This is a genomic window from Sphingobium sp. DC-2, from assembly GCF_000722555.1.
GTDB lineage: Bacteria > Pseudomonadota > Alphaproteobacteria > Sphingomonadales > Sphingomonadaceae > Sphingobium > Sphingobium quisquiliarum.
The window spans coordinates 165,864-255,575 of record NZ_JNAC01000075.1; the positions used below are offsets into that span (position 1 = coordinate 165,864).

Below are 89,712 nucleotides of genomic sequence, written 5' to 3' on the forward strand. Positions count from 1 at the left end.
GTTTCGACCGTCTTCCTGGGCATCGATCACCGCATCTTGGGCGACGGCCCTCCCCTGCTGTTCGAAACAATGGTGTGGTCGGGCGGCATCGGCAGCCCGGCCTGGGTGTCTCTCGACATGCGCCGCTGCTCCACCTGGGACGAGGCGGTGGCCCAGCATGCCGAGGAGCTTGACGCAGTATCGGGGAATGCCTCGTGATGCGGCGCATTCCCTTCTTCTGGCATGATATGCCCGGCAGCTTCCGGCCTCCCATCACGCAGGCCGAACTGGACGCGCTGCCGGCAACCTTGTTCATCCGTTCGCGCTCATGGCTCTATGATGTCCGGCCGGGCGACGTTCGGCTTGAACTGCGCATCCTCAGCGGTCTCGAGGAAGTCGTTGCCGTAGCATCTCCACGTCTCGGTCCAGGCGATGTCGGCTGCATCATCGGATTCGAGGCGGACGAGGGCCACGAAGCCATGCGGCCGGACGAGAAGATGATCTCGCTCGCCGACCAGCTGCTGAGGGGGCACCGTCAAGATGGTTTGTGAGGTTGTCAGCCTGCCTGCGGGCGGAACCGCGATCGTCTGTTCCACGCGCAGGCGTCAACGCTGCTCATGCGGCCAGACTGCACCGTTCCTCTGTGATTGGAAGGTGCCGGCCAAGAGGAGCGGCACGTGTGACGCGCCGATCTGTACCGGCTGCGCCAATTCCCCCGCAGCCAACAAGCATCTGTGCCCGAAGCATCAAGTCGCCTTCGAAAGCTGGAAGGCGGAGCGGGCCCGGCAATGAGCAATCTGGAAATAGCACCCGGTTTCCCGCTCGACTGGCCGCGGGGCCGCCCTCGCGCGGCTGAGCGCAAAGCATCGCTGTTCCGCGAAGGCGGGCAGCCGCTCACTCTGACAAGTGCCAAGCGCCGACTGCGCGAGCAGCTGAGCGCCATGACCCGGCATGGACAGCAGTGGCGGACGACCGACATCGTGCTGACCTGCAACATCCGCTACACCGCTTCGGGCGCGCGCGACCAAAAGCTCAGCCGTCGCGATCCCGACGATCCCGGCGTTGCTCTCTACTTCGACCTTGATGGCAAGCCGCACGTCCTCGCATGCGATCGCTGGGACACCGTCCAGGACAACATCGCGGCGATCGCCGCGCATATCGAGGCGCTACGGGGTCAGGAGCGCTGGGGCGTTGCGGACCTCCAGCAGGCATTTGCGGGCCATGTCGCACTGCCTCGGCCGACGCCGTGGTGGGAGGTGCTCGGCGTCTCTTCCGATGCGCGCCTTGACCAGATCAACGCCGCATACCGGACTGCGGCGAAGACGGCCCATCCAAATGCGGGTGGCGATCGCTCAACCTGGGACCGGCTGTCCGCCGCTTATGAAGAAGCCAAAAAGGTGAGGAAATGAATGATGCCAGCGCACCGGCGCGCACTGGCCGGCTGCTCAGTCGACCGGAGGTCGAGGCTGAGACCAGGTTAAGCCGGAGCACCATATATCGTCAGATCGAGGCGGGGCAGTTCCCTCGCCCGATTCGCGTCGGCATCCGGGCTGTCGCGTGGTGGGAATCTGACATCCACCAATGGAAAAATTCCCGTCCTCCCAGCGACGCCGGTCACTAGCAGATCGGGGTATTTCAGGGGGTATCCATCGCAGCCCCCTTCAAGATTTCAGCGGATTTATGGGGGTTTTATCGATGTTTTCTCAATCCTACTCGGGGAGCCACTTCTCCTTCCCAGGAGAGCGCGCAGAAGCCTGTAAGGCTTGGAAATCTGCGGATTTCGCCTTACCAATATTCCCACTTATTCTCATTGGGGCGCAGGCAAGCGCAGGGTATTTTGAGGGTACGCTCCGACTGCGTTGGGGTAGCGAATGCTAACGGACATCGCTGCCGATCAGCCAATCCAAAAGAGAAGCCCTACAAACTGACCGACGCACGGCCGAGATCCTTACCTCACGCCGACTCCCCTGCATTCAAGGTGCCACGGCGCAGTTGGTCGCGCTCCATGCTCTCGAACAGGGCGGTGAAGTTTCCTTCGCCGAACCCTTCATCCTTCTTGCGTTGAATGAATTCGAAGAAGACCGGCCCGATTGTGGCTTGCCCGAAGATCTGGAGCAGCAAGCGAGGATCGCCCTGCTGCGTCGAACCGTCTAGCAGGATACCGCGCTTCTGCAATTCCGCGACCGGCTCGCCATGACCGGGCAGGCGTTCGTCAAGCATCTCATAATAGGTGGCGGGCGGTGCGGTCATCAAAGGGGTGCCCAGCGCCTTGAGCTTGTCCCACGCGGCGATGAGGTCGTCGCACAGGAAGGCGATATGCTGGATGCCTTCGCCATTATAGGCGCGCAGGAATTCTTCGATCTGGCCGCCGCCAGCCTTGCCCTCTTCGTTCAAGGGGATACGGATCTTGCCGTCGGGCGCGGTCATCGCCTTGCTGGTGAGGCCGGTATATTCCCCCTTGATGTCGAAATAGCGAATCTCGCGGAAGCCGAAGACGCGCTCGTAGAAGCTCGCCCAATGGGCCATGCGGCCGCCATAGACATTGTGGGTCAGATGATCGATTATCTTGAAACCCGCGCCTTCGGGGTGCCGGTCGACGCCCGGCTCGTATACGAAGTCGATATCATAGATGGACAGGCCGCCATCCTCATCTTCGTAGCGGTCGATGAGATAGATGATCGATCCGCCGATGCCGCGGATAGCAGGCAGGCGCAATTCCATGGGGCCGGTCTTGACATCCACCGGCTCGGCGCCTCGTTCGACCGCCAGTTCATAAGCCTTGGCCGCGTTGCGCACGCGCCAGCCCATGCCGCAGGCCGATGGACCATGTTCGGCAGCGAAATAGGCGGCAGGGCTGCGCGGCTCGTAATTGGCGATCAGGTTGATGCCGCCCTGCCGCCACAGTTGCACGTCCTTCGACCGGTGCCGGGCGATCATGACGAAGCCCATGGCGGCGAACACCGGTTCAAGCATGCCTTTGGCGGGCGCGCTGAATTCGACAAATTCGAAACCGTCGAGGCCGAGGGGATTGTCGAACAGGGTCATGGACCGGTTCCTCTCAAGATTTTCCGGGGGCAAAATGATGAGTGATTCATACCCTTGCTCTTGCTTCGGCATGGGCTTGGGTGCCTGCGTGGAGGACCCGGTCCGCAGGCATGAGGGCGCCGGCGTCGATCGGTTCGTGGCCGCGCAGCCGATCATAGACGGGCCCCAGGTCAGCGTCGCGGGTCTGCCGGAGGAGATCTTCGAAGCTGTCGATCACGAAGTAGTTCTGCTGATAATTGTCGATCCGGTAGCGCGTGCGCATGACCCGCTCCAGGTCGAAGGCGATCCGGTTCGGGGACGGATCGTCAAGCGCGAACAGGCTTTCGCCATAGGATGAGACGATTCCGGCGCCATAGAGCTTCAGGCCGCCTCCACCTCCATCCCGGATGAGGCCGAATTCGACCGTATACCAGTAGAGGCGCGCCAACGCCTCGATCATGCCAAGCTTGGCGGCGCGCAGGCCGCCCTCGCAATAGGCCTGCATATAGTCGGCAAAGGCCGGGTGGACGAGCAGCGGCACATGCCCGAACACATCATGGAAGATGTCCGGCTCTTTCAGGTAATCAAGTTGTTCAGGCGTCCGAATGAAGCGCCCGGCCACGAAGCGGCGATGAGCGAGATGGTCGAAAAACGTCTCGTCGGGGACGAGGCCCGGCACAGCGACAACCTGCCAGCCGGTGGCACTGAACAGGCGATCGTTCAGTTCATCGAAATCGGGAATGCCAGGCCTGGTCATGCGCAGGACGTCCAGGCCTTCGATAAATGCCGGGACCACGCGGTCCGGCAGCATCCCGGCCTGGCGCGCAAACAGGCGGTCCCATGTCGCATGCTCCTCCGCAGAGTAGGAGGCCCAATCCTGCGGAATGGTCCAGTCGGTGGCCGCTCCGGGCGGTGGCGCGCTGTGGTTCGACATGATAATGAATCCAACCATTTCCAGCGAAAAATGGTTTCAGTCTTGGCATGCCTGCGGATGCCTGGGCAGCATGTCTCAGATGGGACGCCTTGAATGAAATTTCCACATCATGGGGAAAATGCTGGCGGTGGACTGGCAGTGCGCCACGCTGGAGGCAGGCCCTGGATGAATGCAGAGGTTACGGCTTCGCCTCGGCGGGCGTGGCAAGCGTGGTGTCCTTTGCTGCCGCTGGGGGCATCAATTCCCTGATCACGCCCCAATAGCCGCGCGTGATGTGCGCGTCCGCCGCATAGGCCGGGTCGGTCATCAAATGCCTGTGCAACCGGAGAAGGTTGGTCCAGGGCACCGATGGGAACAGATGATGTTCCAGATGATAGCTCACATTGAAGGGCGCGATCAGGAACCGGTCGAGAAGCGTGGGGATGACGGTACGCGTGCCGTTAAGTTCCCGCTCATTGGCGACGCCGTTATGTTCGGCCATCGCCCGAATCCGGTTGAAGACATTGGCCCAGAGGAATTGCGGGATCAGCAAGAGGCCCAATATCTGCCAGCGCCAGGGCGACCACAGGATCAGGCCGTAAAAACACAGCGCCCAGACCACGTAACGAATGCGCAGGCTCAGCGGAAAGTCGTAACCGAAACGTCCGGGATTGTGGAAGTTGGCGAAGGGCGCCCAGACCCGGCTGTCCCGCGCCATCCGATGGAAATTGAGGCCAAGCGCACTGCGGACCAGCAGCCAGGCCATGGCGGGGCCGCTTTTGGGGAAATGCTGGTCAGGGTCCCTCCGTTGGACGCGATAGTCGCGGTCGCGCAGGGTGTTGGTGTAGCGGTGGTGATACATATGGTTTGCGCGGTACAGGTGAATGCTGAAACCGAGCGGGTAAGCGACGAATATATCGCCGATCAGGTCGTTGATGCGGCGGTTGCTGAACAGCATCCCGTGACAGGCGTCATGCATCATCACCGCCAGGCATTGAATGCGCGACCCGATGACGAGCCCGGCAAGCAGGTAAACCGGAACCCGGTCGACATGGATCGCGATCGCCCCGGCCCCGATGGCGATCACCCACTGCAAAAGGAGCAGCAGCGCATTGCGCCGGTCGTCGATCACCGAAAGCTCCCGGATCAGCGCCAGCGTGCCACGCCGCGAATAGCGGTATCCGGGCGGACGCTCCGTGGCGATTTCTTCCATGGGAGTATGTCTCCGAATAGAGCGCTGACGTGGGCCGGACGCTATGACCGCCGCGATCCGGCGTCAAGCGCTGGCCCGGACGCGCGTCACCGCCTCGCGCCGGTCAGCTTGCCACCAGCCTCAATCCCGACCGGCGGTTCTGGGCTCGGTAGCCATCCGCCTTGGCATCCATCCTTTCGAATGAGTGGATGGTGAGGCCCGGCAGCAGGGCGATGGCGTCAACCTGATCCGCGCCGATCAGATAATCGTCGCCCAGGAACAGCTTCGCCGCACGACCGCCCCGTACAGGCGCGCGCAGGAACACTTCGCTGCGTCCGCCGCGCGCCCTCGTCAGCAGTTGCGCAAGGGCGTCCACCGCGCCCGGATCGCTGGCGTCGATCACCAGCTTCATCCGAGAGGCGCTGGCAAGCTGGTGGAAGGGTTCGATACCCCTGATCGTCACGCGGGGCGTTTCCTCCCCCGGCAAGCGGTCCAGTTCCACCATCAGCAGCGCACAGTCGCCTTCGCGCGCCATATCCTCGATGGCCTTGCACGCATCCTCTTCGAAGCAGCTCGCCTGAAACTGGCCGCTGCTGTCGGAGAAGGTCGCGGCGGCATAGCGCGCGCCGCGCCGGGTTTCGCGCCAGCGCACCTCTTCGACCATGGCCGCCATCACGGCGTTGGCGCGGCCGCCTTCCGCCACCGGCTCGGCGCAGATCGCGCCATAGCTTTTCGCCCCCCGCGCTTCGGCAAGGTGGCGATAGCGGTCGACCGGATGGGCGGAGAAATAGAAGCCGAACGCTTCCTTTTCCTGCGCCATGCGATCAGCGGTAGACCAGGTCTGATGCGGCGGAATGCGGACGTCGGCATGAGGCGTTTCGACATCGCCGAAAAGCCCGCCCTGCCCGCTTTCGCGCGCCTCAGCGGCGCTGGCCGCGACGCTCAATATCGTGTCGGCGGCGGCGTGGACGCCAGCGCGGTCGGGGTGAATGCCGTCGAACGCGCCCGACGCGGCCAGGCTTTCCAGCTGCCGCCGGTTCAGAAGGCGCGGTTCGATGCGGTCGGCAAAATCGTCCAGCGACGTGAAAGGCCCGCCCATGTCCCGTTCGGCGACAAGCTGCTCCATCGCCTTTTCACCCACGCCCTTGAGGCCGCCCAGCGCGTAACGGACGGCAAAGCCAAGGCGCGGGTCGCCGCCTTCATGTTCGATCGCTTCGACCGAGAAATCGGCAAGGCTGCGGTTGATGTCGGGGGGCAGGCAGGTCAGCCCCATGCGCCGCATATCGTCAACGAAGACGGTGAGCTTGTCGGTCAGATGGATATCGAACGCCATCGACGCGGCATAGAATTCCGCCGGATAATGCGCTTTCAGCCATGCCGTCTGATAGGCGAGCAGGGCATAGGCCGCGGCGTGGGATTTGTTGAAGCCGTAGCCAGCGAACTTGTCGATCAAATCGAACAGTTCGTTGGCCTTGCCCGCCGAAATGTCGCTCCTGGCGCAGCCTTCGACGAAGCGGGCGCGCTGCGCGTCCATCTCCGCCTTGATCTTCTTGCCCATGGCGCGGCGCAAGAGGTCGGCGTCGCCAAGGCTGTAGCCCGCCAGGATCTGCGCGGCCTGCATCACCTGTTCCTGATAGACGAAGATGCCGTAGGTTTCTTCCAGGATGGGTTTCAGCAGGATGTGCGGATATTCAATCTGTTCCTGCCCGTTTTTGCGCCGCCCGAACATGGGGATGTTGTCCATCGGCCCCGGCCGGTAGAGCGAGACGAGCGCGATGATGTCGGCGAAGTTGGTGGGACGTACGGCGGCGAGCGTCTTGCGCATGCCTTCGGATTCCAGCTGGAACACGCCCACCGTATCGCCGCGTTGAAGCAGTTCATAGACGGCCGGATCATCCCAGCCGAGGCTGTCGAGATCTACGGTAACGCCCCGCCCGGCAAGCAACTGCACCGCCTTTTGCAGCACCGACAGCGTCTTGAGGCCAAGGAAGTCGAACTTCACCAGTCCCGCGCCCTCGACATATTTCATGTCGAACTGGGTGACCGGCATGTCCGACCGGGGGTCGCGATATAGCGGCACGAGTTGCGAAAGCGGGCGATCGCCGATCACCACGCCAGCCGCGTGGGTGGAGCTGTGACGCGGAAAGCCCTCCAGCTTCATCGCATAGTCGATCAGGCGCTTGACCTGCCCGTCATTGTCATATTCCGCCCGGAATTCGGCCACGCCGTTCAGCGACCGTTCCAGCGTCCAGGGATCGGTCGGGTGGTTGGGCACCAGCTTGGCGAGCCGGTCGACCTGGCCATAGCTCATCTGGAGCACGCGGCCCGTGTCCTTGAGCACGGCGCGCGCCTTCAGCTTTCCGAAGGTGATGATCTGCGCGACGTGATCGGAACCATATTTCTGCTGCACATAGCGGATGACCTCGCCGCGCCGCGTTTCGCAAAAGTCGATGTCGAAGTCCGGCATCGAAACGCGCTCCGGATTGAGGAAGCGTTCGAACAGCAGTCCCAGTTGCAACGGATCGAGGTCAGTGATGGTAAGCGCCCAGGCGACGACCGATCCAGCGCCCGAACCGCGGCCGGGGCCTACGGGAATGTCCTGCGCCTTGGCCCATTGAATGAAGTCGGCAACGATCAGGAAGTAGCCGGGAAAGCCCATCTGGACGATGATGTCGGTTTCGAACTTCAACCGCTCGAAATAGGGCTTGCGGCTTTCCTCATCGCCTATGCCCAGCTTCTCCAGCCGCGCTTCCAGTCCCGCCATCGCCTGTTCGCGCAGCAGCCGCTCCTCCCCTTCGCGGTCGCCCGCAAGGCTGGGCAGGATCGGCTTGCGCTTGGGGGCGGCGACGGCGCAGCGCTGCGCGACCACCAGCGTGTTCGCCAGGGCTTCGGGCAGGTCCTCGAACAGGCGGCTCATTTCCGCAGCCGGTTTCATCCATGCGTGGGGGCAGCTTTTGCGCCGGTCCGCCGTTTCCACATAAGCGCCGTCGGCGATGCACAGCATCACGTCATGCGCTTCATGGAAATGCGGTTCGGCAAAGCAGGTGGGGTTGGTCGCGACCAGCGGCAGGTCGCGATCATAGGCCAGATCGATAAGATCGGCTTCCGCCTTTTCCTCAATCGCGTCCGAGCGGCGGCAGATTTCGATATAAAGCCGGCCGGGGAAAAGCGCCTCCAGCCTTTCCGTATAGGCCAAGGCAGCGCCCGGCTGGTCTTCGGCGAACAGGCGGGCCACCGCCCCCTCGCCCCCGGCGGTCAGGGCGATCAGCCCGTCCGTCCGCCCTTCCATCGCGTCCAGGGTGACATGCGGCGCTTCGTCCACCGGCCGCTCGAGATGGGCCATGGACACAAGGGCGCACAGATTGTCGTAGCCCGCTTCATCCTGCGCATAGAGGGCGATCCAGTCATGCACCGCCGCCGCGTTGGCGGGCCGCCCCGGCCGCAGCATGCCCAGCATCGCGCCGATGATGGGCTGAACCCCTTCGCTCTTGCAGGCGTCGGAAAAGGCCATCGAACCATAGAGGCCATTCCGGTCCGTTATGGCCGCAGCGGGGAAGCCCAGCGTGCGCGCCTGCTTCGCGATCTTCTTCGGCTCGATCGCGCCTTCCAGCATGGTGAAGGAGGAAAAGACGCGGAGGGGTACGAAACCGGCATGGGGCATGGTGCCGTGATAGGCGCGGAACATGATTCGACGCCAGTCCCCGGCGACAGAAAAGCTGTGAGTAAGCGCCCGGCCAAGCCGCGCGGCGCATGAGCGTGAGGGACCGGCAGCCGCGCCCTTCCCCCTTCATGGTGCAATCGGTTAAGCAAGCCCAAACTTCTTGGGCTTAAGGCTGAGGGATGCGTTTATCCACGATTACCAACTGGGCCTATGGCGCCACTGTCGCGCTGACGCTGGCGTCGGGCGCGACCATGCTGATGGCGTCCAGCGCCGAGCAGGCCGAACGCGCCGCCGTCCAGCAGCGCGCCACGCTCGACCAGATGACCAGTGCGCTGCTGGAGGACAGCTATCGCCAGACCGAGCAGGCCCGCGCCTATGCCATTACGGGGGACCCCACCCATCTGATCGCCTATCGCCGGGACAAGGCCGCGCTCCGCTCCGTCGAACAGCGCATCGCGAACTTCAAGGACGCCGGGGCGACGCCGGGCGAACTCAATGCCCTGCAACAGGCGCTGCATTGGGTAGACGGGCTGACTGAGGAGCAGGAGGCCGCCTTGTCCGCGGCGCAGGCGGGCAATGGCGATACCGCCCGCGCCATCCTGTTCGGCAATGAATATGGGCGTGAGCTGGACAATGCGGCGGCTCAGGTCGCGAAGTTCCAATATATTCTGGACCAGCGCACCGAAGCGGCCGTTTCCCGCGCCACCGACGCCGCGCGCGAATGGCGGCGCATGTCGGAATTCATGCTGGGCGCGACGGCATTGCTGTTCCTGTGCGTGCTCTACTTCATCCTCAAGCAGCGCATCCTGCGCCCCGTCGTCCGGCTGAGCGATGTCGTGACGCGCCTTGCCGCTCATGATTTCGAGGCGATCCCGCCCGACTTCCCGCAGGTGGACGAAATTGGCGACATGGCGCAGGCCATCCGCATCTTCCGGGAAAACGGCCTGGAAAGGCAGCGGCTGGAGCAGGAACGCGACGCCGACCGGATCATGCGCGATCTGCTGTCGCGCATGACCCAGCGGCTCCAGGGCTGCGACAGCACCAGCGACCTTGTCGAAGTGGTCCGCCGTTTCGCGCCGGAGATCGCGACCGGCTTTGCGGGAAGGCTCTACATCCATGACGCCCGGCGCAACGCCATGCGGCAGGCCTGTGAATGGCTGTCCCCCGCCGCGTCGGCGCTGGAGTTTTCGCCCGGAGCCTGCTGGGCGCTGCGCCGTGGCCAGTTGCACAAGCCGACCGGCGAGATGATCGACATTCCCTGCGAGCATCTGGGCGAAGGGCTGACCCGCCCCACCATCTGCGTTCCCTTGTCGGTTCAGGGGGAAAGCATCGGGCTGCTCTATTTCGAGGAACCGGCGAGCGTCCTGCCCGCGCAACGGGAACGGGCCGAGAAATATCTGGAGATGCTAGCGGAGAATATCGGGCTTGCGCTCGCCAACCTGCGGCTGCGCGATGCGTTGCGCGAAATGGCAATGGTGGACGCGCTGACCGGCCTGTCGAACCGGCGGCGGTTCGATACGGCGCTGGCTGATGAGACCATGCGGGCGGAGCGCAACAAGTCTCCCCTCGCCTGCATGATGGTCGATATCGACCATTTCAAGCGCTTCAACGACAGCCATGGCCATGATGCGGGCGACGCGGTGCTGCGCGCGGTGGGCGGCGTGCTGAACGATGCCCTGCGGGAGGATGGATATGCCTTCCGCCTGGGCGGGGAGGAGTTCGTGCTGCTGATGCCCGGCTTCGACCTGGAGCAGGCGATGGCGCGGGCGCGGCAGGTGCAGGAGCATATCCGCAACCTGCGCGTTGAGCATCGGCGGCAGGAAGTCGGCCCGGTAACCGCGTCCTTCGGGCTTGCGGTCTTCCCCGACCATGGCCGCGCGGAAACATTGGTGCAAACCGCCGACGCCGCCCTGTTGCGCGCCAAGGCGCAGGGCCGCGACCAGATCGTCGTCGCGGCGGTCAGGGACGGGGCGTCAGCCTTGGCCTGATCCATCCTCCAGCAGGCCCTCGTGCAGCCGCACGACGCGGTCCATCTTTTCCGCGAGCCTTTCATTATGCGTCGCGACGAGGGCCGCCGAGCCTTCTTCGCGCACGAGGCGGAGGAATTCGGCCAGCACGATATCGGCGGTGCGTTCGTCCAGATTGCCGGTCGGCTCGTCCGCCAGCACCAGTGCGGGGCGGTTGGCGAGCGCGCGGGCGACGGCGACGCGCTGCTGCTCGCCTCCCGATAACTGGCTTGGACGGTGGTCCAGCCGGTGGCCAAGGCCGAGCGAGGTCAGGAGCGACTCCGCGCGCGCCCGCGCCTCATCCATGGTCCGGTCGCGAATGACCTGCGGCAGGATGACATTTTCTGCCGCGTTGAAGTCGGGCAGCAGGTGATGGAACTGATAGACGAAGCCCAGCGCATCCCGCCGCAACCGGGTGCGGCCGTCATTATCCAGCCTGGCCGCTTCCTCTCCGTCGATGCGGATCGACCCGTCGAAGCCGCCTTCCAACAGCCCCACCGCCTGGAGCAACGTGGACTTGCCCGACCCGGAAGGGCCGAGCAGCGCGACGATCTCTCCCTGCGCGATGTTGAGGTCGATGCCCCGCAGCACGTCGATGGTGACCCCGCCCTGGGTGAAGCTGCGCCGCAGCCCCGTGACCTTCAAAATGTCATTCATAGCGCAGCACCTGCACAGGATCGGTATTGGCGGCCTTGAAGGCCGGATAGAGCGTGGCGAGGAAGCTGAAGATCAGCGCCATCAGGCAGATGATGGCAATCTCCACCGGGTCCGGCTTGGCGGGAAGTTCCGTCAGGAATCGGATCGAGGGGTCCCAGAGATTCTGGCCGGTCAGGAACTGGATCGCGTTCACCACGCTCTGCCGGAAGAAGAGGAAGGTGAAGCCGAGCACCATGCCCGCCGCCATGCCGAGCGACCCGATGGTGACGCCCACCGTCATGAAGATCTTTACCAGCCCCGCCCGGCTCGCGCCCATCGTGCGCAAAATGGCTATGTCGCGTGTCTTGGCGCGGACCAGCATGATCAGCGACGACAATATGTTGAACACCGCCACCAGCACGATGATCGAGAGCACCACGAACATCGCGACCCGCTCGACCGCGAGCGCTTCGAACAGGGATGCGTTCATCTGCCGCCAGTCGGTGACGACCGCGCGGCCGGCGACCTTGGCGGCCAGCGGCTGGAGGATCGCGCCGACCTTGTCCGCATCGACCGTCTCCACCTCTATCATCCCCACGACATCGCCGAGCAGCAGCAGCGTCTGCGCGTCCTCCATGGGCATGACGACGAACGCCTTGTCATAGTCATAGACGCCCACTTCGAAGATCGCCGCGACCTGATAGGCGACCTGGCGCGGCACCGTGCCGAAGGGGGTGGACCGTCCCGCCGGATTGATGATCGTCAGGCTGTCGCCAAGCTGGACACCCAGATTTTCGGCGAGGCGCGATCCGATGGCCACCTTCCCGCCATTGGGCGTCAGGTCATCGAGGCTGCCGGCCAGCACCTTGCCCTTGAGCGTCGCATTGCTGCGGATGTCCCTTACGGTCATGCCGCGCACCAGCACCGCTTCGACCCGGCCCTGGAAGCTGCCCAGCAGCGGCTGTTCGATCAGCGGCGTCGCGCTGGTGACGCCGGGCGTCGCCTGCGCTTCCTTCAGCACGGCCCGCCAGTCGGGCAGCCGCCCGCCATAGCCCTGGACCACGGCATGGCCGTTCAAGCCGACGATCTTGTCGAACAGTTCGGCGCGAAAGCCGTTCATGACGCTCATCACGATGATGAGCGCGGCGACGCCAAGCATCACGGCGGCCAGGCTGATCCCAGCGACAAGGAAGATGAAGCCTTCGCCTTTGCCGGGCAGCAGATAGCGCTTGGCGATCATGCGTTCATAGCGAGATAATATCATGTGGCGCGAACGGCCCCTTGAGGAAGGATGTGCCCTGCCCGTCTAGCAGGGTATCGGGTAACGGCAAGCGCCACGGATTGTTGCAAGTCAGCCACAGGGCCGTGAGGAAAATGGCTGCGGCCGGAAATAGCCCGTGACAGCGGGCTGCTGGAGCCATAGCAAGTTTGTCGAAGCACAGGTAAAAATGGCCGTGGTTCAGGGATACTGCATCCCGCTTTGAGCTTAGGGGGCTGAAAAGCGGTTGAGGCAGACCAAGGGGGAGACGAGCAATCGTCCATCAGTGCCCGGATCGTGAAAACACGGTCCGGGCACTTTTGATTCCAGTGGCATTGCATGCGTGCATCATCTTGAATCCCGAAAATCGCTCAACCATATCCGCGTGGCACGGCCGCCGCATGGGGCCGGGCATCGTATCGCCGGACGCCTTTTCGGGTCCGGCATGTTCATTTTGCTCTGTTGGAGATGATGACAATGCGTGGATTTGACCTGACCCCCTATCGCCGCTCGACCGTTGGTTTCGATCGCCTTTTCGACCTGATCGAAAATAATACGAGGTTGCAGCAGGGCGACAATTACCCCCCGTTCAATATCGAACGCCTGTCCGAGGATCGCTATCGCGTGACGCTGGCCGTCGCTGGCTTCCGCCCGGATGAGATCGACATCACCGCCCAGCAGAACCTGTTGCAGGTGATCGGCCGCAAGGATGAGTCCGCATCCAATGACCGCAGCAAGTTCCTGCATGTCGGCATCGCCAACCGCAGTTTCGAACGCCGCTTCGAACTGGCCGACTTCGTGCGGGTGGAAAAGGCCGACCTTGCCGATGGGCTGCTGACGATCGAACTGGTCCGCGAAGTCCCCGAAGCGATGAAGCCGAAGAAGATCGCCATCAATGGCGGCCAGATCGTCGACATCAGCAAGGATCGCGACGCCGCCTGATCAGGCTGGCAAAGGACGGAAATGATGCGGGGCGCGGTCGCAAGGCCGCGCCCTTTTTGCGCCGGGCAAGCTCAAGCTCAGATTTCGACCTGACTGCCCAGTTCCACCACCCGGTTCGTGGGCAGGCGGAAAAACTCCATCGCGCTTTCCGCGTTGCGGAGCATCCAGGCGAAAATCTTCTCCCGCCACAGGGGCATGCCGGGTTTGGCCGATGGCAGCAGCGTCTGGCGGGCGAGGAAGAAGCTGGTGTCCATCATCTTGAACGCCTGGCCGCAGCCCGAAACGTTTTTGAGCGCGGCGGGCACGTCCGGTTCCTGCATGAAGCCATATTGCAGCACGAGACGGAAGAAGCCGCGCCCCAGATCCTCCAGCTTGCAACGGCCGTCATCTTCCACGACCGGAACGTCCCTGATCTTGACCGTCAGCAGGATCACCCGTTCATGCAGCACCTTGTTGTGCTTCAAATTATGCAGCAGCGCATGGGGGACGCCATCGGGCGTCGATGTCATGAAGACGGCAGTGCCGGGCACCCGCACGGCGCTGTTCGCCGCCGACGCCACGAAGACCGGGATCGGCATGGCCGCCTCGCGCAGCCGGTCCTGAACCAGCCTGCGCCCGCGCGACCATGTGGTCAGCAGCGTGAAGACGACGAAGCCGATCAGCAGCGGGAACCAGCCGCCATCGGGCACCTTGGTGAAATTGGCCGCCAGATAGGCGCCGTCCACCAGGAAGAAGATCGCCAGCAGCGGCGCGGAATAATACCAGCGCCATTTCCAGAGGCGGTAGAGCAGCACCGTCAGCAGCAGATTGTCGATGAACATGGCCCCAGTCACCGCGATGCCATAGGCGGCAGTGAGGTTGGACGATGTCTGGAACACCAGCACCAGCAGGATGACCATGACCATCAACCCCCAGTTGATCAGGGGGATGTAGATCTGCCCGGCGGTGGACGCGCTGGTATGCGAAATGCGCAGGCGCGGCATGAAGCCAAGCTGGATCGCCTGCTGGGTCACGGAAAAGGCGCCCGAAATCACCGCCTGGCTGGCGATGATCGCGGCCATCGTCGCCAGGCCGACCAGCGGAAGCTGCGCCCATTGCGGGGCGAGGTGGTAGAAGGGGCTGTGCAGCGCGGCCGCCCCTTCGCGGAACAGCAGCGCGCCCTGCCCCATATAGTTCATCATCAGGGCAGGCAGCACGAAGCTCAGCCAGGACACGCGTATGGGGCTGCGGCCGAAATGGCCCATATCGGCATAGAGCGCCTCCGCCCCCGTCACCGCCAGCACGACCGCGCCAAGGGCGAGGAAGGCAGGCAACGGGTCAGTGACGAAGAACATGACCGCCCAATAGGGGTTGAAGGCATAGAGGATGCCCGGCGTCTGCACGATGCTGATCACGCCCAGCGTCGCGATCGTCACGAAATAGATCAGCATGATCGGCCCGAACAGCGACGCCACCCGGTTGGTGCCCAGCCCCTGTATCCAGAAAAGCCCGACCAGGATCACCACCGCCGCGGGCAGGATCACGGGCTCAAGGCTTGAATTATAGACCGCCAGCCCTTCCACCGCCGACAGCACTGAAACCGCCGGGGTGATCATCGAATCGCCGTAGAAAAGCGAGGTGGCGAACACGCCCAGCAAGATGATGCCGCGCGACCATCGCTGCGTCTTGGTCTGCCCGTTGATCAGCGCCAGCAGCGCCAGGCTGCCGCCTTCGCCCTTATTGTCGGCGCGCATGATGATGGTGACATATTTCAACGTCACGACCAGCATCATCGACCAGAACATCAGGCTGATCACGCCCAATATATGATCGGGGTCGAGCGCCAGATGATGATGCCCGGCAAAGGTTTCGCGGAAGGCGTAGAGCGGGCTGGTGCCGATATCGCCGAAGACGATGCCGATCGCGCCCACCACCAGCTTCAGCGTGGCCTTCTGCCCCGCATGCCCATGTTCCTGCTCTTGACCGTCCGCAGGGTGCGATTCCATGCTTACTGTCGCGTCAGCCATTAAGGACACGCCGAATCGTCATAAGCTTCCGACACCCAAGCAAGGGTGAGCTGGCCATATTACTGGCCTAGCCCGCAAATCCGGCGCGCCCTATCATGGGTGCAAGGCCCGCGCAACGCCGTACAGCCCTTCGCTATCGCCCCGCGCCATCTGCCGCGAGCAGGATGTCGATACGCGCGATGGCGAATTGAAGTTCCGCCTTGATGCCCGACCCGTCCGGCGCGCTTTCGACCAGCGGGGTCCACATATCCTTGGCCGCCTGCAGCTGGCCAGATCGCGCGAGCGCCAGACCGTAGAAATAGCGGGGGCCGGGAGCCTTCGGATCGATGGCCATGGCCCGGCGATAAGCGAAATCGGCGCTGGGCGGCACGACGCCATCGGCATGGGCGACGAGAGCGTTGCCCAGTCCCAGCCAGAGGTTGGGATCGTTGGGCATCTGCCTAAGGCCGGACAGCAGCACATTGGCCGCTTCCTTCGTCTTGCCCTGCCTGCCAAGCCCGTCCGACAGCAGCAGCCATTGACCGGCCGGGCCGAAACGCTCCGCCAGGCCGCGCCGCCGCTCGGCCAGTTGCTCGTCAAACTTTTCGGGCGCGGCGCTGGCCGCGTGGCGCGGGGCACCGGCAAGGCCCGGATTGCCTTGCCAAGCATAGCCCGCAAGGCCCAGCAGCAGGGCGGCGGCCGCAATCTCCCACGTCTTGCGCGGCATGCGGCCGATGACGATCAGCGCCAGCATCAGCAACGCGGCGAGCGTCAGGGCGATGATCCATCCCGTCATGGCCGCTTCCTCCTGATACGGCCGCGCAGCACCAGCAGGCCAAGGCCGATCAGCAGGACCGGCGCGCCCCATAATGGCCACAGGATCGGATCGGCCGTCGGCTCATAGCTCACCCAATCGCCATAGCGCTCGATCAGCCAGGCGCGGATATGTTCGGGCTCCTCCCCCGCCATGATCCGCTCGCGTATCTGCGAACGCATGTCGCCCGCCAGGCTGGCGTCGCTGTCGGCGATCGACTGGCTCTGGCAGGTGAGGCAGCGGATCGTTTCCATCAGCGCCTTGGCCTTGCGCTCCTGTGCCGGATCGCTGATCTGCCGGTTCGCATAGGGTGCGGGCGGCAGGGCGGATTGCGCCAGCACCGGCGCGCTCAGCAGCATCGCGATCAGGGCGGCGAGCATCCTCATTGCGCGTCCTTCAACCGCTGGAGGATCATCGGCACATCGTCGGCGCGGATGTCGCCCACATGCTGATAGACGATGCGCCCCTTGCCATCGATCACGAAGCTTTCGGGAACGCCGGACGAGCCGAGCGCGATCTGGACATTGCTGCGCGCGTCCAGCCCAATGCGCGCATAGGGATTGCCGTAGCGCGCAAGGAAGCGGTCGACATCGGCCCGCGCGTCGCGGATGGCGATGGCGTCGATATTCACCCCCTGCTGCGCAAGCGCCATCAACTGAGGCGCTTCGGCGGCACAAGGCAGGCACCAGCTGGCGAAGATATTCAGCAGGCGCGGCTTGCCGGTCGCCAGTTCCGTGCTGGCAAGGCCCGGCCTGTCGCTCGCGGCGGCGGGCAGGGAGAAGGCCGGGAGAGTCTTGCCCACCAGCTTCGACGTGATCACCCGGTCATCCGGTTTCAGCAGGCCGCTGGCGAACAGGGCGAAGAAGCCGAGGAACAGGGCCAGCGGCAGCCAGATCAGCAGCCTTTTCATGCCAGCACCCTTCCCCGCCACTTGAGAAGCCAGCCGCGCCTTTCCCGCCCGACCAGCGCCAGCGCTCCGCCCAGGGCGATCATCACGCCGCCCAGCCAGATCAGCGTCACGAAGGGCTTCCACCAGATGCGCAGCTGCCAGCGGCCATCCTCCGCCTCCTGCCCCAGAACCACATAGAGCTGGCCGTTCCAGCGCGTCAGCAGCGCCGCTTCCGTCGTGGCCGTCGCAGGCGAAGCGAAGAAGCGCGATTGCGGATGCAGCGTGACAGCCCTGCCGCCGCCCCGCACCGCTTCCATATCCGCCTGCAACGCCGTCCAGTTATCGCCCGCAATGGGCGAGATCTGGAGCAGGCGCAGCTTCCAGTCGCCCGCCTGCACCGTATCGCCCACCCGCACCGCCGCCAGCTTTTCCACGGTGAAGGCCGAATCGCACGCCATCCCCGCCAGACTGACAGCGCAGCCGAGATGGGCGATCACCATGCCCCAGGTGAACAAGGGAGTGCGGCGAAGATTGCGCTTCCACAGGGGAGCGACACTCGCCGCCCCCACCGACAGCGCGACAGTCAGGCCAAGGAAGGGCAGGACGCCGATCCGCCCCCACGCCACAGTCGCCAGCACCACCGCCACCAGCAGGGCGATCGCGCCCGGAACCAGCAGCCGCCGCGCTACTAAGCCCAGTTTGTCTCGCCGCCAGCGCGTCAGCGGCCCCGCCGCCATGACGAGCATCAGGATGAGCGCGACCGGCCCGGCGATCCGGTCGAAATAAGGCGCGCCCACCGACACCTTATGCCCAAAGGCTTCGGTCATCAGCGGATAGAGCGTGCCGATGAGCACCAGCCCCAGAATGACGGACAGCAGCAGGTTGTTCACGACCAGCATGGTTTCGCGGCTGACCAGTTCGAACGGTGCGCCTTCGCGCACGGCCCCCACCCGCCAGCCGAACAGCGCCAATGCGCCGCCAATGTAGAAGCCGAGCAGGACAAGGATGAAGGTGCCCCGCTCAGGATCGACGGCGAAGGCATGGACACTGGTCAATATGCCCGACCGGACGAGGAAGGTGCCAACCATCGACATGGAAAAGGCGATGACCGCCAGCATCACCGTCCAGGCGCGCAGGGAATCCCGTGTCGCCAGCACCGTGACGCTGTGCAGCAGCGCCGTCGCCGCCAGCCAGGGCATCAGCGACGCATTTTCCACCGGGTCCCAGAACCACCAGCCGCCCCAGCCAAGCTCATAATAGGCCCAATAGCTGCCCGCCGTGATGCCCAGCGTCAGCAGCACCCACGCGGCGAGCACCCATGGCCGCATGGCGCGGGCGAAAGCCGCATCGACCCGCCGCGTCAGCAGCGCCCCGATCGCGAAGGAAAAGGCGACCGACAGCCCGACATAGCCAAGATAAAGCGTGGGCGGATGGAAGGCGAGACCGGGGTCCTGGAGCAAGGGATTCAACCCCTGCCCGTCCGGCGCCGGGGGATCGACACGGGCGAAGGGGTTGGAGGAGAAAAGCAGGAAGGCATAGAAGCCCAGGCTGATCGCCGCCTGCCCGCCCAGCGTCGCCATATGGGTATCGCGGCGCAAGGCCCGCTCGAACAGCGCCACGGCCGCGCCCGCAACGCCCATCACCGTGACCCAGAGCAGCATCGATCCTTCGTGATTGCCCCATGTCCCGGCGAACTTGTAGAGCCACGGTTTCATCGAATGGCTGTTGGTCACCACCAGCGCCACGGACATGTCCGACCGCAGGAACAGCGCGATCAGCAGGGCGAAGGCGATCCCGACCAGCACGCCCTGCGCCACGGCGACGGGCCGCACCGACGCCAGCAATTCCGGCTTCCCGCCCGCAAGGCCAAAGCCCGCCAGCGTCAATTGCAGCAGCGCCAGCGCGAACGCCAGCCACAGCGCGATCAGGGCCGCCTCCGCGATCATGGACGCGCCCCGCCCGCTCTGCGGGCGGCGATGATGAGGCCCATCCTCAACGCTCTGCCTTCATCTCGTGCGTCTTCTCATCATAGTTCATGCCTTCCAGTTCGCGGGGCATATAGCGTTCGTCATGCTTGGCGAGCAGGTTGGTCGCGATGAAGGTGCCGGATGTGTCGAAGGCACCTTCCGCCACGACGCCGGACCCTTCGCGGAACAGGTCGGGCGCTATCCCCTTGAAGGATGCGGGCACCGTCGCCTTGCCATCCGTCACGTCGAACCGGATGGTGACGCCATCGGGCGCGTGCCTGAGGGTGCCCTTGACGACCATTCCTCCAAGGCGGATGGCCTTTCCGGGCTCGACCCCTTTGCTATGAACGTCCGCGGGCGCGTAGAAATAGGCCGCCTCGTCACGTAGCGCGGAGGCCGCGAGCAGGCCCGCGCCGATCAGCGCCACGAGCGCGGCGATCACTAGTATCAACCGTTGATGCTTCGCCTTCATGGCCGTTCCGATAGCTTCTGGGCAGCAGCTTCGGCACTGCGCATCGCGCGCCAGCATCGCAGGCACAGCAGGAATGTCGCTGCAAAAGTCAGCGCATAGGCGCCGATGACGAAGGCCCACTGGTTCATGCCGTCTATCCCCGCGCCATCCGCTGCATGCGCGCCTCGACCTTGGCCTGCGCCAGGATGGTGCGCATCCGCATCAGCACGATCGCGGCGAACAGCAGGGTGAAGCCGGCGAGCGTGAAGCCAAGCGGCCACAGCAGCGTCATGTCGATGCTCGATCCGCGCATGGTGATGCTGGGTCCCTGATGCAGGCTGTTCCACCACACCACGGAGCGGTTGATGATCGGGATATTGACCGCGCCCACCAGCCCGAAAATGGCCGTGACGGGGCTGACGCCGCCCTGCGCCTGCCGCGCGCTGGCATTGGCGAGCGCCATATAGCCGAGATAGAGGAACAGCAGCACCAGCATCGACGTCATGCGGCCGTCCCATTCCCACCAGGTGCCCCATGTCGGCCGCCCCCAGATGGAGCCGGTGATCAGGCATATGGCGGTGAACAGCGCGCCCGGCGCCGCGATCGCCCGTCCGGCGATGGCGGCCAGCGGATGACGCCACACCAGTTGCATGATCGCCGCGATCGCGATCCCGCTCCATCCCCCCATCCCCAGCCAGGCGGCGGGCACATGGATATAGAGAATGCGCACCGTTTCACCCTGGAGATAATCGGGCGGCGTCACGAACAGGCCGCACAGCGCCCCCGCCGTCAGCAGCAGGAGTCCCGGCCAGAACAGCCAGCCGGTGAGCGGCCGTGCTATTTTCAGGAAGCGGGCGGGATTGGCGAAGCGATGCATTTCGCGACGCTCTTTAGCCGCGCCAGTGCGTCAAGGCCAGTAGGGCTTTTACCTGCTCCGTCACCGGAAACACTGGGTTTCGCCCGGCCCACCGGCTTTTTTGTGACAGGCAGGCGACAAACGGGTATCGAAGCACTATATGCGCGCCATCGCGCCCAATGAGGCGACAGGATCGGCTATGGACCCGCTCGCACCCATGTTTACGACCAACCCGTTCGACGACGACAAGCTGCGTGAGGAATGCGGCATTTTCGGCGTTTTTCAGGCCGAAACCGCTTCGGCCATCACTGCCCTTGGCCTCCATGCACTTCAGCATCGCGGACAGGAAGCGGCCGGAATCACCAGCTGGGACGGCCATGATTTCCACACCCACCGGGCGATGGGGCATGTCGCGGGCAATTTCGACCGTGACGATGTGATTCGCGGCCTGCCCGGCAACGCCGCCTGCGGCCATGTGCGCTATTCCACCACCGGCGAAACGTCGCTGCGCAATGTCCAGCCGCTCTATGCGGAGCTTAGCTCAGGCGGATTCGCCGTCGCGCATAACGGCAATATTTCCAACGCGATGAAGCTGCGCCGCGAACTCATCCGCCGCGGATCCATCTTCCAGTCCACCTCCGATACCGAAGTCATCATCCATCTGGTCGCGACTTCGACCTACCGGACGCTGCTCGATAAGTTCATCGACGCCTTGAAACAGGTCGAGGGCGCCTATTCGCTGATCGTGATGACGCCCGAAGGCATGATCGCCTGCCGCGATCCGCTGGGCATCCGCCCGCTTGTGATGGGCAAGCTGGGCGACGCGACCATCTTCGCTTCGGAAACAGTCGCGTTCGACGTGGTCGGCGCCGACTATATCCGCTCGATCGACCCCGGCGAACTGGTCATCGTCACCCATGACGGGGAAGTGCGCAGCCATCGCCCCTTCGGCGACAATCATCCCCGCCCCTGCATCTTCGAGCATGTCTATTTCAGCCGCCCCGATTCGATCGTCGACGGATCCAGCGTCTATTCGGTCCGCAAGGCGATCGGTGCGCAACTGGCGATCGAAAATCCGGTGGAGGCCGATCTCGTCATACCGGTGCCGGACAGCGGCGTGCCTGCCGCGATCGGCTATGCCCAGCAGTCGGGCATCCCCTTCGAACTCGGCATCATCCGGTCGCACTATATCGGCCGCACCTTCATCCAGCCGGGCGACAAGGTCCGCCATCTGGGCGTGAAGCTCAAGCACAACGCCAACCGGGCGCTGATCGCGGGCAAGCGCATCGTCCTGATCGACGATTCGATCGTGCGCGGCACCACCAGCCTGAAAATCGTGCAGATGATGCGGGAAGCAGGCGCGGCGGAGGTGCATATGCGCATTGCCAGCCCGCCGACCAAGCATAGCTGCTTCTACGGCGTGGACACGCCCGAACGCACCAAGCTGCTGGCGCATCGGATGGACATTGGCGGCATGCAGGATTTCATCCACGCCGACAGCCTGTCCTTCATTTCGATCGATGGCCTCTACAAGGCGCTGGGCGAAGCGAAGCGCGCGGACATCCGCCCGCAATATTGCGACGCCTGCTTTACCGGCGATTATCCGACCACCCTCACCGACCAGGATGAGGTGGCGGTCAGGAACCAGTTCGAACTGCTCGCCGAACGGGTCGTCTGACCAGCGGCGCTGCGTGGCGGCGGCCTTTGATGAAGGGCCGCCGCTTTCACCTTTCTCACCTCAAAAAAGGCCCCGCGTCACCAAGGGGCGAACGGGATGCCTCATGTCGACCCTTCCTCTTTCCGGTAAGCTCGCCCTGGTCACGGGCGCCAGCAGGGGCATCGGCGCGGCGACGGCGCAGGCGCTCGGCGCTGCGGGCGCACACGTCATCCTGACCGCGCGCACTGCCGGAGGGCTTGAGGAGGTCGAGGAACGAATCCATCAGGCCGGGGGCAGCGCGACGATCGCGCCGCTGGACCTGATCGACGGCGAAAGCATCGGCCGCCTTGCCCAGGCGATTTCCGGCCGCTGGCAGGCGCTGGACATATTGGTGCTGAACGCCGCCACGCTGGGCAGCCTGGCCGCGGTTCCGGCGATCGACGCCAAGGAATTCGCCCGCCAGTTGACGCTCAACATTGCGGCGCCCCAGGCCCTGATCGCAGCCTTCGACGGCATGCTGCGGGCCAGCGCCGATGCGCGCGTCGTTGCGCTCACATCCTCCGTTGCGGCCGCTCCGCGCGCTTATTGGGGCGCTTATGGCGCGTCCAAGGCGGCGCTGGAAGTGCTGGTCAGCGCCTATGGCGAGGAAGTGAAGAATATCTCCGCCATCCGCACCCACATCGTTGACCCCGGCGCGACCCGCACCGCTATGCGCGCCCGCGCCTTCCCCGGCGAAGATCCGGCGACGCTCAAGGGTCCCGAAGTCGTAGGCCAGGCGATCGCCAATCTGGTGCAGGCCGATCATCCCAGCGGCTATCGCTGCCGCATCGGCTGATCGTCAGCCGGGCTTGACCAGCGTCACCTGCGCGACGTTGATCGTGCCGCCACGAAAGCCGCCCTCGCAATACATGAGGTAATAGCGCCACAGCGCGACGAAATGCTGGTCGAAGCTGGCGGGCAGCAGGCCCTGATCGACGGCCCGGTCGAAACGCTCACGCCATCGTTTCAACGTTTCGGCATAGTGCAGCCCGAAATAATGGACGTCGCGCCACTCCAGCCCCTTCTGCTCCGCCAGCACACGGAAACGGCTTTCCGAAATCAGCATGCCGCCGGGGAAGATATAGCTCTGGATGAAGTCCGCGCCGCGCGCATAGCTGTCGAAGATCGCGTCGTCGATCAATATATATTGGATGGCCGCCCGGCCGCCGGGTTTCAGCAGCCGCTCGATCGCCGCCAGATAAGCGGGCCAGTAACGCTGCCCCACCGCCTCCACCATCTCCACGCTGGCGATGGCGTCATATTGTCCCTGCGCATCGCGATAGTCGGTGAGCAGGATATTTGCGCCTGACCCCAGCCGGTCCCGTGCATATTCCGCCTGCTCCACCGACAGCGTAAGCCCGTCATAGCGGATGGCGCAACGCTCCATCGCCTGTTCGGCCAGCCCGCCCCAGCCGCACCCGATTTCCAGCAGAGCGCTGCCGTCCTTCAGGTTCAGCCGGTCCAATATCGCGTCGGCCTTGCGCTGCTGCGCCCGTTCCAGGCTTTCTATCCGGTCGGCTGGATCGCGGAACAGGGCGCTGGAATAATGCATGTTCCGGTCTAGCCACAGGCTGTAGAAGTCGTTGCCCAGATCATAATGATAGGCGATGTTCCGCCGCGATCCGCGATGGCTGTTCCGCCGGGCCCAATGCACCGCCTTGCCCAGCCAGCGCCCCGGCCCGCGCGGCCGCGCCACATTGCCCAGCGCCACCGCATTGGCCATGAACAGTTCGAACAGGGGCACCGGATCGGGACTGGTCCACTCGCCAGCCGCCCAGGCCTGATACCAGCCCGCCGACCCGCCTAGGGCCAGCCGCAGCAACGCCCGCCAGCGGATCAGATGCACTTCGCACACCGGGCCGGGCATGCGCCCGCCCAATATCCGCATCGTTCCATCAGGCAGCACGGCTTCCAGCCTGCCCTTTTCCAGACCGGCGTCGATCCGGTTCAGCAGGCGATGGAATTGCGGGCCGATCAGCCGCGAGGCCCAGCGGCCGCGCTGCGGACGGGAAAGCTTCCGCACGGACAAAGCGCGCCGCCCGCGCCGGGGATCGATAGCGTTCATCCTGTCACCTCTGCCCGCTCACGGCCCGGCACGCAATCACCGCTTGACGTGCCGGTAAGCCGCCAGGGCCCGCTCGCGCCCCTGCCTGTGGCCCACGCGCTTGGCTGGATAATCCCGTGGGCGGGCATCATAGGCATCGGGATCATGAATGACCTTGTCGTCAAGCTGCGCCAATTCGGGCACCCATTGCCTGATATAGTCCGCCGCTTCGAATTTTGGAGACTGGACGAGCGGCGCCATGATCCGGGAAAAGATATTCGCGTCGACCCCGCTGCCCGCGACCCACTGCCAATTGACACTGTTGTTGGCGTAATCGGCATCCACCAGTGTGTCCCAGAACCAGCGCGCGCCATGACGCCAGTCGATCAGCAGATGCTTGATCAGGAAGCTCGCCGCGATCATCCGCACCCTGTTGTGCATCCATCCGGTCGCCCATAGCTGGCGCATGCCCGCGTCCACGATCGGATAGCCGGTCCGTCCCCGTTTCCATGCGGCAAAGTCGCCCTTCGCCTCGCGCAGATCGCGCCAGGGCATGTTGTCAAAGGTGCCGCGGGCGTTTTTCGATCCATATTCCGGCATGACCCAGATCTGGACATGGGCGTAATCGCGCCAGATCAGTTCCTTCAGGAACACCGCCGCGCCTTCGCCCTTGCCGCTGACCCGATGCCATATCTCGGCTGGAGAAATCTCGCCGAAATGCAAATGGGGCGACAGGCGCGACGTGCCTTCGCAAGAGGGCAGATTGCGCGCCGGGTCATAGCCGCTCACCTCGTCATCGAAGTCGCGCAGCCGCTTCGCCGCCCCCGCCTCACCCGGCGTCCATTCCTTCGCAAAGCCGTTTGCCCAATCCGGCTGCGCTGGCAGCAGGCCCCAGCCGGAAAGCCTCTCGCTAGGGGGCCATTTCGCAGGCCCATCGATACGCTTTGGCGCAGGCATGGGCTTTGCGGGGGGCATATGCTCCATCACCGCGCGGGCAAAAGGCGTGAAGATGCGGTAAGGCGTGCCGCCGCCAGTCTTGAGGCATTCGGGCGGCAGCAGCAGCGCGCCGTCGTGAAGGTGGAGCGGGAGCCTGCGCGCGACCGCTCGCTCGGCATTGCGCCACCAGGGTTCCAGATGCGACAGGGCGTGAACGGCGCAGGCCCCGGTCTCCTTCGCCAGCCGCTCCAGCTCCTCCGCGCTGTTCCCGCGCCGCAGGATCAGGCGGGACCCGCGGTCCTCCAGATCCTTGGCCAGGCTCTCCAGGCTACGGTGCAGCCACCAGCGCTGCGCCGCCCCGATCTTCCACTCTCCGGGGGCGGCATCGTCCAGGATATAGACCGGAATGACCGGCCCTTCCCGCATCGCTGCCGCGAGGGCGGCTTGATCGGACAGGCGCAGGTCCTGGCGGAACCAGACAAGGGCGGGATCGGGCATTTCCCACAAATGCCACCTGCCCCGCGTAAGTCCATCCCCCGCCCGTTTCAGCGCAAAAAGCCTTCCGCACGTGGCGGCGACTGATTTTGATTATTGGACGAAAGGCTGTTCGCCGCTTATCCTCGGCGCATAGCAAATGGCGGCGGACATCCTTCGCCGGAACAATGATCAGGGGACGTCATGGCGTCGATGCCAAATGATTCGGAAATGGGATACAGGCCGTGCGTCGGGGTGATGCTGGTCAACATGGATGGCAAGGTTTTCGTTGGCCAGCGCCTCGATAACAAGGTCGAAGCCTGGCAGATGCCGCAAGGCGGCATCGATGAAGGCGAAGACGTCAAGGCCGCCGCGCTGCGCGAGCTTGGCGAGGAAACGGGCATCAGCCACGACCATGTCGAAATCATCGCCAAGGCAAGGGACGAACATTTCTACGACCTGCCGCCAGAGTTGATGGGCAAGCTTTGGGGCGGCGCCTATCGCGGCCAGCGGCAGATATGGTTCCTCGCCCGTTTTCTGGCGAGTGACGCGGACATCAACATCCAGACGGAGCATCCTGAATTCCGCGACTGGAAATGGGTCGATCCCGAAACGCTGCCCGACATCATCGTGCCGTTCAAGCGCAAGCTGTACCGGGATATTCTACAGGAATTCAGGACCTTGATCTGAAAAAGGGTTAATTCGGCGGGCCTCCTGGGCTACGTCACATGCGTCATGCACCGCTATCTCGCTTTTCTCTTGCTGCTCATTCCCTTCCCGGCATGGGCGGACGCTCCGCCATTGCTGCCGTCTTCCGTGCGGGAGATGCTGGAAGCGGCGATCGCCAACGGGAATGAGAGCGAGATCGCGACCGTTGCCAAGATCGCCAAGCAGACCAACCCCGCTTCGGCCGAGGAAATCCAGCGCCTGGTCAACAGCTGGAAGGACCGGACCAAGGCGACGCATGATACGATCATCCGCGAGGCGCGCTTTTCGGAGCTTTGGACCGGCCGGGTGGAGGCGGGAGGATTCCGGTCCACCGGCTCCACCAGCGAAATCGGGCTCAGCGGCAATCTGTCGCTCAAGCGCACCGGCATCCAGTGGTCGCACAAGCTGAGCGCCAGCGCCGATTACCGCCGGGCCAATGGCGTAACCTCCCGCGAGCGCTACACGGCGAGCTACGAACCCCGATACGAGTTCAATTCGCGCGGCTTTTCCTATGGGCTGGCGCAATTCGAGCGGGACACGTCGATCGGCTATGACGAGCGCTATACCGCGTCGGCGGGCATCGGTTACAAACTCATCCTCAGCACCCCGCTGGATGTGTCCGTGGACATGGGCCCATCGGTCCGCCACGCCAAATATATCAGCGGCGAGCGGGAAACCAAGCTGGGCGCTCGCGGATCGATGGACCTCGTCTGGCGGCTGGCTCCCGGCCTTACGTTGAAGCAACTGGCGTCCGGCTATGCCGAAAGCGACGTTTACACGCTCAATTCGCTGACCTCGATCGAAACGAAGGTGGCCACGCGCTGGTCCGCCGCCCTGTCCTATAATGTGCAATATGAATCCGAAACGCTGCTGTCGGCGCGGGACTTCGATACGCTGAGCCGCCTGACGCTGACCTACGACTTCTAGGGGAGAGCAACGTCCGGCTAGGGGTGGAGGCGCGGCCCGGCCTCTGATAGGCTTCTGGGATGAAGGGCCTTTCGTCCTCCGATCGCGATCTTCTGGACCGCGCCGCAGCCTTCCCCATGCTGGCGCTGGTGCAGCGCTGGGCGGCCGTGAACAGCGGGTCGCGCAATCTGGATGGCCTTGCCGCCATGGCGGACATGCTGGCGGACAGCTTCGCCATCTTGCCGGGCGAGATCAGGCTGGTGGATGCCGATCCGGTCGACGCCATTGCTGCCGATGGGCGGATCGAGCATGTCCCGCATGGCAGGCACCTCCATCTGTCGGTGCGGCCGGATGCGCCTGTCCGCTTGCTGCTGACCGGGCATATGGACACGGTTTTTCCCGCTGGTCACAGCTTCCAGTCGATCCGCTGGATCGATGAGGAGCGGCTGAACGGTCCCGGCGTGGCGGACATGAAGGGCGGGCTCGCCGTGATGCTGGCCGCGCTCCAGGCATTCGAAACGTCCGGTGAAGCATCGCGGATCGGCTATGAGGTGGTGATCAACAGCGATGAGGAGGTGGGAAGCCCCTCCTCCGCCGCCCTTATCCGCGACAGCGCACGGGGAAAGCTGGCGGCGCTGACCTATGAGCCCTGCCTTCCCGACGGCACGCTGGCGGGAGCGCGGGCGGGCAGCGGCAATTTCTCCTTCATCGTGACGGGGCGAAGCGCGCATGCGGGCCGCAACCCGGAGGAAGGACGCAACGCCCTGCTGGCGGCCGCCGATCTGGCGCTGCGGCTGAAGGCGGCCGGCGGCCCCGGCTTCACCTGCAATCCCGCGCGGATCGATGGAGGGTCACCCAACAATGTGGTTCCCGATCATGCGGTCCTGCGGGTCAATTTCCGACCTCGCAGCCTGGAAGGGGAGCAGCAGGCCCGCGCCGCCATAGCAAGCCTTGCCGAAGCCGTGGCGCGCGATCACGACCTGTCGATCCACATCCATGGCGGCTTTGGCCGTCCGCCCAAGCCGATGGACGCGCGCGCGGCCAGCCTGTTCGCCTTCGTGCGCGACTGCGGCGCCGAACTGGGCCTGCCGATCGGCTGGCGCGACACGGGCGGCGTGTGCGACGGCAACAATATCGCCGCCTGCGGGGTGCCGGTGGTGGATACGATGGGCGTGCGTGGCGGCGATATCCACAGTGACGCCGAATATCTGATCGTCCCCAGCCTTGCCGAACGGGCGCAGCTTTCCGCGCTCGCCCTCCTCCGCATGGCGCAGGGACGCTTTTCTCCAGCAGGAGGCATGGTTTGAGCTTTTTCATGCGCCCGGCGCGCGCGGACGATTTGCAGACTTTGTACGAAATGGCGAAGCTGACCGGCGGCGGCTTCACCAACCTGCCCGCGGACCGGGGGGCGCTGGCGGCCAAGCTGGAGCGGACCGGCCAGGCGCTCGCCCGCCAAAGCGAGGGGCTGGAGGATGAACTGATCGTCATGGTGCTGGAAAATGGCGCGACGGGTCAGGTTCGCGGGACCTGCCAGATTCATGCGGTGGTCGGACGGAACTGGCCCTTCTACTCCTATCGGCTGGGGGTGCTGACCCAGCACAGCCGCGAACTGTCGCGCACCTTCCGCGCCGAAATGCTGTCGCTGGTCACTGACCTGGAGGGCGCGACGGAGGTGGGCGGCCTGTTCCTGCATCCGCGCGAGCGTGCCGAAGGGCTGGGCCTGCTGCTGGCGCGCAGCCGCTATCTCTACATTCGCAACCATCGATCCCGCTTCGGCGACCGTGTCATCGCCGAACTGCGCGGCGTCATTGACGAAGCGGGCGGATCGCCTTTCTGGGACGGGCTGGCCGGGCGCTTCTTCGGCATGAGCTTTCAGGAAGCGGACGAGTTCAATGCCGTCCATGGCAACCAGTTCATCGCCGACCTGATGCCCAAGACGCCCATCTACACCGCCATGCTGAGCGACACCGCGCGCGCCGTCATCGGCCTGCCCCATCCCAACGGCCGCGCGGCGATGCGCATGCTGGAAACCGAAGGCTTCACCTCCCCCGGCTATATCGACATTTTCGATGGAGGGCCGACCATGGTCGGGCAGACCAATTCGCTCCGCACCGTGGCCGATGCGCAGGACGTCCCCCTATCCGCCATCCATTCCGAAGGGGGGAAGAAGATGCTGGTCGCGGCCGGGCGGCTGGGCAGCTATCGCTGCGCCTATGGCTTCATCGATCAGGACGAGGATGGATCGGTATCGCTGGACCGGGCCAGCGCCGCGATATTGGGGATCGAACCGGGCGATACCTTCACCATGGCGGCGCGGACATGAGCGTCAGGGAGATCAACTTTGACGGGCTGATCGGCCCCAGCCACAATTATGCGGGGCTGAGCGTCGGCAATCTCGCCTCCACCAGCAATGCCGGGCAGGTGTCGCAACCGCGCGCCGCCGCGCTGCAAGGCATTGAGAAGATGCGGACGAATATCCGCCTGGGCCTGAGCCAGGGCATATTCCTGCCACAGTGGCGGCCTGATGGGCGATGGCTGGCGGCGCTGGGCACCGGCATCGGCGATGCCGAGCCGCACATTCGCGCCGCCGCCATGTCGGCTTCGTCCATGTGGGCGGCCAATGCGGCGACCGTCTCGCCAGCGGCGGATACGGCGGATGGACGAACCCACCTGACCGTCGCCAATCTGGTCACCATGCCGCATCGCAGCCATGAATGGCCGCAGACGCTGACGCAGTTGCGCATCGCCTTTTCCGATCAGAGCGCCTTTGCCGTGCACATGCCCATCCCGGCACCGTTCGGCGATGAAGGCGCGGCCAACCATATGCGCCTTTGCGACAGCCATGATGCGCCCGGCGTGGAAATATTCGTCCACGGCCAGTCCGGCGCGCCCTTCCCTGCCCGCCAGCATCTGGAAGCCAGCAAGGCCGTCGCCCGCCTCCACCGCCTCGATCCCGCAAGGACCCTGTTCGTCCAGCAATCGGATCAGGCGATCGCGGCAGGGGCTTTCCACAATGACGTCGTGGCCGTCGCCAATGAAAATCTGCTGTTCGCGCATGAGCTTGCCTTTGCGGACAAGGATCGCTTCTATGCGCAGCTTCGCGACATCCTTCCTTCAGTGCAGATCATCGAGGTGCCCGGCAGCGCGATCAGCCTCGACGACGCCATTCGCAGCTACCTCTTCAACGCTCAGCTTGTGACGCTGCCCGAAGGGGGCATGGCGCTGATCCTGCCGACAGAGGCGCAGGCGATCCCCGCCGTGTGGAACTGGCTGCAACATCTCTTGGCGGGCAACGGCCCCATCCGCCGCCTCATCCCCGTGGATGTGCGCCAGTCCATGGCCAATGGCGGCGGCCCGGCCTGCCTGCGCCTGCGCGTCGTGGCCGACCCGGCGAATATCGACCCGCGCTTTCTGGTGAACGAGGCGAAGCTGGACCAGATCGCGGCCATTGTCGATCAATATTGGCCGGAGGAAATCGCCCCAGGGGACCTGGCCGACACCCGCCTTATCGCGCGGATTGAACAATCGTGGTTAACGCTGGTTGACCATTTGCAACTTTCGGGCGACCTCATGCCTTGATACGATATTCCCAGAGCATGGCGGTATGGACCGGATCAAACGCCTCTTCACGATCAAGACCAAGTTCGAGGCGTTTCTCGTCATCTATGCCCTTGCGCTCGGCGCGACCGAGCGGGGCGCCGTCTATATGCAGCAATATCCCGGCACCGGCGGCCATCTGCTGGCGCTTGCCTGCACCGGCGCGGTCTTCATGGCTGGCGGCAAGATATTGGACGCAGTAGAATATCAGCGGCGCTATTCCGCCTGATCCTGTCCGCCTGACCTGTTGACCCCGGCCTGCCCCGCATGCAGGAGCGGCGCATGAGCGCGATCATGCTTCAGGGAACAGGGTCCGATGTCGGCAAGTCCGTGCTGGTCGCCGGGCTTTGCCGCGCCCTCTCCCGGCGCGGTTACAGCGTCCGCCCGTTCAAGCCGCAGAATATGTCGAACAACGCCGCCGTCACCATGGATGGCGGAGAGATCGGCCGGGCACAGGCGCTACAGGCCATTGCCGCAGGCGTGCCACCGCATACAGACATGAATCCTGTCCTCCTGAAACCCCAGGCCGACCGCACGTCGCAACTGGTGGTCCATGGCAAGGTGCGCGGCGCCTTGGGCGCTGGCAATTTCAGGACCGCGCGGGGACAACTGCTCGACGCCGTTCTGGAAAGCTATCGGCGGCTGAAGGCTCAATGCGACATGGTGGTCGTGGAGGGCGCGGGATCGCCTGCGGAAATCAATCTGCGCGCGGGCGACATCGCCAATATGGGCTTCGCGCGCGCCGCCAATGTGCCGGTGATCCTTGTCGGAGACATAGACCGGGGCGGCGTGATCGCCGCGCTCGCCGGAACGCGGGCGGTCATCGACCCGCAGGACGCGGCCATGATCCGCGGCTTCCTGATCAACAAGTTTCGCGGCGAACCCGCCCTGTTCGAAGACGGCTACCGGCAGATCGAGCAGCTGACGGGCTGGCGCGGCTTTGGCGTCGTCCCCTGGCTCAGCGCCACGGCGCGCCTGCCCAGCGAGGATGCGGTGGTGCTGGAACGCTCCAGGGCGCGCAAGGGCGATCAGGTGATGATCGCCTGCCCCATCCTTCCGCGCATCGCCAATTTCGATGATCTGGACCCTTTCAAGCTGGAACCGGCCGTGGACCTCGTCATGGTGCCGCCCGGCCAGCCTATCCCGGCGGAAGCTGCGCTGATCGTGCTGCCCGGATCAAAGGCGACCATCGCCGACATGCATGCGCTGCGCTCGCAGGGCTGGGATGTGGATATCCGTGCGCATCACAGGCAGGGAAAGCCGGTGCTGGGCATTTGCGGCGGCTACCAGATGCTTGGCCGCCTCATCGCCGACCCGGACGGCATGGAAGGGCCGCCGGGTTCAGTCGAAGGCCTGGGGCTGCTCGACATGGAGACGCGGCTGACCGGCAGCAAGGCGCTGGAACGGGTGGAAGGCATAGCGTTCGGCCAATCCTTCTCCGGCTATGAAATGCATGTCGGGACAAGTGCCGGGCCCGGCTGCGCCCGGCCCTTCGCGATGCTCGACGGAGTGCGCTCGGACGGGGCGATCAGCGCTGATGGCCTGATATGGGGCACCTACGTCCACGGCCTGTTCGCCAGCACGGGGCTGCGCGCGGCAGTCATGGACAGGCTGGGATCAGGCTCGTCCTTCGTCGACTATGCTGTTTCGATCGAAGATGCGCTCGACGAGATCGCCAGAGAACTGGAGAAGCATGTCGACATCGACGCGATGGTTGCACTGGCGCGGGATGGAATGAGTTGAGGCTGTTCTCGTCAACGAAGCGCGCTGTAGCCTGTCAGCCAAGGCCAGGCCGAGAACCTCGCCTCATTTCCCTTAATGAAGCGAGCACGCGGAAAGCCATAAGCCCCCGCCCAAGGCACAACGCATCAGCTTGGAAGCCTCATCAACATCCAAGATCAAGCTGCTGATTTTCTTATGGAAAGAAAATGGCGCGCCCGGAACGATTCGAACGTCCGACCCTCAGATTCGTAGTCTGATGCTCTATCCAGCTGAGCTACGGGCGCGTTGTGGAGCGGCAGATAGAGGGGGGCGGATGATTGGGCAACCCCCTTTTTCACTTTTTTTACGGCAGCGCCGCAGCGGGCCGGACAGGGCAACTTTACGCCGTGCCGCTCGTTTCGCGGAGGAAAGGAGGCCCGGAATGGCTTTCACCTTGAACGAGATTGCACTGCTCCTCATCGCGCTGCTTATCGGGCTTGTCCTGGGCCTGATGATGAGCGGCCGGGGCAAATATAAGCAGCTCTGGCGCGATGAGCAGTTGGCCCACCGGCAGACGATCAAGGACCGTGACGCCCATGTCGCAGCCACCGCTGCGCCCTCGGCTGTCCGGGCTGACGGTGCACGGACGCAGGACGACCTGACCCGGATCAGGGGAATTTCGGCCGGGGACGCGGCGGCGCTGAACGAGGCAGGCTATCACAGCTACGCGCAGATCGGCGCGATGACGGATGAGCAGCAGGCGACGCTGGAAGCGCGGCTGGGCCGCGAACCTGGCGTCATCGCGCGCGAGGAATGGCGCACACAGGCGCGGCTGCTCGAAACCGGCAAGGTCCGCGAGCATGAGCGGCGGTATATAGAAACGCGGTGACAGGGCCTCCCCTGACCCCACCCGCAGCGGGAGAGGTCAGGGGATGAGCGCTACTTCTTGGCCAGCGCAGCCTGGGCGGCAGCGAGGCGGGCGATGGGAACGCGATAGGGCGAGGCCGAGACATAATCCAGGCCCGTAGCCTCGCAAAAGGCGATCGAGGCGGGATCGCCGCCATGTTCGCCGCAGATGCCGAGCTTGATCCCCGGACGGGTCGCGCGGCCACGTTCGGCGGCCAGTTCGATGAGCTGTCCCACGCCCTCCACATCGATGCTGACGAACGGATCGCGGGCGAAGATACCCTTGTCCACATATTGCGTCAGGAAGCGCCCGGCGTCGTCACGGCTGATGCCGATGGTGGTCTGCGTCAGGTCGTTGGTGCCGAAGGAGAAGAATTCGCCCACTTCGGCGATCTCGCCCGCCTTGAGCGCAGCGCGCGGCAGTTCGATCATGGTGCCGACCAGATAATCGACGGTCGCGCCCTGTTCCGCAAAGACTTCGCTGGCGACGCGATCGACGATCGCCTTCATCAGCTCCAGTTCCTTTTTGGTGGCGACGAGCGGGATCATAATTTCCGGGATCGGCGCTTCGCCCGAACGCTGTTTGATGAGGAGCGCGGCTTCGAAGATCGCGCGGGCCTGCATCTCGTAGATTTCGGGGTAGGTGACGCCGAGGCGGCAACCGCGATGGCCGAGCATCGGGTTGAATTCATGCAGTTCGGCAGCGCGGCGCTTGAGCGCGTCCACGCCGACGCCCGCGGCCTTGGCCACTTCCTCGAACTCCGCCTCTCCATGGGGAAGGAACTCGTGCAGCGGCGGATCGAGCAGGCGGATGGTGACCGGCAGGCCCGCCATCACCATGAAGATCTGCGCAAAGTCGTCGCGCTGCTCGGGCAGCAGCTTCTCAAGCGCGGCGCGGCGGCCCTTTTCCGAATCCGCGAGGATCATTTCGCGGACAGCGGTGATGCGGGCCGCGTCGAAGAACATATGTTCGGTGCGGCACAGACCCACACCCTCCGCGCCGAAATCGCGCGCTGTCTGGCAGTCGAGCGGGGTTTCGGCGTTGGCGCGAACCTTGAGGCGGCGGACCTTGTCAGCCCAGCCCATCAGCGTACCGAAGTCGCCCGCCAGTTCAGGCTGCACGGTCGGCACTTCGCCCGCCATCACCTCGCCGGTCGAACCGTCGATGGTGAGGATGTCGCCTTCCTTGAGCGTGCGGCCTTCGATGCGCAGCGTCTTTGCGGCATTATCGATGGACAGGCTGCCCGCGCCGGAAACGCAGGGGCGGCCCATGCCGCGCGCCACAACGGCGGCGTGTGACGTCATGCCGCCGCGCGCGGTCAGGATGCCCTTGGCCGCGTGCATGCCGTGAATATCTTCCGGGCTGGTTTCGACACGGACGAGAATCACGGACTCGCCCAGCTCATTGCGGCGTTCGGCAGTATCGGCGTCGAACACGATCGCGCCCGAAGCCGCGCCCGGCGAGGCGGGAAGCCCCTTGGTCAGCACATCGCGCGGCGCCTTGGGGTCAAGCGTAGGATGCAGGAGCTGGTCGAGCGCGGCGGGATCGACACGGGCGACGGCTTCCTCCTCGCTGATCAGGCCCTCGTTCGCCATATCGACGGCGATCTTGAGCGCGGCCTTGGCGGTGCGCTTGCCGGAACGGGTCTGGAGCATCCAGAGCTTGCCCTGCTGCACCGTGAACTCGATGTCCTGCATGTCGCGATAATGGGTTTCGAGGATCTGGAAGACCCGCGCCAGTTCGGCGTAGGTTTCCGGCATCGCCTCTTCCATCGACAGCGGCTTGGCCCCTGCCCGCTCACGCGCCTGCTTGGTCAGGTACTGCGGCGTGCGGATGCCCGCGACGACATCCTCGCCCTGGGCGTTGATCAGATATTCGCCATAATAAGCGTTCTCGCCGGTGGCTGGATCACGAGTGAACGCCACGCCTGTGGCCGAGGTATCGCCCATATTGCCGAAGACCATCGCCTGCACATTGACGGCGGTGCCCCAATCATGCGGGATGGAGTTCAGGCGGCGATAGACCTTGGCGCGATCGGCCTGCCAGCTGCCGAACACGGCGCTGATTGCGCCCCACAGCTGATCGTTCACATCCTGCGGGAAAGGCTTGCTCCAAAGCTTTGAAACAAGGGATTTATATTCAGATACGAGCGCCTTCCAATCGTCGGCGGTCATTTCCGTATCGAGCGTATAGCCCTGATCTTCCTTGGCGATTTCAAGGGCTTCCTCGAACGCGCCATGGTCGAGTTCCAGCACCACGTCCGAATACATCTGGATGAAGCGGCGATAGCTGTCCCAGGCGAAACGCTCGTCACCGCTTGCGGCGGCGAGGCCGAGGACGGTTTCGTCGTTGAGGCCGAGGTTGAGGACCGTGTCCATCATGCCGGGCATGGAGATACGCGCGCCGGATCGGACCGAAACCAGCAGCGGGTCGGCCGCATCGCCGAACTTCTTGCCCGTCACGCCTTCGATATGGGCGATGCCGCTGGCGACTTCCGCCTTCAGGCTTTCGGGGAAGACGCCGCCATCCTCATAATAGCGGGTGCACATTTCGGTCGTGATGGTGAAGCCCGGAGGAACGGGCAGGCCGATGGCGGCCATGCCGTCCAGATTGGCTCCCTTGCCGCCCAGCAGATTCTTGTCACCCTTGCCGCCGTCATCGACCCCGCCGCCGAAGCGATAGACATAGCGTGTCTGCGTGGTGCTCATGCTGGCCTCTTCCCTTGTCAACATAGTCGCGGCTCTCCTGCACTGATTGCCGTGTGTTTGTGCGATGCAACAATATACTAACAACTGGCGGGCGGCGAAAGCACCCGCTTTTACGATGATTGCGTTCCTAGTTCACCGGTTTTCCCGATTTCGGGCACATCTTTCGGCGCTAACCCGCAATTTTCGGCGCTAACCCGCAATTTTCGAGAAATCGGCCACGGCATGAACGGCATCCCGCACCCGCGCGAGTAGCGCCAGACGAGCGGCGCGCTTGGCCGGATCCGCATCATTGACCGTGACCTTGTCGAAGAAAGCGTCGATCGGGGCACGGAGAGTCGCAAGCGCCGCCATCGCGCCTTCGAAATCCTCCGCCTGCACGGCTGCGGTGGCGCGGGGTTCGGCGGTGTCGAGCGCGGCGATGAGGTCCGCTTCGGCGGGCTCCGAGGTGTAGGGGAGGCTGGAGCCTTCGTTCGTTCCCAGCGCGGTCGAAGAACCATCGGCTGCACTATCCGTGTCTCGACTACGCTCGACACGAACGGACGCAGGTTCTTCCTTCTTCAAGATGTTAGCCGCGCGCTTGTACCCTGCGAGCAGGTTCGTGCCATCATCGGTCGCGACGAAGGACTGGAGCGCTTTCACGCGGGCGAGCAGGCGGACAAGGTCGTTCTCGCCCCCCAGCGCAAACACGGCGTCGATGAGATCGTGGCGGACGCCTGCCTCTCTTTGCTGGACCTTGAGGCGGTCCGCGAAAAAGTCGAGGAGATCGCCCTCAGCGACAGCCATCCGCAGATTATTGGCGGTCACGATCTGGATGACGCCAAGCGCAGCCCGGCGCAACGCGAAAGGATCACGCGAGCCAGTGGGCTTTTCATCGATGCCGAAAAAGGAGCGCAGCGTGTCCAGCTTGTCGGCAAGTGCCACCGCCACCGTAACCGGCGCGGTCGGCACATCATCCCCCTGTCCCACCGGCTTGTAATGATCGCGGATGGCATCGGCCACCGCGTCGGGCAGGCCTTCGGCGCGGGCGTAATATCCGCCCATAACGCCTTGAAGTTCGGGGAACTCTCCGACCATCTCGGTGACGAGATCGGCCTTGGCGAGGCGGGCGGCCTGTTCGGCCAGGTCGGCAAGAGAGCCGTTCGTTTCGAGCGAAGCCTGTCCTGAGCCTTGTCGAAGGGTCGAGAGACCATCGGATGCGCTAACCGTGTCCCGACTATGCTCGACACGAACGAAGGGGCGCGCGTCGGCAGTGACGATGCCTTCTTCCACCAGCCAGCGGGCGAGCTTGGCCACACGCTCCACCTTGTCCGCGACGGTGCCGAGCTTTTCGTGGAAGGTGATGCGTTCCAGTTTCCTGGCATGGTCCGCGAGCTTGGTCTTGCGATCCTGCTCCCAGAAGAATCGGGCGTCGGAGAGGCGCGCGGCGAGGACCTTGCGATTGCCTGCGATGATCGCTTCGCCGCCATCCTTCGCCTCGATATTGGCGGTGCAGATGAAGGCAGGAGCGAGCTTGCCCGACGCATCGCGCAGGACGAAATATTTCTGGTTTATCCGAAGGGTTAGCTGGATGACCTCAGGCGGAACCTCAAGGAAAGCCGGATCGAAATCGCCGAGCAGCGGAACGGGCCATTCGGTGAGCCCGGCATTCTCCGCGACGAGGCCCTTGTCCTCAATCACGGCATAGCCCTTCGCGGCGGCGGCTTCGGCGGCCTTCGCCTCGATGCTCGCCTGGCGTTCCTGATGGCTGACGATCACATGGCAGGCGCGCAGCTTTTCGGCATAGTCATGCGCGCCGCCGATCGTGATCTCGCCGGGATGATGGAAACGGTGGCCGAGCGTCGCATAACCGCTGCGGATGCCTTCTATCTCGATGTCCACCAGTTCCTCGCCAAGGATGGCGACGATGCCTTGGAGCGGGCGGACCCAGCGAAGGCTCTCGGTGGTCTGCGAGGCGGCGCCCCAGCGCATGGACTTGGGCCAGGGGAAGGCGCGGACGACGGTGGGGACAGCTTCGGCAAGGACTTCCGCAGTAGCCCGGCCGGGCTTGTTAACGGTGGCGAACCATATGCCGTCGCGGTCTTCGAGTTGATCCTGCGTCAAGCCGGTCTTGCGGAGAAAGCCCTCCAGCGCCTGCGCGGGCGCGGAGGTGCGCGGGCCCTTGAACTCCTCGCTGACGGCAGCGGTTTCCAGCGGAAGGTTGCGCGCGATCAGGGCAAGGCGGCGCGGCGTGACGAAGCTGTCGATGCTCTCCGGCTTGAGGCCAGCCTTCGCCAGTTCCTCGGTGAAGAGGCGGGCGAGGTCTTCCGACGCTTTGACCTGCATGCGCGCGGGGATTTCTTCGCAGCGCAGTTCGAGGAGGAAGTCGGTCATGCTTCAAATCTTCCGTTCGTCTCGAGCGAAGTCGAGAGACGTGATGGGCAGGTCGTGCGAGCGTGTCTCGACTTCGCTCGACACGAACGGCTGTTGAGACGCCCCATCACGCCGCCCACCCGTTCACTTCCATCCATTTCTCACACGCGCCCTTGGCGAGGTCGCGCACCCGGCCGATATAGCTGGCGCGTTCCTGTACCGAGATCACGCCACGCGCCTGGAGCAGGTTGAAGACATGGCTCGCCTTGATCGCCTGGTCATAGGCGGCGAGCGGGACGCCCGCCTCCAGCGACGCCTTGCATTCGGCTTCCGCGTCCCTGAACCAGCGGAACAGCTTTTCCGTGTCGGCGATCTCGAAATTCCATTTCGACATCTGCTGCTCATTGGCCAGGAAGACGTCGCCATAGGTGACGCCCGCGTCGTTGAATTTCAGGTCATAGACGCTGTCCACGCCCTGAATATACATGGCGAGGCGTTCGAGGCCGTAGGTGAGTTCGCCCGCGACGGGCTTGCAGTCGAAGCCGCCCATCTGCTGGAAATAGGTGAACTGCGTGACTTCCATGCCGTCGCACCACACTTCCCAGCCGAGGCCCCACGCGCCCAGCGTCGGGCTTTCCCAGTCATCCTCCACAAAGCGGATGTCATGGACCAGCGGGTCGATGCCGATTTCCGCCAGCGACCCCAGATAAAGTTCCTGGAGGTTCGCCGGGGACGGCTTCATGATCACCTGATATTGGTAATAATGCTGGAGCCTATTGGGATTTTCGCCGTAGCGGCCATCGGTGGGGCGGCGGCTGGGCTGCACATAGGCGGCGTTCCAGGCGTCAGGGCCAAGGCTGCGCAAGGTGGTGGCGGGGTGAAAGGTGCCCGCGCCGACTTCCATGTCATAGGGTTGCAGGATGACGCAGCCTTGGCGGCCCCAATAGGCGTGCAGGGTCAGGATCAGGTCCTGAAAGGAGAGCGGCTTGCCTGTCGCCACGGACGGTCCCTTGCGAAAATGACTATATTGATCGCGCGCGCATTGGCGCAGCAGGGCGAAACGGTCAAGGAAAAGCGGGCGATGAAGGCGGTTAATCCGCTTGCCCTGAACGCCCCTGCCCCGCATGGATGCTGGCAAACACTTTGGATGGAACCGGCATCACGATGAAATGGCCCCTCCCGCGCTTCCTGACTGCTGGCCTGTTGCTGCTGAGCGGCTGCGCCCAGGAGCAATCCGTCACCGCCCGCCCCGCCGTGGCGCAGAGCAGCCTCGTGCGCCCTGCGCTGTGGCGGGTCAGTGACGAAGACACGACCATCTATCTGTTCGGCACCGTCCATGTGCTGAAACCCGGCGTCAACTGGTTCGATGGCGGGGTCAAGCGTGCTTTCGACGGGTCGGACGAACTGGTGCTGGAGATTGAGGAGCCCAGCGACCCGCAAGAGATGGCGGCGGCGATGGCCCATGCGGCGATGGCCAGGGATGGCGTCACCCTGTCGAGCCGTCTCAGCCCCGAAGCGAGGCAGCGTTATCAGGAGGCGATGACCGCGAACGGGCTGCCCTGGCAGATGTTCGAAGCCTTCAATCCTTGGATGGCGGGCATGGCCCTGTCGGTGCAGCCGCTGGAGAAGCTGGGCTATCGCGCCGACCTTGGCGCGGAAAAGACGCTGACCGCCGCTGCCAGGGCCGCTGGCAAGAAAGTCGGCGCCCTGGAAACGGTGGAACAGCAGCTTGGCTATTTTGCTGGCCTTCCGATGGAGCAGCAGTTGAAATTCCTGGAGGCCACCATCGACGGCTTGCCCGGCATGGACAGCGAATTCGCGCGGCTGATCGGCCACTGGCAGCAGGGCGATCCCGAACGGCTGGCAGAGGAAATGAACGAGTCGCTGGAAGCGACGCCGGAACTGGCGCAAGTGCTGCTGATACAGCGCAACGCCAATTGGGCGCGCTGGGTGCGGGACCGGCTGGCAAGGCCGGGGACGGTGTTCATGGCCGTGGGCGCAGGCCATCTGGCGGGCAAGGGCAGCGTGCAGGATCAACTGAAAGCGCTTGGCATAGCATCGGCCAGGGTCGCCCAGTGAAGCTGCTGTCCACTTTGGCGCGATGGCTGGGCTTTTGCGCGCTGCTGCTGGTTGCGGCCTGCGGGAAGGAGCCGCCTGCCCCCCCGGCGCAGGGCGGCCCTGCCCTTTGGCGTATCGAGGGCAAGGCGCTGGACGGATGGCTGTTCGGCACGATCCATGTGCTGCCCCGCAACGTCGCCTGGCGCACGGCCACGATCGATCGCGCCTTGGAGCAAGCGGACCGGCTGGTGCTGGAAACCGCCGAGATTCAGGATCAGGCGCTGACCACCGCCGCCTTCGAGAAACTGGGCCGCAGCCCCAATCTGCCGCCGCTGGAAACGCGCCTGCCCGCCGGGGAGCGGGACGAATTGCAGAGCCTCGTCCAGCAGAGCGGGACCAGCCTGCAAATGCTGTCCGGCTATGAAAGCTGGGCCGCGGCCATGCTGCTGTCCGCCGCCGCGCAGCAGCCGCTGCACGTCAGCGGGGCCGATGGCGTCGAACCGGCGCTGATCGCGCTGTTCAGGGATGCGGGCAAGCCGATCGGCGGACTGGAAACGGTGGCGCGGCAGTTCGGCGCGTTCGACGGCCTCCCCGAAACGGCGCAGCGGCACCTGCTGCTCCAGACGGTCCGCGAGGCTGACGGCATGCAGGCGCTTTACGGCCGCATCCTCAAGGCGTGGCTGGCAGGCGACATGGCGGCTCTCTCGCGCGAGGATCAGGCAGGCGAGCAGCCTGACCCGGCGGTGGAGCAAGCCGTGCTGATCGACCGCAATCGCGACTGGGCCAAGGTGGTGGGCGGGCTCAAGGGGCGGCCTTTCATTGCCGTGGGCGCCGGGCATTTGACCGGCCGGGACAATCTGATCACCTTGCTCCAGAAGGCGGGCTACCGGGTCACGCGCGTGCAATAAATCGTTCCTACCCTTGCCTTCCACCGCCTTTCTGCTACAGGGCCGCCTTCCCGTGATGGTCATCCCTGGAGGCGTTGCGGGAAGTTTGAGACAATCTGCTTTTGGAGACACGCAATGAGCGAGCAGCTTACGCTGTCGGCCGAGGCACGCGATCGGGCAGGCAAGGGAGCCTCCCGCGCTCTCCGCCGTGAGGGCCGCGTTCCCGCCGTCATCTATGGTAACAATGAAGAACCGCAGTCGATCCATGTCGAGGAAAAGCTCCTCAACAAGCTGCTCGGCACCGGCCACTTCTTCAACTCGGTCGTCATGGTCGAAGTCGGCGGCAAGCAGGTCCGCACCCTGCCCAAGGATGTCGCCTTCCATCCCGTGACCGATCGTCCGCTGCACGCCGATTTCCTGCGCGTTTCGGAACATGCCACCGTCAGCGTCAACGTGCCGGTGCGCTTCGAAAATGAAGACGCTTCGCCCGGCCTCAAGAAGGGCGGCGTGCTGAACATCGTCCGTCACGAGATCGAACTGGTCGTCGACGCGGCCGAGATCCCCGATGATGTCGTTGTCGACCTCAAGGGCTTCGAGGTTGGCGAATCGATCCACATCAGCTCCGTCACCCTGCCCAAGGGCGCGAAGACGGCGATCGAGGATCGCGACTTCACCATCGCCACCATCGTTGCCCCGTCCGCGCTCAAGAGCGCCGAAGGCGACAACGAAACTCCGGCGGAAGGCGAATAAGCTTAACGCCAGCCGTTATCGCGGTTCGCTCACCCCCGTTCGGGCTGAGCTTGTCGAGGCCTTCCCTCTTCCTCACGTGAAGGGGAAGGCGCTTCCGGCAGGCTCAGAGCGGACGGGGATTTGCTTGTTTGGAGATGTTGGATGCAAATCTGGGCGGGCCTGGGCAACCCCGGCACCCAATATGCGATGCACCGGCACAATGTCGGCTTCATGGCGGCCGACCTGATCGCGGACATGCATCGCTTTTCTGCGCCCAGGAAGCAATTCCAGGGATGGGTTCAGGAAGGCCGCATCGGGCCGGAAAAGATCATCCTTCTGAAACCCGCCACCTTCATGAACGAAAGCGGCCGGTCGATCGGCGAAGCCATGCGCTTCTACAAGCTGACGCCGCAGGAAGTCACCGTTTTCCATGACGAGCTGGACCTTGCCCCGATGAAAGTGAAGGTGAAGCGCGGCGGCGGCAATGCGGGGCATAATGGCCTGAGGTCTACCGACGCCCATATCGGCCCCGATTTCCGGCGGGTGCGCATCGGCATCGGCCATCCCGGCCACAAGGACCGGGTGCATGGCTATGTGCTGGGCAATTATCACAAGAGCGAAATGGACGCGCTCGCCGATATGCTGGGCGCGATCGGCGCGGAAGCCGAATGGCTCGCCAAGGGAGATGATGCCCGTTTCATGAACGAGGTCGCATTGCGGCTGGCGGACTCCTGATCATCGCTGTCCACATGGGCAGCCCTCCCAACAAGCGGCTGCCCGGCGCGCCATTGCGGTGAAGCGCAAATGGCGGATTGCCCAGCGTCGCATTGACGGGCCATAGAGGAACCCGACTTTCCATTTTCCCAAGGGGATGCGGGTGATCCAGACCGTTGCGACGACGCCTTTCACCGACCAGAAGCCGGGCACGTCCGGCCTTCGCAAAAAGGTCCGGGTCTTTCAGCAGCCTCATTATGCGGAAAATTTCATCCAGTCGGTGTTCGACAGCCTGACCGGCTTTGAAGGCCAGACGCTGGTTGCGGGCGGCGACGGACGCTACCTGAACCGCGAAGTCATCCAGATCCTGCTCAAGATGGCGGCGGCAAACGGCTTCGGGCGGGTGCTGGTGGGACAGGGCGGCATTTTGTCGACGCCCGCCGCTTCGCATCTCATCCGTTCATCGGGCGCTTTCGGCGGCCTCGTCCTTTCCGCGAGCCATAATCCGGGGGGGCCGGACGAGGATTTCGGCATCAAATATAATGTCGGCAATGGCGGGCCGGCGCCGGAAAAGGTGACCGACGCGATCCATTCGCGCACGCTCTCCATCGACACATACCGCATCCTTGAGGCGGATGATGTCGATATCGACAGGCTGGGGACCAGCCGCCTTGGTGACATGACCGTGGAGGTCGTCGATCCGGTCGCTGGCTATGCCGGGCTTATGGAAACGCTGTTCGACTTCGCCGCCATCCGGCGGATGATGGACGAAGGCTTCACCCTCTCCTTCGATTCCATGAGCGCGGTCACCGGGCCCTATGCCGTGGAGATTTTCGAAAAGCGCCTGGGCGCGCCGCAGGGGACCGTCCGCAACGCCATCCCCCTGCCCGACTTCGGCCACCATCATCCCGATCCGAACCTGGTCCATGCCAGGGAATTATATGACCGCATGATGGCCCCCGATGCGCCCGATTTCGGCGCGGCTTCCGATGGCGATGGCGACCGCAACCTCATCATCGGGCGGCATTGCTATGTGACGCCTTCGGATTCGCTGGCGGTGCTTGCCGCCAACGCGCATCTCGCGCCCGGCTATGCCAGCGGGCTCAAGGGCATCGCCCGCTCCATGCCGACAAGCTGCGCTGCCGACCGCGTGGCGAAAAAGCTGGGCATCCCCCTTTATGAAACGCCCACGGGGTGGAAATTCTTCGGCAATCTGCTCGACGCTGGCATGGCGACGATCTGCGGCGAGGAAAGCGCCGGAACCGGATCGGACCATGTGCGGGAAAAGGACGGCATCTGGGCGGTCCTTCTATGGCTCAACATCCTTGCCGCCCGCCGCCAGAGCGTGGCGGAGATCATGGCCGGTCATTGGGCGGCCTATGGCCGCAACTATTATGCCCGCCATGATTATGAGGCGATCGCCAAGGATCGCGCCGATGCGCTGATGGCGGCATTGCGCGACAGCATCCCCCGCCTCCCCGGAACGGCGAACAGCGGCGGCGTCATCAGCGCCGCCGACGATTTCGCCTATACCGACCCCACTGACCAGTCCGTCAGCCGCAATCAGGGCGTCCGCCTGCTGTTCGAGGATGGATCGCGCATCGTCTTCCGCCTGTCCGGCACCGGCACGGAGGGCGCGACATTGCGCGTCTATATCGAGCGTTATGTCGGCACGGACGGCGATCTGGGGATGCAGACGGCGGACGCGCTGGAGCCTCTGGTGCGCGCGGCGCAGGAGGTGGCGGACATTGCAGGCTATACCGGCATGGACCGCCCCAGCGTCATCACCTGATCCGTCACGAAAAGTTACTTTCGGGACATGGCGGGGCAAGGCCGGATATCTAAGCCCTCCGCCATGCCCAGCTTTCGACTTGTCCGCGCCCTGACGTCAGCCTTTGGCCTCATCTCGCTGGCTTGGCCGCCTGCCCATGCCGCCACGACGCAGGATGAGCAGGTCTGGCTGAACCTGACGGCGATGGGGCCTGTATCGGGGGACCTGCTCTATTTCACGGAGATCCAGCCGCGCATCGGCAACGGCGTGTCGCGCATCGATCAGACGATCCTCAGGGGCGCGATCGGATGGAAATTGTCGCCCAGCCTGTCAGTCTATCAGGGCTATGCCCATGTGATGCTGCCGGTGCGGGACGGCCGCGACGTCAATGAGGAACGCAGCTTCCAGCAGGTGAGCTGGACCATCGGCAAGCCATGGCAGGGCGAGCTGTCCACGCGCACGCGGCTGGAGCAGCGCTGGCGATCCGACGGCGGCGGCACGGGATGGCGGCTGCGGGAAATGCTGCGATATGAAAAGCCGCTGAAGCCGGGGAGCGATGCAGTCAACGCGCTGGTCTATGCCGAAGGCTTCGCCGCGCTCAACAGCACGGATTGGGGCCAAAGGGCGGGCTTTGAACAACTGCGCAGCTTCGCGGGCGCGGAAATCGGGCTGATGGGCAAGTCCACCGCCGAAATCGGCTACCTCAACCAATATGTGCATCAGGGCGGCGGCGCCAGCCGCATGAACCACGTCGCGGCGGTCACCTTCTTCTTCCGCCGCTGACCACAGGCTGGCCTTCGCGCGCGGAACAGGCTATCGGCGCGCCCATCATTCTGACGTGAAGGCAGTTCCATGGGTTTTCGTTGCGGTATCGTCGGGCTTCCCAATGTGGGCAAGTCCACCCTGTTCAATGCACTGACGGAGACGCAGGCGGCGCAGGCGGCGAACTATCCCTTCTGCACGATCGAGCCCAATGTCGGCCAGGTCGCCGTGCCCGACGAGCGGCTGCAAACGATCGCGAAGATCGGCGGATCGGCCAAGATCATCGAAACGCAACTGGCCTTCGTCGACATTGCCGGGCTGGTGCGCGGCGCGTCGAAGGGCGAAGGGCTGGGCAACCAGTTCCTGGCGAATATCCGCGAAGTGGACGCCATCGTCCATGTTCTGCGCTGTTTCGAGGATGACGACATCACCCATGTGGAGGGGAAGGTCGATCCCATCGCCGATGCGGAGACGGTCGAGACCGAATTGATGCTCGCCGACCTTGAAAGCCTGGAAAAGCGCGTTCCCGCCTTCGCCAAGAAGGCCGCGCAGGGCGACAAGGAAGCGAAGGCCGCCGCCGCCGTGCTGGGCCAGGCGCTGGACCTGCTGCGCGAAGGCAAGCCCGCGCGCCTCACCCAGCCCCGCGATGACGAGGAAGACCGCATCTTCCGCCAGGCCCAGTTGCTGACCGCCAAGCCCGTCCTCTATGTCTGCAACGTCGAAGAGGACAGCGCGGCGCAGGGCAATGCCCATTCCGCGCGCGTGTTCGAGAAAGCGGCGGCCGAAGGGGCCAAGGCCGTGATCGTCTCCGCCGCGATCGAAGCCGAGCTTATCACCATGCCGGTCGAGGAACGCGCGGAATATCTGGAAGCGCTGGGCCTTGAGGAAGCAGGTCTCGCCCGCATCATCCGCGCGGGCTATGAACTGCTTGGCCTCATCACCTTCTTCACCGTAGGCCCCAAGGAAGCGCGCGCCTGGACAGTGACCAAGGGGTCGAAGGCCCCGCAGGCGGCGGGCGCGATCCATTCCGATTTCGAAAAGGGCTTCATCCGCGCCGAAACCATGGCCTATGCCGACTATGTCCAGTTCAACGGCGAAGCTGGCGCCAAGGAAGCGGGCAAGTGGCGGTCGGAAGGCAAGGATTATGTGACGCAGGATGGCGACATCATGCTGTTCCGCTTCAACGTCTGACCCATGGCGCTGCGTCCCGGCCAGATGCCCGCGCAGCGCAAGGCCGCCTTTCCGCCCAGCATCGATGCGGGCACGACGCTGCTGGTGCTGGGGAGCCTGCCGGGGGACGCGTCGATCAGGCAGGGCGAATATTATGCGCATCGCGGCAACGCCTTCTGGACGCTGATGGGCGGCGTTCTGGACGAGGATCTGCGCGCCCTCCCCTATGCGCTGCGGCTCAAACGCCTGCGTGCGCGCGGCATCGGACTGTGGGACGTCATCGAAAGCGCCGACCGGCCCGGCAGCCTGGACAGCGCGATCCGGGACGCGGAGCTTCGCGACCTAAACGCCTTCATCGCCCGGCTGCCCGCGCTGCGCACCGTGGCCTTCAACGGCAAGGCGGCATCGCTGCACGGACGGCGGCAGATCGGCGCGGCCGGTCAAGCCCTTACCCTGATCGACCTCCCCTCCAGCAGCGGCGCCAACGCCATGCTGTCGCGGGAGAAGAAGGCGGAAGCATGGCGGGTGCTGCGCCAGTGGATTGTCCCAGCTTCACATTGACGTAAACGTAAGCCGTGCCTAGACCGTTTTCAGACGAAACGGAGTTACCAGCCTATGGGCGACACCATCTATTTCGAAGACGTCCTTATCGGCCACCGGGTCGAATTCGGCCCGCTGACCATCAGCCGGGAAGAGATCATCGCCTTCGCCCGCGAATATGACGCCCAGCCTTTCCATCTGTCGGACGAGGCCGCGGCGCAAACCCATTTCGGCAGCCTGTCCGCCAGCGGCTGGCACAGCACGGCCTTCTTCATGAAGATGTTCGTCACCCATATGCAGGCGTCCGGCCATCAGGACGCGAGTCTGGGCGCGATCGGGGTCGACGAATTGCGCTGGCTAAAGCCGGTGCGGCCGGGCGACACGTTGCGCGGCACATCGGAAGCGGTGGAAAAGAAGCTGTCCCGCAGCCGCCCGGAAATGGGCATCGTCAAAAGCAGGGCAGCGCTGATCAACCAGAATGACGAGACGGTGATGACGATGATGCCGATCGCCATGTTCCGCACTCGCCCCGCCTGACCGAAGCGGCTGCTCCACCGTCAAAAATCCCGGCCGGATGGCGGCGGCGGCAGCGGCTGGTTGGCGATCGCGTCGGCCGCCATCACCCGCACTTCCCGCGCCGGTGAGTCCGCGATCTGCAAAAGGTGGACGCCAGCGGGCAGGTCGAACCAGACGATCTTGCGGATGCCGGAACATTCCGGCCCATGGCCATGGGCTATGGAAGGAACGGCCTGATCGCCGGTGACGATGTCCACCCAGGCGGGCCCCGAAAGCCCGACTCCCACCCGCGCAGCCGTCTTGACCGACAGGGTGAAGAGGCCGCCATAGCTTTTGGGCCGTAGCTTTTCCGGCTTCACCGCATATTGAACCTGCACCGCAGGCCGCAGCGCCGCGACGACCGGCTTGCCCAGGATCAGCCGGGGCGCCGAATGCGCCTCTCCCGCCGCCATTTCCGCACCGCTCTGCATCCAGCTTGTCCACGGCTCTGGCGGAAACGGCGCGTCCTTGCACGGATCGGCGGCTGGCGCTGCGGCCGAAACGGGAAACGGAAGCGCGCAAAGGGCAAGCAGGAACAGGATGCGTTTCATGCCACTGCTATGCCCCAAAATCCTGCCCATCGATAGACGGAGATAAAATCCTCCCCCTTCCGACGCCTGCGGCGCAGCGAGGATTACGAGGCCCCCTACTTCCTCCCGAACAGCTTCTCGATATCCCCATGCCCCAGCTTCACCCAGGTCGGCCGCCCATGATTGCACTGGCCGCTGCGGGGCGTGACTTCCATCTCGCGCAGCAATGCGTTCATTTCCGCGACGCTCAGCACCCGCCCGGCCCGGACGGACCCGTGGCACGCCATCGTCGCCGCGACCAGATCGATGCGCTCCTTGAGCGACAGCGCGCTGTCATAGGCGGCAAGGTCATCGGCCAGATCCGACACCAGCCCCTGCACATCGCCTTGCCCCAGCATGGCGGGCGTGGCGCGCACCAGCATGGCGGAAGGGCCAAAGCGCTCCAGCTCCAGACCAAAAGCCTTCAACTCCTCGATCCGCGCCTCCAGCCGGTCGCAGGCCGGTTCGTCCAGCTCCACCACTTCGGGCAGCAACAGCGCCTGGGCGGCGACGCCCTGCCCGTCCATCGCACGGCGCATCCGCTCCAGCGTCAGCCGTTCATGCGCGGCATGCTGGTCGACAATGACGAGCCCGTCCTCCGCCTCCGCCACGATATAGGTGCGGGCGACCTGGCCGCGCGCCACCCCCAGCGGAAAGCTCTGCCCTTCCGGCGCGGGCGCGGCCGCAGGTTCCGCGCGGGCCTGGGGCGGCGGCGTCAGAAAGGACGCGCGGCGATCGGCAACCCCCGGCGATGGCGGCGCGGAAACGGGCACATAAGCCTCCGCCGCCGCGAAGATCGGCATGGCGCTGATCGGCGTTGGCGACACGGGTTCAGCCTTCCAGGCCGCGAGCCCGGCGGCATCGGCCTGCTGCACGGAACGAAATCCTTCCGCATCCAGCGCCCGGCGCAGCCCGGACACGATCATCCCGCGGATCAGCGCCGGGTCGCGAAAGCGCACCTCGGTCTTGGCGGGGTGGACGTTGACGTCCACCTCCAGCGGCGGAACGTCCAGGAACAGCGCGACGACCGGATGCCGGTCCCGCGCCAGCATGTCTGCATAGGCGCCGCGTACCGCCCCCACCAGCAGGCGGTCGCGCACCGGGCGGCCATTGACGAACAGGAACTGATGGTCCCCGACGCCGCGATTATAGGTGGGGAGCGAGGCGACGCCCGACAGGCGGATACCCTCCCGCTCCAGGCTGACGACGACATGATTGTCCGCCAGCGCCCGGTCGGTCAGCGCCGCGACCCGGTCCTCCCTGCCCTCGCCGCCCTGCACGCCCAGCGCGCGGCGGCCGTCATGCTCCAGGCTGAAGGCGACCGCCGGATGCGCCATGGCAAGGCGGCGGACGCAATCGATGCAGGCGGCATATTCCGCCTTTGCCGATCGCAGGAACTTGCGGCGCGCTGGCACGCGGGCGAACAGCTGCTCCACCGTCACGCGGGTGCCGGGCGGCAGGGCCGCAGGCCCTTCGGACACCAGCACGCCATTGTCCAGCGTCCGGTTCCATCCGTCCCTGCCCGCCGGGCGGCTGTCGATCGACAGGCGGGCGACGCTGGCGATGGAAGGCAGCGCCTCGCCGCGAAAGCCCAGGGTGGACACATTCTCTATCGCGTCATCGGGCAGCTTGGATGTCGCATGGCGCTCCACCGCCAGCGCGATCTCTTCCGGCGTCATGCCGCAGCCGTCGTCGCTGACCTCTATCCGGTCCAGCCCGCCATTGCTCAGGCGGATGGCGATGCGGCGCGCACCGGCATCCAGCGCATTTTCTACGATTTCCTTGAGCGCGCTGGCGGGCCTTTCGACCACTTCGCCCGCTGCGATGCGGTTGACCAGATGTTCGGGCAGACGGCGTATTGACATTGATTAGTGACTAGCCCAAGCGAGCGCATTCCGCGAGCCGTTACCCCCCGAAAATTTTACCTCGCCGCAGGGAATGATGACAGGGGCGGCGGAACGTGGCAGGCACCTCCGAACGCCCCGGTTCGCGTCGCCGGGATGACCGGGCTGAACAGGAACAGGCATGTCGATCTTCTCGCGACTTTTCAAACTCTCCTCCCAGGATATGGCTATCGATCTCGGCACGGCGAACACCGTCGTCTATGTTCGCGGGCGCGGCATCGTGCTGAATGAACCGTCTGTCGTGGCGGTGGAGACGCTGAACGGCGTGAAGCGGGTGAAGGCGGTCGGCGACGACGCCAAGCTGATGATGGGCAAGACCCCTGATTCGATCGAGGCCATCCGCCCCCTGCGCGACGGCGTGATCGCCGACATCGACGTCGCCGAACAGATGATCAAGCATTTCATCACCAAGGTGCATGGCGGCAAGTCGCGCCCCTGGCGCTTCCCCGAAATCGTGATCTGCGTCCCGTCAGGCTCGACCAGCGTCGAACGCCGCGCGATTCGCGATGCGGCCAGCAATGCGGGTGCTTCCCAGGTCTTCCTGATCGAGGAACCCATGGCCGCCGCCATTGGCGCGGACATGCCCGTGACGGAGCCGATCGGTTCGATGGTGGTCGACATCGGCGGCGGCACGACCGAAGTCGCCGTGCTGTCGCTGCGCGGCCTCGCCTACACGACATCGGTGCGCGTGGGCGGCGACAAGATGGACGAAGCCATCGTGTCCTTCGTGCGCCGCCATCACAACCTGCTGATCGGCGAAGCCACGGCAGAGCGTATCAAGAAGCAGTTCGGCGTCGCCCAGCCGCCCGAAGACGGCGTCGGCGAGACGATCCACATCAAGGGCCGCGATCTCGTGAACGGCGTGCCTAAGGAAATCTCCATCAACCAGGGCCAGATCGCCGATGCGCTGGCGGAACCCATCAGCACCATCGTGGAAGGCGTGCGGATCGCTCTTGAAAATACCGCGCCGGAACTGGCGGCGGACATTGTCGATCAGGGTATCGTGCTGACCGGCGGCGGCGCGCTGCTGAAAGGGCTGGACGATGAACTGCGCGACGAAACCGGCCTGCCCGTCACCATCGCAGAAGATCCGCTGACCTGCGTCGCCATCGGCACGGGCCGGGCGATGGAAGACCCGATCTTCCGGGGCGTGTTGCAGACCGCTTAAGGTCAGGGGGAAACAGGATGGCGCGGCCACCCAGCCGACGCCCCGGGCACAACCGGAAGGCGCAATACAGCCTCTTCGCCAGCTATGTGGTGGCGATGACGGGCGCCGCCGTCGGCCTGCTCCTGGTGGTTGTCGCCATATTCGATCCGACGGGTTTCGCGGTGATCCGCACCGCAACGGCGGAAATCACGCGTCCGGCGTCGATCGCGATGCGCAACATGGTGAGCGGCGCAAGCTCGCTGGACGAAGTGCTGGCCGCCTATTGGCGCGCCGGGTCCCAGAATATCGCGCTGCGCCGTCAGGTGGAGGCGGATCGCAACCGCATCATCGAAGCCAAGGCGGTGGCGCAGGAAAATATCCGCCTCAAAAAGCTGCTGAAACTGGTGGAGACCGACGACAGCGAACTGCTGACCGCCCGGCTGATCGCCTCCTCGTCCAGCAGCACGCGCCGCTTCGCCCGCCTCAATGCCGGGCGCTGGCAGGGCGTGCGGACGGGCATGCCTGTGCGCGCGCCCGAAGGGCTGATCGGCCGCATCCACAACACGACGCCCAACACGGCGGAAGTCCTGCTGCTGACCGACACCAGCAATATCGTGCCGGTGCGCCGCGCCAATGACAGCGTTCCCGCCATTTCCACGGGGCTGGGCGACGGCACGCTGGAAATCAGGGCGCTGGCGGCGGGGCGCAATCCCTTCCATCCGGGCGACCTGCTGGTGACGTCCGGCGTCGGCGGCGTCTACCAGCCCAACATACCCGTCGCCGTCGTCGTGCGGACGCAGGGCGAGATCGCCTATGGCGTCCCCCTCGCCAACCCGTCGAAGGTCGATGCGGTGGTGGTCGAACGTTCCTTTGAAGAGGCCGTGACGCGGACCGATCCGGCGGCAGACGCGGTGCCCGTGGACGCCGGGGCAGCGGCCAACGCCATCACGCCATGATCGACCCGCACCTACGCCATGTTCCGCGCCTGGGCCGCCAGCCATCGGCCTTCCGCCTGAACGGGACACCGGTGATCACGGTGATGCTGGGTTCGGCCGTCACAATATTGCCAGTGATCGCGCAGGCGCCGGTGATGCCCCCCTTCGGGCTGCTGCTGCTGCTGTCCTGGCGGCTGCTGCGGCCGGAATTGTGGCGCACCTGGATCGGCCTGCCGCTCGGCCTGTTCGATGACATGATGAGCGGCCAGCCGATCGGATCGGCCGTGTTTCTGTGGACGGTGACGCTGATCGGGATCGACGCCATCGAACATCGCATGGTCTGGCGAAGCTACCGGCAGGACTGGCTAATCGCGGCGCTGGCGATTATCTTCTGCATCGCGGGCGGGGTGCTGTTCGCGCGCATGGCTGGCGGAGGAGACATCAACCTGTATCTTGTCGCGCCACAGATGCTCTGGACCATCCTGCTTTTCCCCTTCGTGGTGCGGCAATGCGCCCGGATCGACCGCTGGCGTGTAATGGCATGAAGCTGCCCAGGCTCAAGAAGAAGACCGTCAACGAAGCCGCCCTGTCCTTCACCTTCACGCGCCGGGCGATGGTGATCGGCGGCATTCAGGCCGGTTTCGGGGCGATGCTGATCGGGCGGATGGCCTGGATCAGCATTGCGGAAAATGAGAAATACAACCTTCTGTCGGAAAGCAATCGCGTCAACCTGACGCTCATCCCGCCCCGGCGCGGATGGATCATCGACCGCAACGGGCGGCCTCTGGCCAACAACCGCACCGACTTTCGCGTCGACCTGATCCCGGAACGCGTCACTGACCCGGAAGGCACGATCCGCAGCCTGGCGCAGCTGCTCTCGCTCTCGCCCGAAGATGTGGAGCGCATCAGGACAGAGTTGGATAAGTCGGCGGGATTCCGCCCGGTGCAGGTCGCTGAAAAGCTGACCTATGACCAGTTCGCGGCCGTCAGCGTCCGCCTGCCCGACCTGCCTGGGGTGTCGCCCAGTCAGGGCTTTTCCCGCTACTATCCCGCAGGGGCCACGGTCGGCCATCTGCTGGGATATGTCGGCGCGGCATCGGCCAAGGATTATGAGGAGCGCAAGGACCCGCTCCTGATCACGCCGGGGTTCAAGGTCGGCAAGGACGGGCTGGAAAAATCCTTCGACCGTGAACTGACGGGCAAGCCCGGCGCGAAACGGGTGGAGGTGACCGCGCGCGGAAAGATCGTGCGCGAACTGACCACCCGGCCCGATACGCCGGGCAACCCCATCAAGCTCACCATCGACGCCGGGTTGCAGGAATATGCCGGGCGGCGGCTCGCCACGCAGAGCGGCTCCGTCGTCATCATCGACTGCCACAATGGCGACGTCCTCGCCATGGCGTCGATGCCCAGTTTCGATCCCAACAGCTTTTCCGACGGCATCGGCCGCCTGGAATGGGAAATGCTGTCGAAGGACGATCATGTCCCCCTGCGCAACAAGACGCTCCAGGGCCTCTATCCCCCCGGATCGACGGTCAAGCCCATGGTGGCGCTGGCGCTGCTGGAAGCGGGCGTCAAACCGTCCGAAACCATCGGCTGCTCTGGCGCGATCCGTGTCGGCAACACACTGTTCCACTGCCACAAGCGGCGCGGCCACGGCGCGGTGAACATGCGCACCGCCATCGCGCAGAGCTGCGACATCTATTTCTACCAGATGGCGCAGCGCATCGGCATGGACCGCATCGCCAGCATGGCCCGGCGTGTCGGCATGGGGCAGAAATTCCCGCTGCCCTTCCCCAGCCAAAGTTACGGCACGGTTCCCGACCCCGCCTGGAAGCTCAAGAAATATGGGCAGAAATGGCAGGTCTACGACACCGTCAATGCGACCATCGGCCAGGGCTATATGCTCATCAATCCGTTGCAAATGGCGGTGATGGCGGCCCGGCTTGCGACCGGGCGGCAATTGATGCCCAATTTCCTCCATGGCGCGTCCCGCTCGGCTCCCGCGCCTGTCGGCGTGAACGAGGAGCATCTGGTGACCATCCGCGACGCCATGAGCGCGGTCGTCAACGGCGGCGGCACCGGCGGCGCGGCGCGTATGAGCATTCCCGGCGTCATGATGGCTGGCAAGACCGGCACAGCGCAGGTACGCCGTATCACCATGAGCGAACGCGCGGGCGGCGTCAGGGGCAATGCCTCCCTGCCCTTCAAGCTGCGCGATCATGCCCTGTTCCAGGGCTTTGCTCCGTTCGACAATCCCCGCTACGCCATCGCCTGCATCATCGAGCATGGCGGCCACGTCAACCGGATCGAGGACGCGCCGATGATCGCGAGCGACACCATGTCCTTCCTGTTCGATCAGGCCAAGGCGATGGAGAAGCTGGAGACTCTGGAAAAGGGCTGGGGCGGCACCCCTGCCGAGCGCATGGCGCGGCAAATGGCGGCATTCCGCCTCGCCAAGGCCATTGAGAAGGGAGAGGCCCCGCCGCAAGCAGCCGCGAATGCGACAGAGGCCGCCAACGCCACTGCCAGCAACGCCTCTTCCCCCGCCCCGGCGCAAAATGCCAGCGCGCAGCCTGCGGAAGATGATGCGCCGCCCCCTCCTGATTCCAATCCGGGCGGCGCGCGATGAACATCGTCCCTGAACCCGTGGCCCAATTTCCCTGGAAGGTTCTGGGGATTCTCTTCGCGATCGCCTGCTTCGGCACGCTGGTACTGTACAGTTCTGCGGGCGGCAGCATCACGCCCTGGGCCATCAACCAAGCGGTGCGCTTCGTGATCTTCACCGGCATGGCGCTGGTGCTGAGCCGCATCCCGCTTGAAATCTTCGCCCGCTTCGCCTTCCCGGCCTATGGCGTGGTGCTTGTGTCGCTGGTCGTGGTCGAACTGATCGGCGGCGTCGCGGGCGGCAGTCAGCGGTGGATCAATCTTGGCTTCATGCAGTTGCAGCCGTCGGAGTTCATGAAACCGGCGATCGTCCTGGCGGTTGCCCGCTTCTATGCGCTGCTTCCGGTGGGGGAAATCCGGCGATGGACCGCCATCTGGCCCGCTTTGGTGCTGATCGGGGTGCCGTGGGCGCTGGTCCTGGTGCAGCCTGACCTTGGCACCGCGACCATGATTGCTGCGGGGGGAGTGACGGTCATGTTCCTGGCAGGGCTGCCGTTGCGCCTGTTTGTCGGGTCGGGACTGGCCCTGGCGGCGATCATCCCGATCGCGTTCAGCTTCCTACATGATTATCAGAAGAACCGCGTTCTCATCTTCCTCGACCCGGAAAGCGATCCCCTGGGCGCGGGCTACCATATCAGCCAGTCGAAAATTGCCATCGGTTCGGGCGGCCTGTGGGGCAAGGGTTTCCTTAAGGGCACGCAAAGCCACCTGGACTATCTGCCCGAAGGTCATACCGACTTCGTCTTTGCGACCATGGCGGAGGAATGGGGGCTGGCTGGCGGCATATTCCTGATCGGCGCGTTCCTGCTGCTGTTCCGCTGGGGCATCGGCGTATCACTCCGCACTCAGGACAAATATGCAAGGCTGGTGGCGGCGGGGCTCACCACGACCATCTTCTTCTATGTCGCCATCAACCTGATGATGGTGATGGGCCTCGCCCCCGTGGTCGGCATCCCCCTGCCCTTCATGTCCTATGGCGGGTCGTCAATGCTGACGGTCATGCTGTGCATCGGCATCATCATGGCGATCGAAAGGTCCACGCGCAAAGGCCGCCGGTCCAGCGGCAACTGGGCCTGAGCAACCGCCATCCGCGAAAAATCCTGCCGCAAAGCAAATTACTGTTTGCAAAGCCGAAGGATAATGCTAACCGCCCGGCCACGCCAAGGCGACACCCCAAGGGGTCATCCGAAAGCGAGTGTGGACGCATAGCTCAGTTGGTAGAGCAGCTGACTCTTAATCAGCGGGTCCTTGGTTCGAGCCCAAGTGCGTCCACCAAATTCTCTAGTGAAATCAATAGTATGCAAGGAAATCGCCGCAAGGTGATTTTCTCTTTTTGCGTTTTGCGCTACAAACTGCGCTACAGATTCCATGTGATGCGCGGCTCCAGGATGTTCAAAAAAGTGCCGGCACAGCTGATGCCCGGGGGCCGCATCCCGTCACGACATGACTGGCACCCGCATGGATGCACCGCGGGTACGGGCGATTCGCGTGTTCAGATAACGCGCGGAGTTCAGCCAGAGGCTGTTCTACACCGTTGGCGATGGGCGAATTGCCCCTGCGGTCCTAGGCGCGTGCCTCACGCGCTTTCAATAATGCGTCGCGATCGGCTTTACGCAGATCGATCCAGTCGTCGATTTCGGACGATATCCAGCGGTTTGTCCCGACGCCCAACTTTATCGGCGCGGGAAACCGCCCTTGCTTGATCAGGCGTGCTACATGCTGCCGGGTGAAAGGAATGCCCTTCGCCTTCAGGTCGGAGAACGCGAGCAGGTCAGGCATGGTAACATCCAATCTGACCGTCTGCTGACTCCAGAGGCGCGATTGGGGAAATGGAGCTACCGGCAGCGATCTCTCCACGGCTTGCGCTTTCTCCCTTCCCCCTCCTCTTCCGATAACTCTGAGATGATCGGACGATGCAGCGACCACAGGGTGCAAAAGGGCGCCACACTCGGCCAGAAGCATTCTGATTGAAATAGTGCATGGATCGCTGACCCGTCGGGCAGCGCGGGGAGACCACAACGCAATGTCAGGTTAGCATTTCACGGAAAGTCCCCAAAGGGGCCAAGATCGCATTTTTGGGCAATCCAGTGCCTACTTGTCGGCTCTCGGTGCTTTATAGCCTTACACGAGGCTAGGACGCCAAGGCTACCGCGCCAATACCACGCCGATCCTGAGGCGTGTCGCATTGCGGTCATAGTCGAACAGATTCTCGCCATAGCCGACGAAGAACTGCCTTCAGAAGGAAGACGAAGCCAAAGACAAATGCGGCTGTCCGCCCGGATTGGCGCGGATGAATGTCAGGCTGGCAATTGGGCATTGTCTTCCTCATGGCGCGCGCGATAGTCCTGCCCGGCAGCGTTCAGGCCCGCGAGCGCGAAACGATGCAAATGGTCCGCCAGCGCCCGGCGATCGATCCGCAATATGTCCCTGCCCGGTGCAGGCAGGTTATCGCCGGCGATCAGCAGCATGGCGCATGGCGCGGCCACGCTGATCAGGCAGCAGAGCAGTTCCGGCGCGCCGATGGGTATCCCGCTCACGTCGCTCAATATCCGCAGCGCGACGCGAAGCTTGGGCGGCGCTTCCTCGTCGCGCAGGACGGCAAAATGCGCGGACGGCGCCGCAAGTTCCCGAACCAGCACGGCAGTACTCCAATGCGAGGGCCCGGCGAGGCGGCCGACGATGGCATCGAGCAGCGTGCCAAGCTTTTCTTCGGGCATCACCTGGCTTGCAGATATCCGCTCGAGTTCCTCAAGCCGTACAAACCGTCGATGCGCCTCGACCAGCACGGCCCGGTAGAGGCCATCGCGATTGCCGAAATGATAGTTGATCGAGGCAAGGTCGACTTCCGCCTTCGCGGCGATCGCCTTGCTCGTGGTAGAGGCCAGCCCCTGCGACGCGAACAATGTGCCAGCGCTTTCCAATATGCGCGCGCGGGTCGCCGCACCGTCCGACCGGGGGCCTCGGAGGGGTTTGCCATTCATGATTTGCTCTTGAACCGGATCAGATTGTAGGACAAGTCGAACATTAAATCCGATTTAGACTAACATTCTTTTCGCCGCAGTCCTCACCGTCCGGAGTCGTCACATGCACAATCGCACCCTTAGTATCCTCGGCATGGCCGGACTGGCGCTGAGTGGGTGTGGCGGGAAAGATGCCGGCAAGACCGAACTTGTCCTTCAGGGCAATGTCGATGTGCGGCAGGTTTCGCTCGCGTTCGAGGACAGCGGCCGCATCGCACAAGTGCGGGCGGAGGAAGGTGACAGCGTGAAGGCGGGAAGCATCCTGGCCACGCTCGATACCGTGTCGCTCAACCTGCAGGCCGAGGAAGCCAAAGCCCAGGGCGAGGTGCAGCGGCAGAATCTGCTGCGCCTGCGCAATGGCTCCCGGCCGGAGGAAATCGCCCAGGCCCAGGCGCGCCTGACGTCGGTGGAAGCCGAGGCGGCGCGCGCGGAAGGTGATCTCGCGCGTCTTCGCGGCATTGCCGCCTCGACCCAGGGGCGCGGGGTCAGCGCGCAGGATGTCGATCATGCCAGCAAGACGGCAGTGGCGGCGCGGGCAAGGGCGCGCGAACAGGCCGAAGCGCTCCGCCTTGCCCGGCGTGGCCCGCGGGCGGAAGATGTCGCGGGTGGTGAAGCCCAGGTGAAGGCGGCGCAGGCGCAGGTCGCGCTGCTCCAGCACCGGATCGACCAGGGCGTGCTGCGCGCGCCGGTCGATGGGGTGGTGCGCTCGCGCCTGCTCGAACCGGGCGACATGGCCTCGCCGCAGAAGGCGGTGTTCGCCATCGCCCTCGCTGATCCCAAATGGGTGCGGGTCTATGTGAACCAGCCCGACCTTGGCCGCATCAAGCCGGGCATGGCGGCGAGCGTGGTCAGCGACAGCATGCCCGATCAACCGGTGCCCGGCAGGATCGGCTATATCTCGTCGGTCGCCGAATTCACGCCCAAGTCGGTCGAAACCGAGGAACTGCGGACCAGCCTCGTCTATGAGGTCCGGGTGCAGGTCGAGGACAAGGCCAACCGCCTGCGGCTTGGGCAGCCGGTGACGGTGCGGATCAATACCGGCAATGGCGGCGCGGCGCGGTGAGCGAGCCCGACATAACGGTCGCGATCGAGGGCTTGCGAAAACGCTTCGATGCGCCCGACGGCAAGCCGTTCGATGCGATCGACGACATCTCGCTGACCGTCCGCGCGGGCGAGCTGACCGCCTTCGTCGGTCCCGACGGCGCGGGCAAGACCACGCTCATGCGAATGATGGCGGGGCTGCTGCGCCCCGACGAGGGCAGCCTCAATGTGCTGGGCATCGACGTGCGCGCCGATCCGCAATCGGTGCAGAACCGCATCAGCTATATGCCTCAGCGCTTCGGCCTCTACGAGGATCTGAGCGTCCAGGAAAATCTCGATCTCTACGCCGACCTCCACGGCGTGCCGCAGGAGGTGCGCCGCGAGCGCTTCGGCCGGATGCTCGAGATGACCGACATGGCGCGCTTCACCGACCGGCCGGCGGGCAAGCTGTCGGGCGGCATGAAGCAGAAGCTGGGGCTAGCCTGCACGCTGGTGCGCTCGCCCGACCTGCTGCTGCTCGACGAGCCGAGCGTCGGGGTCGATCCGCTCTCGCGCCGGGACCTGTGGAAGATCATCGACCAGCTCATCGCCGACGAGCAATTGAGCGTCATCGTCAGCACCGCTTACATGGACGAAGCCGAGCGCTGCGGGCAGATTTTCGTTTTCCATCACGGCAGGATACTGGCCGACGGCCCGCCGGATGCGCTGCGAAAGAGGGCCGAAGGCCTCGGTTATGTGGCCGACGCCTTGCCGGATCGGCCCGCGCGGGTTCTCCAGGCCCGCCTGATCGATGCACCGGACCGGATCATCGATGCGGTTCCCAAGGGCGGCGACGTTCATTTCATTCGCAGGCCGCAATGCGACGAAGCAGCGCTGGCCGACCTGCTGTCCGACACAAGGGTCCAGCCACGCGACGCCGAACTCGAAGACGCCTTCATGCTGCTGTTGCGCGAGCATGAGAACGAGCCGGCACAAGCAGCCGATGATGCGAACACGAACAAGGAAGACGGGGATCGGTACGGTACGGCCGAAACCGCGTCGCCATCTGCCGGGGAACGGGACGGGCCAGTGATCGTCGTGCGGGATCTCGTCCGCAAGTTCGGCGATTTCACTGCCGTTGCCAGCACGTCCTTCGACGTGCAGCGCGGTGAGATCTTCGGGCTGCTCGGCCCCAATGGCGCGGGCAAGACCACCACATTTCGCATGCTGTGCGGCCTGCTCCCGGCGACCAGCGGTCATCTCGAGGTGGCGGGTGTCGATCTGCGCACGGCACGCGCCAAGGCGCGGGCACGGATCGGCTATGTCAGCCAAAAGTTCGCGCTCTACGGCAACCTCTCGGTCAGGGAGAATCTCGAATTCTTCGCCGGCGCTTATGGTCTGCGCGGCGAGCGGAAACGCGAGCGGGTCAAGGCGGTGATCGCGCAGTTCGATCTTGATGCGTCGGCGCAGAGCGGCATCCTGCCGGTCGGTTACAAGCAGCGGCTCGCCATGGCGGCGGGGCTGCTGCACGAGCCCGACATCCTCTTCCTCGACGAGCCGACCAGCGGCATCGACCCGCTCGCGCGCCGCGCCTTCTGGCGCACGATCACCAGCCTGGCGCAGGGCGGCGTCACGATCATCATCACCACCCATTTCATGGAAGAAGCGGAATATTGTGACCGCATCGCCATCCAGGATGCCGGCGAACTGCTCGCGCTCGGAACGCCTGCCGAGATGCGCGAACAGGCCGGCGACGACGCAAGCGACATGAACGAGGCTTTCATCGCCATCGTCGAACAGAACCGTGCCCGCCAAACCAATGAGAAGGTGGCCGCATGAGCAGCGCCTCAGGCTTCCACAGGCGGCTGATCGCGCTGACCCGCAAGGAAGTGCGCCAGCTCCTGCGCGACAAGAGCAACCTGTTCGTCGGTCTGCTGCTGCCGCTCGCGCTCATCTTGCTGTTCGGCTACGGCCTGTCCTTCGACGTGAAGGATGCGCCGGTCGCGATCGTGCTGGAGGATCGCTCCCCCGCCGCTCAGGAAGCGGTCGCGGGGATCGGCGGCTCACCCTATCTCGTGCCCGTCGCAGCCGCGAGCATGGACGAGGCCGTCAGGCTGATCCGCGCGCATAAGGTCGAGGGCATCGTGCGTGTGCCGGTCGATTTCTCCCAGCGCCGAGCCGCGGGCGATGCGCGGATACAGCTTATCGTCAACGGCGCGGATTCGACGACAGCGTCCGCAATCGAAGGCTATGTGAACGGCGGGATCCAGACAGCCTCTCGCCATATAATGGATCGATCCGGTAGCGGATCGGGAGGCGGTATCACGCTGGTGCAGCGCACCTGGTTCAACGAGGCGGGCGTCAGCACCTGGTATCTGGTGCCCGGCCTCCTCGTGCTGGTGATGACCCTGATCGGCGCGTTCCTCACCTCGCTGCTGATTGCGCGGGAATGGGAGCGCGGCACGTTGGAATCGCTGTTCGTGACCCCGGTTCGCCCGCTGGAGCTCGTGCTCTCCAAGCTTGCGCCCTATGTGGTGATCGGCGCGATCGATATGGGCGTCTGCCTGATATCAGCGCGCTTCCTGTTCGAGGTGCCGATCCGCGGCTCGCTCCTCGTCATCATTGTCGCCTCGCTGCTCTACCTGATCGTCGCGCTGCTGCTCGGCCTGTTCATCTCGGGAACGACCCGTAACCAGTTCGCCGCCAGCCAGATGGCGCTGCTGGCGAGCTTCATGCCGGCGATGATGCTGTCGGGCTTTGTCTTCGACCTGCGCAATGTGCCGCTGGTGATCCAGATCGTCAGCCAGCTTCTGCCCGCAACGCACTTCATGGAGCTGGTGAAATCGCTGTTCCTCGCCGGGACGATCTGGCCAATGGTCCTCAAGAATTGCGCGATTCTCGCCGCCTACGGCGTCCTGCTGGCCTTCGTCACCGGGCGCACCTTGCGCAAGAGGCTGGACTGATGCGCGTTGCTGGACTGACACTCGGCGCCGACTTCATCGCCTGGCTCGCCCAGACCTTCGCGCTCGTCCGCAAGGAGATACTGGCGCTGGTCAAGGATCCCGCCAACCGCACGATCCTGTTCGCCCCGGCCCTCATGCAGGCCCTGCTGTTCGGTTATGGCGCGACCTACGACCTGACCCATGTGCCCTATGCGGTGGTCGACCAGAGCCGTAGCGCCGCCTCCACCGAATTGCTTGCGCGGCTCGACGGCACCGGCGTGTTCCGGCGCGAGGCGGCGCTCGCGTCCAACGCGCAGATCGGCGACCTCATCGACAGCGGCAAGGTGCTGCTCGCGATCAGCATCCCGTCCGACTTCGAGCATCGGTTGACCGTGGGCGATACCGCGCCGATCCAGATCATCCTTGATGGCCGCAACAGTTCGACGGCGGGGGCGGCGGCAGGCCAGATCGGCGCGATCGTTGCCGATTATGGCCGCTCGTTGGGCGGCAGCCCGCCGATCACCGTCGAGCGGCGGGCCTGGTATAATCCGAACCTGGAATCGCGCTGGACGCTGATGCCCGCAATGATCGCGGCGCTGAGCTTTTTGCAGACCCTGCTGCTGTCGGCGCTGTCCGTCGCGCGCGAGCGCGAACAGGGAACGTTCGACCAGCTGCTGGTGACGCCGCTGGGTCTGATGCAGATCCTGATCGGCAAGGCTATTCCCTCGATCCTCGTCGGCCTCATCCAGTCGACCATCATCCTGCTCATCATCCGCTTCTGGTTCGAGATTCCGATGAACGGTTCCTACTGGCTGCTCTATCTGGGGCTCGTCACGTTCACGGCCGCGGGTGTCGGCATCGGCATGTCGATCTCGGCCCTGTCGCTCACCATGCAGCAGGCGATGCTCTATACCTTCCTGCTGGTGATGCCGTTGATGCTGTTGTCGGGCATGCTGACGCCGGTGCGCAACATGCCGCAGATCCTCCAACTCATCACCTACGTCAATCCGCTGCGCTTCGGCATCGATATGGTGCGCCGCATCTATCTTGAGGGCGCGGTCTTCGCCGATGTCGCCCTCGACTTCGTGCCGATGCTGGTGGTGGCAGCCATTACCCTGCCGCTCGCCGCATGGCTCTTCCGCAACCGCCTCGCCTGATGAACTGGACTTTCGCCATGCCCTTCATTCCGCCCGCATCTAGCATCCCGATCCGGCAGGCAATTGCTTCTTCCCTGATGGCACTTGCCCTGGCCGGCTGCACCATGGGACCGAACTTCACGAAGCCGGCGCCCTCCGCGCCCGCCGACTGGACGAGTTGGCGCAGCGGCGACGCCAGCCTGCATGGGGCCATCGGCACGGACGCCACATTGCCTGCCGATTGGTGGCGGGCGTTCAATGATCCCGTGCTGGATGAACTGGTGCGCCGCGGTTTCGCCGCGAGCCCGGACCTCCAGACCGCCGCGCTGCACGTCGCGCAGGCGCGCGTCCAGCGTGGTAGCGCGGCGGTGCAGGGCTTGCCGCAGATCAATGCCAGCGGGCAGGTGTCGCGCCAGCGCCAGAGCGAACATGGCGCCAGTACGCGGCTGCTCAACGTGGTATCGAGCTCCTCGTCAGGTTCTGATCGGGATGCCCTGGTCAAGCTATTGAGCGAGCCGTTCACGCTCTACCAGACCGGGCTCGACGCCTCCTGGGAGCTCGACCTTTGGGGCAAGGTCCGGCGGTCGCTCGAGGCGGCCGATGCGGGCGTCGCGCAGCAGGCCGCGCTGCTCGATCATGCCCGGCTCAGCCTTGCCAGCGACGTCGCGCGCAATTATTTCGATCTGCGCGCGACCCAGCGCAAGATTGCGCTCGCGCGGGAGGACATCACGGCGCTCAAGGAACGCACCGATCTTCTCTCGGCCCGCACCACGGGTGGGATTAACAATCACTTCGATCTCGAACGCCAGCGTAGCGAATTGCAGGGGATCGAGGCGCAACTGCCCGCGCTGCTCGCCCAGGAAGCCGCGCAGGCCAACCAGATCGCCCTGCTGCTGGGGGAACGGCCCGGCGCCCTAGGCGATCTGCTGAAGCCGGTGGCCGATGCCGGCAAGCCCGCGCTGCCCGATCTGGCGCTCGGCCTTCCCTCCGAGATCGCGTTGTGCCGGCCTGATATCCGCGCGGCAGAAGCCCGGTTGCACAGCGTCACTGCCAATATCGGTGTCGCCAAAGCGGACATGTATCCGAGCATCCGCCTCGGCGGTGGGTTCAACCTCGAATCCTATCGAGCCGAGAACCTGTTCGACTGGGCGAGCCGCGCCTGGTCGATCGGGCCGAGCGTCAGCCTGCCGCTGTTCGATGGCGGGCGGCGCAAGCGCGTCGTCCAGCTTCGCGAGCTGGAGCAGAAGGAAGCGGCGGTCTCCTACCAGCAGACCGTGCTTCAGGCCTGGCAAGAGATCGACGATGCGCTCAATGGCTATACCGCCGAGCAGCAGCAGAACGCGATGCTGGCCGCGCGGCTCGACAGCGCGCGGGCCGCGTTCGATCTGGCATCCGCGCGCTATCGGGGCGGGGTCATCACCTGGCTGGACGTCATCGACAGCCAGCGGACGATGCTGCAGGCGTCGCGCGATCTGGCGGACAGCAATGGGCGCCTCGCAACCCGCTATGCCGCGCTCAACAAGGCGATCGGGAACGCATCGGAATCGACGGCAGCTAAAGCGAATTGAGTGCGGCGCCAGAAGCGGCGATGAGCAAAGCCACCGATGTTCATCAACGTAAGGTGTTGTCAGGATGTTTGCCGGGCGCGCGCCGCGATGCGCTTGCGGGCCACGCCGATATGCGCAACCGGTGCCGCCTTAATGCCACGTTCTTCATTGGATCGATGATCGACGCGGACATCATATCCCAGCGCCGCGAACTTATCGTTCAGGACCCTCGCCCAAGCGGCACGGATGTCGAGCAGCTTCCCGCGACTGTTCCATTCGCGCGGTTTCTGGCCAAACAGCCCGTCAACGATCGGACGGGTCGGTATCAGCAGATAGCCATGGTGGCGCTTGCCCCTGGGCGTGTCGCCCATCTCGATCAGCGTCAGGTCGGCGGCAAAACCCGCGACGCAAAATATCTCGCTGGCGAAACGCCGCAGGACCGCGATCGACGCCGGCAGGTCCAGTTCATCGGGCAGCGCGACGTCGAACTGCCTGGCGAGCTGCGCGTCCTTGCGGATTTCGGCTGCTGCCAATGCGTTCCAGAAACACTCGCGATCCTCCCACTGCGCGGGGGCCCCGGACGGCAGTATCAGCGCCGACCAGGCGACCGCCCGCTTGTTCGCGAAATTGGAAAACCGGCCGTAGCGCTCATCGTACAGCCGGCAGCTGTTTTGCCAGGCCGCGGCCGCGACGATGCTGCGTCCAGCGCCGCGGCTGATGATATTCACATGGAAATGAAAGATCGCCATCTTTTCCTCCTGTCCCAGCGTCACGCCCGAACCGGACCGTCAATTTTCATGACCGGTCCTTCCCGTCGTTCCGCGACCATTCCGGCAAGAGGTCCTGTTTCAACCCGGTGATCACCGCGTCCGAGATCGCCTCGATGCACTTGCGCTCGATGTAGGCGAGGTCGCCGTGGATCAGTTGCCGCGGGAACCGCATGCGTTGGCCCGCATAGAGGACAGGCAGCGCGATATGCGCGGTCGATGCACCGAGCCGGAGCAGTGCGATCAGATGATCCTCCAGCCTTATCCCCGGATCGCCGGACTCGATCGCGCGATACCAGCGCAGGCTTCCGCCCATTTCGGTGGCGACCTCCAGCTGCGTCAAACCGAGCGCCTTTCGCGCCTGCCTGATCTTCTCGCCGGAGAGCTTCTTGAGTTCCTTGAAGATCGACAGGTCGACGTCGGCGAATTTTCCATCGGATGCCATATGTCCTTCCTCCCCGGTTCGGCCCGTCGGGCTCTGTGGGTTATCCGGCGAAGGTAGAATCGCGAAGCGGTCGGCATCAAGAATAGATGCCGATGATTTTAGAGGAATATTTCTGCTCATTTGCAACGGATGCGCGAGCATATTTATTTTCTGACGCGCAATGGGCAGATAATTTCCCGTTTCCTCCACATCGGATCATTCAGGAACTTCATTGTCGAACCGGCACCGGATCAGGCCATGTGATCCCGAAAGCGAGTTTATAAGGCTAAGTTCGCATATTTACGGCTAATATCGCCATTTCAGGCACTACGCTGCCGGGTCCTGTTGCAATCCTCTTCGTTTCAAATCACTCAGATCGTGTTCCGAGGGTTCAAGTCGAATCGGACCTGATACTTCGGACCATTAAGTATTCATCAACCATGGCGCGGGGCGCCAGCATGGAGTCGTGCATGATGCCGATTGCCAAAGCGATGACGGCTGCCCTGGGCGCACTGATCGTCACGACGACGGCCTGTGCCGGACCCGGCGGACATGGCCGACAGACAGTTGTCGCGCCGGTGGCCGAGCAGCCGCGCATCGTGGTGGCGACGGTCGATGGGTTCGTTCTGCGCGCCGCCGCGACGAACCGGACGGAGCCGATGCCCGCAACCGTCACCGCCGATCACATCCCGGTGGGAACGGGCACGCATATCGATGCGCGCCTGCTCTCCCGCCCCGCCAGCACTCTTCAGGAGACTTCGCATGCGCATCCGTAAGTTGGGGGCCACAACCCTCGCTCTCCCCCTGTTGGTTGCCGCTCAAGGCGCGGCGTTCGCGCAAGCCGCCGATCCGCTTACCGCCGCCGCGCGCGACGCGGAAAGCGAATTGCGGCAGACATTCGTCAATCTGCAATTCGAGGATTTCGGGCCGGCGCCCGTCAAGGGCCCGATCTATCAGGCGACGGCAGGCGGCCGCATCATCTATTATGCGCCTGACAGCGAACATCTGCTGTTCGCGGAAATCTACGACCGCAACGGCCAGAACCTCACCGCGCTGGCGCAGAACACCGCTTCAGCGAAGAAACTCGCCGGGATCGACACCGGCATGGCTCTCGCCATCGGTCCGGCGGGCGCGCCCACGGTTGTCGAATTCACCGATCCCGATTGTCCCTATTGCCGCGCGCTCGAGCGCTTCTGGGCGGCGAAGGCCGCCGAAGGCAAGCCGGTACGGCGCCTGATCTTCTTCGTCTCCGGCATCCACGCCGAGGCCGCCGCCAAGGCCGAGCATGTCCTTTGCTCCCCGGACAAGGAAGCGGCGTTCAAGGCGATCTACGCCGGAGCCGCGCCCACGCCTTTGCGCACATGCGCGGAAGGTAAGGCCAGGGTCGAGGCGCATGCAGGAATCGTCGGCAAGACCGGCATCACCGGCACGCCAACCCTGATCGCGGACGGACAGATGATTTCCGGTTTCCGGCAGGCCGAGATCGAGGCGTTCCTCGACGGTAAGAAGGCGCTCGCCAATGCCGGCCGCTGATCGCCTTCCGGCTCCTCACATCGCGAACGCGCGGTGCATCGGCCCTGCCGCTGCCGCGCAAATCCCAATGCCGGCGGCGGGACCCGAACCGGGCCGTCCAGCCTCGCCGTCGGCCGACAGCGATCCTCATCGATGCCGGCAAGCAGTCCCCGGAGCGGCCCATCTTCCCTGGAGCAAGTGCATGTTGAAAACACTCGGCAGACAATCCGCCTCAATCGCCAATGTCGGCATTCCCGTAACCCTGCTCGCGCTGCTCGGGGCCGGTGGGGCTCACGCCTTCTCGGCGCCGGCGGCCGGCGACCTCGGCTACGACATCTACGATATCGTGGTCAATCAAGGGGTCAAAGGCCCGCTCGGCTTCGTCGGCGGCGTCGCGGCCTTCCTGTTCGGCGTGAGCAGGCTCTTCTCGAACATCATGATCGGCATCCCGACCATCGTGGCGGCCGTCTGCCTGATCAAGGCGGACTCGATCCTCCAGACATTCGGAATGGTCATCTGACGGATTGGTCCGCCGCCGCGCCTGGGCGCGGTCGGCGGACCTCAACGGGCCAGGGCGCATGAGGCGCACTGGCGGGACAACCCCCGAAGTTCAACCAGCTTCGCAGGGAGGTCACGACGCAAGGAGGAGAAGGCTCGTGGACGAGCGGCTACCCCAATATCTGCACAAACCTGTCCAGATCCTGTGGTTTGGATCGGACGAGTTCGTGCTCGTGATCACGGTGATCTTCGTCGCCGTGATCGTGGGCGGGATGCTCGGTTGGGCGCTCGTCGCGGGTCTTCTCCTTTTCGTTCCCTGGCTCCGCACCAAGCCGCGCGGCTTCATCCCGCACATGGCCTGGCGCTGGGGGCTTGTCCGCTGGTCCAACTATCCGGGTCCGACCCAGACCCGGTTCTACGAGTGAGGCGGGCCATGTTCGGACGCAAATCCCCCGACACACCCCCACGCGATCCGCTGATCGGCAAGCCCGGCAGCTATGGCATCCACCGCTACCTGCAGGGAGCGAGCAACCTGTTCGAGGAGAACCGACTGCTGAAGCTCGCCGTCATCGGCCTGTTCGGTATCACGGCGGTGCTGGGCATGGTGATCTACACCTCCAACCAGAACACCCGGACGGTCATCGTCCCCTTCGGCGCGGGCGGCGACCTCTATGTCACGGGCGGCGAGCCGTCCGAGGCCTATCTGCGCTCGATGACTCGCAATGTCGTGTCGCTTTCGGGAACCTATTCAGCCTACTCGGCCGACCGGCAGTTCCAGGAACTGCTGAGCATCACGCATCCGTCCACCTACAACAGCCTGCGCGACAGCCTCAACCGGCTGCTCGACGAACTGGCCAACAACCCCACGCTCTCGATCGCGACCTACATCCGTCCCGATCAGCCCGTGACCTGGACCCGGACCGAGATACTCGTGCCGGTCGAGAAGGTCCGGGTGATCGGCGGCGTGATCCGCAAATTCCGGGGCAATCTGCGGATTCGCTACGTGATCGACAATGGCCGTTTCTGGCTGACCGCCCTTACCGAGGAAAATTTCGATGCGAACCCCCGTTAAGCGGGCGTTGGCGCTCGCCCTCCTGGCCACGCCATTGCCCTCAATGGCGCAGACCGTCACCGCGCTGCCCGATCAAACCAGCACCATTCGCCTGTCCAATCGCGACATCAACCATGTCGTCTGCGCGGGCGGCGAAATCGAGGACGTCAGGTTTTCGGCCGAAAAGGCGATCGCCGTCGAGCGTGCCGGATCGGACGCCTGGATCAAGTTCCTCGTTCGCGAGATCGACGATGCCGGGATGGTGACGCGCAGCTTCGTCACCGTACCGTCCGAATTCTTCATCACCTGCAACGGCGCGGTCTATGCGCTCTATGCCGAGCCGTCGGACATTCCGGCGCAGACGGTGTTGCTCCAGCCCGGTGCTCCCCAGCGCGCCCGCGCCAATGAGGAACTGCTAGGGCCCCTGGTCGAAGAAGAACGGGCGGTCTCGATCACGCTCTCGATGCTCCAGGACCGGATCCCGGCGAGCTTCACCAGCGTCGCGCCGCGATCAGGTCCGATCCGGCTCCGGGCGCTGCCGGGCGCCACGCTGGAGGAACGACGCCGGATCGAGATCGACGGGTCCGGCCTCTCGGCATCGGAATATCTGGTCTCTGCCGCTGGCGGCGCGCAGCTCGACGAACGCGGTTTTCTCGACGGCGCGCTCGGCGCCAACATCTTCGCGATCACGCTCGACCGGGGCAATATCGAGGCCGGGGAAGCCGCGCGGCTGATCGTCGTTCGCCGGGGAGCCGGGCAATGAGCGGCGGGGACTCTCGCGGCGGTCGCGGGCCCCGCGGGCGCGGTCCTGACGATCGCGCGGAGGAACTCGACCTCGACGGCTATGAGGCGGACCGCCCTCGTTCTGGCGAGAATACGCGCGGCCCCGCGCTGCTCGATCTCAAGACGCGGTGGCAAACGCTGACCGCACGCCAGCAGCTGCGCTTAAGGCAGCTTGGCGTCGCCGGCGCGATCGGCGTGCTGGGGCTCGGCCTCTATACGGCGAGCGGCAACAAGACCGAGCAGGCCGCGCCATCGCCCAGCTCGAAGCTCGACATGGGCGCGGGGCTTCGCGGCGACAGCCTCGAGGTCAAGCTGCGCGGCGACCTCCAGAAGATCCTCGACGGACAGCAATTGCTCGGCGATCGCGTCACCGCCATCGAGGAAGGCAAGGTCGTGCCCGGCGCCGGCACGCCGCCCCATGCGCTCGACGGCGATCTGCCTCCGGCAATACCCGGCTCGGTTCCCGATTTTCCCGAACCGCCCGCGACCGGTGACATCGATCCGTCCGTCGCGAAGCCGCCCTCACCGCCTGCCGCGCCGCCCGCGCCTCCGGCCCCGCCGGTCGAGAAGACCGTGGGCGCGATCGGCGCCGCGACCAGCCCGGTCGCGGCCGCCGATGGGGCACAGGCCGCTAAAAAAAAGACGCGGACCATCTATTTGCCACCTGGTTTCATGAAGGCGCGGCTCCTCACCGGGATCGATGCGCTGGCGAGCCGGGATGCGACCAACAATCCCGAACCATTGATCGCGCGGGTGCAAGCCCCCGCCGTCCTGCCCAATGACGTCAAAGCCAACCTCGCCGGCTGCTTCGTCATCGGCAACGCCACCGGGTCGCTCGCGAAGGAACGGGTCGAGGTCCAGTTGGTCAGCCTCTCCTGCGTCGATTTCGACGAACGCTCGGTCGTCGACCAGCCCATCAAGGGCTTCTTCGTCGACGCCGACGGCAAGAAGGGCCTCTCCGGCAAGGTCGTCACCCGCGCCGGGGCTGCGCTCGCCCGCGCGTTCATCGCCGGCACCATCACCGGGGTCGCCGATACGGTCCAGAACACCGTCGGTGACGTCTCGACCTCGGCGCTGGGTTCGGTGCGCACGCTCGATGCGGGCGACGCCGCACAGGCCGGCATCGCCGGCGGCCTGTCGCGATCGTCCGAGAAGCTCACGGATTTCTATCTCGATCTCGCGCGTCAGGCGGGGCCGATCGTCGAGGTCGGCGCGGCGAAGGACGTCGTGGTCGTGATTCAGGAGGGCGTCACCCTCGAAATCAAGCCGACCGCCGGGAGCAAATTCTGATGCGCCGGCTCCTCATCCAACAGGGAGTATCGCCCATGCGGCCTCTATCGCCCGCGCGCCGATCGCGCGCCCTCTCCCGGCTTCTTCCGGTCTGCGCCGCCTTCATGCTGAGCGGCTGCGCCACGCTGGGTTCGGTCATGTCGCCCTATAGCGAGAAGTTCAGCTGCAAGAACGACGATCATGGCCAATGCATCCATCCTGAGAAAGCCTATGCCGATGCCGTTGCGGGCGTCGCATCGAAGTCCGATCCGGCGGTCACCAGGGACAGGAAACTGCTCAAGGACGGCAAGTCCGCACGCAGTTCGGGCGGATCAGGCTCTGGCAAAGCGGCATCGGGCGCCTTCGCCGGTTATCGCGACAGCGTCTATCGCGAGCTGCAGGGGCTGATCGAGCAGCCGGTCACGCCGATGCTCAAGCCCCCGCGTTCGGTCCGCACGCTGATCCTGCCCTATGCCGACCGGCAGCGTCCCGACCGGCTCTACATGCCGCGCTATGTCTATTCGCTGGTCGAGCGCCCGCAATGGGTGGTCGGCGACTATCTTGTCGCCCCGGTTTCGCCCGCGTCCCGCGTGAACGTGCTCGAACAGGTCCGGGACCACCTCGACGATGGCCAGAATGAAGTGGGCCCCCGGCCATGACCAGCTATCAATCGGGCATGACGCTGGCGCGGCTGCGCCGCAGCGTCGAGCGCGACAGCTATTCCGACTTCATGCCGCTCGCTGCCTGGGTCGAGGAAGAACAGGCATTCCTCACCATCGACGACGGCTGGGGATATAGCTGGGAGCTGGTCCCCTCCCCCTATATGTTCGCCCATGTCCATGAGGCGCTGCTGGGGCTGCTCAACGTCAATTTTCCCGAAGGCACGATCCTCCAGCTCCAGAGTTTCGCCGACCCGCTGATCGACGATGCGCTCGACGCCTTTCTCGACCTCAAGACACGGCCCGATCCGCTCATCCAGGCCTCGGCCCGGCGCACCTTCGACTATCTGCGCGCCGGCACCATGGGCTTGAAGGCCCTGCATGGCATCCCGATCCGCGATTTCCGCGCATTCCTGTCGGTCAAGACGCGCGCGCCGATGGACAGCGACCTGCGCCGCCAGATCGAGGAGCAGCTCGCCAAGCTCGGCATCCGCCCGATGGCGCCGAGCGAGATCATCTCGCTCTACCGGCGCATTTTCAACGGCGTTCATGCGCCCGCGCCCGGCGTCTTCACCCAGACCGCCGACGTGCCGCTGCGCCGCCAGATCATCGATGCCGGGCCGGCGCTCCGCTTCGACGGGCCGGAAGTATATCTGGGCAACCAGGTGGCGCGCTGTCTGACGCCCAAGTCGCCGCCGCGGCGGATCACCGCCGAACGTGCCAATCGTCTCACCGGCGGCATGCGCGGGTCGTCCGAGGACAGCGACCAGATCGGCGGGCCGTTCCTCTATACGCTCAATGTCCTCTTCGATCACTCGGCCTTCGAGATCCACAAGCGCGCGCAGATTCTCTCGGCGCAGAAGGCGGCGGGGTCCTTCGCGGTCGAGGTCGGCAAGCAGATCGAAGAGATCGGGTGGATCCTGGACGAGGCCGGAAACACCCGGTTCGTCTCGGTAATCCCCACCATGTGGGTGTTTGGCCGCGACCGCCATCAGGCCCGCGAGATGGCGGCGCGCGCCAAGCGGCTGTGGGAGAGCGAACCGCTGCCGTGGATGGTCCAGGAGGAATCCTACCTCAACCCGATCCTGCTGGCGGCAAGCCTGCCCTTCGGCCTGTACCCCGAGCGACGCACGATCGGTATGCTGCAGCGCGATTTCCGCGTGCCGGTGCGCGCGGGCGTGCTGATGTCGCCGATCCAAACCGATTTCCGGGGCGGCGGGCGGCCGGCGCTGCTCTATACGGGCCGCAAGGGGCAGCTCATCACGCTCGACCTCTTCGATCCGCGTATCAACAACTACAACTTCATCGTCTCGGCGGAATCGGGCGCGGGCAAGAGCTTCCTGCTCAATAACCTGTGCCAGCAGTATTTCGCGCAGAACGCGCTCATCCGCATCATCGACATCGGCGGCAGCTACAAGAAACTCTGCACGCTCTGCTCGGGCCGTTACATCGATCTGGGCGAAGAGCATCTCGTCCTCAATCCGTTCGACCTGGGGCTCGCTCTCGACGGCGACGATCGAGAGTCCGCGATCTCGATGGCGGTGTCGATCGTCGCGGAGATGGCCAACGCCGGGACGCGCAAGCCCGTCACGACGTCCGAATGGAACCTGCTCAAGTCCGCCGTGCAATGGGCGATCGAGAGCGGCCGCGCGGAAGCCGGGATCGATGCGGTGCGCGAATGGCTCGGCTCCTATCCGGCCAACACCGTCTCCGATCTCGACCGGGTCGACCACCTCGTGCCCACGGCGCGCGAATTGGCCTTCAACCTGCGTGATTTCGGGTCGGACGGAGCCTACGGCCATTATTTCAACGGTCCCAGCACGTTCGACATCTCGAACGATGAATTCGTGGTGCTCGAACTCGAGCGCCTGAAGGCCATGCCTGACCTGTTCAACGTGGTCGTCATGGTGGTGATCAACGCGGTAACGCAGGAACTCTACCTGTCCGCCCGTGATCGCCCCCGCTTCGTGCTGTGCGATGAAGCCGCGCAGTTCATGACCCGCGAAGAGGGCCAGGACCTGTCGCGCCTCGCCGAGGCGATCAGCCAGGGCTATCGCCGCGCCCGAAAATATCGCGGCAGCTTCGGCATCATTCTCCAGAGCATGAACGATCTGCTGCTGTTCGGCGGCACGGGACAGGTGATCCTGGAAAATGCCGCGACGCGCTTCCTCCTGCAGGGATCGACCTATGACAAGGCGGTCGAAAACAAGATCCTCGACTATTCGGGTTTCGTCCTCGACCTCCTGAAATCGGTCCGCAACAACAAACCGAACTATTCGGAAGTCTTCATCGACAGCCCGCTTGGCCTCGGCATCGCCCGGCTCGTCGTCGATCCGTTCAGCTACTGGATCAACACCTCCGCGCCCGAAGACGTGGCCGCGTTCGAGGCGCTGGTCCGCGCCGGACGCTCGCCGCTCGAAGCGGTGTGCGATCTCGCCGGCGTCGATCCCGCCGGGATAATCGGCACGTCCTTCGATGACGCAGCGCCGCTGAAGCGGAGTGCGCTGTCATGACGCGGCGCTCCCCCTCCCCCGACCAGTTGCCACTCCGGCTCGTGGAGAGCCCGGATGAGGATATCGAGCGGATCATCGAGGCGCGCGTCGCCGCACGGGCGGAAGCCGACGCATTGCGCTGGCGCTTCCGCCTGGTGGTCATCGAATCCGTGATGATCGCATCGCTCGTGCTCGCGGCCGGGCTGGTGCTCGAACAGCCCGCCGGCATCGTTCTTCGCGGCGCGGCGATCGTTGGCGGCGGCTGTTTCCTGACCGGGCTCATCCTCATCGGCCTGACCGGGGCCGCGGGCCGCTTGCTCGCAAAACTCAGGAGGAAAAGATGATGCTGGACATACTCCCGCCCAGTGGCGGCAATGAGCGCCTGACCCTCGTCGTGCGCAGGCCGGACGAATCCCTTCACGACTACCTGGTCCGCTGCCAGTGGGAACTGGGCGACCGGGTCCGGTTCCTCGCGTCCGTTCGCGATGCGCAATGGACCATCCTGGAAAGCGAGCGCCAGCGCTGGCGGCGGCATGCTCTCCTGCTGACCTTCACCGGGCCGGTCATCGCCGCCCTGGCCTATGCCGGCCTAGGGTTGTGCGGGGCCGCAGACAGCGTGCCCGTGCCGCTCGTGGCCGGGCTGATCGCCTGTGCCGGACTCACCGGCGCCGCGCTGGCGATCGGCATCGCCCGCATCATCGACAGCATCCCGAATTGGCTGGTCACGCGGAGGGCACGCAGATGGGCATGAACGGCAGCTTCTCCGGATCGCCCGACCCGTCGTCGATCCGCCCGCTGGTCGGCGACATGATCCGCTGGCTTGCCCGGCAGATCGACGGCGGGATCGACGAAATCCCTCCTCGTCCCGGAAAACGGCCGGAGGATCTTTTGGTCCGTCCAGGGATGGCGCCGCGCCTGCCGGGCGAGACGCAGGAAGCCTATGTCGAACGCCTGCATCGCTCGAATGAAGCCGTGCTCCTGATCATGGCCCGCGCCGCGCTTGCCATGGAATATACGTCCGGTCGGGACGAGAGGATCGCGGCTCTGCGCTTTCGGCAGATCGTGGGCCTCGAAGCGGCGGCGGCCTCGATCATCGTCGGCCTGTTCCTGCTCGTCCCGGAAATGCCCCTGTTCATGCGGGCGGCCATTATTGTCCTGACGCCGATCGCGCTTGTGCGGGGAGGACTTTGGTTCCTGCACCGCGCGTCGAGGATGGCAAATGCCCTCGCCCGACATGCCGAAAGGTGGGGCCGATGAACGGCATCTTCTCCGGCGCGCCTTGTCCGTCATCCATTCGCCTGCTGGTCGGCACGCATCTGCTGATGATCCTCCAGTCTTCGCTGGTGCTCTGGTCGGCCCCCGACCTCGGCGGCAGCCAGGCGCTGATCTGGCTCACGCTGTTCCTGGGCGTCACCGCGTTCATCTGCGCGGTCTGCGGCGAGAGTCGCACGCCTGCCGTTCCCTGGAGGGAGCGCCGCCGTGGTCGATAGACGTGTCCCCCAAGGCTGGCATGTCGTCGCCATCCAGTCCACGCTCATCGCCGGGTGTCTGGCCGGCGCGCTGATCGTCGCGGGGGTGGCCCACGCCGAGACATCGACCATCGGGCGCACCTGGCTGATCGCCGAGCCCGACGCGATGGCCGAGATCGAGGCGCGCGCCGCAAAGCAGCCGCCCAATATGGCGGAAAAGTTCGGACCGCGTTCGGGCTGGAGCGCATTGAAAGGCGCGACGCTCGGTGTCGCGCGCCAGACCCAGGTTCGCAGCGTTGTGCCGTTCTACACGCTCGATCAGGAAATCCGGCTGCCGGACGGCAAGCTGCTCTATCCGGCGGGCTTCACCTTCAACCCGCTGACCTATGTGTCGCTGCCGCAGAAGCTGGTGGTCGTGCATCCCCGCGATCTGGGCTGGGCGCTGAAGACCGCCGCGCTCACCGACTGGATCATCCTCACCGGCGGTGGGGACGCAAAGGACGATGCGCTCTCGCTTGGCGAGAAGCACGGCCGCGCCCTCTTCATTCTCGAGGAGCGCGTGAAGGAGCGGTTGGGCCTCACCGTCGCGCCCGTGATCGTCCGGCAGGTCGGCCAGAAGCTGGAGCTGACAGAGGTGCGCGCCGATCGCACTCCCGTACGAAAGGCCATCCCATGAGTCGGCTCATCTCGATGCTGCGCACCGGCGCGGCGGCCCTCGCTCTGGCGCTCGTCGCGCCCGCCACGCCTGCGCATGCCTCCAAATGCGAGGCGGGCACGGTGTTCAATCCGATCACCAAGGTGCGCTGGAACTGCATCTTCCCGATCACGATCGGGGGCGTGCGGGTGGGCTCCTACGATAAGCTCGACAAGGAACTGGACGCCCAGTCGGCCTCCAAACCGCTCTGCGCCTGCCGCAAGGGTGCGACCTTCTGGTTCGGGGTCAAGGTTTCGTTCTGGAGCCCGAACCGCATGATCGATGTCGTGACCGAGCCGGGCTGCATGATGGCGCTCGGCGTCGATCTCATGCCGACCGGCGGCAAGCTCCAGGGCAGCCAGTCGTCGATCTCCGACGGCACCAACACCCGCAAGATGTTCGCGCAGGCGCACTACTACATCAGCCCGGTCTGGAAGATGCTCGACATGTTCACCGACCTGCCGTGCATCGAAGATGACGGGTTCGACGTCGCGATGATCACCGAGGTTCTGCCGACCTGGCAGTCGGGGACGCTCGGCGCGATCATCCAGCCCGAAGGCATATTGTTCGGCAATCCGGCGGCGGGTCTTGCCTGCATGGCCGACAGCGCCGCGGCGGCCGCTGGCAAGGTCATTGACCCTCTATTCTGGTGCATGGGGTCCTGGGGCGCGACCTATCCGGTCGCCGGCGATATTCATTTTGGCGATAGCGTCGAGGCCTGGGCCGGGCTCGCCGCGCGCTCGACCTTCATGATGGGCAGGCTGGGCGCTCTCACGATCCATTCGGCGGACGGCTGCTCGTTCAAGGCGCAGCCGATCTGGACCAAGTCCCGCTACAAGCTCCAGATCATGGAGCCGGTCAAGGGCGGTAAGTGCGTCAATATCGGGCGGCCCGGCGCGCTCTGGACATCGGGCAAGCACGCGCCGGGCAAGGACAATGCCCAATTCATGTTGTTCGAGAAGGCGATCTGCTGCGCGGGGATTTCCACGCCATGAGCAGATCGCTTCCCCCAAACCGTGCGTCTCGCGCGGGTAGCTGCCCCGCTCGTCACGGAACGCTCCCCACCGTGAGCGGGCGCGCGGAAGGAGCGGCGGTGTGCCTTTCAACCGCCGCTCCCCCCTCGGTCAGCGCGGCCGAAAGCCCCCCGCCGGGGCCGGCAATGCCCCCTCCCGCCGTATCTCCGGTGGCGGCCGCGCTGACCATTTTTGAGGGACAGGCCGTCTTCAGGATACTCTCGCCCGGATCCAGCGCGTTCCGGGCGGGAGACATGCTGCGCTTCGCCCATGGCTCGCGAACCACCCGCGCGAGGACGCCATGGTGAAGCGCGGCATCCTCCTCCTCGCGGCCAGCGCTCTGGCGCCGGCGCCGCTCTCGGCCCAGACGGTCGAGGACCGCGCCCGCGCCGCCGCCGAAGCATCCCGCGCGAAGACCTCGGACAGCGATGCGATCCAGCAGAATTATCTGACGCCGGGGCTTGCCGGACAACCGATCTCGACAGTCGACAACAGCCGGACGTTCAACCCCAATATAGCGTGCCAGAAGACGGCGACGCTGCTCGAACTGATCGCGCAGCCGGCGGCGACCGGCGATATCGGCACGCTGCGGATATCGCGCGACAAGGATCTCGACGGCACGGTCGACCAGACATTGACCCTGCCGGTGCCGGTATCGGGCATTTGCGCCAATGGCGTCGTCTCCTGTCAGCCGGGCACCTGGAACCAGTGCAAGAGCTTCAAATGGGATGTTGCGTCAGGCGGCGATCTCAAGCTCGCGCAAGTCGACCTGACCGATCTCGCCGGTTGCTACTGCATCAACAACAGCTGCGGCAGCAACCTCGTCTGGGGCAATATGGCCTCGGTGCTGAAGGACCTAGGCGGCGGCGTCATCGGCGCGCTCACCACGGCCGATCCGCGCGTCGGCGTCGCGCAGGCGGTGATCGACGGCCCGGCCATCCGTTACACTGGCGCCCAAAGCACGGCCTGCTCGCCCAACCCCGCGCTCCCGCAGACGGCCTATCGCGCCAGTCCCGCCACGATCCAGGGCGATGCCGCGAGCGTCGCCGCATCGAACAGCATCTTCCAGGCGCTCAAGGGCTCGCCCGCCGGCGTCGGCAAGGCCGAGCAGATCCGGTCCTGCACGATCACGCGGGAGGTGTCGTTGAACGCCGTCAAGGCGGACGATGTGATCGCGCATCTCGGCGGCGCCTATGCGATCTATGCGCCCGCACCCGATCAGCTCACATTGCAGATGGGCTCGCCGCGCGACGACAGCCTGCGAGGCGGGAGCTGCCGCATCTTCGAGTTTTCCATGCGGCTGCGGATCGATGATCCCGATCGCCTCGCGCAGTTCCGGCTCTCGCACTATTTCTTCGACGACTGGCTCCAGCTTCGCATCGACGGCGAGCTCGTGCTGTCCAATCCGGCGAACTGGACCGGGACCGGCCTGCCGCCCGGCAAGTGCGAGCGGAAACGGACCTGGCATGCCTATCCCAATCTCGACCTCAAGCCGTGGCTGACCCGCGGCGAGCATGTCATTTCCATGCGCATCGCGGTCGGCGGTGAAGGAGAGGCCTTCGCGCAGTTCGATGCAATGCTCGATCTCAGTTGCAACCCGACCGAGCGGATCGTCGACCTGTGCGCGGGCTATGCCGGCGACGTCAATTGCGCGCTTCATGACGAAAGCGTCGATGGCGTCGAGACGTTCCGCAACGGCGTCGGCACCGGCCTTACGCCCCTCCCCCAGGCACGCCTGTTCGAGAGCGGCGCCTGCTCGCTCCGTCTCGCGCGGCCATGGTTCGAGCGTCAGCGCCGTTATCGTTGTACCGTCGATACCGGATCGATGCCGGAACCTGATCTGAGCCGCGGCGCCTATATCATCGACCATTCGACCGAGACCATGCTGGCCGACCGGACGAGGACCTCGGACGGGGGTTATGCCACCGCGTCACGGCCCTTCGCGCTGCCCGATCGCGGTTCGGTTCCGGCCTGCGAGCCGGTCTGCAAGACCCGCGCGCCCGCGCGCAATACGGCGGCTACCCTCGACGGAGTGGTCGGCACGAAACAGAATGCGCCTGTCGGGTGGGACACCTTCTACCATGCCTGCACGGCGGCAGGCGGCGGCGATGTCTGCCCTGTGGGTCCGGGCGAGGAAATCGTCTCGGCCTGCGGCTGCCTCGACGATTTTCCCGAAGCCGTCGTCATGATGCAGACCGTCCGCCTCGGTGGGGCCGACATGGTCTGCACGGGGGAAGTGCGATGATCGGGCGCCTCCTTCCCTGGCGGAAGCGCGCACAGCTGCTTGCGCTCGGCCTGTCCGGCTTGCTGCTCGCGGGGCATGTCACGCCAGCGCAAGCGCAAACGCTCCCGGTCTGCGCGGTCGATCTCGATGGCAACGGCGATGCCGGTGATCCTGGCGAGGTCGCGAACTGCACAATCATGGCGGATGAAGAATGGCTCTGCCCGATCCAGCAAGTGATGTGCGTGGCCGATGCCGAGGGCGCGTATAGCTGCCCGCTCGGCAGCCAGCACTCATGCCTGACGCCGGTCGGCGGCGGCACGCCGATGTGCTCGCCCAATGCCTGCACCGGCAGCGACGGCACCGGAATTGAGGACGATCCCATCGTCGACGATCCCGGCGCGCCTGCCGATGGCGAAGTCGACGCCGAAGGGCATTGCCTTGGCAATATCGAGATATTCGCGGGACGCGCGGTGCGCTGCCGCCCGGCGGGCCTCAAGACCACCTTTTCGAACTGCTGCAAGGACAAGGGCAAGATCGTCAAGGACGGGATGGGCTCATCCATCTCGTCGATCGGCACGAAGATCGCGGTGGCGAAAGGCGTCTTCACCGGCATGAAGGCCGCCTATGGTGCGTTTAAGGCGGGCGCGACCGCTGGCCAGGCCGCAAGCTCCGGCGCGAACGCGATCATCGCCGGGATCGATCCGACCTCGATCGCCATCAGTCTCGCCATCAACTTCATGATGGATTTCCTCCTGTCCGGCTGTGACAGCCAAGACATGGAAGTGGGCATGCTCCGGGGCTCGGGCATGTGCCACGAAGTCGGGACCTATTGCAGTTCGAAGATCCTCGGCATCTGCGTGCAGAAATCCAAGGGCCACTGCTGCTTCAACACCAAGCTTGGCCGCATCATCCAGGAACAGGGTCGCCCGCAGCTCAAGAGCTTCAACGGCTTGGGCTGGGGCACGCCGAAGAACCCCTACTGCCGCGGATTCACCCCCGAGGAATTCCAGGCGCTGGATTTCTCCAAAATGGACCTTTCCGAATATTATTCCGAGATCGAGGCCCGCGCCCAGGCCGACATCCAGATCGACATGAAGGACAAGATCGATGCGTATATGCGTGCGGTCACGCCATAGGCTGCGCGGTCTCTCCGCGCTCACCCTCCTCCTCGCCGCCTCCGCGCCCTCCCACGCGCAGGATGCCGCGCCACCGGTGAACGCCAGGGAACGCGCGCAGGCGCAAGGCGACGCGGCGATGGACCGGCTCGAACGCGCCACCGCCGCGCGAAAGGCCGAAGCGGAAACACGAGGTCCGACCGCGCTGCCCGCGCCATCGGAAGAGACCCGCCGCCGCGCCTTCGAGGGACTGCGCAAACGCGCCCCGTCGCCAGCGATGGACGCGCGGGCGCGCACCGCGCTCGACAAAGGGAGGCAAGCGATGGCCGCCGAGCGCGACGCCATGGCCAGACGGCTCGGCCAGGCGCTCGGTCTCGATGCGCCCGACATGGAGGCGGTCGCGGGCGCCACCGTACCGCCCGAGGCCAAAGGCTGGGTGCCGGTCCTGTTCGTCTCGTCCTCGATGCCGCTGACGACATTGCGCACCTATGCCGGGCAGCTCGAACGGGTCGGCGGCGTGCTGGCGTTCCGGGGAATGCCCGGCGGGCTGACGAAGGTCGCGCCGATGGCGAAGCTCTCGGCGGAAATCCTGCGCCATGATCCCGGCTGCGAAGGCCCGGCCTGCGCGATGCGCGACGTGCAGTTGATCGTCGATCCGCTCATTTTCCGCCAGCACGGCGTCACCCGCGTCCCCGCGCTCGCCATGGTGCCCGGCGATCCGGCGCTCCCCTATTGCGAGCGCGAGGATGATGCCCCGCGTGCCGCCCATGTCATCTACGGCGACGCGGCGCTTTCCGGACTTCTCGAAGAATATGCCCGCCTCGGCGGCAAGCAGGAGGTCAGCGATGCTCAGACTCGCCTTCAGGGCCGCTAGATCCGGCTGGGCCGAACTGAAGCTGCTGCCGCTGAAAGCCGCGGTCGCGCTCGGCAGTTCCGGCCTCGGCCAGCCACCCCGCCCCAAACAGCTCTGGAAGGCGTTCGGCATAGTCCTGCCGGTCGGCCTCCTGACCTGGTGGGCGATTCCCCAGGCAACCATCGTGATGAGTCCCTCGATCGACGCCTGGCTCGTCCGCAAGGCGCCGGGGCCGATCCACCGCGGCGATTTCGTATCGTTCACCCTGTCGCATCCGCTCGCCGGCCCCAGGCCGGTCGATGTCACCAAGATGGCTCTGTGCCTGCCGGGTGACCGCATCGACTGGATCGAGAAGCCGTCGTCTGCATCTGGCCCCATGCATCCCGGCGAATGGGATGGCTGGTACTATTGCAACGGCAAGCTGCTCGGCATCAGCAAGCCCTATGGGCACAATGGGCAGAAGCTCGACCATTGGCGGCCGTTCTATCCGACGATCCCCGCGGGCATGATCTATGTCGGCTCGTCACACGCCAGCGGGTTCGACAGCCGCTACTACGGCCCGGTCGAGATCGAGCGGCTGAAGCGCATGGAGAAGCTGCTGTGATCCGCGCCGCCCTCCTCATCGCGGCGGTGCTCCTGCCGATCCTGCCTGTCCATGCGCAGACCGTCGATCAACGCACCGGCTACTGGTGGTATCAGGCGCCGCCCAAACCCGCCGACGATGAACCCGATCCCGACGCGCTCGTCAAACCCCGCATTCCACCGATGGTCGAGCTGGCGACATGGACGCCGCCCAAGATCAGGAAGCTTATCGAGGAGCAACGGGATTACGCGGCGACCGTGCTGACGGTCGATGCGGTGGCGGATTTCTGGCGCCTGCAGGACTTCGCCCGGCGCAAGGCCCGCGCCTTCGCCGGCGTCACCCAGATCGCCATGCTGCAAAATCCCGAACTCAACGCCAAATCGGCGAACCCTATGGTCGGCGAGGCGCGCGATCAGCTTTCCGCGCAGAAGGATCAGGTCCGCCGCCAGTATCTGCGCAGCCGGTCCAATGAATTCGCGCTGGTCATGTTCTCGCGTTCGACCTGCGGCTATTGCCGTGTCCAGTGGCCGATCGTCCAGCGCTTCCAGGACGAGATGGGCTGGCAGGTCACGCTGCAGGACATCGATCGCAAGCCCGAACTCGCGCAGCGCTTCGGGGTCGAGGTCACGCCCACGACGATGGTGATCCGGCGAGGCAGCCAGCAGCGCATGGTGATCGCGAGCGGAGTCGAGGCCTATCCCAACCTCATCCAGATGGCCTACCAGGCAGTCCGGTTGCTAGCGGGCGATATCCGGCCCGAACAGTTCCTGACCGGTGCGGGCGAGGAAGACGGGTTCTTCGACGCGCTCGCCAACGGCCCGGTGTCGGCCACCGATCCGCGCGTGCTGGGGGGCGATCTGGTGGACGTTCGGATGGAGCCCCGGCCATGATCCGCTTCGCCCCCATCCTGCTTGTGGCGCTGGTCATGGCGAGTGCACCTGTTCAAGCGCAGGCGCCGACGCACGAACAGGCGATGCGCGCGGCGATCCACCCTGTCGCCACCGACCCGGAGATGCGCCAGTGGCTCGCCCGCGTTCCGGTGACGCGCGACTGGCCGCCCGACTTCGCCGAAACCATGAAAGGCCAGGCCCCCGCGTTCATCGTCGAGATGAGCACGGCGCCCGGTTGCATCCCCTGCGCCGATCTCTGGGCGCGGCTTGGAACCCTGGGGCAACGCTATGGCTGGAAGGTCCGCACGATCGGCAGCCAGGAAGCGATGCTGCGCTCCGGGCGTCTCGGCCTGCCCTGGGTCGGGCACCCTGTCGCCTGGGTCCGGCCCGTCTCCGACTCCAATCGCGTCATTCCCGTCGCGATCGGCACCGATCATGCGCCCAACCTCGCGCGCAATCTCTACCTCGCCGCCAAGATGCTGACCGGGGTGAAGCCCGCTGTCGGCGTGCGCGGCATGGCCAAGTTCACCGGAATCGTGGCCGCACCCACGCGTCCCTCCTCCAACAGGGCAAGGAACTGACATGGGGAGCCAGCCCCTTGCCCGCGTAAACGAAAGCTGCCCGCCATGGCAAACCCGCGCCGCCGCCTGACCCTGCTCGCCCTTCCCCTGCTGGCTTGTCTGTCCTTCGCCTCGCCCGCGTCCGCGCAAAGCTGGGCCGAAAGCTGGTTCGACAATGTGACCTACACCAGCCCCGGCTCCTTCGAGGACCAGACCCGCGGCTATATCACCGCGGGCGGCATGTCGGGCCGGATCGATGTCCATAACGACTATCTCATGTCGGTCACGCTGCCCAAGGTCCGCGCGGGCTGCGGGGGAATCGACATGTTTTTGGGCGGCATGTCGTTCCTCGATCCCGACTATCTCGTCCAGAAGCTCGAAAGCATCCTTCAGGCTGCCCCGGCTGTCGCTTTCCAGTATCTGTTGGAAACCCTCGATGAAAAAATGGGTAACATCATCTCGAAGATGGAGGCGGCGACCAATTTCCTGAACTCGATCCAGGTCAACGATTGCCGGCTCGCCAACCGCATGGTCCAGATCGCCCGGGGCGACGACAATATGTCGGGCATCATCGAGGAGATGACCGGCTACAAGAGCGTCCGCGAGGGCTTCTCCAAGAGCTATCAGCAGAGCCGCGAGAAGATCCAGGCGAACCAGGGCAATCCGACCGAGGATTTGCGCGATGCGCTGGAAAACTGCCCGGCGGAAGTCACGGAAATCTTCAAGACGGGCTCGCTGCTAGCCCATGCCGCCGCGCGTGTCGGCGCGTCCGACTGGGCCGGCGTCATGCGCGCCCGCGTTGGCGACGTCTATATGCGCTGGGACCCGGCGGACAAGGTTCCGCTGTTCACGGCCATCCCCGCCTGCGCACGGCAGGACACCGAGAGTGTCGACGATTTCCTGACCGGCAAGGTTCAGACCCGCGCGATCGCGGTGCCGCCGACCGCCGCCGACTGCTCGACCGACGGCAGCGGTAAGGGCGCGCTGGTGCTCGCACGCGGCCGGATGGAGTCGATCGCGGTCAAGATCCGCACGCGCGCCACTCTGACGACGGAGGAACGCCAGTTCGTCGCCAATGTGCGGACCCTGCCGGTCTATCGCCTGCTCGAATGGGGCGTGCGCCAGGGGCTGGTCGAGAGCGTGATCGGCGATACCGACGAGCTGGTTGCGCTGACGCTCGCCTATCAGATGCTCAACGACCTCACGCGCAGCATAGATTTTGCCGTGTCGAATGCCGAACGCGGCGTGACCGCCGCCGGTGCGGCCGATGCAGGCAGCGCCAGGATCTGCCAGACCCGCATCCTCGCCAAGGGCATCGAGCAATTGAGCGGGCTGCGCGACGAGGTGCTGCGCCAGCGCGCGCAGATGCGCCAGTCCTACATGGCTGCGCTGAACCAGGCGAACCTCTCGGCCAACTATGCCGGGGTCGTGCGCCAGCGCGACCGTGATGCGCGCGACGCCGCCGGCGCCGCCGCCAACCGCAACCGCTGACGGAGGGCCGCGTCATGCACCGCTTAGTTCGCGCGATCTCGGTCCTGATCGCTCTCTTCTCGGCCAGTCCCGCGCTGGCGATCGATGCGAGTTTCCACACCTATGACGGCTTTGCGGAGACGGTGGACGCCTTCCGCCTCGTCTCGATGATCTTCGGGGATTCGCGTTACGAGACATTGGTGCTGATCGTCGCGGTGGTGGGCATCGCGCTCGGCGTGCTGCTCGCGAGCATCCGCGGGCAAGGCATGGGGCTGGTCGCCTTCGGGTTCCAGATGCTGATCGGGGTCGGGCTGTTCGTCGGCCTGGTCGCGACGACGGGCACGGTCCACGTCTACGACCGCGTCCGCAACGCCTATCAGCCGGTCGGCGATGTGCCGAACCTGATCGTGCTGGTCGCGGGCATGACCAACATGATGGAACGCGCGCTGGCCGAAGTGATCGACGACAACACCACCGATCCCCATGCGAAGCTGGAGTTCGGCGCGGGCGGGCACAGCTTCGATCTGTTCCTCAATGCCGCATCCCCGCGCGGGCCGATGACGGACACCTTCCTCGACGCAACGATCAAGGACTATGTCCGCCAATGCTATCCGGTCGCGCGCGTCTCGCCCGCCTATGGCGTCGACGACGATCAGCTGTTCCGCACGGCGACCGATCTTCCTGCCGCCTTTGCCGCGATGGCGGGGCCGGCGACCTTCAGCACGGTGTTCACGTCCACCGACAAGGGCGGCACGACGGTGAGCTGCAACGAGGCGTGGGAACATATCTCGACACGCCTCTCCGAACCTGCGCTGTTCGACAATTATGTCGCGCAGGTCTGCACCCGCACCGGCTACGACATCGGCAACGCGACACAGCTTCAGCGCTGCCGGTCCAACATCGGCGAACTCGGCCAGATGATGATGGATACGCCGCTCTCGCTCCAGCAGTTCCTGACCAATGTGATGCTCGGCAGCACGGTGGGCGACGTATTGTTCGAGGATAGTCCGGCGACGGCGGCGCGCGTCATGGCCAATCGCGCCGTCGTCTCGTCTGGCCTCGCCACCATGTCGACCGCGAACGAGTGGATGCCGACGATCCGGGCGACCGTGTTCGGGATCATGCTGTTCATGATGCCCGTCGCGCTGCTTTTCATCCTGACCCCGATCAACCTGCGCGTCGCCAGCTTCGCCCTCGGCCTGTTCGTCTTCGTGGCGCTCTGGGGCGTGATCGACGCCGGCATCTATCAGCTGACGCTGGGCCGCGCGACCGATGTGCTGGCCGAGATGCGCGCCAACCATGTCGCGGCGAATGCCTGGATGCTGGCGCCGTCGTCCGCGATGAAGGCGCTTGCGATCTTCGGGAGTTTCCGCACCGCGTCCGCGGGCCTCGCCGGGGCCTTCGTGTTCACGGTTTTCCGGTTCTCCGGCAATGTGTTCACCTCGTTCACATCCGGCGCGCTCGGTGTGCAGGGTCAGGGCACGGCGGCGGCCGCGCCGCTTGCCACCAGCGAAGGCTATGCCGGCGCGCTCGAGGCGCAGGCGGGGGCCGCGGGCACGATGGCGCGCCGGGGCGCGGCCTCGAACTTCGGGGACTTCGGCGAACGCTCGACCTTCGGCGCCAACCGGGCGTTCGGTGCGGCGAGCAGCGTGCTCGGCGAACATGGCGGCGGCGCCAGCGGAACGGCCGCATTCGGCATGGGCAAGCTCGATGCGGCGCGCGAACTGGGCGGGCTCTCCCCTGCCCTCACCGGCCGCAGCCTCACCGATCCCGCGACCGTGCGCGCCGTGCGCGACAATGCCGCGACCAGCGCGATCCACAATTTCGCGGAGAAGGATGCGCTCCGCAGCCTTGGCACCGGCTATTTTGGAGAGGGACAGTCCGGGGAGCGTTCGTTCGCGGCCTTCACGCAGAAGATGGTCCAGTGGAAGGCGTTCGGGGATACGCGCGCCTATGACATGATGCTGTCCGGCGCGCAGCGGCATTTCGAGAGGAGCGGCTACGACCAGCAGGATGCCGCGCTCAAAGCCTCGACGGTGATCGCGCAGGCGTCGGCCGATCCGACCTTCGCCAAGCTGATCGCTAATACCTTCGACCAGGAGCAGATGCTGAGGAACGATCTGACCGGCGCGCAGATCCAGGTCGGCGCGATGGAAGGCAGGCGCGATTTTGCTGGCGACAATGTAAGGCGGATCGAGCGCGGCAATGTCGCGACCGAGCAGGCGCATAGGACCGGCAGCAATGAGGGCCAGCGCAACGCTTCCTCCATGCTCGGCCTCTCCGTTCAGGAAACCTCCCGACGCGTCGCCTTTATCAACGCGCTATCCGGAGAGGCTCGCTCCACCGCCATTTCCCAACTGTCGCGCGCAACGGGCAGAAATGAAGCGCAGGTCATGCGGGCGCTCGAAACCTACAATGCCGCCGTGCAGGTCGGCACCGCCGACGGTGCGACCGCCGAGGCCGCGCGCGAGGGCACCAGCGTCTATGGGCGCACCCGCGAGGCAGCGGGCTTCGATTTTGCCGAACGGTCGGGCAAGCTCGACGCGCAGCGTGAGGTCGGTCACGACGGGACACGGTCCGCCGCCCGGATCGGTGAGCAGCGGCGGCAGGCCGACAACGCCGGGTTCGCGGAAGGCGCGGCCGCGGCGGGCATGTCGGTGCGACAGGCCGCACATCTCGACAGCTTCATCCGCACGCTCAGCCAGGGTGCCGGCAATCAGGTCGATATGGCCGAAGGCGGCGCGGCAGGCATCGCTGATCGCGCCCGCAACGAACGGTTGACGCGGATCATCGACAATGAGCGCTTGACCCGCATGCAGAAGTTGCTGGCCGATCATGGGGTGGACATGTCGAAGCGCGAGATCGCCATGGCGCAGAATGGCGATCTGAGCCTCAATCTTACCCCGGAGACGGCGGCGCAGATGTGGCGTGGCGGGCTCATCAACGAAAGCCAGCTCGGCGCGGTCGCCAATGGCGGGCGGGCAAGGTTCTCGTTCGCCGACAACGATCTTCTCGTCTCCAGCTCGGTCGGGTTCCAGCAATCGGCACGCAACGACACCTCCACGCGGTTCGAGGCGGGCAAGCAGGCAGGCCCTGACACCATTGAACACTTCCTCAGCAGCGGCGAACAGGGCCAGGCGATGATGCAGAACTGGCTGCGCGGCGGGTTCGAGATGGATCGGCATGGCAACTGGCGGCTTAACCCGCAGGTGGCCGATACGCTTACGCGCGACGTCCAGGCGATCATCGCGCAGACCGGATGGCAGCGCGGGCTCTCACGATCCGCGCAGGACCAGACCACGATGGGGACCACTATCGGCGCTCATGTTGGCGGCACTATCAGTGCCAATGAGTCGGAAGCGACGGGCGGTCGCGGACAACCTAGCGGCAAAGGGCAACAATCGAACCAAAGCCCGATCACCCAAAAGGGACGCTCCACATCGGGGCGTGTCGGTGGGAGTCTTGGGTTTGAGAGCCGTGACGTTGGCACCACGAGCGAGACGGCGCAGTCAGCGATTGATATCGTGAACTACGACGTCCGCAATGCAATAGCAGCGGCTGAACGGGCGGCTGCCCGCTCCGGCAGCCCGGAAGCGGCCTTCTCGCGCGAACTATCGGAACGCATTCTTGGCCCGAACGGGATGCGCAATCGCTACCTGCAGGATGCGGATTCCGGGCGAGCTACGTTCGATATCACCGGTCCGCTCACCTCAATCGAACAGAATTCCGTCCTGAAAAGTGGTCGGTTCTCGACCGATCTCGATAACAGCCCCGGCGACGGGGACAGTAGCTTCAAGAAGCGTTAAAGTCGTTTGTGAGGCCAGTGAGAGCTCAAAGGATTTCCGATCCACAATGCACCAGACCTCGGATCGAGAATATCGGAGCTGGCATGGAGATCCTCCATTGCCCGATCATGCTCCTCCCATACATCGGCGATTCTAGCTACCGTTTCATCGGACAGCGAAGTTCCGTCACCCTGCTTTGGAAACTGCGCGAGCCAATGCTGTGCATAGCCGATTCCGAGCACCATAAGCGCCATCATCGGGAAGAACAGGACGTTGAGAAAACCGGCCGCCGCGCTGTCGTAGAACGCCTCAAGCGGCGCGATCCTGGTCGATGCAGCCATGCCGATCCACCAGACCGGAATTGCCGACCACCACAGCTTCGCGTACCACGGACGCCAAAGCCAATCGGCCGGTTTCAGCCGAGGCGATGCCGGTTCGGGCGCTTGAATATGGGCGGCGTTGTTCATCGCTATATCCTCACTGGAGGACTATAGCAGAATTCTGTCGGTGTTCCATCATTTGTGAATCGGCTCGATCTGGAAACCGATTGGGAACAACGCTTCTAATCTATCGGCATTGACCCATCTTTGCGAACAGGGATCGATGTGGCGGCGTCAATTCCAGAGAGAGGGTATTGGCGCCGCCGCAATAACCGTCACCAATGTCAATGCATGACGGTCGTTCTTGCCAGTTCCGGTAAATGTCGCGGTTGGGACAGCTTTTGCGGTGTCCAACACGGACTGCGTCTCAGCCGCTTCTGCTGGGCATATGACTTACAAGGTCGGCACGAGACCGTGCATTTTCCATATCTCGAGCATCTCCATCCCCGGGCAACCCCCTTCTCGGCACCTCCGCTGATGCGAGCGGCGGCGCGACCTGTAAGAGCCTGATCCGAAACTAAGGTGAGTAGTATCAGGGGGTTGGCTTGA

General features: G+C 64.8%; 84 protein-coding genes, 2 tRNA genes and 1 pseudogene (1 of these 87 cut by a window edge). 59 read left to right on the forward strand and 28 right to left on the reverse strand.

Going from position 1 to position 89,712, the window contains the following annotated elements; translation table 11 throughout:
- The 4 genes from ET21_RS26015 to ET21_RS27165 all read left to right on the forward strand — a co-directional run.
- Nucleotides 1-198, forward strand: the 3' portion of a protein-coding gene (locus ET21_RS26015; protein ID WP_051768206.1) for a hypothetical protein. It extends 123 nt beyond the left edge of the window; 198 of the gene's 321 nt are visible here — the last part of the coding sequence; the start codon falls outside the window, past its left edge; it ends in the stop codon at nucleotides 196-198.
- A gap of 29 nt (nucleotides 199-227) precedes the next feature.
- On the forward strand, nucleotides 228-530 hold the full coding sequence (locus ET21_RS0116745) for a hypothetical protein (protein ID WP_156029261.1): 303 nt from the start codon (nucleotides 228-230) through the stop codon (nucleotides 528-530).
- Between the two features lie 237 nt (nucleotides 531-767).
- Nucleotides 768-1,388, forward strand: coding sequence for a hypothetical protein (locus ET21_RS0116750; RefSeq protein WP_030540591.1), 621 nt, complete (start codon nucleotides 768-770; stop codon nucleotides 1,386-1,388).
- Nucleotides 1,385-1,600 carry an AlpA family transcriptional regulator gene (locus ET21_RS27165; RefSeq protein WP_081856756.1) on the forward strand — a complete coding sequence of 72 codons (216 nt, stop codon included), beginning with the start codon at nucleotides 1,385-1,387 and terminating at the stop codon, nucleotides 1,598-1,600. Before ET21_RS0116750 ends, ET21_RS27165 begins: the two co-directional genes overlap by 4 nt.
- Nucleotides 1,601-1,932: 332 nt before the next feature.
- On the opposite strand, the gene hppD is transcribed toward ET21_RS27165, so the two are convergent.
- From hppD to dnaE, 4 genes are all read right to left on the reverse strand, one after another.
- The gene (gene hppD, locus ET21_RS0116755) at nucleotides 1,933-3,024 is read right to left on the reverse strand and encodes a 4-hydroxyphenylpyruvate dioxygenase (protein ID WP_021239491.1); all 1,092 of its coding nucleotides are present in this window, start codon (nucleotides 3,022-3,024) and stop codon (nucleotides 1,933-1,935) included.
- Between the two features lie 46 nt (nucleotides 3,025-3,070).
- Complete coding sequence (phhA, locus tag ET21_RS0116760) at nucleotides 3,071-3,937, reverse strand: phenylalanine 4-monooxygenase (RefSeq protein WP_030540592.1); 867 nt, start codon at nucleotides 3,935-3,937, stop codon at nucleotides 3,071-3,073.
- A 178-nt stretch (nucleotides 3,938-4,115) separates the two neighbouring features.
- The gene (locus ET21_RS0116765; protein ID WP_030540593.1) at nucleotides 4,116-5,129 is read right to left on the reverse strand and encodes a fatty acid desaturase family protein; all 1,014 of its coding nucleotides are present in this window, start codon (nucleotides 5,127-5,129) and stop codon (nucleotides 4,116-4,118) included.
- A gap of 103 nt (nucleotides 5,130-5,232) precedes the next feature.
- Nucleotides 5,233-8,769, reverse strand: coding sequence for a DNA polymerase III subunit alpha (gene dnaE / locus ET21_RS0116770; RefSeq protein ID WP_030540594.1), 3,537 nt, complete (start codon nucleotides 8,767-8,769; stop codon nucleotides 5,233-5,235).
- Between the two features lie 179 nt (nucleotides 8,770-8,948).
- Between dnaE and ET21_RS0116775 the strand changes: the two genes are divergently transcribed.
- Nucleotides 8,949-10,757 carry a sensor domain-containing diguanylate cyclase gene (locus ET21_RS0116775; protein WP_030540595.1) on the forward strand — a complete coding sequence of 603 codons (1,809 nt, stop codon included), beginning with the start codon at nucleotides 8,949-8,951 and terminating at the stop codon, nucleotides 10,755-10,757.
- On the opposite strand, the gene ET21_RS0116780 is transcribed toward ET21_RS0116775, so the two are convergent.
- A complete protein-coding gene (locus ET21_RS0116780) occupies nucleotides 10,743-11,432 on the reverse strand; it encodes an ABC transporter ATP-binding protein (protein WP_030540596.1) in 690 nt (229 codons plus the stop codon). The two genes, ET21_RS0116775 and ET21_RS0116780, sit on opposite strands and share 15 nt — an antisense overlap.
- Nucleotides 11,425-12,675, reverse strand: coding sequence for a lipoprotein-releasing ABC transporter permease subunit (locus tag ET21_RS0116785; protein ID WP_030540597.1), 1,251 nt, complete (start codon nucleotides 12,673-12,675; stop codon nucleotides 11,425-11,427). Before ET21_RS0116785 ends, ET21_RS0116780 begins: the two co-directional genes overlap by 8 nt.
- Nucleotides 12,676-13,146: 471 nt before the next feature.
- Here ET21_RS0116785 and ET21_RS0116790 point away from each other — a divergent pair, with 471 nt between their 5' ends.
- Nucleotides 13,147-13,611: an Hsp20 family protein gene (locus ET21_RS0116790; protein ID WP_037471209.1), complete on the forward strand. Its 465-nt coding sequence runs from the start codon at nucleotides 13,147-13,149 to the stop codon at nucleotides 13,609-13,611.
- Between the two features lie 77 nt (nucleotides 13,612-13,688).
- On the opposite strand, the gene ET21_RS0116795 is transcribed toward ET21_RS0116790, so the two are convergent.
- From ET21_RS0116795 to ccmC, 8 genes are all read right to left on the reverse strand, one after another.
- Nucleotides 13,689-15,617 carry a potassium transporter Kup gene (locus tag ET21_RS0116795; RefSeq protein ID WP_030540599.1) on the reverse strand — a complete coding sequence of 643 codons (1,929 nt, stop codon included), beginning with the start codon at nucleotides 15,615-15,617 and terminating at the stop codon, nucleotides 13,689-13,691.
- 133 nt (nucleotides 15,618-15,750) lie between these two features.
- Nucleotides 15,751-16,392 (reverse strand): cytochrome c biosynthesis protein, encoded by a 642-nt coding sequence (locus ET21_RS0116800; RefSeq protein WP_030540600.1) that lies wholly within the window; start codon nucleotides 16,390-16,392, stop codon nucleotides 15,751-15,753.
- Complete coding sequence (locus ET21_RS0116805) at nucleotides 16,389-16,796, reverse strand: cytochrome c-type biogenesis protein (protein WP_030540601.1); 408 nt, start codon at nucleotides 16,794-16,796, stop codon at nucleotides 16,389-16,391. Before ET21_RS0116805 ends, ET21_RS0116800 begins: the two co-directional genes overlap by 4 nt.
- The gene (locus ET21_RS0116810) at nucleotides 16,793-17,320 is read right to left on the reverse strand and encodes a DsbE family thiol:disulfide interchange protein (protein ID WP_030540602.1); all 528 of its coding nucleotides are present in this window, start codon (nucleotides 17,318-17,320) and stop codon (nucleotides 16,793-16,795) included. Before ET21_RS0116810 ends, ET21_RS0116805 begins: the two co-directional genes overlap by 4 nt.
- Complete coding sequence (locus ET21_RS0116815) at nucleotides 17,317-19,245, reverse strand: heme lyase CcmF/NrfE family subunit (protein WP_030540603.1); 1,929 nt, start codon at nucleotides 19,243-19,245, stop codon at nucleotides 17,317-17,319. The genes ET21_RS0116810 and ET21_RS0116815 overlap by 4 nt, the downstream gene beginning before the upstream one ends.
- Nucleotides 19,246-19,291: 46 nt before the next feature.
- A complete protein-coding gene (gene ccmE / locus ET21_RS0116820) occupies nucleotides 19,292-19,738 on the reverse strand; it encodes a cytochrome c maturation protein CcmE (protein WP_030540604.1) in 447 nt (148 codons plus the stop codon).
- Nucleotides 19,735-19,866, reverse strand: coding sequence for a hypothetical protein (locus ET21_RS28790; RefSeq protein WP_272945222.1), 132 nt, complete (start codon nucleotides 19,864-19,866; stop codon nucleotides 19,735-19,737). The genes ccmE and ET21_RS28790 overlap by 4 nt, the downstream gene beginning before the upstream one ends.
- Before the next feature lie 5 nt (nucleotides 19,867-19,871).
- A complete protein-coding gene (gene ccmC / locus ET21_RS0116830; protein ID WP_030540605.1) occupies nucleotides 19,872-20,594 on the reverse strand; it encodes a heme ABC transporter permease CcmC in 723 nt (240 codons plus the stop codon).
- 178 nt (nucleotides 20,595-20,772) lie between these two features.
- Here ccmC and purF point away from each other — a divergent pair, with 178 nt between their 5' ends.
- Nucleotides 20,773-22,251: an amidophosphoribosyltransferase gene (purF, locus tag ET21_RS0116835; RefSeq protein WP_021239507.1), complete on the forward strand. Its 1,479-nt coding sequence runs from the start codon at nucleotides 20,773-20,775 to the stop codon at nucleotides 22,249-22,251.
- Between the two features lie 103 nt (nucleotides 22,252-22,354).
- On the forward strand, nucleotides 22,355-23,065 hold the full coding sequence (locus tag ET21_RS0116840; protein ID WP_030540607.1) for an SDR family NAD(P)-dependent oxidoreductase: 711 nt from the start codon (nucleotides 22,355-22,357) through the stop codon (nucleotides 23,063-23,065).
- 3 nt (nucleotides 23,066-23,068) lie between these two features.
- Here ET21_RS0116840 and ET21_RS0116845 read toward each other — a convergent pair whose 3' ends face one another.
- Together ET21_RS0116845 and ET21_RS0116850 are read right to left on the reverse strand one after the other, a co-directional pair.
- Nucleotides 23,069-24,334, reverse strand: a complete 1,266-nt coding sequence (locus tag ET21_RS0116845) for a class I SAM-dependent methyltransferase (RefSeq protein ID WP_021239509.1) — start codon at nucleotides 24,332-24,334, stop codon at nucleotides 23,069-23,071.
- 36 nt (nucleotides 24,335-24,370) lie between these two features.
- Entirely contained in the window at nucleotides 24,371-25,747 is a 1,377-nt protein-coding gene (locus ET21_RS0116850) for a deoxyribodipyrimidine photo-lyase (RefSeq protein WP_030540608.1), read from the reverse strand.
- Nucleotides 25,748-25,927: 180 nt separating this feature from the next.
- On the opposite strand from ET21_RS0116850, the gene ET21_RS0116855 reads away from it, so the two are divergent.
- From ET21_RS0116855 to ET21_RS0116885, 7 genes are read left to right on the forward strand one after another with little or no spacing between them, the layout of a single operon-like run.
- Entirely contained in the window at nucleotides 25,928-26,413 is a 486-nt protein-coding gene (locus tag ET21_RS0116855) for an RNA pyrophosphohydrolase (RefSeq protein WP_021239511.1), read from the forward strand.
- Nucleotides 26,414-26,458: 45 nt separating this feature from the next.
- Nucleotides 26,459-27,358 (forward strand): YdiY family protein, encoded by a 900-nt coding sequence (locus tag ET21_RS0116860; RefSeq protein WP_030540609.1) that lies wholly within the window; start codon nucleotides 26,459-26,461, stop codon nucleotides 27,356-27,358.
- Nucleotides 27,359-27,417: 59 nt separating this feature from the next.
- Complete coding sequence (locus ET21_RS0116865) at nucleotides 27,418-28,644, forward strand: hydrolase (protein WP_030540610.1); 1,227 nt, start codon at nucleotides 27,418-27,420, stop codon at nucleotides 28,642-28,644.
- Nucleotides 28,641-29,660, forward strand: coding sequence for an arginine N-succinyltransferase (locus tag ET21_RS0116870; RefSeq protein ID WP_030540611.1), 1,020 nt, complete (start codon nucleotides 28,641-28,643; stop codon nucleotides 29,658-29,660). The genes ET21_RS0116865 and ET21_RS0116870 overlap by 4 nt, the downstream gene beginning before the upstream one ends.
- Nucleotides 29,657-30,916 carry an N-succinylarginine dihydrolase gene (locus ET21_RS0116875; RefSeq protein ID WP_030540612.1) on the forward strand — a complete coding sequence of 420 codons (1,260 nt, stop codon included), beginning with the start codon at nucleotides 29,657-29,659 and terminating at the stop codon, nucleotides 30,914-30,916. Before ET21_RS0116870 ends, ET21_RS0116875 begins: the two co-directional genes overlap by 4 nt.
- Nucleotides 30,917-30,941: 25 nt before the next feature.
- Nucleotides 30,942-31,163, forward strand: a complete 222-nt coding sequence (locus ET21_RS0116880) for a hypothetical protein (RefSeq protein ID WP_021239516.1) — start codon at nucleotides 30,942-30,944, stop codon at nucleotides 31,161-31,163.
- Between the two features lie 53 nt (nucleotides 31,164-31,216).
- Nucleotides 31,217-32,677: a cobyric acid synthase gene (locus ET21_RS0116885; protein ID WP_030540613.1), complete on the forward strand. Its 1,461-nt coding sequence runs from the start codon at nucleotides 31,217-31,219 to the stop codon at nucleotides 32,675-32,677.
- Nucleotides 32,678-32,863: 186 nt separating this feature from the next.
- On the opposite strand, the gene ET21_RS0116890 is transcribed toward ET21_RS0116885, so the two are convergent.
- A tRNA-Arg gene (locus ET21_RS0116890) sits at nucleotides 32,864-32,940 on the reverse strand.
- A gap of 137 nt (nucleotides 32,941-33,077) precedes the next feature.
- Here ET21_RS0116890 and ET21_RS0116895 point away from each other — a divergent pair.
- Entirely contained in the window at nucleotides 33,078-33,524 is a 447-nt protein-coding gene (locus ET21_RS0116895) for a hypothetical protein (protein ID WP_030540614.1), read from the forward strand.
- A gap of 50 nt (nucleotides 33,525-33,574) precedes the next feature.
- Here the strand turns inward: ET21_RS0116895 and ppdK are convergent, their stop codons facing one another.
- The 3 genes from ppdK to ET21_RS0116910 all read right to left on the reverse strand — a co-directional run bounded on the left by ppdK (nucleotide 33,575) and on the right by ET21_RS0116910 (nucleotide 39,599).
- Nucleotides 33,575-36,274 (reverse strand): pyruvate, phosphate dikinase, encoded by a 2,700-nt coding sequence (ppdK, locus tag ET21_RS0116900; RefSeq protein ID WP_030540615.1) that lies wholly within the window; start codon nucleotides 36,272-36,274, stop codon nucleotides 33,575-33,577.
- 165 nt (nucleotides 36,275-36,439) lie between these two features.
- The gene (gene glyS / locus ET21_RS0116905) at nucleotides 36,440-38,620 is read right to left on the reverse strand and encodes a glycine--tRNA ligase subunit beta (RefSeq protein WP_030540616.1); all 2,181 of its coding nucleotides are present in this window, start codon (nucleotides 38,618-38,620) and stop codon (nucleotides 36,440-36,442) included.
- A 106-nt stretch (nucleotides 38,621-38,726) separates the two neighbouring features.
- Nucleotides 38,727-39,599, reverse strand: a complete 873-nt coding sequence (locus tag ET21_RS0116910; protein ID WP_030540617.1) for a glycine--tRNA ligase subunit alpha — start codon at nucleotides 39,597-39,599, stop codon at nucleotides 38,727-38,729.
- A gap of 164 nt (nucleotides 39,600-39,763) precedes the next feature.
- Between ET21_RS0116910 and ET21_RS0116915 the strand changes: the two genes are divergently transcribed.
- The 9 genes from ET21_RS0116915 to ET21_RS0116955 all read left to right on the forward strand — a co-directional run bounded on the left by ET21_RS0116915 (nucleotide 39,764) and on the right by ET21_RS0116955 (nucleotide 47,767).
- The gene (locus ET21_RS0116915; RefSeq protein ID WP_030540618.1) at nucleotides 39,764-40,678 is read left to right on the forward strand and encodes a TraB/GumN family protein; all 915 of its coding nucleotides are present in this window, start codon (nucleotides 39,764-39,766) and stop codon (nucleotides 40,676-40,678) included.
- Nucleotides 40,679-40,680: 2 nt separating this feature from the next.
- Entirely contained in the window at nucleotides 40,681-41,565 is an 885-nt protein-coding gene (locus ET21_RS0116920; protein ID WP_030540619.1) for a TraB/GumN family protein, read from the forward strand.
- A 114-nt stretch (nucleotides 41,566-41,679) separates the two neighbouring features.
- Nucleotides 41,680-42,294, forward strand: a complete 615-nt coding sequence (locus ET21_RS0116925; RefSeq protein WP_021239524.1) for a 50S ribosomal protein L25/general stress protein Ctc — start codon at nucleotides 41,680-41,682, stop codon at nucleotides 42,292-42,294.
- Between the two features lie 141 nt (nucleotides 42,295-42,435).
- Nucleotides 42,436-43,008 (forward strand): aminoacyl-tRNA hydrolase, encoded by a 573-nt coding sequence (gene pth, locus ET21_RS0116930; protein ID WP_030540620.1) that lies wholly within the window; start codon nucleotides 42,436-42,438, stop codon nucleotides 43,006-43,008.
- 142 nt (nucleotides 43,009-43,150) lie between these two features.
- On the forward strand, nucleotides 43,151-44,779 hold the full coding sequence (locus tag ET21_RS0116935; RefSeq protein ID WP_030540621.1) for an alpha-D-glucose phosphate-specific phosphoglucomutase: 1,629 nt from the start codon (nucleotides 43,151-43,153) through the stop codon (nucleotides 44,777-44,779).
- Nucleotides 44,780-44,842: 63 nt separating this feature from the next.
- On the forward strand, nucleotides 44,843-45,541 hold the full coding sequence (locus tag ET21_RS0116940) for a DUF2490 domain-containing protein (RefSeq protein ID WP_021239527.1): 699 nt from the start codon (nucleotides 44,843-44,845) through the stop codon (nucleotides 45,539-45,541).
- A gap of 69 nt (nucleotides 45,542-45,610) precedes the next feature.
- On the forward strand, nucleotides 45,611-46,711 hold the full coding sequence (ychF, locus tag ET21_RS0116945) for a redox-regulated ATPase YchF (RefSeq protein WP_021239528.1): 1,101 nt from the start codon (nucleotides 45,611-45,613) through the stop codon (nucleotides 46,709-46,711).
- A gap of 3 nt (nucleotides 46,712-46,714) precedes the next feature.
- Complete coding sequence (locus ET21_RS0116950) at nucleotides 46,715-47,251, forward strand: DNA-deoxyinosine glycosylase (RefSeq protein WP_030540622.1); 537 nt, start codon at nucleotides 46,715-46,717, stop codon at nucleotides 47,249-47,251.
- A 54-nt stretch (nucleotides 47,252-47,305) separates the two neighbouring features.
- A complete protein-coding gene (locus tag ET21_RS0116955) occupies nucleotides 47,306-47,767 on the forward strand; it encodes a MaoC family dehydratase (RefSeq protein WP_030540623.1) in 462 nt (153 codons plus the stop codon).
- Nucleotides 47,768-47,787: 20 nt separating this feature from the next.
- On the opposite strand, the gene ET21_RS0116960 is transcribed toward ET21_RS0116955, so the two are convergent.
- Nucleotides 47,788-48,336 carry a hypothetical protein gene (locus tag ET21_RS0116960; protein ID WP_030540624.1) on the reverse strand — a complete coding sequence of 183 codons (549 nt, stop codon included), beginning with the start codon at nucleotides 48,334-48,336 and terminating at the stop codon, nucleotides 47,788-47,790.
- Nucleotides 48,337-48,431: 95 nt separating this feature from the next.
- Entirely contained in the window at nucleotides 48,432-50,219 is a 1,788-nt protein-coding gene (gene mutL, locus ET21_RS0116965) for a DNA mismatch repair endonuclease MutL (RefSeq protein WP_030540625.1), read from the reverse strand.
- Between the two features lie 160 nt (nucleotides 50,220-50,379).
- On the opposite strand from mutL, the gene ET21_RS0116970 reads away from it, so the two are divergent.
- The 6 genes from ET21_RS0116970 to ET21_RS0116995 all read left to right on the forward strand — a co-directional run bounded on the left by ET21_RS0116970 (nucleotide 50,380) and on the right by ET21_RS0116995 (nucleotide 56,282).
- A complete protein-coding gene (locus tag ET21_RS0116970) occupies nucleotides 50,380-51,426 on the forward strand; it encodes a rod shape-determining protein (RefSeq protein WP_007685698.1) in 1,047 nt (348 codons plus the stop codon).
- 17 nt (nucleotides 51,427-51,443) lie between these two features.
- Complete coding sequence (mreC, locus tag ET21_RS0116975) at nucleotides 51,444-52,361, forward strand: rod shape-determining protein MreC (RefSeq protein WP_030540626.1); 918 nt, start codon at nucleotides 51,444-51,446, stop codon at nucleotides 52,359-52,361.
- A complete protein-coding gene (gene mreD / locus ET21_RS0116980) occupies nucleotides 52,358-52,885 on the forward strand; it encodes a rod shape-determining protein MreD (RefSeq protein ID WP_030540627.1) in 528 nt (175 codons plus the stop codon). Before mreC ends, mreD begins: the two co-directional genes overlap by 4 nt.
- Entirely contained in the window at nucleotides 52,882-54,972 is a 2,091-nt protein-coding gene (mrdA, locus tag ET21_RS0116985) for a penicillin-binding protein 2 (protein ID WP_030540628.1), read from the forward strand. The genes mreD and mrdA overlap by 4 nt, the downstream gene beginning before the upstream one ends.
- Complete coding sequence (gene rodA / locus ET21_RS0116990; RefSeq protein WP_021239536.1) at nucleotides 54,969-56,084, forward strand: rod shape-determining protein RodA; 1,116 nt, start codon at nucleotides 54,969-54,971, stop codon at nucleotides 56,082-56,084. Before mrdA ends, rodA begins: the two co-directional genes overlap by 4 nt.
- A gap of 122 nt (nucleotides 56,085-56,206) precedes the next feature.
- Nucleotides 56,207-56,282: transfer RNA gene (locus ET21_RS0116995), tRNA-Lys, on the forward strand.
- A 288-nt stretch (nucleotides 56,283-56,570) separates the two neighbouring features.
- On the opposite strand, the gene ET21_RS0117000 is transcribed toward ET21_RS0116995, so the two are convergent.
- The 3 genes and pseudogenes from ET21_RS0117000 to ET21_RS0117005 form a co-directional block, all read right to left on the reverse strand.
- Nucleotides 56,571-56,786, reverse strand: coding sequence for an AlpA family transcriptional regulator (locus ET21_RS0117000; protein WP_013846807.1), 216 nt, complete (start codon nucleotides 56,784-56,786; stop codon nucleotides 56,571-56,573).
- Nucleotides 56,787-57,152: 366 nt separating this feature from the next.
- Nucleotides 57,153-57,227, reverse strand: a pseudogene (locus ET21_RS27795) (phospholipase); the annotation flags it as partial.
- 77 nt (nucleotides 57,228-57,304) lie between these two features.
- On the reverse strand, nucleotides 57,305-57,988 hold the full coding sequence (locus tag ET21_RS0117005) for a TetR/AcrR family transcriptional regulator (RefSeq protein WP_013846808.1): 684 nt from the start codon (nucleotides 57,986-57,988) through the stop codon (nucleotides 57,305-57,307).
- Nucleotides 57,989-58,091: 103 nt separating this feature from the next.
- Here ET21_RS0117005 and ET21_RS0117010 point away from each other — a divergent pair, with 103 nt between their 5' ends.
- The 5 genes from ET21_RS0117010 (at nucleotide 58,092) to ET21_RS0117030 (ending at nucleotide 64,693) form a co-directional block, all read left to right on the forward strand.
- Nucleotides 58,092-59,090, forward strand: a complete 999-nt coding sequence (locus ET21_RS0117010; protein ID WP_013846809.1) for an HlyD family efflux transporter periplasmic adaptor subunit — start codon at nucleotides 58,092-58,094, stop codon at nucleotides 59,088-59,090.
- Nucleotides 59,087-60,886: an ATP-binding cassette domain-containing protein gene (locus ET21_RS0117015; protein ID WP_030540629.1), complete on the forward strand. Its 1,800-nt coding sequence runs from the start codon at nucleotides 59,087-59,089 to the stop codon at nucleotides 60,884-60,886. The genes ET21_RS0117010 and ET21_RS0117015 overlap by 4 nt, the downstream gene beginning before the upstream one ends.
- Nucleotides 60,883-62,010, forward strand: a complete 1,128-nt coding sequence (locus ET21_RS0117020; protein ID WP_013846811.1) for an ABC transporter permease — start codon at nucleotides 60,883-60,885, stop codon at nucleotides 62,008-62,010. Before ET21_RS0117015 ends, ET21_RS0117020 begins: the two co-directional genes overlap by 4 nt.
- Nucleotides 62,010-63,146 carry an ABC transporter permease gene (locus ET21_RS0117025; protein ID WP_013846812.1) on the forward strand — a complete coding sequence of 379 codons (1,137 nt, stop codon included), beginning with the start codon at nucleotides 62,010-62,012 and terminating at the stop codon, nucleotides 63,144-63,146. The genes ET21_RS0117020 and ET21_RS0117025 overlap by 1 nt, the downstream gene beginning before the upstream one ends.
- A gap of 77 nt (nucleotides 63,147-63,223) precedes the next feature.
- Nucleotides 63,224-64,693, forward strand: a complete 1,470-nt coding sequence (locus ET21_RS0117030; RefSeq protein ID WP_232037391.1) for an efflux transporter outer membrane subunit — start codon at nucleotides 63,224-63,226, stop codon at nucleotides 64,691-64,693.
- Between the two features lie 59 nt (nucleotides 64,694-64,752).
- Here the strand turns inward: ET21_RS0117030 and ET21_RS0117035 are convergent, their stop codons facing one another.
- Both ET21_RS0117035 and ET21_RS0117040 read right to left on the reverse strand, forming a co-directional pair.
- The gene (locus ET21_RS0117035) at nucleotides 64,753-65,421 is read right to left on the reverse strand and encodes a MobA/MobL family protein (protein WP_013846814.1); all 669 of its coding nucleotides are present in this window, start codon (nucleotides 65,419-65,421) and stop codon (nucleotides 64,753-64,755) included.
- A 46-nt stretch (nucleotides 65,422-65,467) separates the two neighbouring features.
- Complete coding sequence (locus tag ET21_RS0117040) at nucleotides 65,468-66,073, reverse strand: helix-turn-helix domain-containing protein (protein ID WP_233423676.1); 606 nt, start codon at nucleotides 66,071-66,073, stop codon at nucleotides 65,468-65,470.
- A gap of 260 nt (nucleotides 66,074-66,333) precedes the next feature.
- On the opposite strand from ET21_RS0117040, the gene ET21_RS0117050 reads away from it, so the two are divergent.
- The 23 genes from ET21_RS0117050 (at nucleotide 66,334) to ET21_RS0117160 (ending at nucleotide 88,804) form a co-directional block, all read left to right on the forward strand.
- Nucleotides 66,334-66,639 (forward strand): hypothetical protein, encoded by a 306-nt coding sequence (locus ET21_RS0117050; protein ID WP_013846816.1) that lies wholly within the window; start codon nucleotides 66,334-66,336, stop codon nucleotides 66,637-66,639.
- Nucleotides 66,626-67,396, forward strand: a complete 771-nt coding sequence (locus ET21_RS0117055) for a DsbC family protein (RefSeq protein WP_013846817.1) — start codon at nucleotides 66,626-66,628, stop codon at nucleotides 67,394-67,396. The genes ET21_RS0117050 and ET21_RS0117055 overlap by 14 nt, the downstream gene beginning before the upstream one ends.
- A gap of 181 nt (nucleotides 67,397-67,577) precedes the next feature.
- On the forward strand, nucleotides 67,578-67,895 hold the full coding sequence (locus ET21_RS0117060; RefSeq protein ID WP_013846818.1) for a hypothetical protein: 318 nt from the start codon (nucleotides 67,578-67,580) through the stop codon (nucleotides 67,893-67,895).
- A gap of 136 nt (nucleotides 67,896-68,031) precedes the next feature.
- Nucleotides 68,032-68,298, forward strand: coding sequence for a type IV conjugative transfer system protein TraL (locus ET21_RS0117065; protein WP_013846819.1), 267 nt, complete (start codon nucleotides 68,032-68,034; stop codon nucleotides 68,296-68,298).
- Between the two features lie 8 nt (nucleotides 68,299-68,306).
- Nucleotides 68,307-68,945 (forward strand): TraE/TraK family type IV conjugative transfer system protein, encoded by a 639-nt coding sequence (locus tag ET21_RS0117070; protein WP_013846820.1) that lies wholly within the window; start codon nucleotides 68,307-68,309, stop codon nucleotides 68,943-68,945.
- Nucleotides 68,929-69,687: a type-F conjugative transfer system secretin TraK gene (locus ET21_RS0117075; RefSeq protein ID WP_013846821.1), complete on the forward strand. Its 759-nt coding sequence runs from the start codon at nucleotides 68,929-68,931 to the stop codon at nucleotides 69,685-69,687. Before ET21_RS0117070 ends, ET21_RS0117075 begins: the two co-directional genes overlap by 17 nt.
- Nucleotides 69,684-70,997 carry a TraB/VirB10 family protein gene (locus ET21_RS0117080; RefSeq protein ID WP_013846822.1) on the forward strand — a complete coding sequence of 438 codons (1,314 nt, stop codon included), beginning with the start codon at nucleotides 69,684-69,686 and terminating at the stop codon, nucleotides 70,995-70,997. Before ET21_RS0117075 ends, ET21_RS0117080 begins: the two co-directional genes overlap by 4 nt.
- A gap of 104 nt (nucleotides 70,998-71,101) precedes the next feature.
- Nucleotides 71,102-71,635 (forward strand): TraV family lipoprotein, encoded by a 534-nt coding sequence (locus ET21_RS0117085; protein WP_232037453.1) that lies wholly within the window; start codon nucleotides 71,102-71,104, stop codon nucleotides 71,633-71,635.
- Nucleotides 71,632-74,148 (forward strand): TraC family protein, encoded by a 2,517-nt coding sequence (locus ET21_RS0117090; protein WP_037471214.1) that lies wholly within the window; start codon nucleotides 71,632-71,634, stop codon nucleotides 74,146-74,148. Before ET21_RS0117085 ends, ET21_RS0117090 begins: the two co-directional genes overlap by 4 nt.
- Nucleotides 74,145-74,471 carry a hypothetical protein gene (locus tag ET21_RS0117095; RefSeq protein WP_013846825.1) on the forward strand — a complete coding sequence of 109 codons (327 nt, stop codon included), beginning with the start codon at nucleotides 74,145-74,147 and terminating at the stop codon, nucleotides 74,469-74,471. Before ET21_RS0117090 ends, ET21_RS0117095 begins: the two co-directional genes overlap by 4 nt.
- Nucleotides 74,468-74,878, forward strand: a complete 411-nt coding sequence (locus ET21_RS0117100; protein ID WP_013846826.1) for a hypothetical protein — start codon at nucleotides 74,468-74,470, stop codon at nucleotides 74,876-74,878. Before ET21_RS0117095 ends, ET21_RS0117100 begins: the two co-directional genes overlap by 4 nt.
- Nucleotides 74,842-75,384: a hypothetical protein gene (locus tag ET21_RS0117105; protein WP_143761317.1), complete on the forward strand. Its 543-nt coding sequence runs from the start codon at nucleotides 74,842-74,844 to the stop codon at nucleotides 75,382-75,384. Before ET21_RS0117100 ends, ET21_RS0117105 begins: the two co-directional genes overlap by 37 nt.
- Nucleotides 75,381-75,617: a hypothetical protein gene (locus tag ET21_RS0117110; RefSeq protein ID WP_013846828.1), complete on the forward strand. Its 237-nt coding sequence runs from the start codon at nucleotides 75,381-75,383 to the stop codon at nucleotides 75,615-75,617. Before ET21_RS0117105 ends, ET21_RS0117110 begins: the two co-directional genes overlap by 4 nt.
- A gap of 46 nt (nucleotides 75,618-75,663) precedes the next feature.
- Nucleotides 75,664-76,272 (forward strand): conjugal transfer protein TraW, encoded by a 609-nt coding sequence (locus ET21_RS0117115; RefSeq protein WP_048576743.1) that lies wholly within the window; start codon nucleotides 75,664-75,666, stop codon nucleotides 76,270-76,272.
- Nucleotides 76,269-77,285: a TraU family protein gene (locus tag ET21_RS0117120; RefSeq protein WP_013846830.1), complete on the forward strand. Its 1,017-nt coding sequence runs from the start codon at nucleotides 76,269-76,271 to the stop codon at nucleotides 77,283-77,285. The genes ET21_RS0117115 and ET21_RS0117120 overlap by 4 nt, the downstream gene beginning before the upstream one ends.
- A gap of 319 nt (nucleotides 77,286-77,604) precedes the next feature.
- On the forward strand, nucleotides 77,605-79,548 hold the full coding sequence (locus ET21_RS0117125; protein WP_013846831.1) for a hypothetical protein: 1,944 nt from the start codon (nucleotides 77,605-77,607) through the stop codon (nucleotides 79,546-79,548).
- On the forward strand, nucleotides 79,545-80,663 hold the full coding sequence (gene traN, locus ET21_RS0117130) for a conjugal transfer protein TraN (RefSeq protein WP_013846832.1): 1,119 nt from the start codon (nucleotides 79,545-79,547) through the stop codon (nucleotides 80,661-80,663). The genes ET21_RS0117125 and traN overlap by 4 nt, the downstream gene beginning before the upstream one ends.
- Complete coding sequence (locus tag ET21_RS0117135) at nucleotides 80,635-81,516, forward strand: type-F conjugative transfer system pilin assembly protein TrbC (RefSeq protein WP_013846833.1); 882 nt, start codon at nucleotides 80,635-80,637, stop codon at nucleotides 81,514-81,516. The genes traN and ET21_RS0117135 overlap by 29 nt, the downstream gene beginning before the upstream one ends.
- Nucleotides 81,488-82,099 carry a S26 family signal peptidase gene (locus ET21_RS0117140; protein WP_013846834.1) on the forward strand — a complete coding sequence of 204 codons (612 nt, stop codon included), beginning with the start codon at nucleotides 81,488-81,490 and terminating at the stop codon, nucleotides 82,097-82,099. Before ET21_RS0117135 ends, ET21_RS0117140 begins: the two co-directional genes overlap by 29 nt.
- A 17-nt stretch (nucleotides 82,100-82,116) precedes the next feature.
- Nucleotides 82,117-82,968: a conjugal transfer protein TraF gene (locus tag ET21_RS0117145; RefSeq protein ID WP_232037452.1), complete on the forward strand. Its 852-nt coding sequence runs from the start codon at nucleotides 82,117-82,119 to the stop codon at nucleotides 82,966-82,968.
- On the forward strand, nucleotides 82,965-83,549 hold the full coding sequence (locus ET21_RS0117150; RefSeq protein ID WP_013846836.1) for a hypothetical protein: 585 nt from the start codon (nucleotides 82,965-82,967) through the stop codon (nucleotides 83,547-83,549). Before ET21_RS0117145 ends, ET21_RS0117150 begins: the two co-directional genes overlap by 4 nt.
- A 45-nt stretch (nucleotides 83,550-83,594) precedes the next feature.
- Nucleotides 83,595-85,019, forward strand: a complete 1,425-nt coding sequence (locus ET21_RS0117155) for a conjugal transfer protein TraH (RefSeq protein ID WP_013846837.1) — start codon at nucleotides 83,595-83,597, stop codon at nucleotides 85,017-85,019.
- Nucleotides 85,020-85,033: 14 nt separating this feature from the next.
- Nucleotides 85,034-88,804, forward strand: coding sequence for a conjugal transfer protein TraG N-terminal domain-containing protein (locus ET21_RS0117160; RefSeq protein ID WP_013846838.1), 3,771 nt, complete (start codon nucleotides 85,034-85,036; stop codon nucleotides 88,802-88,804).
- On the opposite strand, the gene ET21_RS0117165 is transcribed toward ET21_RS0117160, so the two are convergent.
- Nucleotides 88,801-89,250, reverse strand: a complete 450-nt coding sequence (locus ET21_RS0117165) for a hypothetical protein (RefSeq protein WP_013846839.1) — start codon at nucleotides 89,248-89,250, stop codon at nucleotides 88,801-88,803. The two genes, ET21_RS0117160 and ET21_RS0117165, sit on opposite strands and share 4 nt — an antisense overlap.
- Nucleotides 89,251-89,712 lie beyond the last annotated feature (462 nt).

Bases quoted from the DNA above. Each gene is read 5' to 3' on its own strand.
- ET21_RS0116745 (WP_156029261.1), top strand. From the start codon at position 228: ATGCCCGGCAGCTTCCGGCCTCCCATCACGCAGGCCGAACTGGACGCG.
- ET21_RS0116750 (WP_030540591.1), top strand. From the start codon at position 768: ATGAGCAATCTGGAAATAGCACCCGGTTTCCCGCTCGACTGGCCGCGG.
- ET21_RS27165 (WP_081856756.1), top strand. From the start codon at position 1,385: ATGAATGATGCCAGCGCACCGGCGCGCACTGGCCGGCTGCTCAGTCGA.
- hppD (WP_021239491.1), bottom strand. From the start codon at position 3,024: ATGACCCTGTTCGACAATCCCCTCGGCCTCGACGGTTTCGAATTTGTC.
- phhA (WP_030540592.1), bottom strand. From the start codon at position 3,937: ATGTCGAACCACAGCGCGCCACCGCCCGGAGCGGCCACCGACTGGACC.
- ET21_RS0116765 (WP_030540593.1), bottom strand. From the start codon at position 5,129: ATGGAAGAAATCGCCACGGAGCGTCCGCCCGGATACCGCTATTCGCGG.
- dnaE (WP_030540594.1), bottom strand. From the start codon at position 8,769: ATGCCCCATGCCGGTTTCGTACCCCTCCGCGTCTTTTCCTCCTTCACC.
- ET21_RS0116775 (WP_030540595.1), top strand. From the start codon at position 8,949: ATGCGTTTATCCACGATTACCAACTGGGCCTATGGCGCCACTGTCGCG.
- ET21_RS0116780 (WP_030540596.1), bottom strand. From the start codon at position 11,432: ATGAATGACATTTTGAAGGTCACGGGGCTGCGGCGCAGCTTCACCCAG.
- ET21_RS0116785 (WP_030540597.1), bottom strand. From the start codon at position 12,675: ATGATATTATCTCGCTATGAACGCATGATCGCCAAGCGCTATCTGCTG.
- ET21_RS0116790 (WP_037471209.1), top strand. From the start codon at position 13,147: ATGCGTGGATTTGACCTGACCCCCTATCGCCGCTCGACCGTTGGTTTC.
- ET21_RS0116795 (WP_030540599.1), bottom strand. From the start codon at position 15,617: ATGGCTGACGCGACAGTAAGCATGGAATCGCACCCTGCGGACGGTCAA.
- ET21_RS0116800 (WP_030540600.1), bottom strand. From the start codon at position 16,392: ATGACGGGATGGATCATCGCCCTGACGCTCGCCGCGTTGCTGATGCTG.
- ET21_RS0116805 (WP_030540601.1), bottom strand. From the start codon at position 16,796: ATGAGGATGCTCGCCGCCCTGATCGCGATGCTGCTGAGCGCGCCGGTG.
- ET21_RS0116810 (WP_030540602.1), bottom strand. From the start codon at position 17,320: ATGAAAAGGCTGCTGATCTGGCTGCCGCTGGCCCTGTTCCTCGGCTTC.
- ET21_RS0116815 (WP_030540603.1), bottom strand. From the start codon at position 19,245: ATGATCGCGGAGGCGGCCCTGATCGCGCTGTGGCTGGCGTTCGCGCTG.
- ccmE (WP_030540604.1), bottom strand. From the start codon at position 19,738: ATGAAGGCGAAGCATCAACGGTTGATACTAGTGATCGCCGCGCTCGTG.
- ET21_RS28790 (WP_272945222.1), bottom strand. From the start codon at position 19,866: ATGAACCAGTGGGCCTTCGTCATCGGCGCCTATGCGCTGACTTTTGCA.
- ccmC (WP_030540605.1), bottom strand. From the start codon at position 20,594: ATGCATCGCTTCGCCAATCCCGCCCGCTTCCTGAAAATAGCACGGCCG.
- purF (WP_021239507.1), top strand. From the start codon at position 20,773: ATGGACCCGCTCGCACCCATGTTTACGACCAACCCGTTCGACGACGAC.
- ET21_RS0116840 (WP_030540607.1), top strand. From the start codon at position 22,355: ATGTCGACCCTTCCTCTTTCCGGTAAGCTCGCCCTGGTCACGGGCGCC.
- ET21_RS0116845 (WP_021239509.1), bottom strand. From the start codon at position 24,334: ATGAACGCTATCGATCCCCGGCGCGGGCGGCGCGCTTTGTCCGTGCGG.
- ET21_RS0116850 (WP_030540608.1), bottom strand. From the start codon at position 25,747: ATGCCCGATCCCGCCCTTGTCTGGTTCCGCCAGGACCTGCGCCTGTCC.
- ET21_RS0116855 (WP_021239511.1), top strand. From the start codon at position 25,928: ATGGCGTCGATGCCAAATGATTCGGAAATGGGATACAGGCCGTGCGTC.
- ET21_RS0116860 (WP_030540609.1), top strand. From the start codon at position 26,459: ATGCACCGCTATCTCGCTTTTCTCTTGCTGCTCATTCCCTTCCCGGCA.
- ET21_RS0116865 (WP_030540610.1), top strand. From the start codon at position 27,418: ATGAAGGGCCTTTCGTCCTCCGATCGCGATCTTCTGGACCGCGCCGCA.
- ET21_RS0116875 (WP_030540612.1), top strand. From the start codon at position 29,657: ATGAGCGTCAGGGAGATCAACTTTGACGGGCTGATCGGCCCCAGCCAC.
- ET21_RS0116880 (WP_021239516.1), top strand. From the start codon at position 30,942: ATGGACCGGATCAAACGCCTCTTCACGATCAAGACCAAGTTCGAGGCG.
- ET21_RS0116885 (WP_030540613.1), top strand. From the start codon at position 31,217: ATGAGCGCGATCATGCTTCAGGGAACAGGGTCCGATGTCGGCAAGTCC.
- ET21_RS0116895 (WP_030540614.1), top strand. From the start codon at position 33,078: ATGGCTTTCACCTTGAACGAGATTGCACTGCTCCTCATCGCGCTGCTT.
- ppdK (WP_030540615.1), bottom strand. From the start codon at position 36,274: ATGTTGACAAGGGAAGAGGCCAGCATGAGCACCACGCAGACACGCTAT.
- glyS (WP_030540616.1), bottom strand. From the start codon at position 38,620: ATGACCGACTTCCTCCTCGAACTGCGCTGCGAAGAAATCCCCGCGCGC.
- ET21_RS0116915 (WP_030540618.1), top strand. From the start codon at position 39,764: ATGAAATGGCCCCTCCCGCGCTTCCTGACTGCTGGCCTGTTGCTGCTG.
- ET21_RS0116925 (WP_021239524.1), top strand. From the start codon at position 41,680: ATGAGCGAGCAGCTTACGCTGTCGGCCGAGGCACGCGATCGGGCAGGC.
- pth (WP_030540620.1), top strand. From the start codon at position 42,436: ATGCAAATCTGGGCGGGCCTGGGCAACCCCGGCACCCAATATGCGATG.
- ET21_RS0116940 (WP_021239527.1), top strand. From the start codon at position 44,843: ATGCCCAGCTTTCGACTTGTCCGCGCCCTGACGTCAGCCTTTGGCCTC.
- ychF (WP_021239528.1), top strand. From the start codon at position 45,611: ATGGGTTTTCGTTGCGGTATCGTCGGGCTTCCCAATGTGGGCAAGTCC.
- ET21_RS0116950 (WP_030540622.1), top strand. From the start codon at position 46,715: ATGGCGCTGCGTCCCGGCCAGATGCCCGCGCAGCGCAAGGCCGCCTTT.
- ET21_RS0116955 (WP_030540623.1), top strand. From the start codon at position 47,306: ATGGGCGACACCATCTATTTCGAAGACGTCCTTATCGGCCACCGGGTC.
- ET21_RS0116960 (WP_030540624.1), bottom strand. From the start codon at position 48,336: ATGAAACGCATCCTGTTCCTGCTTGCCCTTTGCGCGCTTCCGTTTCCC.
- mutL (WP_030540625.1), bottom strand. From the start codon at position 50,219: ATGTCAATACGCCGTCTGCCCGAACATCTGGTCAACCGCATCGCAGCG.
- ET21_RS0116970 (WP_007685698.1), top strand. From the start codon at position 50,380: ATGTCGATCTTCTCGCGACTTTTCAAACTCTCCTCCCAGGATATGGCT.
- mreC (WP_030540626.1), top strand. From the start codon at position 51,444: ATGGCGCGGCCACCCAGCCGACGCCCCGGGCACAACCGGAAGGCGCAA.
- mreD (WP_030540627.1), top strand. From the start codon at position 52,358: ATGATCGACCCGCACCTACGCCATGTTCCGCGCCTGGGCCGCCAGCCA.
- mrdA (WP_030540628.1), top strand. From the start codon at position 52,882: ATGAAGCTGCCCAGGCTCAAGAAGAAGACCGTCAACGAAGCCGCCCTG.
- rodA (WP_021239536.1), top strand. From the start codon at position 54,969: ATGAACATCGTCCCTGAACCCGTGGCCCAATTTCCCTGGAAGGTTCTG.
- ET21_RS0117000 (WP_013846807.1), bottom strand. From the start codon at position 56,786: ATGCCTGACCTGCTCGCGTTCTCCGACCTGAAGGCGAAGGGCATTCCT.
- ET21_RS0117005 (WP_013846808.1), bottom strand. From the start codon at position 57,988: ATGAATGGCAAACCCCTCCGAGGCCCCCGGTCGGACGGTGCGGCGACC.
- ET21_RS0117010 (WP_013846809.1), top strand. From the start codon at position 58,092: ATGCACAATCGCACCCTTAGTATCCTCGGCATGGCCGGACTGGCGCTG.
- ET21_RS0117020 (WP_013846811.1), top strand. From the start codon at position 60,883: ATGAGCAGCGCCTCAGGCTTCCACAGGCGGCTGATCGCGCTGACCCGC.
- ET21_RS0117025 (WP_013846812.1), top strand. From the start codon at position 62,010: ATGCGCGTTGCTGGACTGACACTCGGCGCCGACTTCATCGCCTGGCTC.
- ET21_RS0117030 (WP_232037391.1), top strand. From the start codon at position 63,224: ATGGCACTTGCCCTGGCCGGCTGCACCATGGGACCGAACTTCACGAAG.
- ET21_RS0117035 (WP_013846814.1), bottom strand. From the start codon at position 65,421: ATGGCGATCTTTCATTTCCATGTGAATATCATCAGCCGCGGCGCTGGA.
- ET21_RS0117050 (WP_013846816.1), top strand. From the start codon at position 66,334: ATGATGCCGATTGCCAAAGCGATGACGGCTGCCCTGGGCGCACTGATC.
- ET21_RS0117055 (WP_013846817.1), top strand. From the start codon at position 66,626: ATGCGCATCCGTAAGTTGGGGGCCACAACCCTCGCTCTCCCCCTGTTG.
- ET21_RS0117060 (WP_013846818.1), top strand. From the start codon at position 67,578: ATGTTGAAAACACTCGGCAGACAATCCGCCTCAATCGCCAATGTCGGC.
- ET21_RS0117070 (WP_013846820.1), top strand. From the start codon at position 68,307: ATGTTCGGACGCAAATCCCCCGACACACCCCCACGCGATCCGCTGATC.
- ET21_RS0117075 (WP_013846821.1), top strand. From the start codon at position 68,929: ATGCGAACCCCCGTTAAGCGGGCGTTGGCGCTCGCCCTCCTGGCCACG.
- ET21_RS0117080 (WP_013846822.1), top strand. From the start codon at position 69,684: ATGAGCGGCGGGGACTCTCGCGGCGGTCGCGGGCCCCGCGGGCGCGGT.
- ET21_RS0117085 (WP_232037453.1), top strand. From the start codon at position 71,102: ATGCTGAGCGGCTGCGCCACGCTGGGTTCGGTCATGTCGCCCTATAGC.
- ET21_RS0117090 (WP_037471214.1), top strand. From the start codon at position 71,632: ATGACCAGCTATCAATCGGGCATGACGCTGGCGCGGCTGCGCCGCAGC.
- ET21_RS0117095 (WP_013846825.1), top strand. From the start codon at position 74,145: ATGACGCGGCGCTCCCCCTCCCCCGACCAGTTGCCACTCCGGCTCGTG.
- ET21_RS0117100 (WP_013846826.1), top strand. From the start codon at position 74,468: ATGATGCTGGACATACTCCCGCCCAGTGGCGGCAATGAGCGCCTGACC.
- ET21_RS0117110 (WP_013846828.1), top strand. From the start codon at position 75,381: ATGAACGGCATCTTCTCCGGCGCGCCTTGTCCGTCATCCATTCGCCTG.
- ET21_RS0117120 (WP_013846830.1), top strand. From the start codon at position 76,269: ATGAGTCGGCTCATCTCGATGCTGCGCACCGGCGCGGCGGCCCTCGCT.
- ET21_RS0117125 (WP_013846831.1), top strand. From the start codon at position 77,605: ATGGTGAAGCGCGGCATCCTCCTCCTCGCGGCCAGCGCTCTGGCGCCG.
- traN (WP_013846832.1), top strand. From the start codon at position 79,545: ATGATCGGGCGCCTCCTTCCCTGGCGGAAGCGCGCACAGCTGCTTGCG.
- ET21_RS0117135 (WP_013846833.1), top strand. From the start codon at position 80,635: ATGCGTATATGCGTGCGGTCACGCCATAGGCTGCGCGGTCTCTCCGCG.
- ET21_RS0117140 (WP_013846834.1), top strand. From the start codon at position 81,488: ATGCTCAGACTCGCCTTCAGGGCCGCTAGATCCGGCTGGGCCGAACTG.
- ET21_RS0117150 (WP_013846836.1), top strand. From the start codon at position 82,965: ATGATCCGCTTCGCCCCCATCCTGCTTGTGGCGCTGGTCATGGCGAGT.
- ET21_RS0117155 (WP_013846837.1), top strand. From the start codon at position 83,595: ATGGCAAACCCGCGCCGCCGCCTGACCCTGCTCGCCCTTCCCCTGCTG.
- ET21_RS0117160 (WP_013846838.1), top strand. From the start codon at position 85,034: ATGCACCGCTTAGTTCGCGCGATCTCGGTCCTGATCGCTCTCTTCTCG.
- ET21_RS0117165 (WP_013846839.1), bottom strand. From the start codon at position 89,250: ATGAACAACGCCGCCCATATTCAAGCGCCCGAACCGGCATCGCCTCGG.